Here is a 111064-nt window from a genome sequence, read left to right as displayed (position 1 = left end):
TCAGCCCGTAGTCGGGGCTGTTGATCAGCTCGCCTTCCTGGTGCTCCTTGATCGCCTCGATGGTCAGTCGCAACTGCTGAGCGATCTGATCGTGCGGGCTCGAATACAGGTCCGAGACCCGGGTGTGCACGTCGAGAATCGTGTTGACGGCCTTGAGGCGGTACTCGCGGGGTTCCTTCTCGTAGTCGATGAAGGTCTCCGGCAGGGGCGACTCGTCGAAGTTGTCGCACTGGATATCGACGGTCTGTTCGTGCGTGACGCGGTTGCGTCGGTAGATACCGGCCTCGACCGGTACCCAATTGAGGAGATGGACCAGCCACCGTGGAGTGATCGACTCCATCTGGGGGACGGTCTTGGTCGCGTTGGCCAGTGTCCGGGCGGCGACATCGCCGAGGGCAACCGGGCGCGGTACAGCGTTGGTCATCGAACCACCTTGCGTATAGGCAAATCGACGGTTAACCGGCGGAGTCAGCCTAACTCCGCCGGGATCGCCTGTCGCGCCGGAACGCCCGTGTCCGACCGCTGTTCACACGCGGAAACGTGATCTCAACCGTAAAGCTTCACAAATGCCTCGAGCGAGCGTTCGATGTCGCCGCGCAGCGCCTTGGCCACGGCCGAGCCGATCGGGCCGAACAGCGGCGCGCCGCCGAGGTCGATGTCGACGCTCACCTTCGAGCCGCTGCCCTTCGGCTCGACCAGCATGGCCAGCCCGAACTTGGTGCCACCGATGCCCGCACCGGTGAGCGCGAGCCGGCGCGGGGGCTCGGCGGTGCGCACGGTCCAGGTGACCTTGTTGCGGAATCCCTTCACCCGCGCGATGCCGATGAGCACCGTGCCCGGGGTGAGATCGTCGGGCAGGGTGCCGCGCCACGCCTCGTGGATGGTCAGCCAGTCGCCGAGCGCGGGGAGGTCGGAAGCGTGCGCCCACGCCTGGTCCGGCGGGACGGGGACATCGACGGAGAGCTTCAGTTTCGCCACGCCCGGATGGTATCCGGTACCCGAGGTTCCGACTCGACCGGATCGCGGCATAGCAAACCAGAATAGATCAAGTGCCCAGGTGGACGTGCGGGAATTCTGATGCCGGACAGGACGATCCGCGCCGGAGTCGATCATGGTGCTGCTACTGTGTGCGGGTCGCTGGAAGCGGGGCGTGTCGATCGGATATCCGAAGCCACCGCGCTCCCGGGCGAATGCCTCCCGGGCGGGCCGGTGAGGGCCCACCGGCCAGGGCGTGGTGTGGTCGACGACGACGAAAGATCTGATGAACTCAGGAATCGCGGTGCTGTTACTCGTCATCGGAGCGCCGCTGTTACTGCTCGCGCTGGCCGTGACGGTCTTCGCCATGCGCAACGAGCGCCAGCAGCGACTACGGGCCGACGCCGCCATCCGCGAGCGGGTCGCGTGTGAGAACGCGCTGATCCAGCTGGCGCAGACGACACTCCCGGGGATCACCGCGGCCGTACGCAGGCACGAGATCCCCGCGGTCGCCATCGAGCTGCCCGCCGAACTGCAGGAGACGCAGGTCGGCCAGGTGCTGCAGATGATCGCCACCGGTCACGCGGAGGACCTGCGGGTGGTCACCGAGGAGACCAGGGCGATGGTCGAGCGCTACGGCGAGCAGCGGCGCACCAGCGAGGTGCAGGCCGCGCAGGAATCCGCGCGCGCGGATCTGTCGGCCACCTCGCGGGCCGCGACCAGCGCGGCGGTGCGCTCGTTCGGTACCTCCGTGGTGAGCCTGGGCACCGACCTCGGCCAGGTGGTGAGCGCGGCGCTGCGCGAGCACCGCGACGACGCGATCTACGAGACGCTGACCAGGATCGACCACACCGTGCAGCAGATGATCCGGCAGGCGCAGTCCTACGTGATCGTCTCCGGTGGCCTGCCCGGCAGGCGCTGGCCGCAGCAGTCGCTGACCGACGTGGCCGGTGGCGCCACCGGACGTGTGCGGGAATACCTGCGGGTGCGTTCGGGGCAGTCCGACCGGGTGGTGATCAGCCGCGCGGTCGAACCGCTGGTGCACACCCTGGCCACGCTGCTGGACAACGCGCTGCGGTATTCGCCGCCGTCGTCGTTCGTCGAGGTCGGGTTCCAGGAGGGGCATCACGGCGTCACCGTCATCATCGACGACGCGGGCATGCGGATGAGCCCGGAGCAGCTCGAGGACGCGCGACAGGTGCTCAGCGGCGAACGTGCCGTCGACATCCATGATCTCGGTCCGGCGCCGAAGGTCGGTTTCCCCGGTATCGCGGCGCTCGCGCGGCGCTACGGGTTCTCCGTCCACGTCGACGGGCCGAACATCTTCGGTGGTATGCGGGCGATGGTCTACGTGCCGTCGGCGCTGCTGGTCAGCGGTGCCGCGCCGCGGCTGCCGGAGCCGGAACTCGCCGCGCCCGCGCATCTTCCGGTGCCCGTGCCGACGCTGGTCGAGGTCGACGCGCCGCACGCCGAGGTACACGAGATCACCAGTGGGGGACTACCCAAGCGCCGCCGCAGGCCGGTCGCGCCGGATTCGGCGGGAGTGCCCGCCGACGACGCGGGGCAGGCTCGCCCCGACCTCGCCGCTGCCTGGCACAGCGGCTCCCGCAGCGGTCGCCTCGCTGCGGCCGAGCGAACCACGGAAGGAACCGCCGATGAGCACACCGGTAGCCGATAGCACGAACCGATTGGCATGGCTGCTCGAGGACCTGGAGATCCCCGGCGTCCGCTTCGCGGTGCTGCTCTCCGACGACGGCCTGCGGATCGCGCACTCCCGGGGCGTGGCCAAGGACGACGCCGAGCGCTTCGCCGCGGCCGCCTCCGGCCTGCGCTCGCTCGGCAAGGCGCTCGGTGAGTTCTGCGGAGGTCCCGCGAACACCGTGCGCCAGAACATGACCGAGTACGACGAGGGCATGATCATGATCACCGCCGCCGGTGCGGGCGCGCTGCTAGGCGTCGCCACCACCGCGGATGTGGACGTCGCGCTGGTGGCGCACCGGATGAACGAGCTCGCCTCGCGCGTCGGCCACGAGATCGGCAGCGCGCCGCGGCACGGTGGCAGGTAATGAGCCGGGGCAGGCGCGATCCCGACCTGGTCAGATCGTATGTGCGCACCGGCGGCCGGGTTCGGGCCGCCCATGAGCTGGACCTGGTGACCCTGGTCCGTTCGGTCGCCGACGCGCGACCCGATCACCGTCCCGACGAGCGCCGGGTTCTCGCGCTCACCAGCCGCCGCGGTGCGCTCTCGATCGCGGAGCTGTCGGCGTATCTGGATCTGCCCGCGTCGGTCGTGAAGATCATCGTGTCCGATCTGCTCGACAGCGGTCATCTACAGTGCCCGACTCCGGCCGAGGTGAAGCCGGAACTCGCGTTGATCAAGGAGGTGCTGCATGGTCTCCGTGCCATCGCGGGGTGAGGTCGACTACGTCGCCGAGACGGTGACCCGATCGGTGAAGATCCTGGTCGCGGGCAACTTCGGCGTCGGCAAGACGACCTTCGTGTGCGGGGTGTCGGAGATCCGCCCGCTGCGCACCGAGGAGACCATCACCGAGGCCAGCATCGGCGTCGACGACATGGCCGGGCTCGGCAGCAAGGTGCAGACCACCGTCGCCCTGGATTTCGGCAGGCTCACCCTGAATCCGCAACTGGCGCTGTACCTGTTCGGCACGCCGGGCCAGGAACGCTTCGCGCCCCTGTGGGAGGAATTGGCCCGCGGTGCGCTCGGCGCGCTGGTGCTCGTCGACACCCGCCGCATCGAGAAGGCCGACGACGTGCTCTCGGCGCTGGAACAGCGCGGGGTGCCGTACGCGGTGGCGGTCAACGAGTTCGAGGGCTTCCGCCGCTACCCGCTCGAAGAAGTGCGTGAGGCGCTCGACCTGTCGCCGGAGACGCCGGTCGTCGCGGTCGACGCCCGGCGCCGCGACCACGGTCTGCGCGCGCTGATCACGCTGGCGGAGTATCTGTTCCAACGGCAGGAAGCAACAGCGTCATGACGGTCGACCTCGCGGCGGCCGAGCGGGTCCCGATGTACGCCCCCGAGTTCGCCGCCGATCCCCAGGCGGCCTACCGGGAGATGCGGCGCCGGTTCGGGTCGGTGGTGCCGGTGGAGTTGTCGCCGGGGATCCACGCGACCCTGGTCATCGGCTATCACACGGCGGTGCGGATCCTCAACGATCCCGAGCACTTCCCGGCCGACCCGCGCATGTGGCAGCGCAACATCCCGCAGGACTGCCCGGTGCTGCCGATGCTGCAGTTCCGCCCGGCCGCGCTGCGCACCACCGGTGCCGAACACGTCCGGTACCGGCAGGCCAATGTCGCCGGGATCGCGGGCGTCGACCTGTACGCGATGCACGCCACGATCGAGCAGTTCGCGATCCCGCTGATCAACAGCTTCTGCTCGACCGGCTCGGCGGACCTGTTGAGCCAGTACGCGTTTCCGCTGGTGTTCCAGGCGCTGAACTCGATGCTGGGCTGTACGCCCGAGATCGGTCAGCAGGTGGCCACCGGCATGGCGCAGATCTTCGAGGGCGACGACGCCGAGGCAGGCAACAACCTGCTCGCGTCCGCGCTGACCGACCTCGTCGCACTGCGGCAGCGCGAACCGGGCGACGACGTCGCCACCCGGCTGCTGCACCACCCGGCCGCCCTCACCGACGAAGAGATGGTGCACCAGCTGCTGGTGCTCTACGGCGCCGGCATCGAGCCGATGCTGAACCTGGTGGTCAACACGCTGCGGCTGATGCTCACCGACGATCGCTTCGCGGGCAACGTCCTCGGCGGAAGCCTGTCCACCCGTGACGCACTCGACGAGGTGCTGTTCACCGACCCGCCGCTGGCGAACTTCTGCATGACCTATCCGCGCCAGCCGATCCTGGTCGACGAGATGTGGCTGCCCGCCGATGAACCGGTCGTGATCAGCATGTCGGCCTGCAACAACGATCCGGCCATCGCCGGGCGCGATGTGGTCGACAACCGGGCGCATCTGGCGTGGAGCGCCGGTCCGCACGGGTGCCCGGCCAGGTCGGTGGCGTATCTGATCGTGCAGGACGCGATCGACCAATTGCTCGACGCCCTGCCGGAATTGCGCCTGGCCGTGCCCGCCGAGGACCTGGTGTGGCGACCCGGCCCCTTCCACCGTTCGCTGGCGGCCCTGCCGGTCGAGTTCCCGCAGACGCCGCCGCTGCCGCTGCCCTGATCCGCTAGCGCGGGCGCAGGGCCGGGCCGACGAACCGCTCGACCAGCTGCCGTTCGGCCGCGGCGTCGGGCAGCGGCCAGGTGAGCAGGGAGAGCACCACCCGGACGATCCAGCCCGCGGCCGCGTCGTCGGGGGCGATGTGGGTGAGCGCGGTCGCGATCCGGCCCAGTTCCGGTGCGTCGGCGAGGACTTCGTCGGTGTCGGGGGAGCGGTGCCGGACCAGCCACTGCCGCAGCACGGGATCGGCGCGGATCGCCGCGACCGCGGCCAGGATCGCCTCGACCGGGCGTCGGCCTGCGGGGACCTGAGCGACCGCGGCCTCGACGCGGGCGGCGACGGTGCCCGCCGCCCGGACCATGACCGCGCGGACCAGTCGTGGCTTCCCGCCGACGTGGCGGTACATCGTGGCGCGCGAGCAGCCCGCCGCCGCGGCGATGTCGTCGGCGGTGACCGCGTCGATGCCGCGGTCGAGGAACAGGGTGAGCGCGGCCCGTTCGATCCGGTCGATCGCGACCGCGCGGCGGTCGCCGCCTGCCAGCCAGTCGGTGCTCATCCCGGTCTCCTTCGGTGTCTCGGTGTGAGACGGTTTCGGCAATCTGTCTACCGCATTCACCGCAGGCGGAACCTCGTTTTCGGGAATCGTTTGCTGCTCAGCTCTCGAGACCATCTGTCTCATCACGAGACGGTTGTTGACCCTCTGGTCACCCCGGGGGACCGTGAGCGCCGACAACCTGATCAGGAAAGGCGGCGACGATGACCACGGACCTCGGGGCGATCGATCTCTTCGACGCGGCAGTACTCGACGACCCCTACCCGCTCTACGCGGCGCTGCGCGAGCACGCGCCGGTGTATCGGGTGCCCGGTACCGACTTCTTCCTCGTCGCGTCGTGGGCCGCCGTCACCGAGGCCACCGCGCGGACCCAGGACTTCTCCTCGCATCTGACCGCCGTGCTCGTCGCCCAGCCGGGCGCGGCGCCGGTCACCTTCGACCTCGATGCCACCGGGCAGGCCGTGCACGTGCTCGCGACCGCGGACGGCGCGGTGCATGCCGCGCATCGCGGCGTCGTCGGCCCCGCCCTGGCCAAGCGGGTCCGGACGCTGGGGCCCGTGGTCACCGAGCTCACCGAACAACTGTGGGCGGAGGAACTCGACGGTGACCGGATCGACTGGGCGAGCGGCATGGCCGACCGGTTGCCACTGGCGCTGATCGCCGAACTCGTCGGATTCCCCCGCGCCGACGTGCCGCGATTGCTGGCCTTGGCCTACGACTCCACCGAGATGCTGGGCGGCGTCGTCGCCGACGGCCGGATGACCGACCTCGTCACCTCGGCCGCCGAACTGGCCCACTATGCCTACCTCGCGGTGACCGCGGCGCTCGCACGGGCCGACGCGCAGGAGGTTCCGGAGGCGCTGATCGATGTGCTCGCCGCGGCCGTGGCGGCGGGCCGGATCGACGAACAGCAGGCCGTGCTGATCGTGGTCCAGCTGATCGGTGCGGGCGGCGAGTCGACCGCGGGCCTGATCGCCTCGGCGGCCCGCCTGCTGGCCACCGACCTGGACCTGCAGGACACCTTGCGCGACCGCCCCGAGCTGATCCCCGCGTTCCTGGACGAGGCGCTGCGGGTGGAATCACCCTTCCGCGGACACCATCGGCACGTCGTCACCGACACCGAACTGGCCGGAGTGTCCCTGCCCGCGGGCAGCCACCTGCTCCTGCTCTGGGGTGCGGCCAATCGCGATCCGGCCGTGTTCGCGACGCCGGACGTCGTCGACCCGGCCCGCCCACGCGGCCGCGCGCACGCCGCCTTCGGCGCGGGCGCACACTTCTGCATCGGCTCCGCTCTGGCCCGGCTCGAAGCCAGCACCGCGATCACCCTGCTACTCGAGCGCACCGAACGATTCACCCTCGTCGAGGACGCGCCACCACGCTGGGTCCCGAGCCTGTTCGTCCGCCGCCACGCGAGCCTGCCGCTGCGGGTGGTCCTCCGCTGATCGACCGGTCGCCTGTCGCGCCGGACGCTACGACGAGTGTCCGGCGACCGGCGGCATCGCGGGTGTGGCACCGTGGCGGGGTGCGCACCACGCTGCTCCTGCCTGTCTGTCTGCTCCCGGCTACCGTGCTGTTCGCCGGGTGCACCACCACCTCGGGGCCCACGGCTGCTCCGGCGACTGTGGAGTCGGTGACGAAATCCGCCTCTGTCCAGGCGGTTCCATCCGCCTCGCCGGTGTCGTCGGTCGTACCGCCGGTGGCGGGTCGGACAGTCGTCCTCGATCCCGGGCACAACGGCGGCAATGCCGCGCACCTCGCGCAGATCGACGCGCGGGTGCCCGATGGTCGGGGTGGAGTCAAGGCGTGCAACACCACCGGGACCGCCGCGGCGAGTGGGTACACCGAACACGAGTTCACCTGGGATGTCACCCAGCGGGTGCGCGACGCGCTCGTCGCCCGGGGCGTGCGGGTGATCCTGACCCGCGACGACGACACCGGCGTCGGACCGTGTGTCGACCGGCGCGCGGCGATCGGCAACGACGCGGCGGCCGACGCGGTGGTCTCCATCCACGCCGACGGCAATGCGGGCGCGGGCGCGCACGGTTTCCACATCGCCTACTCGGACCCGCCGTTGAATCCGGTGCAGGCCGACGCAGGCGTGCGACTGGCGACCGCCCTTCGGGACGCGATGGTGCGCGGCGGCGCGGTGCCGTCCACCTATGTCGGCGCGGCCGGGCTCGACCCGCGCGCCGACCTCGCCGGTCTCAATCTCGCGCAGCGTCCGTCCGCCCTGGTCGAATGCGGCAATATGCGCTCCGATATCGATGCCGAACTCATCGAGACACCGGCGGGCCGGGCCCGCTACGCCGAACTCATCACCACCGGGATCCTGGCCTTCCTCGGCTGAGCCGGACGAATTTCGAGGACGTCGCGCAACGTTCGCCGGTCCCGTTCGGCGGCGCCGCGTGCTGCTCTCGGTAAGCGTCCTTGTTGTCAACTGGACGTCATTCCAGCAACATTCGGCAAACATCCGGAAACCACGGAGCTGGACTGTTAGCCGATTGATTGCCGCTGATGCGAACCGGTTGGTTCGAAACTCGGAACATTCGCCGTATTCGCACCGTGTGAACAACGGTGTCGAATACCGGTGAGTAGCCGTATTTTTCGCTATTCCGATGCTTGACGGGTGATCTTCGCCGCCCTACTGTCCCTGTCACAGTTCGATATCGAAGTGTTCGTGACATCGCTCGAAATGTTTCCCCCGGATGGCACGCCGGCCCCTGCCGTCCTCCGTGTGCGTTTCCTAGGAGTATTGATAGTGCGAAGCCGAATTCTGTCCGTCGCCGGAACCATGGCCCTGACACCTCTGGTCACCCTGCTGATCCCCGCCGTGAATGCCGAAGCCCACGGCTGGGTCGCCGGACCGGCCAGCAGGCAGGAACAATGTGCCCGCGGTGTTGTTTCCTGCGGTGCGGTGAAATACGAACCACAGAGTGTCGAAGGTCCGAAAGGGCTGAAGAATTGCAGCGCGAACAAATATCCGGAACTCGACGACGACAGTCTCGGCTGGGTTCCGCAGAAAGTCTCCGGGCGCACCACCTTCACCTGGAAGAACACTGCCAATCACCGCACCCTGAATTGGGAATACTTCCTCGGTGACACTCGAATCGCGGTGATCGACGGCCGCAACGAGCAGCCGCCCATGGAGGTCAGCCACACCATCGACCTGTCGCAGTATTCCGGCCGCCAGAAATTGCGCGCGGTCTGGAATATCGGCGATACCGCGGCCGCCTTCTACAGCTGCGTCGACCTCGAGATCGGCGGTGGTGGTGGCGGAACGCCGACCACGACCACCCCGAAACCGACCACGACCACGCCGCCCGCCACCACGACGAAACCCCCGACGACGACCCCGCCTGCCACGACGACCAAACCTCCAGCCACCACGACACCGCCCGCCACGACCACCCATCAGCACCCGACCACCACGGCCCCGGCCGCGTCGGCATGGCGACAGGGCGCCACCTACGCGATCGGCGACAAGGTCACCTACCAGGGCGTCACCTACAGCTGTAGGCAGGCGCACACCGTGCACGACCCGAACTGGACCCCGCCGAACACCCCCGCGCTCTGGTCGCGCATATAGCGCCCCTGGCCGGAAAACGTTTCGTGTGTTCTCCCACCATCGGTCGCGCGATGGGGTGAGGATTGACCTCGACTCGCCGGCCTCGCGTTCGGCCGGCCCCGCAGCACAAGGACGTGAGATATGAGTGACAGGAAATTCGCCTTCGCCATCGCGGCCACCGGGACGGCGTTGCTGGCCATGACGGTCGGTACCCCATCCGCCTCGGCGGTGGTCTCGCAATTGACGGTCGATCCCGGACTCAGCTTCGGGCTGGCAACCAATTACGGCACCGGCTGCACCCATCATCTGGTGGCCCGGCTCAGCGTCGACCTCGAACCTGTCTCCTTCTACGACAACGGCGTGCTGCTGGCCGAGGTCGTCCCGCTCGACGGCACCGCCAGCATCGACTGGATCCCGTCCAGCGGCGGTCCGCACAGCCTGGCGGCCCTGCAGGGCGGGGTCGGCCGCGGCGCCGACGTGCACGTCGGCAAGGGCTATCGCTTCGGGGAATCCTGCGTGGTCACCGGCGGCTGACCCGCGACACCGACGATGGCCCGGTCCGCACGGACCGGGCCATCGACGTCTGCGCTACTTCTTCGACGAGGCGAGCTTCTTGTCCTCGCCCTTCTTCGCCGACTTCTTGGCGGGCTTCTTCGCCTGCGGCTTGGGCGCCGACCCGTTGGTGTCGGCGGTGTTCGCCGGGGCCTGGGCGGTGACGACCAGATCGTCGTCGGCGGTGTCGACCAGCACCGTCGCCCCCGGATCCAGTCCGCCGTCGAGCAGCAGCCGCGAGATCCGGTTGTCGAGCTCCTTCTGCACCGTGCGCCGCAGCGGCCGGGCGCCGAACTCGGGCTGGAACCCGCGATCGCCGAGCCAGTCCACCGCCGAGTCGCTGATCTCGAGCCCGATGTCCTGGGCCGCGAGCATGCGGCGGGTCTTGTCCAGGATCAGGTTCACGATCCGCTCCAGCTGCGTCTTGTCCAGCCGATGGAACACGATCTGCTCGTCGATGCGGTTGAGGAACTCGGGCCGGAAGTGTCCGCGCAGCCGCTCTTCGAGCTCGGGCACGATCGAATCCAGATCGCCCTCGGGCGCCTTCAGGATCAGATCGGAGCCGATGTTGGAGGTCATGATCACGATGGTGTTCTTGAAATCGACGGTGCGGCCCTTGGAATCGGTGACCCGGCCGTCGTCGAGCAGTTGCAGCAGCACGTTGAACACATCGGGGTGCGCCTTCTCGACCTCGTCGAACAGGATCACCGAGTACGGCTGCCTGCGCACCTTGTCGGTGAGCTGGGCGGCGTCGTCGTAGCCGACGTATCCGGGCGGCGCGCCGACGAGCCGGGAGACCGTGTGCTTCTCCTGGAACTCGCTCATGTCGAACCGGATCAACCGGTCCTCGTCGCCGAAGACGGCCTCCGCCAGGGCTTTCGCGAGTTCGGTCTTGCCGACACCGGTCGGGCCGAGGAACAGGAACGAGCCGATCGGCCGGTTCGGATCCTTGAGCCCGGCCCTGGCGCGGCGCACCGCCTCGGCCACCGCGACGATCGCCTCGTCCTGCCCGATCACCCGCTTGTGCAGCACGTCCTCGAGCTGGAGCAACCGCTGCTTCTCCTCGGCGGTCAGGTCGGCGACGGGGATGCCGGTCTGCCGCGAGATCACCTCGGCGATGTCGACGACCGTCACCTCGGGTTCGCCGGAGCGCACCCCGGCATCCTCGAATTCCTCCTCCCTGGCCGCGATATCGGCCTTGATGGAGTTGGCCTTCTCGTAGTCCTCGTTGTCGACGGCGGCGTCCTTCTCCCGGTACAGCCGCGCGATCTCCTCGTCCCTGGCCTTCACCTCGGGATCGGGGGTGCCCGAGCGCAGCCGGACCCGCGCGCCCGCCTGGTCGATCAGGTCGATCGCCTTGTCGGGCATGAATCGGTCGGTGATGTAGCGGTCGGAGAGCTGGGCTGCCGCGATCAGCGCCTCGTCGGAGTAGCGCACCTGGTGGTGCTCCTCGTAGACGTCGGCCAGGCCGCGCAGGATCTCGATGGTGTCCTCGACCGAGGGTTCCGACACCATCACCGGCTGGAACCGGCGCTCCAGCGCCGCGTCCTTCTCGATGTACTTGCGGTACTCGTCGATGGTGGTCGCGCCGACGACGTGCAGTTCCCCGCGGGCGAGCGCGGGCTTGAGCAGATTGCCCGCGTCCATCGAGCCCTCGCCGCCGCCACCGGCGCCGACGATGGTGTGCAGTTCGTCGATGAAGACGATCAGTTCGTCCTTGTGGGCGCGCACCTCGTCGAGGATCTTGGTGAGCCGCTCCTCGAACTCACCGCGATACTTGCTGCCCGCCACCAGCGTCCCGACATCGAGGGCGATGACCCGGCGGTCGGCGAGCGTGGACGGCACATCGTTGTTGACGATCCGCTGCGCCAGGCCCTCCACGATGGCGGTCTTGCCGACGCCGGGATCACCGATCAGCACCGGGTTGTTCTTGCGCCGCCGCGAGAGGATCTCGATCGTCTGCTCGATCTCCTCGGCCCGCCCGACCACCGGGTCGACGAGACCTTCGCGGGCCTCCGCGGTGAGATCGCGGCCGTACTCGTCCAGTGTCGGCGTGTCGGTCTGCTGCTGCCGCTTGGTGGGCGCGCCCGTGGTGGCCGGTCCGGAGGAGTTGCCGCTCTGGGTGGCGGCGATGCCCGCCATCAGGGCCTGCGCGGCGACCGAGTCGGGGAGCGAGGCGATGCCGAGCAGGATGTGCTCGGGGCCGATGTAGCTGCTGCCGGACTGGGCGGCCTGGCGCTGGGCGGTGCGCAGCGCCATCTTGGTGCCGGGGCTCAGGGTGATGTCGGCGAGGTCGTTCTCGCTGGGCGAACCGGTGTCGAGGAAGTCCTGCATCTGCTCGGCAACCTGGTCGGGGTCGAGGCTGAGCTCGGCGACGATGCTGCGGCCCGGCTCGGATTCGGTGGCGGCGTAGAGCAGATGCTCGGGCGTGATCTCCGGATTGCCCCATTCCTGGGCCGCCTCGCGGGCCGAACCGATGAGCAACTTGGCGTTGTCGGTCATCAGTCTGCCCAGGTCGATGCGCTGTACGGGGGGCTTGGCCGACATCCCGGGGCCGAAGAATCGCTGGAAGATGTCATCGAACGAGTTCATCGAACTACCTGGCCAGCTGGCTGTCATATGTCCACACCTCTTCGCTCGTCGTGCCGCTCGCGCGGCGACTCCTGCAGATCGGGTCGGTACTGCTAGCAATACTTCGGCATCCTCGGATGGGGTGCAAGCGATTGGACAGTTTCACATCTGCAACGTCGTGGGGTGTGGCGCGCAAACCAAAGTCCGGCCGAAGCGGCCCGAAACCACCGGTTTTGTCTGATTCTTGATCGAGGAACGGCACGGGCGGGTAGCGTGACGACCCGCGCGGCGGTATCGACCGTGGCGCCCATTTTTGCCCGCCGACCGACTGGTCGAACAGGCCGACGGGAAGAGCACGGAGTTTGGTCACCGACGTCATCGATGTCACCGCGGATTTCACGATCTCGCGTCAATCACTGTGGGACGTCCTGCTGGACCCCCAGAGCTATCCGCGGATGTTCACCGGCATCGGCAGCTGCGAACGGGTCGAGCGCCCCGACGGTTCGGTGGTCTGGCAGGTGCGGGTCGGCTCGGCGAGCGCGGGGATCGAGACCCACGAGTTCGTGCTCGAGATCGGGCGCTGGTACGAGAGTTTCGAGCTGCGCAGCTCCGCGCTGGGCAGCTTCGCCGCGATCCGCCTGCGCGGTGACGAGCAGCGCACCCGCCTCGACATCACCCTGTTCGCCGCGGCGAGGGTGCACCCGATGCTCGGTGCGCGCAGCAACTCCGCGGTCACCGACTGGGTGAAGGCCGGACTGCGCCGCACCGCCGACATCATCGCGGGCACCCGATCCTCGATCGTGATCAACGCCGAGCGCTCGGTGGTGCGCCGCAATACCGGGGTGGTGCGCAGCATCGCGGCCACCGGGCTGATGCGCCCGGAACCCGTCTCGATCGTGAAACAGTTGCGTTCCCTGGCGAAATGGGGCTTCAACCTGGCCGGCGGCTACGCCGCGGGCGCCGCGCACACGCCGACGCGCCTCGCGGTGATCGATCCGCACGGCACACGCACCTTCGCCGAGGTCGACGAAAGGTCCACCGCGCTGGCCGGGGCGATGTACTCCCTCGGCCTGCGCGCGGGTGACGCGATCGGCCTGCTCGCGCGCAATCACGCGGGCATGGTCGAAACCATGGTCGCGGCGGGCAAACTCGGCGTCGACGTGGCCCTGCTCAACGCCGGGCTGTCGGGGCGGCGGATCGAGGAGATCGTGCAGCGGCACCGCCTCAGCGCGGTCTACGTCGACGGAGAGCTGGAGACGCTGATCCGCTACCTGCACAGCGACGTGCCCCGGTTCACCACCGACGACCAGCCGCCGGACCCGGAACGCACCACCATCGACGGCCTGATCACCTTGGCGCAGAACGATTTTCCGGTGCCCGCCCACCCCGGCAGGCTGATCGTGCTCACCTCCGGCACCAGCGGCTCACCGAAGGGCGCGCGCCGCCCGCACCCCAAGGGCTTCGGCACCATCGCGGCCCTGCTCTCGCGGATCCCGATGCGGGTCGAGGAGGTCGTGCTCATCCCGGCGCCGCTGTTCCACACCTGGGGCCTGGCCGGGTTACAGCTGAGCACGGCGCTGCGCGCGACCGTGGTGCTGACCGACGGCTTCGACGCGCTGGCCTGCCTGCGCGCGATCGTCGAGCACCGGATCACCACGCTGATCGTCGTCCCGACGATGGTGGAGCGGCTGCTCGACGTGCCCGACGAGGTGCGCGCGAGCTTCGATCTGTCCAGCCTGCGTCACGTCGTCAGTTGCGGCGCGCCGCTGGCCGGGGCCACCGTGCTGCGCTTCCTCGACACCTTCGGCGACGTGCTCTACAACGTGTACGGCTCGACCGAGGTGTCCTGGGCCAGCGTCGCCACGCCCGCCGACCTGCGGGTCTCGCCGACCACGGCGGGCCGCCCGCCGCTGGGCACCCGGGTGGCCGTGCTCGGTCCCGACCTGCGCCCGGTGCCGGTCGGCGCGACCGGGCACATCTTCGTCGCCAACCACATGCTCTTCGACGGCTACGTCAACGCCGCGCCGCCGGAGGAGGCCGACGGCATGCTCGACACCGGCGATCTCGGCTATCTCGACGCCGCGGGCCGGTTGTTCGTCGCGGGCCGCGACGACGAGATGATCATCTCCGGGGGCGAGAACGTCTTCCCGCGGCCGGTCGAGGAGGCGCTGGCCCATCTGCCACAGATCACCGAGGTGGCCGTGGTCGGCGTGCCCGATCGGGAGTTCGGGCAGCGGCTGGCCGCGTTCGTGGTGAAACGCGAAGGGGCGGGCCTGGATTCGGACATGGTCCGGACCTACATCCGCAACCGGCTCAGCCGCTTCTCGGTCCCGCGCGATGTCACCTTCCTGTCCGCGCTGCCGCGCGGGGAGACCGGCAAGATCCTCAAGCGGGTGCTGGTGCGCCCGGAGTCAGCCCTGAGCGAGTAGCCGCCGCAGCGCCCGCTCGATCGCGGCCGCGGCCTGCTCGCGCGAACGGCCGCGCCGATCCCGCAGGTGATGGTGGGCGGGCCAGGCCAGCGCGCCCTCGACCAGATCGAGCAGTTCGTCGTCACCGGCCAGTTCGGGAGCGAACAGGGCCGCCAGAGTGTCGCGGATACGGTCGTCGGTGCGCCGCATCCGTGCGTCGATCGCGGCGACCGAGCGGGATTCCTGCAGACCGGGCAGGCGCGGGGACCGCTGGAGGTCGAAGACGGCCGAGCTCTGCCGGACCGCCAGCGCGATCCGCTCCGCCAGCGGCAGGGTGGGATCGGGGGTGACCAGGCAGGCCTCGACCGTCGCCGACTGGCGCTCGACCGCGGCGACGAGCAGGGCCTCCCGATCGGCGAAGTGCACGAAGATACTGCGCTCGGAGGTGCCTGCCCTGGCGGCGATCGTGCGCGTGGTCGGCGCGAAATCGCCGTCGATGAGAGCGGCGAGCAGCCCGTCGATGATGGCCTCGCGGGTCTTCTCCGGATCGCGGCGCCGTCGCGGCGGGCGCGCCGTGTGCTCGCCCGCCGCCGCGGCCTCGTGCCCTGAACTCATCGGCCCATCACAGCACAGACCGCCCGCCCCCGGGTCACTCGCTCGGCGGCACCGCCGTCCGGTTCATCACCGAATGCGTGCGCGAGTAGCCGAAGTAGACGATCAGACCCACCACCAGCCACGCCAGGAACCGCAGCCAGGTCTCCCACGGCAGCGAGTAGATCAGGTACGCCGAGAAACCGATGCCGACCAGCGGGATCACCGGCATGAACGGCAGCCGGAACGAGCGCGGCGCGTCGGGCCTGGTGCGACGCAACACGATCACCGCGACGCACACCACGATGAAGGCCATCAGGATGCCGATATTGGTGAGCTCGGCGACGGTGTTGATCGGCAGCACGCCGGCCAGGATCGCCGCGCCGACGCCGACGATCCAGGTGACCCTGGTCGGCACCTTGCGGGTCGGGTGGGTCTTGGCGAACCACGCGGGCAGCAGGCCGTCGCGGCTCATCGCGAACCACACCCGGGTGACGCCGAGCATGAACGTCAGCACCACGGTGACGATGCCGACGATCGCGCCGACGGCGATGATGTTGGCGACGCCCGGCATCCCGACCGCCTCGAACGCGGTGGAGAACCCGCTGGTCGGGCTGATCTCGGTGTACTTCTGCATCCCGGTGAGCACCAGCGTGGCCAGCACGTAGAGCACCATGGCGATGGCCAGGGAGTAGATGATCGCCTTGGGCAGGTGCTTGCGCCCGTCGACGGATTCCTCGGCCGCGGTGCTCATGGCGTCGTAGCCGAACACGGCGAAGAACACCGTCGCGGCGCCCGTCCACACCGCGCCGACGCCGAACGGGAAGTACGGGTCGTAGTTGGCGCTGTCGATGTGGAACACGCCGAGCACGACGATGAGCACGACCAGCGCGACCTTGATCCCGACCGCGACGGTCTCGAACCGGCCGACGCTGCCGATCCCGCGCGAGAGCACCCACGCGGTGCCCAGACAGAACAGCACCGCGAACAGGTCGACGACCCGCCCGTCGCCGGTGTCGGGCGCGCCGAGCATCCACTCGGGCAGGGTCAGGCCGATCTGGTCGAGCAGGAACCCGAAGTAGCCGGACACGCCGATCGCGACCACCGCCGCCACGGCGATGTACTCGAGCAGCAGGTCCCAGCCGATGAACCAGCCCGCCAGTTCACCGAGCGAGACGTAGCCGTAGGTGTAGGCCGATCCCGCCTTGGGCACCATGCCCGCGAACTCGGCGTAACACAGCGCCGCCGCCGCGCTGGCCACGCCGGCGATCAGGAACGAGATCAAGACCGCGGGACCGGTGACCGAGTGGGCGACCGACCCGGCCAGGGTGAAGATGCCCGCGCCGATGATGCCGCCGACGCCGATCGCGGTCAGCTGCCACAGCCCGAGCGATTTGGCGAGCCGCTCGTCGCTCGGGATCTCGTCCTCGATCTCGACGAGGGGTTTGCGGCGCAGCATCTGGGCGCGCAACTCTGCGAAAGACATTCGCGTTCCTTCCGTCGACGCACACCAGTACACCGCCACGTCGGGGTCGCGGGCGCCGAGAGTGAATATTGTTCAGTGCCCGCCGACCAGCGCGCGCAGGAAGAACCCCAGGTTGGCGGGCCGTTCGGCCAGCCTGCGCATGAAATATCCGTACCACTGGTCACCGTAGGGGACATAGACCCGAACGTGGTTGCCCGCGTCGGCGAGTCGCTGCTGTTCGTCGGCGCGGATGCCGAACAGCATCTGGAACTCGTACTCCTCGGTCTTGCGTTGTGCCGACTGCACCGCGACTCCGGCGGCGGCGAGCACCGCCGGATCGTGCGAGGCGATCATCGGATACCCCGCGCCCGCGGTCAGGATCGCCAGGCAGCGCAGATAGGAGGCGTCGACCTCGGCGCGGTCGCGGAAGGCCACCGACTCGGGTTCGTCGTAGGCGCCCTTGCACAACCGGATCCGCGAGCCGGGGCCGGCCAGCGCGCGGCAGTCGTCCTCGGTGCGGCGCAGATAGGCCTGCAGGACGGTGCCCAGCCACGGGTAGTCGGCGCGCAGCTCGCGCACGATCTCGAGGGTCGAGTCGGTGGTGGTGTGGTCCTCGGCGTCGACGGTGACCCACAGGCCCGCGGCCTCGGCGGCCGCGCAGATCCGGTGGGCGTGCTCGCGGGCGATCGCGTGTCCGTCGCGGGGCAGGGCCTGGCCCAGCGCCGACAGTTTCACCGACACCTCCAGCGGCCGCACGGCGCCCGCCGCCACCTCGGCCTGGGGGAGCCGGCCGAGCGCGGCGATCAGTGTGCGGTACTGGGCGACGGTCGATTCCGCGCTCGCCAGGTCGGTGGTGTCCTCGCCGAGATAGTCGACGCTGACGAAACGGCCGGAGCGCAGCAGGGTTTCGGCCGCGCGCACCGCCTGGTCGACGGTGGTGCCCGCCACGAAGCGGGCCACCACGTCCCGGCTGACCGGCAGCCGGGTGACGGCGCGTTCCAGTCGCGGCGAGCGGGCGGCGGCGAGCAGGGTCGAGCGCAGGACGGCGGACATCAGCGGACCTCCGGGTCGGGTGCCTGATGGGGATAGCGGTGCTCGGTCGGCGGGGTGAAGGTTTCCTTGATCGTGCGGGCGGAGGTCCAGCGCAGCAGATTCTGCGCCGAGCCCGCCTTGTCGTTGGTGCCCGAGGCGCGCCCGCCGCCGAACGGCTGCTGGCCGACGACGGCGCCGGACGGTTTGTCGTTGATGTAGAAGTTGCCCGCGGCGAAGGTGAGCCGGTCGGTGGCGGCCGTGATCGCGGCCCGGTCCTCGGCGATGATCGAGCCGGTCAGTCCGTAGGCGCTGCCCCGGTCGACGAGATCCATGGCGGCGGTGAAGCCGTCGGGGACGCGGTCGTCGTAGACGTGCACGGCCAGGATCGGGCCGAAGTACTCGGTGTGGAAGATCTCGTCGGCGGGATCGTCACCGACGACGACGGTCGGTTCGACGAACCAGCCGACGCTGTCGTCGCTGTGGCCCCCGGCCACCACGGTCAGTCCGGGTGTGGCCTTGGCCCGCTCCAGCGCGGCGGTATTGCGGTCGAAGGCGCGTCGATCGATCAGTGCCCCACCGAAATTGGTGAAGTCGGCGACGTCGCCGTAGCGCAGCGCGGCGGTCCGCTCGATCAGGTCCTCCGACATCGTCGCCCACACCGAGCGCGGGACGAACGCGCGGGAGGCGGCGGAGCACTTCTGTCCCTGGTAGTCGAACGCGCCGCGCAGCAGGGCGGTGGTGAGGACCGCGGGGTCGGCCGAGGGATGGGCCAGCACGAAGTCCTTGCCGCCGGTCTCACCGACGAGTCGCGGGTAGGTGCGGTACCGGTCGATCCGCTGCGCCACCTCGCGCCACAGGTGCTGGAAGGTGGCCGTCGAGCCGGTGAAGTGCACGCCCGCCAGTCGTGGATCGGCGAGGACGACCTCCGAGATCGCCGGTCCCGCACCGTGGACGAGGTTGATCACCCCGGCGGGCAGTCCCGCCGCCTCGAGCAGCCGCATCGTCAGGTAGGCGGCGACGGCCTGGGTGCGGGCGGGTTTCCACACCACGGTGTTGCCCATCAGCGCGGGCGCGGTCGGCAGGTTGCCCGCGATGGCGGTGAAGTTGAACGGCGTGACCGCGTAGACGAAACCCTCCAGCGACCGGTACTGCATCCGGTTCCACACCCCGGGCGCGGAGATCGGCTGTTCGGCCAGGATGCGGCGGGCGAAGGAGACATTGAAGCGCCAGAAGTCGACCAGTTCGCACGGCGCGTCGATCTCGGCCTGGTAGGCGGACTTGGACTGGCCGAGCATGGTCGCGGCCGCGATCGTCTCGCGCCAGGGTCCCGCCAGCAGGTCCGCGGCGCGCAGGAAGATCGCGGCGCGATCGTCGAACGACATGGCCTGCCAGGCCGGTGCCGCCGCGGTGGCCGCCTCGACCGCGGCGGCGGCCTCGGCGGCGGTCGCGTCGTGCAGGGTGCCGAGGACGGCGGCGTGCCGGTGCGGCTGGACGACGTTGACGGCCGGTCCGTCGCCGGGCAGGTGGCGGCCGCCGATGACGTGCTGGATGTCGGTGGGTGTGGCGGACAGGTCGGCGAGGGCGGTGCGCAGCCGGGCACGCTCCGGGGTCCCCGGGGCGAAGCTGCCGACCGGTTCGTTGACCGGCGGCGGAGTGGTCGCGATGGCGTCCATGAGGGCGGCTCCTGCGTCGAGTGGTGGCGGGATGTGACGTAGTCAACACCGGCGGTGACGCGGCATAATCGGCTGATCGGACGAAGAACGGCGCACGAGTTCATCCGATCGGACAAAGCCGGGAGGTCTGCGATGCCGGAGGACGCCACGACGCTGGGCGAGCTGATCGCCGCCCTCGACCACACCGTCGCCACGCTGGTCGACGCGCCGGCGGGGGAGTCGGTGCCGCTGCGCTCGGTCGCGCTCGCCGAGCCCGCCGACCTGCCCGACCAGCTCGAGACCGAGGGGGCGCTGCCGACGGTGTATCTGCTGGTCGGTGTCGATGCCGAGGCGACCGTGCGCTGGCTGCGAGGCGTGGGCGCCCGCGATCCCGGCCAGCGCCCCCGCGTGCTGATGACCAAGAGCGCCAACGACTCGCCCGCCGTGCGGGCCGCGGCGTCGGCGGCCGGGCTGGCGCTGGTGCACGTGCACCGGCAGGCCCGCTGGGACCAGGTGTTCGCGCTGGTGCGCCGGATGCTGGCGCGCTCGCCCGGCCAGCGCGCCGCGGCCGACGAGCACGACCTGCTCGCCCCCGACACCGACCTGTTCGGCCTCGCGCAGGTGGTCGCCAAGGAGACCGGCGGCATGGTGTCCATCGAGGACCCGCAGTCACACGTGCTTGCCTACTCCGCCTCCGACGCCTCCGCCGACCAGTTGCGCATCCGGTCCATCCTCGGTCGCGAAGGACCGGGCGACTACCTGCGGATCCTGCGTGACTGGGGGGTCTTCGACCGGGTGTGGCGCAGCGACGAGGTCGTCGACGTGCCCGAACATCCCGAGCTCGACATCCGGCGCAGGCTGGTGGTCGGCATCCGGCGCGGTACCCCCGAGCGGGTGCTCGGCACCATCTGGCTCCAGCAGGGCGACCGCCCGCTGCGGCCGGACGCGGCGCAGGTGCTGCGTGGCGCGTCGGCGGTCGCGGCGCGGATCATCGCGCGCGGGCTGGACGCGCCGTCGACCGAGGCCCTGCTGGTGCGCCGGTTGTTCGGCGCGCACGGCGACGGTGTCGACGTCCCGTCCGTCGCCGCCGCGCTACACCTGCCGACCGCCGGTCCCGCCGCGGTGATCGGCTTCGCCCCGGTCGGCCCGGTCGCCGACCTCACCGCCTCCAGCGGCCTGATCCGCTTGCACGCCAGTGCCTTTCGCGACGATTCGGTGACCGAGGCGATCGGCGACCGGGTGTATGTGCTGCTGCCGTCCTATCACTCCGAGCGCGGTGTCGGCTCCTGGCTGCGCAAGCTCGTCGCGCAGCTGGAACAGGCGCGCGGGCTGGTGGTGCGCGCGGCCGTCGCGGCGCCGGTGGCCGGGCTGACCGCCGTCGCGGGCGCCCGCGACGAAGTCGATCGCGTGCTGGACAGCCCGGCGGCCGCGGCGTCGGGCAGCCGGGTCGCCACCCTGGCCGAGGCCAGGACAGCCGTGCTGCTGGCCGAGATCGTCGAACTGGTCCGGGACCGGCCGCACCTGCACGATCCCCGGCTGGCCGCGCTCGACGCCTACGACCGCGAACACGCCGCCGAGCTGCGCGGGTCGGTCCTGGCCTATCTGCGGGCGCACGGCGAGGTGAGCGCCGCGGCCGCCGCGCTGCGCGTGCATCCGAACACGCTGCGCTACCGGCTGCGCCGGGCCGAGGCCGTGCTCGGGATCGACCTGGCCGACCCCGCCGACCGACTGCTGCTCGAGATTCAGCTGGCCGCTGTGCCGATTGCTCAGCCGTAACTCAGTTATTGCAGTTATGCTGCAATAGCGACGCCGGTCGCACCGCTCGTGCGGCGGGGAAGTGATCACCTGAGTGAGGATGTAGTGGTGGACGGGACGAACACGGATCGGTTCGAGGTGTCGCGCCGCGGCATGCTCGGCGTCGGAGCCGGGGCGGCCGCCGCGCTGGCCGTCGGCCTCACCGTCACCGGCTGCGGCGACGACAGCGGCGCGGTCAGCCCGTCGATGACACAGACCGACCCGACGAAGGCCGTCGCCGACGCCAATCGCGCGCTGACCGACACCTTGCCCTTCGGCGACACCGCCGATTTCGCCGACGCCGATCGCGGCTGGATCGCCTCGCTCGAGCCGGGCAAGGTCACCGACGCGGCGGGAAAGGTGGTGTGGGACACCGACTCCTACGAGTTCCTCGGCGGTGCCTGTCCGCAGTCGGTGAACCCGAGCCTGTGGCGGCAGTCCCAGCTCACCGTCAAGCAGGGGCTCTACGAGATCGCGCCCGGCTACTACCAGATCCGCGGCTTCGACCTGTCGAACATGACCCTGATCGAGGGCGACACCGGCGTCGTGGTGATCGACCCGCTCGTCTCCGCCGAAACCGCGGCGGCGGGCCTGGCGCTGTATCGCAAGCACCGCGGTGACCGGCCGGTGACCGGCCTGATCTACACGCACTCCCACGTCGACCACTTCGGCGGCAGCTACGGCGTCCTCGCCCCGCAGGACGTCGCGGCGGGGCGCTGCCCGGTGCTCGCGCCGGCCGGCTTCCTGGAACACGCGGTCGCCGAGAACATCTACACCGGTACGGCGATGGCCCGCCGCGCCGCCTACATGTACGGCGCCGCCCTGCCGCGCGGACCGAAGGGCCAGATCGGTTCGGGTCTGGGGCAGACCACCTCGACCGGAACGGTCAGCCTCATCCCGCCCACCCGCGACATCACCCACACCGATCAGACCGAGACGGTCGACGGCGTGCGGATGGTCTTCCAGCTCACACCGGGCACCGAAGCGCCCGCGGAGATGAACATCTTCTTCCCCGACCGCCGCATCCTGTGCATGGCCGAGAACGCCACCCACACCATGCACAACATCGTCACCCTGCGCGGCGCGCTCGTCCGCGACCCGCACGTCTGGGCGAAGTACCTCACCGATTCGATCAACCGCTACGGCCGCCGCAGCGAGCTGGTGTTCTCCTCGCACCACTGGCCGATCTGGGGCACCGACCGGATCGTGGAATTCCTGTCGCTGCAACGCGATCTGTACGCCTACCTCAACGATCAGACGCTGCGGCTGCTGAACAAGGGTTACGTCGGCGCCGAGATCGCCGAGATGATGACGATGCCGCCCGCGCTCACCGCCGCCTGGTCGACCCACGGCTACTACGGCTCGGTCAGTCACAACGTGAAGGCCGTCTACCAGCGCTACATGGGCTGGTTCGACGGCAACCCGGCCCACCTCTGGGAGCATCCGCCGGTGGAGAACGCCCGCCGTCATGTCGAGGCCATGGGCGGCACCGCCGCGGTGCTCCAGCAGGCGCAGCGGGCCTACGACGCCGCGGACTTCCGCTGGGCGGTGCAGCTGCTGAACTACGCGATCTTCGCCGATCCCGACAACGGCACCGCGAAAGCCCTGCAGGCGAGCGCGTTCGAACAGCTGGCCTACGGCGCCGAGAACGCCACCTGGCGCAACTTCTACCTCAGCGGCGCCTACGAACTGCGCAACGGCTCCTTCGGCACCCCGACCGCGGCGAATTCGGCGGCGCTGGCGGCGGCGCTGAGCGTGGAGCAGGTGTTCGACGCGATGGCGCTGCGCATCGACGGGCCCAAGGCCTGGGACGTCCGGACCACCAGCGACTGGCGGATCAGCGACGAGGGCAACCGGATCCACCGCGTGGAACTGCGCAACGGCGTGCTCGTGCACTACGACCGGTTCCCCGGCGACGACCTGCCCGCGCCGGACGCCACCCTCACCCTGACCAGGCCCGTGCTGATCCGCAGCCTGGCCGGCGGCGGCGATCTGAAGAAGGAAGTGCTCAGCGGCGACATCGTCATCGAGGGCGACATCACCGCGCTGACGAAGCTGCCCGGCCTGATCGACAAGCCGGACCCGAACTTCGCCATCGTGACGCCGTAGCGGTTACCGCTTGGCGTAGTCGGCGACGCCCTGCCAATCGAGCATCACGCAGGCTTCGTCGCCGACCACCCAGGCGTCGTGGCCGGGCGGCACCACCATCAGGTCGCCCGGCCCGAACTCCTGCTGCTCGCCGTCGTCCATCACCACGACCATCCGCCCCGACAGGCAGTAGCCCATGTGCGGTGCCTGACAGCTCTCGGTCCCCGCGATCGGCTTGACGTGCAGCGACCAGCGCCAGCCCGGTTCGAACACGGCCCGGCCCACCGGTCCGCTGTCGAGATTCACGAGATCGAGCTTGCCCTTGTCCTGCTCGAAGGGCCGGGTTTCCTCGGGTGCGTCGAAATTCTTGCGCGTCAGGGCGGACATCATCGGCTCCTGGGTCGTCGGAGGTGGCCGACGGGTCGGGTCCACCGGGCGCGTGTGCGCGCTCGGCCCACGACGGCAGCCACCGCACAGTCAATGGTTCGCCGGTGGGGGACCGTTCGCAAGCGAAACGTCGGTTCAGCTGACCCGGCGTCAACTGTCATCCGGACAACGCCTGCCCGTGGCCGTCCCGAAATTCCGGTGCGGGACACCTGAGGGATGAGTTATCCCGGCGCCGTGCGGCCCGTGCCGCGCGCGGCCCCGCACGTCGTCGCCGCGCGCGCGACGGCGTTGCTGTGCCTGGCGGCCATCGCGCTCGAATGCGTCGCCGACATCCTGCCCGACGAGCCGATCACCTGGATCGTGACCCCGACCCGGCTGGTCGTCCTCGTCGGGCTGCTGGCGGTGGCGCTGACCGGCGAATCCCGGTTCCGCACCGCGTTCGACCTGCCGATCGCGCTGCTGCTCATCGCTTCGGCGGTGGCCAATCAGCTGGCGGGACAACCGTGGTCGTCGTGGCGCGGCCTGCTCACCGTGGTGGCGGTCTACTACCTGGCGGTCGGTGTGCGCCGGGTGGTGCCCGATTCCTGGCCCGCGATCGCCCTGCTGGCGCTGGCCTGCACCACGATCGCGAGCATCGTCGCGTTGCAGCAGATCGTGCAGGAGACCCCGACGGGCTTCTGCCGTGGCGCGATCGACGGATCCGCCGACATCTGCGGTCCCGACACCATGATCCGCGCGGTCGGCACCTTCGCGAACCCGAACCTGCTGGCCGCCTACCTGGTGCTGCTGTTGCCGGTGGCCGCCGCGGGTGCCGCCTCGCTGGCGGACATGCGGTCGCGGCTGGTCGCGGGCGGATTGGTCGTGCTGGGGTACCTGGGGGTGCTGCTCACCGGATCGCGTGGCGGGGTGATCGCGGCGATCGCGGGCCTGGCGGTGTACGTCTTCCTGCGGCGGTTGCGGCCCGGCAGGCACGCGACGACCGATCGCTGGGTGCCCTGGATGATCCCGCTCGGCGCCGCGCTCGTCGCCGGGCCGGTCCTGGTCGTGCTCGTGACCCGCGGGAAGGTCGGCGTGCGGGCGGACGTGTGGACGGCCGCGGCGCGGCTGGCCGCCGACCGTCCGCAGGGCGTCGGACCGGCCCGCGCCGGCGCCCACCTCACCGCGGCGGTCGACAGCACGGAGCAGTTCCAGCACGCGCACAACCTGTGGTTGAACTTCGCGGTCGAGGCCGGCGTCGGCGGGCTGCTGGCGATGCTGGCGATCACCGTCGTCGGGACCTGGACGGCCGTGACGGCGAGCGCCGCCGGATCGATGACGGCGCCCGCCACGGCGGCCGGACTGTGCGGTTTCCTGGTGATCAGCCTCGGCGACCATCCCGCCAACACCCAGCGGATCGCGTTCGCGGCGGCCGCGATCGCCGCCGTCCTCGTCACCGACGAGACCCGGCGACGACAGGCGCAACCGGCGATCGACGCACAGCCCTGGCGCGCGGTGTCGCTGTTCGACGAGACGATGCCCCTGCCCCGCGATATCACCCGGACACTGCCGAGAGCCCGTGCGCCCGAACCGGACCCGGGCCGCGTGGGCTCGGGGTTCGTGCCCACTCCCCGTGGCACCTGGTGACCACGGCGGGCGACACGGTCCCGGTCTCCGGCCTCAGGAACCGGTGGGGACCTCACCCACGGCCTCGGCGGGATCGATGACGCCGAACACCTCGCCCTGGGGTGCCTGCACGATGCCCATCCGCCCGAACGGGCTGTCGTCGGGGCCCATGATCACCTTCGCGCCCAGTTCGGTGGCCTTGGCCAGGGCCGCGTCGGCACCGTCGACCTGGATCCAGGTGAGCCAGTAGGTGGGAGTGCCCAGTGCGGACGCGTCCATCACCCCGCCGATGGTGTGCGTCTCGCCGGGCAGCGCGAAGGTGGAGTAGACGAAGTTCTCACCGTCACCGATCTCGGTGTAGTGCCAGCCGAACACCGTGTTGTAGAAGTCGTGCGCCCGGTCGTAGCCGCCGGTGTGCAGTTCGTTCCAGCAATAGGCGCCGTGCTGGTTGTAGACCCCGGCGCCGGTGTGCGCCTTGGCTTCCCAGACACCGAACACCCCGCCGGTCGGGTCGGCGCCGATGAACATGCGACCCACGTCGAGCACGTCGAACGGCGGCATGAACACCTGGCCGCCCGCCTTGCTCACCTTCTCGGCGATCTCGTCGGCGCGCTCGGCCGCGAAGTAGGTGGTCCAGGCCGAGGGCATCGGCATGCCGTCGGGTTTCGGTCCGATCCCGGCGGCGGGCCTGCCGTCGAGCATGGCCATCAGATACCCGCCCGCCTCGGCCGGGCTGTCCTGGATGTCCCAGCCGAACAGCGCACTGTAGAAGTCGCGGGCGGCGGTGGTGTCGTCGACCTGACAGTCGATCCAGCAGGGCGTGCCCTGCGGCCAAGCTTCGTCACGTGTGGGCATGTCGAACGTCCTCCTCGGCGATGGATGGAAGCCGGCCGGAACCGCGCCGGCGGGTGTCAGTCAACCACCGGCCACCGACAGTCGCGTGGACCCCGCGGCGCGCTGAACTGGAACAACACGTCTTCACTGCGACAGTCCGAGCGGGCCGACGCTGGCCGCCTCAGGTCGTTACCCCTGTTACAGTTTCCGCGCTCGATCGTGCGGCGGCTAGGTCAACAGTGGAGACGAACGAACCGGTCGGGGAGCGACACACAATGGCAGTGAGAGGTTCCGAACGCGGGCTCGTCCGGATGCTGGTGACGATCCTCGCGGTGACGGTGGTGCTCGGATGTGGCGGCGGACCGGCGGCGGGTGAGCCGGCCGAACCGCCCGCGGCGCGCTGGACGGCCCTGCACGACGGGCCTGCCGCCTACCCCGAGGTGCGGGTGGAGCGCGGCACGCAGATCACCATGAGCGACGGTGTCGTGCTCAAGGCCGACATCTACCGGCCCGCGAACGCGGTGGGCGAGATCGAGCAGCGGCCGCTGCCGACGATCGTCAGCCTGACGCCCTACTCGAAGTTGATGACGGGCCTGATCGAATCCGCCGCCGCCGTCCCCGGCCTGCAGGCGACCGCCGTCGACATCGTGCGCAGGCTGAACCTGTCGGCCACGCCGATCAGCGGGTTCGGCGACCTGATGCAGGCGCTCGACGGCGGCATGATCCAGACCATGCTCGGTGTCGACCGCAAGCTGATCAGCAGCGGATACACCGTCGTCGTCGCCGACGTGCGCGGAACCGGGCTGTCGCAAGGCAAATGGGACACCCTCGGTGCGCGCGAACAACTCGACACCCGCGAGGTGATCGACTGGGCGGCGCAGCAGCCGTGGTCGAACGGGCGGATCGGGATGAGCGGCGGCTCCTACTCCGGCATCAACCAGCTGCGCGCGGCCGAGAACGCGCCCGCCGCGCTGCAGGCCATCTTCCCCGTGGAACCGGGCAGCGACCTGATGCGCGATGTGGTCGCGCCCGGTGGCGGCGTCGGCACCACCTTCCTACCGCTGTGGCTGAACTCGGTGAACCAGCTCAAGCTCGTGCCCGATGTGGCCTCGATGGCCGACGGCACCTTCGACTGGACCTGGTTCCACGATCGCCTCGCCGATCCGACCACCAATTTCGACCTGCTCGCCCAGTCGCTGCTCACCCCGTCGCTGTCGAACATGCCGCCCGCGCTCGACGGCGCGCTCGACGACACCTCCGCGTTCCGCGAGGCGATCATGGGGCGTCCGGAGCAGGTCACCGTGCCGACGTTCGTCTACGGCGGCTGGCACGACATCTTCGCCAACAGCGCGACCAAACTCTACGAGCAGATCCCGCTGCCCGCGGGCCGCAAGCAGCTCGTCGTCGGCGACACCTATCACGCCAATCCCGGTGCGGGCACCGGTGTTCCGGGCGCGCCGCCGCGACTGGACGTGCTGCAGCGGGCATGGTTCGACAAGTGGCTCAAGGACATCGACAGCGGCGTGGACGGCTTCGGCCCGGTGACGGTGAAACAGCAGGGCGGTAGCTGGATCACGCTGCCGGAGTTCCCGATGCCGGGCGTCACGCATCGCCGCGTCTATTTCTCGGCGGCGCCCAGCGGCAGCACCGAGGACAGCCTGCACGACGGATCGCTCAGTGCCACCGGGCCGTCGGCCACCGAGAACCTCACCGTCGCACCGGGTCTGAGCACGATGTGCTCCCGCGACGCGGCCCAGGGCTCGGCCGGGATGGCCGCGGCACTGGACACCTGCGCGAAGGACTCCCGGATCGCCGAACGCAACGCGCTCACCTTCACCAGTGCCCCGCTCACCGAGCAGACGGTGATCTCGGGCCCGATCAACGTGCGGCTCAACACCGTGCACGACAGCACCGACGGGTTCTGGAACGTCACCGTCAACGATGTGGCGCCCGACGGCACCTCGACCGTGCTGACCACCGGCCAGCTCACCACGTCGATGCGCGCCATCGACGAACGGCGCAGCGCCCGCTCGGTCAACGGCGACCTCACCGCACCGTTCAATCCGCTCACCGTCGATCATCTGCTGCCCGTGGTGCCGGGCGCGCCCACCGATCTCGACGTCGCCGTCATCCCGACCCAGGCGGTCCTGGCGCCCGGACACCGCCTGCGCATCGATGTCTACGCGGGCAACGCGCCCAAGGCGCTGCCGTTCCGGCCGATGCTGAACGCCAGCGGGATGGAACCCCAGCACCTGCGGCTGGACCCGGCCGCGCCGAGCTTCGTCAACCTGCCCACCGACCGTCCCCTTCCCTGAGCCCGCGACGGAATCGATCACCGGTACGGCGTTTCCCCGACCCGGTTCCGGCCCGGTGTGTGAGCCTGGAGGGCAGTGGCTCGGACGAGGAGGTCGGCGTGGTGCAACCCGTCATCGTGGTGATGGGCGTGTCCGGGTGTGGCAAGACGACCGTCGGCGCGCTCACGGCCGAACGGCTGGGGGTGCCCTATGCCGAGGGCGACGACTTCCACCCCATCGCCAATATCGAGAAGATGGCGGCGGGCATCCCGCTGACCGACGAGGACCGCGCCCCGTGGCTCGATATCGTCGCGGGCTGGCTGGGCGAGCATCAGGAATCCGGCGGGGTCGCCGCGTGCTCGGCGCTGCGCCGCGCCTATCGGGACCGGCTGCGCCGCGGCGCGCCGAACACCTACTTCGTGCACCTGGCCGCGGGCCGCGCGGAACTGCTGCGCCGGATGACCGGCAGGCTCGGCCACTTCATGCCGACGGCCCTGCTCGACTCCCAGCTGGACACGCTGGAACCGCTACAGCCCGACGAAGCGGGCATCACCCTGAACGCGCTCGAACCGCCGACCATCCTGGTCACCGAGGCCGTCGCGGCCTGGCGCGCCGCTCACCGCTGAAGCAGCGGGTGCAGCTGCTGCACCGGCGCCAGCAGCAGCGCCCCACCGACGACCAGCGCGGCCAGACACAGCACGGTGAAGATCCCCACCCACAGCAGGGCGGGCAGATGGGTGAGCCGGGCCAGCTGGTCGGCGTCGGAGGCGGTGTGGCCGGGCTGCCTGCGGCGGCTGCGCTGCAGTTCGATCACCGGGCGGACCGCCGCGGCCAGCAGGAACCAGGCGGCCAGATACGCGAACGCGGCCTGCATCTGGTCGGTGCCGAACCAGGACACCCCGAACACCAGCGCGCCGAGCACGGCGACGGTCAGCAGTCCGTAGATGTTGCGGACCTTGATCAGGACGGCGGCCAGCATCAGCAGGGTCGCCCACAGCATCAGCGTCACCCGGCCCGAGCCGAGCAGCGCCGCGTAGCCGAGCCCGAGCAGCGCGGGCGCCGGGTAGCCCGCGGCCGCGGTGAGGATCATGCCGGGACCGGTCGGCTTCCCGCTGGACACGGTCAGTCCGGAGGTGTCGGTGTGCAGGGTGATCGCGTGCAGCCTGCGGCCGGTGAGCAGGGCGACCAGCGCGTGCCCGCCCTCGTGCGCCACGGTGACCGCGGCCCTGGTGAGCCGCCACAGCGGCCGGTAGCCGACCAGGACGAGCGCGACGGCGGCGGTGGCCAGCACCAGCCACCAGGCGGGCGCGGGTTGGGTGGCGAGGAGACGGTCGAGCAGCGAGCTGGCGGATCCGGTGTTCACCGCCGCACTTTAGCCGTCCACGGCGTGCGACGTGCGTTCCCGCGTGACCTGGGACGGCAGCGGGTGATCCGGTTCCAGCGCGGGCAGTCCGTCGATGCTGGTGGCGTTGTCGCCGGCGATCCGCCGGGCGAAATCGGCGTCGGTGCGGCGCGCGTGCGCCTCGTCCAGGATGGATCGTTCCTCGACCAGTTCGAGATAGGGCACCGACCACCCGCACGAGTCGGCGATCCGGTCCACCGCGATCACGACGATCGCCCGGATACCCGGGTGCTCGGTGCCGAATCGCGCACGCAGCGTGTCGAATTCGGCCGAGTCGGGCCGGACGATCCGGCCGGTGCCGAACAGCCGCAGGATGCGGGCGGTGCGAGCGAACGAACAGAACATGACGGTGATCCGCCCGTTGTCGCGCAGGTGCGCGATCGTCTCCGCGCCGCTGCCGAACAGATCCAGGTAGGCGACGGTGTGCTCGTCGAGCACGGCGAAGGTGTCGCGATAACCCTTGGGGGAGACGTTGACATGGCCGCCGTCGGAGGGCGCGGTGCCGACGAAGAAGATCGGCTGCTCGCCGATGAAGGCCCGCAACTTGTCGTCGATCCGGTCGAAGATCTTGCCCATGACGCGCTCCCTCGTCCCACCCGTCGGCGGGCTCCCCCTCCCTACTGTATCGATCGGCCGTCCCGGGACCTCCGTTCGGTTCACGGTGAGGGTTACCGCAGACGCGCCGGGCCGGTGCGGCGACGATGGCGGGATGACGCAGACCGCCCCCAGCCCCGTCCACCTCGTGCAGCAGCGCTACGCCGATCCGGCGACCGAGGTTCCCGAACAGTGGAACCCGGTGCTGGAGGTACTGCACAGCCACAAATCGGTGCGCCGCTACCTGCCCGATCCGGTGTCGCCCGCGACGATCCGGCTGCTGGTCTCGGCCGCACAGTCCGCGGCGACCTCGTCGAACCTGCAGGTGTGGAGCGTCGTGGAGGTGCGTGATCCGGCGCGCAAGGCCCGCCTCGCCGAGATCGCGGGCGGTCAGGAGCACATCGTGCAGGCCCCGGTGCTGCTGGTGTGGACCGCCGACTTCGCCCGGCTGCGCCAGCTGGCCGACGATCGCGGGGTGCCGCTGGAGGGCGCGGACTATCTCGAATCCAGCTACGTCGGTTTCGTCGACGCGGCGCTCGCGGCGCAGAACGCGGTGGTCGCCGCCGAATCCCTCGGGCTCGGCACCGTCTACATCGGCGCGCTGCGCAACGATCCCGAGCGGGTGGCCGCCGAACTGGGGCTGCCCGACCACGTCTTCGCCGTGTTCGGCCTGGTGGTCGGCCATCCCGACCCGGCCGAGGGCACCCGGGTGAAGCCGCGCCTGCCGCAGGCCGCCGTGCTGCACCAGGAGACCTACGACCTGGCCGGTCAGCGCGCGGCGATCGACGCCTACGAGGAGCGGATCGGCGAGATCTACTCCGAGCAGGGCCTGCCGTTCTCGTGGACCGAGCGGGTGCTGGCCCGGCTCGCCACGGTGGCCTCGCTCAACGGCCGTCACCGGCTCCGGGAGTCGTTGCGCACCAGGGGATTCCGGCTGCTCTGAGCCGATCCGGGCTCAGCCGTTGATCGCCTTGCTGCTGAGCTCGAGCGAGCGGATCCTGGCGTCGATGTCGTAGACGAGGGTGTTGAGCATGAGCTCGTCGGGGGTGGTGGCGGCGAGCAGCTCGGCGGCCTGCGCGCGCACCGTGTCCGGCGAGCCCTGCAGCTGACCGGCCTTGCGCTGCTCGGCGAAGCGGCGCTCCGCGTCGCTGCCGGGGAAGGCCGCGGCCTGTTCCGGGGTGGCCAGCGCCTGCGGGCGGCCCGCGCGCAGCTGGGCGAAGGCGAGATCGCGGGGCGCGGCGAGGCGGTCGGCCTCGGCCTCGGTGTCGGCGCAGATCGCCGAGGCGGCCACGATCGTGTAGGGCTCGCGCAACGTGTCCGAGGGCCGGAAGTTGTCGCGATAGAGCGCGAGCGCCGGGGCCGTGTTCTCCGGGGCGATGTGATGGGCGAAGGCGAACGGCAGCCCGAGCACCGCGGCGACCTGGGCGCTGTAGCCGCTCGAGCCGAGCAGCCACACCGCCGGTTCCGCGCCGCGGCCGGGACTGGCGACGATGCCCTCGGCGTCGGCGCCGCGAAAGAACCCGATCAGCGCGGTGAGCTCGCGCGGGAACGATTCGCCACCGAGTCCCTCGGCGCTGCGGCGCAGAGCGCGCGCGGTCACCGGATCGGTGCCGGGCGCGCGGCCGATGCCCAGGTCGATCCGGCCGGGATGCAGCGCCTCGAGTGTGCCGAACTGCTCGGCCACCACCAGCGGCGGATGGTTGGGCAGCATCACCCCGCCCGAACCGACCCGGATGCGCGAGGTCGAGGCGGCCAGATGGGCCAGCACCACGGCGGGCGCGGAGCTGGCGATGCCGGGCATGTTGTGGTGCTCGGCCACCCAGAATCGGCTAAAGCCCAGTTCCTCCGCGTGCTGGGCCAGCCGCGTCGTCGCGTGCAGTGCCTCGCCCGCGCTCACGTCGGCTTGTACCGGCGCCAGATCCAGAACCGACAGCGTGACCGCGTTCATGAGCCTCCTCGACAGTGATCCAACCCCCGCAAGGGGCAACCCGGGCGGGACGGCCGGTATTTCCGCGCCCCGATGGTGGTGACCGGTGCCACGGTTGCCGGGCGGTAGCGTGCAGGACTGATCGACGCGACGGAAGGACACGATCCATGTCAGCTGACGGCCCCGGGCTATCCACCGCAGCCGTGCAGGCGCCCACTCCGACGACCGAATCGGAGGGTTACGCGCGCGGCCTGAGCCCGCGCACCATCCAGATGATCGCCATCGGCGGCGCGATCGGCACCGGCCTGTTCTACGGCTCCGGCGCCGCGATCGAGCAGGCCGGGCCGTCGTTGATCCTGGCCTACCTGGCCGCGGGCCTGGCGATCTTCGTCATCATGCGCGCGCTCGGTGAGTTGCTGACCTATCGGCCGGTGTCGGGCAGCTTCGCCGAGTACGCGCACGAATTCCTCGGCCGCTTCGCCGGTTTCGCGACCGGGTGGTCCTACTGGGCGGTGTGGGTGTCGACCTGCATGGCCGAGATCACCGTCGCGGGCAAGTACGTGCAGTACTGGTTCGACATCCCGCAGTGGGTGACCGCGCTGGTGGTGCTGGCGGTGCTGTTCGCCGCGAACCTGATCTCGGTGCGGATCTTCGGTGAGGGCGAGTTCTGGTTCTCCGCCATCAAGGTCACCGCGATCCTGGCGATGATCCTGATCGGCATCGGCGTGCTGGTGTTCGGCTTCGGGCACGCCACGAATCCGACGGTGACCAACCTGTGGGCCGACGGCGGCGTGTTCCCGAACGGTTTCGGGCAGACCCTGCTGGTGCTGCAGATCGTCGTGTTCGCCTATGTCGGCGTCGAACTGGTGGGCGTGACGGCGGGGGAGGCCCGCGATCCGAAGGCCACGTTGCGCAAGGCGATCAACACCCTGCCGTTCCGCATCGGCCTGTTCTATGTCGGCGCGCTCGTGGTGATCATGTCGGTGGCGAGCTGGCGCACCTTCCACGCGGGCCGGAGTCCGTTCGTCGAGGTGTTCGAGCAGATCGGCATCCCCGCCGCCGCGGGCATCATCAACTTCGTGCTGCTCACTGCGGCGCTGTCGTCGTGCAATTCCGGCATCTACTCCACCGGCCGGATGCTGCGCAGTCTCGCGCTGCGGGACGAGGCGCCGGGCGGTTTCGCGAAGCTGAGCAAGCAGTCGGTGCCGTTCACCGGCATCTGCGCTTCGGCGGCGGCGATGGTGATCGGTGTCGTGGTCAACCTGGTCTCGCCGGACAAGGCGTTCGCCTACATCACCTCGGTCAGTACCGTCGGCATCATCGTGGTGTGGGCCGTGATCCTGGTGTGCCACCTGAAGTATCGCGCCAAGGTGCGGGCGGGGGAGCTGCCCGCCAGCGACTTCCGGCTGCCCGGCGCGCCCGTGACCACCTGGGCCGCACTGGGCTTCCTCGGTCTGGTCGTGGTGCTGCTGCTGTGGACCGACGGCGGGCGCACCGCGCTGGTCGTCGGCGCGGTCTGGGCGGCACTCGTGTGCCTGGGCTACTACGCCTTCGGCCGCCGCGGCGTCGCGCACACCGGCTGACCGAGACCCCCCGTTTGCTGGAAAGCCGCTGGCAGACAAGCGTTTTCTGTCATACCCCACCGGTATCGTCGAAGGGTCACACAAACGAGCCCGGGGCGAGTGTGGCCGGGCGGTGCGAGAACGGGGGCACGGGGATGAGTGACGACGACCGGGGCGATCTGCAGCCACCGAGCAGGCATGGGACCACCTGGCGGGAATCGGAATACCGGGTCCTGGCCGACGATCTGCGCGCGGGGGCCGACCTGGCGCGCACCGCGAAGACGGTGGGGCGCACCGAATCCGCGGTGCGCGCCGCCCTGCGCAATTTCGTGCCACCCGAGGACCGGGTGCCGACGGCCGAGCGGGAACGCTGGATTCGCGGGCGGCTGGTGGCCGAGCCGGAATGGGATTGGTGGGCGGTGGTGGTCGATCAGCACCGCCGCACCCGCAGCGGACTGTGGTTCACCCGGCACGAACACTGTGCGCGGATCGGCTGGCGCCGGCGCACGCCGATGACGGCGCTGGCGCAGGAACTGGGCACCTCGGAGCTGTCGGCCGCCGAGCTGCTGCGCTCGCTCGGGCTGGTCGCGAGTATCGAGGAGGCGGCCGATCAGCTGGGCGCGACACCGGGACTCGCCTTGGCCAAACGGGTCTCGGCCCGCCGCGACGACGCCGTGGGCGCGCGCTGGATCCTGGTGGTCGACGGCGCGGCGGGCACCACCCGCTCGCGCAACGCCCCGGTCCGCAGGCAGGTCTCCCTGCACGAGACCCGCGCGGCCGCCGAGGCCGAACGCGACCGGGTTCTGGCCTGGCACACGCGCGTCGGCGCGGGCGAACCCGAAGCGCCGGTGTGGTGGACGATCGCCGAACGCGGGCTCGGCGCGACCACCGGGCACACCCGCTGCGGCACGTTCGACCCCGCGGCGGCGGCCGGTGGCCCGGTCCGGGCCGAGGCGCTCGCGGTCGGCGACGTCATCCGCGTCGGCGTCCCCGACGGTGGTTTCCTGCAGGACCGGATCACCGCGATCGCTCAGGCGGGCGCGGGTGCGCCGATCGTCGTCGACCTCGCGCCCGTGGCGAATTCGCGGGTGCGGCGGGTCGTCGAGTTCGCCCCGGGCGAGGTCGTCGATGTGGTGCGCGGCCTGGCGGAACGCGCGAGCTGACCGCTCAGCGCCGAGGTGATTCGCGCAGCACGGCCCGGATCACCTCGGTGCGCAACGGGAAGTCGAACTCGCCCTCGGCGGTCGCCGGGGTCGCGCGCAGGTAGGCCCGGACGCGGTCGAGCAGAGCCGTTCGCTGCTCCGTCGGGATCACCACGGTGTGCGAATGGGTGCCGATGGTGGTCACCAGCGATTCCGCGGTGCGCCGCTGGCTGTGTGGGAACTCGGCCTTCTCGAACGTCGCGAACAACGGGTGTGCGGGCAGCTTCTCCTCCTCGTCGGAGGGGGTGAACGACACCTCCGAGCGGGAGACGCGCTGGAGTCCGGCCACCCACTCGGCGCTGGTGTCGTCGGTGTTCCAGAACGCCGCGAACACCCCGCCGGGCCGCAGGACCCGGGCGATCTCGGGAAACGCGCGGTCTTGCTCGAACCAGTGGAACGCCTGCCCGGCGACCACCGCGTCCACCGACCCGGTAGGGAGCGGAATCGCCTCCGCCGCACCGGACAGCGCGGTGACCGAGGGATACCGTCGCACCAGTTCGGCGAGCATGGCCGCATCGGGTTCGACGGCGATTACCTCGGCCCCGGCCGCCAGCACGCCGTCGGTGAGCTTGCCGGTCCCGGCGCCCAGGTCGAGGACGGTCACGTCGGTCCGGCCGACCGGCTGCAACGCCCATCGGATCGCGGCTGCCGGATAGTCCGGCCGGTGGTCGGCGTACACCGCGGCCTGTGCCCCGAACGAACTCGCCCGGCTCGTGCGCCGCGCCGCCGGATCCGCCGAATCCCCTATTCCCCACACGATCTCGACCCTACCGGTACTTTCTCCCGGCGATGCCGCACAGATTCGGCGGATCGATCAGTCGATCCGATCGGCCGTGGCGGGCGCGGGTCGTGCTCCGGGCATGGTGGCCGCGGCGGCCAGCAGCACGATCGACATCGCCAGCAGCGTCACGAACACCAGGTGGATCGCGTCGGCGAGTTCGCCGGGATCCGGGCGGTCGACCGCACTCACCTGGGCGTTCACGATCGCGCCGAACACGGCGACGCCGACCGCGCTGCCGATCGAGCGGGCGAACATGGTCGCCGAGGTGACGACGCCGCGTTCGGACCAGGCCGCGTCGGTCTGGGCGGCGATCAGGGTCGGATTGGCCACCAGGCCCATGCCCGCGCCGATGAGGAAACAGGCGCACGCCAGCTGCCACGGACTGGCCTGATCGCCGATCGGCAACAGCGCCACGCAGCCGACGACGGCGATCGCGCTGCCGATCAGTGCCGTCGTCCGGAAGCCGAGGCGCAGGTAGAACCGGCCCGCCTGGGACGCGGTGATCGGCCAGCCGATGGTCAAGGCGCCGACGGTGAGTCCGGCCAGGGTGGCGGTGGTGCCGAGCACGCCCTGGGCGAAGGTCGGCACGTACGAGGTGAGCCCGAGCACGATCGCGCCGATCAGCATCGACACCGCGCTCGCCGCGACCACCACCCGGCGGGTGAAGATCCACAGCGGCAGAATCGGATTCGCGGTGCGGTGCTCGGCGAACCCGAAAACGACCAGCACCACGGCGCTGCCGACGAACAGGGTCAGGCTCGTGGGGGAATTCCACGCCCACGCTTGACCGCCCTCGAGCAGCGCGAGGATCAGCGCGCCCGCGCCGAGGGTGAGCAGGGCCGCGCCGAGGTAGTCGACCTGCCCGCGCGCCCGGCGCGGGGATGTCTCGGTGAAGTTGCGCAGCAACATCACCCCGGCCAGCGCCGCCAGCGGCAGATTGACCAGGAAGATCCAGCGCCAGCTGGCGAAATCGGCGAAGGCGCCACCGACCAGCGGACCGAGCACCGCCGATCCGGCCCACACCCCGGCCAGATAGCCCTGCACCTTGGCTCGCTCGGGCAGCGTGTACAGATCGGACGCGATGACCATCGTCATCGGCTGGATCGCGCCCGCGCCGATGCCCTGGATCGCCCGGAACACGATCAGCGCCACCATGCTCGTCGCGAGCCCGCACAGCAGCGAGCCCAGCGCGAACACCACGATCCCGAACAGGATCACCGGCTTGCGCCCGACGGTGTCGGCGATCTTGCCGTAGATCGGCACCGTCACCGCCTGGGTGAGCAGATAGATCGAGAACAACCAGGGGAACAGCGCGAAGCCACCCAGATCGGCGGTGATGGTCAGCACGCCGGTGGCGATGATCGTCGAATCCAGCGCGACCAGGCTCGTCGACATCATCAGCGAGGCCAGGATCGCGCCGCGGTCGGAGCGCAGCCCGACCGCGGGACGTGCGGTATCGGTCGCCACCAGGGCTCCCTTCATGAGCTCAACTAAACAAATACAAAGTATCGTCCCAGGAATTCGGACGGACCCGAACGGGTGCGGGGGAGTGGGGTCAGTCCGCGGCGGCGAAGGTGGCGGCGATATCGGCCGCGGTGACCTTGGCGAGTTCGACGAAGAACGGCACCCGCTCGTCGATCATCAGCGTGACCGGGCCGCGCAGGCCGAGCGCGAAGCGGCACCGGCCCTGCGGGTCGAGGATGGGCAGACCGATGGTGCGGAATCCCGGATCGAGCTCCCGATCGTTGAACGCGTATCCCCGTGCCCGGGTCGCGACCAGTTCCGCACGCATCTCCGCGGCGTTCGACACGGATCGCTCGGTGCCCTCTTCATAAGGGAGGGAACGCAATTCGTCGTCGTCGACCTCGGACCACGCCAGCAGCGCCTTACCGAGGGCGCTCGCGTGCAGCGGCAGCCGAACGCCCTGTAGTTCGTGCCCGTCGCTCTCGCGCCAGCGGCTGGTGCCGAGCAGGACGGCGTGGATGCCGTGGCGGGTGGCGACCGAACCGGTGGCGCCGGTGGTCGCCGCCAGCTGCTCGAGATACGGCTCGGCGAGATAGATCTTGTGCTGGCGGTAGGCGATCTGCCCGTACTCGGCCAGCGCGCCGCCCATCCGGTAGCGGCTGGATTCGGCGTCCTTCTCCAGGAATCCGGCCTGCACCAAGGCGCCGAGCAGCCGGTGGGTGGTGCTCACCGCCAGGCCCTGGGCGCGCGCGACCTCGGAGACGCCCCGTTCCTCGCCCCCGCGGAAGCAATCGAGTACCGACAGGGCCCGGGTCACGGTCTGCACGCTGGAGGTCTCCACGGAGCCGACGGTAACACAGCGTGACGTTCGCGAACCGTGCCCGCTTTCCGTTATTCGGAAAGTACGGGCGGGTTTGTCGCGGAAAGCGCCCATAGATTGCGGGATCGGCGGCTGTCAAGCTTTCCGATCCCTGGAAAGACATACCTCGTTCGGTGCCCTGTCCACTCCTACGCTGCGAAAGCACCACCCGCCCTTCCCCGAACACAGGAGCCCCGATGTCCCGCAGGCTGCCGGCCTTCTCGAGGATCGCGCTCGCGATCGTCCCCGTCGTCGCCCTCGTCGCGGCGTGTGGCTCCGGCTCCACGCCCGAACCGGGCGCGCAGGCCTCGTTCGTTCTCAAGGTCACCGATCCGGGCAACACCGGACCGCTCGCGGTCGGCAAGCGCGACGGCACCTTCGACGCGGCGCTGGCTCCGCTCGGCGCGAAGATCCAATGGGTCAACACCACACCGGGTTTCAGCTCGATGCTGAAACTGTTCAACACCGAGGAACTCGACGTCTCGGGAGCCGCCTTCAGCCCCGTGGTCGGCGCGCTGTCCAAGGACGTCGGCGTGAAGATCGTCGCCGTGGCCGACCCCGCCGGTCAGGATCAGAGCGGCATCGTCGTCACTCCCGAGTCCGGGGTGACCTCGGTGGCCGGGCTGGTGGGTAAGCGGATCGCGGTGAATCCCGCGGGCAAGGGCGAGTACATCACCCTGAAAGCCCTCGCCCAGGCGGGAATCCCGGCCGACAAGGTGACCAGGGTCCCGCTGCAGCAGAAGGACGCCGCCTCGGCCTTCGCCACCGGCAAGGTCGACGCCTGGGCCTCGTTCCTGGTGCCCTACCAGGAGGCCAAGGCCGCGGGCGCGCGCGAGATCGTCACCGAGAAGGCGATCGGCTCGCACGACAACACCGTCGTCGTGTTCCGTACCGAGGTCCTCGAACAGCGGCCCGACGTCGCCGCCAAATACCTGGAAGTCCTGCAGGGACTCACCGCGAAGCAGAAGGCCGCGCCCGCCGACTTCGAGAACGTCTTCGAGAAGACCGGTCCGCGCGCGCTGACCGGTGATCGCCTCGCCGACGCCATCCGGGTCGGCGGTGAGGTCACCGTGCCGCGCCTGCCCGCCGAATCCGACGCCACCGACCTGGCCGACGTGGTGAACACCTTCGCCGACAACGGCGTGATCAGCCGCCGCATCGCCGCCGCCGACATCTTCTACGACCTGCGCTCCAAGCTCAGCCCGGAGCAGCTGGCCGCACTGAAGGACAAGTGACATGACCACCCTCGAACTGGCGCCGCCGCGCGCCCGGGTCACCGGACAGCGGCCCCGCTGGCTGTCGCTCGGCCTGCGCGCCGCGCTGCCCGCGGCCATCGTGGCGGCCTGGTGGGGTGGCTCGGCGAGCGGCGCGATCTCACCCCGGGTGATCGCGAGCCCCGGCGCGGTCTGGGCGGCGTTCCTGGAACTGCTCGACAGCGGCCAGCTGGTCGACTTCGCGCTGGCCTCCTTCGGCCGGGCCGCCGCGGGCGTCGCCATCGGCGTCTCGGTGGGCCTGGTGCTCGGGCTGCTGTCGGGGCTGTCCAGCCTCGGCGAGGAACTCGTCGACTCGACCATGCAGATCGTGCGGGCGGTGCCGTTCCTCGCGCTGGTGCCGCTGTTCATCTCCTGGTTCGGCATCGACGAGCTGTACAAGGTGCTGCTCATCGCGGTGGCGACCACGGCGCCGATGTACGCCTACACCTATCTCGGGGTGCGCAATGTCGACCGCAAGATGGTCGAGGCCGCCCGCAGTTTCGGGCTCACCGGCACCCGGCTGATCGCCGAGGTGATCGTGCCCGCCGCGCTGCCCGGCATCCTGATGGCGCTGCGGATCTGCCTGTCGATCAGCATCACCGGCCTCATCGCCGCCGAACAGGTCGGCACCCAGCAGGGCGTCGGCTATCTGGTGACGCTGGCCCAGGAATACAACCGCACCGACTACATGGTGCTGTGCGTCGTGCTCTACGCCCTGCTCGGCCTGGTGTTCGACGCGCTCGTACGGCTCGCGGAACGCTACGCGATGCCCTGGCGGAAGCAGGTGGCGATCCGATGACCACGACAGCGGCCGCGCCCGTCGAGACGACGGTCGAACCGCAGGCACCGGTGGCGGTCTCGATCACCGGACTGCGCAAGGCCTTCGGCGACAAGACGGTGCTCGACGGCGTCGACCTGACCATCCGGCGCGGCGAGTTCGTCGTGCTGCTCGGCCCGAGCGGCACCGGCAAGACCACGCTGCTGCGCCTGCTCACCGGCCTGGAAGTGCCCGATGCCGGCGAGGTGCTGGTCCCGCCCCGGCGCACCACGGTCTACCAGGAGCCCCGGCTGATCCCGTCGAAGCGGGTGCTGGCCAATGTGCTCGTCGGGTTGCGCCGCGGCAAGGCTCAGCGCGAGGCCGGGCTGCGGGCACTGAGCGAGGTCAACCTCGACGGTAAGGCCGGACAGTGGCCCGCCACCCTGTCCGGTGGCGAAGCCCAGCGGGCCGCCCTGGCCAGGGCCCTGGTCCGGGAGCCGGAGCTGCTGCTGCTCGACGAGCCGTTCGCGGCGCTGGACGCGCTCACCCGGCTCCAGATGCAGGACCTGGTCGGCGATCTCGTCGCCCGGCACCGGCCCGCGGTCCTCATGGTCACCCACGATGTCGACGAGGCGATCCGGCTCGCCGACCGGGTGCTCATCCTCGACCACGGCCGCTTCGCCGTCGACGAGGTCATCGACCTGCCCCAGCCGCGTGACCACGCGGCGCCCGAAACCCTCGGTTACCGAACGCAATTCCTCGCCCACCTCGGCGTCGGACCACACACCAGGAGCCTGTCATGACCGAAACCCTGTGGTACACCCGCTGCCCCGTGCCGACCGCGAGCGGTCTCGCGCACAGCTTGGGCTGGCTCGGCGAGACCGCCGCGAGCGCGGGCCTCGACTTCGGTGTCCTGCAGGACGCGGGCCCTGAACTCGCCGGCCACCACTTCCTGCACGACCTGTCCGGCCTGATCCGCGAGGGCGGCAACGTGCCCGCGCTGGCCGCTCGTGCCCAGGGCTCGCCGACCCGGCTGATCGGCCTGACCTGGATCGACGAGTCCCAGGCGATCCTCGTCGGCCCGGAGTCGCCGGTCACCGACGCGGCGGAACTGGCCGGGCTGCGGGTCGGTGTGCCCGCGTGGGCGCAGGACCAGGCCCGCAGTTTCCCGCGGGCGATGGCGCTGCACGGGTTCGCCAACGCGCTGCGCCCGGCCGGGCTGACCCTGGCCGACGTGCGGGTCACCGAACTCGACGTCGAGCGGGATCCGCAGGTGCGCACCGCGATCCAGTCGGCCCGCCGGTCCACCACCTGGGGTGTCGAGGAACTGCTGGCAGGCAAGGTCGACGCCATCTATGTCAAGGGCGCTCGCGCGCAGGAGGTCGCTCGCGAGCACGGGCTGCGCGTCGCGGTCGACCTGGACGCCTCGGCCACCAAACACCTGCGCGTCAACAACGGCACCCCGCGCCCGATCACGGTGCACGCGGATCTGCTCGACGCCCGGCCCGAGGTCGTCGTCGGCTTCCTCGCGCAGAGCCTGCGCGCCGCCGACTGGGCGGCCGGTGACCTCGACGGTGTGCGCGCGGTGCTGCAGCGCGAAACACTGTCCGGCCCGGAGGGTGTCGTCGCCGCCTACGGTGACGAGTTCCATCGAGGGCTGCACCCGTCGCTGAGCGAGGAACGCGTCGAGCTGCTCGGCGTGCAGAAGCAGTTCCTCTACACCCACGGCTTCCTGGCCGCGGACTTCGACCTCGAATCCTGGGTCGCCGCCGAGCCGTTGGCCAGGGCCCAGGAGCTCGTCGCCGCCGAGCGGGTGCCCGCATGACCGAGTTCGTGTGGAAGCTGCCCAGCCGCGGCGACGGCCGCCGCGCCGCACCCGCCCTGCGCGGCCGCGGCGGATTCGGACCGCGGGCGCCGCGCACCGAGGCCACCGATGTGCGCCCCGGCCGGTTCGGCCCGTTCGACGATCTCGCCCAGATCGTCGACGCCGCGGAGCTGAACGGCTTCGACGGTGTGCTCGCGCCCTATGATCCGCTCGGCGAGGAATCCTGGATCGTCGCGGGCGCGGCCCTGCGTGCCACCCGGTACGCGCGGGTCACCGTCGAATTCCAGCCCGCCTTCGGCACGCCGGTGTACGCCGCCAAGATCTCGGCCACCCTGCAGCGGCATGCGCGGGGCCGGTTGAACTGGCAGCTCGCGGTCGATACCGACCAGGCGGAGGCCCACTCGCGTGGTGACCACATCGGCGGCGACGACCGCTACCGGCGCGCCGCCGAATTCCTCACCGTCGCGCGCGGCGTCTGGAACGAAACCGAGGTCGGCGCGGCCGGATTCGCGGGCACCGGGTTCGAATACGCGGGCCAGTACTACGACGTGGTCGACGGCGGGTTCCGCGGCATCCTGTCCGGCCTGCCGTTCCCGACGGTCCACCTGAGCGGCACCTCGGCGGCCGCGCTGGAGCTGTCGGCCGCGCACGGCGACGTCCACGTCTTCGGCGAGGAACCCGACGGGATCTCCCGGGTCGCCGCCGAACTGGGCGAGCGCGCCGCCGCGGCGGGCCGCCGGGTCCGGATCGCCCTCGATCTGCCGATCATCGCCAGGGAGACCGAGGACGAGGCCTGGGCGCGCGTGCACCGTCAGTGGGACGAGCTGGGCCGCACCGATTCCGCGGCCGAGCACGCCCTCGGCGACGGCCGCTGGGCCGGCTTCGACGCGCTCGGCTACGACCGGCGGATCGGCCTGGTCGGCAGCTACGAGCAGGTGGCCCGCCAGCTCTCGGTGTACGAGATCGCCGGTGTGCAGACCTTCGTGCTGTCCGGGCATCCGCAGATCGAGGAGATCCACCGGGCGGGCGAACACCTGCTGTTCCTCGCCGATCCGGCAGGCCGCACCCTCACCACCGCGCAGGAGCTCACCGCATGACCATCGATGTCTACTGGCGCATCGGGATGGAAGGCGACCACGCCTCCCTGCGCACCCCGCGCCGCTACAACCGCGGCAACGCGGGCGGCTACGGTCCCGGCAATCTCGCCCCCGCCATCCGCGGCGGCGCGCTGGACGAGTACAGCTACCTCGACCACGTCGCCGCCGTCGCCAAGGCCTCCGAATCGGCGGGCTTCCTCGGCGGGCTGCTCCCGTCGTTCCCGGTGACCGACGATCCGTGGGCGGTGGCCGCCGCGCTGGCCGCCGAGACCACCACCTACCGCTTCATGGTCGCCTTCCAGCCCGGTTTCCTGCACCCGGTGCAGGCCGCCAGGATGTCGGCGAGCCTGCAGCGCGCCACCGGCGGCAGGCTGGTCTACAACATCATCAGCGGCGGCGGGGGACCGGCCCAATTGTGGTGGGGCGACAAGGTCGCCCACGACGACCGCTACGCCCGCACGAGCGAGTTCCTCGACGTCCTGCGCGGGGTGTGGGACGGCGAACCGTTCGACCACGACGGCCGCTTCTTCCGCACCGAGGGCGCCGCGCTGCCGCCCGGCCTGGCCGGTCAGCCGTTCCCCGAGGTGTATTTCTCGGGGTCCTCCGGCGCCGCGGTGGCCGCCGCCGGCCGCCATGCCGACTACTACCTGTCCTGGCTCGAGCCGTTCGCCGACCTGCGCGCCAAGTTCGACGGCGTCCGGCGCAACGCCGAAACCCTCGGTCGTACACCGAAGTTCGCGGTCCGCATCGACATCGTCGCCCGGCACACCGAGGAAGCGGCCTGGGCCGAGATCGAGAAGGGCTGGGCCTTCGTCGACCGCGACGCCGCCAACCGGGCCGCCCAGGGCGACTCGGTCGGCGCGGCCAGGATCGCCGGCTGGGTGCCCGAAACCATCACCGGCTACCGCGATCTGGAAGTCCAGCCCAATGTCTGGTGCGGCTTCAGCCTGATCCGCGGCGGACCCGCCTTCGGCCTCGTCGGCAGCTACGAGCAGGTCGCCCAGCGACTCGACGAACTCGTCGACCTCGGCGTCGACGCCTTCATCCTCGCGGGCAACCCGCACCTGGAGGAGGCCTACCGGGTGGGCGAGGAAGTCCTGCCCCTGCTCGGCCGCTCCCGGCTCACCACCCCGTCCACCGACACCGTCCTCGCGACGGCCCGATAACCCAGGAGTCCTTCGATGACCACCACCGAAACCCGTCTGCCGGAGGCCGTCACGGCCTTCGTCGCGGCGGCGACCCGCGACGCCGAGACCGCGTTCCGGGTGTTCCGCGAGACCGGCACCGTCACCGGCAACGGCACCGTCAACTTCGTCGAGCGGGTGCCCGGCGAGGAGATCGCCGTCGCGCTCAACGCGCCCGGCCCGTGGGCGGCCGAGCGCACGGTCGAGCCCGTCGTCGCCACCTTCGACGGGGAAGTGCTGTCCGGCACGGGATCCGCGGGTTTCGTCACCGGCTACGCCGAGGTGTTCCGCGCGCACCCGGAGATCACCTCCGTCGTGCACATCCACACCCCGTGGCTGGGCGGCTGGGCGCAGACCCACCGCACCCTGCCGATCCGCTACGCCGCCTCGCAGCGCCTGACCCTGTCGCGGGAGATCCCGCCGCACATCGACCGCACCATCGGCGCGGGCGAATTCATCCTGAGCAAGCTGACAACCGACCCGCACCTGGTCGCGATCTTCGAGGCCAACGGTGGCGCCAACGTGCTCGGCCGCGCCGGGCTGCTGGAACTGGCCAAGTTCGTCGTCCTGCTCGAGGAAGGCGCGCAGTACCAGGCCATCGCCGAAACCCTCGGCGGCTCGGTCGACTTCGACCCGTCCAACCTGGCGGTGCAGTGGCGCCGCAGCGGCCTGGCCGACGAGGCCCGCCGCCTCGGCCTGATCGGCGATGCCCGATGAGCCTGCGCGTCGGGTACTTCCCGCACAACAACTCGCTGTTCGTCCTGCGCCACCGCGGCATTCTCGAGCGCGCGATCCCCGACGTCGAGTGGGTCGACCTGCGCGCCCTGCCGCAGGCCGAGCGCGTCGACCCGAAGACCGGTCTGCCCGGCGAACATTCGGACTGGCTGTTCACCGAGGGCGGCTACGACATCATCGGCACCGGCTTCACCCCGCCGCTGACCGCGCTGGCCAACCAGCGCGACATCGTCTACCTCGGCATCTCCGGGCCGCGCGTGGAGAACGGCAGGCTGGTGGCGACGGCCGCGAGCGGCATCACCTCCGCCGCCGACCTGCGGGGCAAGCGGGTCGGCATCGCGCACGGGTCGTGGCAGACGACGCTGCTGCTGTTCGCCCTCGATCAGGTGGGACTGACCTGGGCCGATGTCGAACCGGTCGACGTCGACGTGCGCGGTGGCGGTGCCGCCCTGCTGTCCGGTGAGCTCGACGCCTGGGTCGGCACCTACCCCGGCCTGCGGGAGGTCGAGGCCACCACGGAGCTGACCACGCTGGTCGACACCGCCTCGGTGTTCAGCCATCCGTCGCTGTGGTTCACCCGCCGCGACCTCGCCGAGAACAACCGGGCCGCGGTCGAGGCGGTGCTGGCCGCGCTGCGGGAGTCCGACGCGTGGATCGTCGCCAACCCGCGCGCGGCGGCCCAGTACTTCGTCGACGACGCGCAGGCGCGCGGCCTGCCCGCCGACCTGGACGCCTGGGAAGCCGCCCTGCGCGGCCGCCCGTTCGGCGTGCACCCGGTCAGCGAGGACTTCCTCGACGAACAGCAGCGCGCCGCCGAGCTGCTCGCCGCCAACGGTCTGCTCCCGCGCACCGTCGACGTGCGGTCGGCGGTCCTGCCGTGGATCGGGACTCTGCTCACCGAGCAGACGCCCGCCGCGGTCTGAGCCCGGCACCACGATGCCCCGGTACCGCATCGGTGCCGGGGCATCGCTCGTGTGCGTCAGCTCCGCTTGGACCCGGTGACCCACACGGGCCCGGTGAGCAGCCAGATCACGGTGATCACCCCCAGCGAGCCGAACACACCCATGAGCTGTTCGCGCTGCTGCGCATCGGCCACCGTGTAGCTCAACGCCAGGGTGAGCGCACCGGCGATGGCCGCCGCGCCGAGCCAGCGCGCGAAGTCGGCCCATTCCTTGCGGGCGCGTTCCGGACCGTCCTTCGGCACCTTCACCGGCGCCGGTCCACCGGCGAAGCGGTAGGCGAAACGCGCGTCGAGCCACGCGATCATCCGGTGCCCGAACATCACCGTGCAGCCGAGGTAGATACCGGCCAGCCGGTGCGCGAAACCCACCTCGCCGCCCCGGTGCAGATCGATGGCCACCGCGACGACCAGGACCACGTCCAGCACCGGGACCAGCGCCAGCGTCACCAGGCCGGCGCGGCGCAGCCGCACGACATAGCGCAGCAGCAGACCGCCCACCACGAGCACCCAGAAACCGACCTCGCACGCGGCGATGGTCAGCAGTACGGGGTTGTTCCATGCGTCCATTTCCCCACTGTGCCGGGCACACCGGTGCGCCGTCGTCCCGCTGACGGCGCGCCCTCGGTCCCCCTTTCGGGGGACCCGGGACCCGGTCCGGGTGTGCTGAAATGAGGCATGCCCCCGTCCTCCACGCTCCTGTCCCGGCTCGTGGTGGTGTACGACAGCGCGACGGCGGCCGCCGTCGGCGTGTTCCTGGTCGGGTTGCTGCTGTGGGCCGTCGGCGGCTGGCCGGTGGTCCTCGACCGCGATCTGTACCCCCCGGTGGCGAAGCTGGCGCTGCTGTGCGCGGCCTTCGCGATCCAGCTGACCGCCCAGCACCGGCCGGGCCTCGCCTTCGGGCTGATGGTCCTGCTGCTGGCCGGTGACTTCGTCCTCGGGCCGTCGCTGCCGCTGTGGATCGCCCTGTCCGACGTCATCTACCTGGCCGTCAGCGCCGGCTCGGACCGGCTCGGCGCGGTGGTCGCCGGGTTCGCGGTGGCGGTGACTGTGGGCGGGGCGCTGCTGGCGCTGACGGTGCTCGGGCTCCGGGCGGCGATCTACACCGCGCTGATCGGGGTCGCGATCACCTGGTCACCGCTGGGCTACGCGCGGGCGGTGCGGGCCTCGCGCCGCATGGTCGGGGTGGAGCGCAGCGCGGCCAGGGCCGAACTCGCCGCCCGCGACGCCGAGCGCTCGGCCGCACTCGGCGACGAGCGCAGGCGGGTCGCCCGGGACCTGCACGACACGGTGGCCGGTCACCTGTCCGCGGTCGCGATCCTGGCCGAGGTGGCGCAGAAGAACCCCGGCGACACCGCCGTCCTGCAATCGATCCGGGCAGGCAGCCTGGCCGCGCTCGACGAGATGCGCGCGACCATCGACCTGCTGACCTCCCCCGACGACACCGCCGTCACGGCCCGTCTGTCCTCCCTGGACGGGTTGATCGATGCCGCCGAAGCCGCCGGGGGCGCGGTGACCCTGCGACGGCAGTCCGATCTGCCGCTGTCCACCGCGGTGGAAGCGGTGCTCACGCGCATCCTGGGTGAGACGATCGCGAACGCGACCAAGCACGCACCGGGCGCGCCGCTGGCGATCGACGTGCGCCGCGACGCAGGCAGGCTGGTCATGACGGCATCGAACCCGATCCCGCCGGGGCGGCCCGAGGGGGAAGGAAACGGATTGCGCAACATGATCTTTCGCGCCGAATCGATCGACGGCACGCTCACCGCGGGTGCCGAGGACGGTACCTGGCGCGTGCGCGCGCGGATTCCGCTGGGGGAGCGATGACAGTCACGGTGGTGGTGGCCGACGATCACGCCACGATCCGGGCGGGGATCACCATGCTGCTCGAGTCGTCCGGGCAGATCCGGGTCGTCGGTGAAGCGGGCGACGGGGTCGCCGCGTTGCGGCAGACCCGCGCGCTGAATCCCGACGTGGTGCTGATGGACGTGCGCATGCCGCGCGTCGACGGGCTGGAGGCCACCGCGGCGGTGGTCGCCGAGACGACCGCGAAGGTGCTGGTGCTCACCACCTTCGCCATCGACGACTACGTCCTCGGGGCGCTCGCGGCGGGAGCGAGCGGGTTCCTGCTCAAGTCCGTCGGTGGCGACGAACTGGTGCGTGCCGTCCTCGCCGTGGCCGACGGTGACGCGGTGCTCGACCCGAAGGTGACCCGCGCGGTGATCGCCGCGCTGCCCCGGGCGGCCGCCCAGGCGCCGCCGCCCGACCTGTCCGCCCTCACCGACCGCGAACGGCAGGTCCTGGCCGGTCTCGGCGCCGGACTGTCGAACCAGCAGATCGGCAGCCGCCTGCACATCGGCGAGGCCACCGTGAAGACCCACGTCTCCCGGGTGCTCACCAAACTCGGCGTGCAATCGCGGGTGCAGGCGGCGGTGATCGCCACCCAGGCGGGTCTGGAACCGTACTGACCACGCGACGGCGATGCCCCCGGGACCGAGTGCGGTCACGGGGGCATCGAGTCGGCGGGGCCGTGTTCAGCGTGCGGGGTGCGGGTCCGTCCGATCGTGACGGATCCGTCGTGATTCAAACCAATAGGTCAGGGAAACGGTGGCGTAGGAGGCCACTACCACTGCTGCGGTCACCAGAAGAAACGCGACGATCAAGGAAATCAGGAAAGCCATGTGCCCTCCTCGCGGTACGGTAGTCATGCGATGAAGGTGGTGGTCAGCGCCTCGTCGCGCCGATTCCGGACAAGCCCCGCGCTTTCGATAGTAGGGGCAGGGCGCGACAGTGGCACGGCCCGACGGGTGTGACGGCGGTCATGGTCGTCGCGGAGTGTCGGCTACGCCATCGAAGCGGCCTGAGGTTGAATGTTCAATGGATCTGGGGTTCTACCGCGTCACGAGTTCTCGACATCGGCTTCACCACGAACATCCGACGAAGGAGCACGATCGTGAGCATGATCCTGGCTGTGTTGGACGGCGCTGTTCTCGCGCAGGTCGGCAACCCCACGCCGGAAGCCCCGCCGATGGCGGAGAAGATCTTGCAGTTGGGCCGGTACTTCACCTGGATGATCCTGCTGTCCGGCGTCACCGCCATCACCTACGGCGGTGGCCGGTTCGCCTGGGAGAAGTGGAGCGGCGGCGGTCTGCAGTCGCCGAAGATGATCGCCAGCGCCATGGCGGGCGGCGCCGTGGCGACCAGTGCGGGCACGATCATGAACGCGGTGATCGGAGCCTGACCTCCGGTCCCGTGGCGCGCGGCCCCGGCTAAGGTCGGGGCGTGCGTATCTTCCTCGCCGGCGCCACGGGCGTCATCGGAACGCGATTGCTGCCGTTGCTGATCGGCGCGGGCCACGAGGTAGCGGGCCTGACGCGCTCCCCGGGCAAGGCGGCAGCGATCCGCGCCGCAGGAGCCCTCCCGATCGTGCACGACGTCTACGACGCGCCCGGCCTGGTCGCGGCGGTCACCGACTTCGCGCCCGATCTGGTGCTGCACCAGCTCACCGACCTCCCCGACGATGTCGCCGAGCTGGCGACCTCCGGCGAGGCGAACGCGCGCATCCGCACCGAGGGCACCGCGAATCTGCTCGCCGCGGCCGATGCCGCAGGCGCGCAACGCTTTCTCGCCCAGAGCATCGCCTGGCAACCGCCCGCCGGACGCGGCGCGGTGATCGCCGCGCACGAGGCCGCGGTGCTCGCCGCCGGTGGGGTAGTGATCCGCTACGGCCAGTTCTACGGCCCGGGAACGTATTACGAGTCGACACCGCCGGAGCATCCCCGCATCCATGTCGACGCCGCGGCCGTGCGCACGGTGGAGCTGCTCGACGCCCCGACCGGCACGGTGATCGTCGCCGACCCGGTGGACGAGCCGCGATAGGCCGCATACCGCGGCTGACGGTGATTCGATAGTGGCTATCTATCATGATGGCCATGGAGCTGCGTCATATCCGGTACCTGCTCGCCGTCGCCGACCACGGGAACTTCACCCGGGCCGCCGAGTCGCTGCACATCTCCCAGCCGACGCTGTCCCAGCAGATCAAACAGCTCGAGCGGCTGCTCGGCGTGCAGTTGCTCGACCGCTCCGGCCGGACCGTGCGGCTCACCGACGCCGGTCGGGTCTACGCCGAACACGCGCGTAACGCGTTGCGCGATCTCGAAGCCGGGGAACGCGCGGTCCACGATGTGCAGGACCTGACCAGGGGGCACCTGCGGGTGGCGATGACGCCCACGATCACCGCCTACCTCATCGGCCCGCTGATGGATCGGTTCCATCGCGCGCACCCGAATGTCACCGTGGCGGTCACCGAGACGACCCAGGATCGGCTGGAGGAGGACCTGCTCGCCGACGCGATCGATCTCGGCATCGCCTTCAGCGGCACCCATGCCGCTGGCATCGACGGCACGGCCCTGTTCACCGAGGACCTGAGCCTGGTGGTCGGCGCCGACCATGCTCTCGCCGCGCACGCCGGGCCGCTGGCGATCGCGGATCTCGCCGTCGTGCCCCTGGCGCTGCTCAGCCGCGATTTCGCGACCCGCACCCACATCGACGCCTACCTCGCCGGCCACGAGGTGGCGCCGCGCATCGCGATCGAGGCGAACTCGATCAGCGCGCTGGTCGAATTCACCCGGCGCGGCACGCTCGGCACCGTCCTGCCCGACGCCATCGCCCGCGCCCACCCGGACCTGCGCCCGGTCCCGCTCGAACCCGCGCTGCCGAGCCGGACGGTGGAACTGCTGCGCCGCGGCACCGCCTATCACTCGGCCGCCGCCCGTGCCTTCGCCGCGATCGCCCGGGACGTCGCCACCGAGTCATAGATAGCAGCAATCGGAACTGTAAGAACTGCATATTGGACGCTATAGCTCCCGACGGGCAGGCTGGATCTCGATCAGCAACACCGAGCCGGCACCCACCGAAGGGAGCGATCCATGACCGACCTCGCGGACGGCGTCACGCACTTCCAGCACGACGTCTTCCCCGGCAAGGCGGCGCTTTTCGCCGATCTGGCGACCACCCACACGCCGCACACGCTGTTCATCGGCTGCTCCGACGCGCGCGTCGTGCCGGAGCTGATCACCAGCAGTGAGCCGGGCGAGCTCTTCGTGATCCGCACGGCGGGCAACCTCGTGCCCGCCTACGCGCCGGGCGGAGACGGCATCGCCGCCAGCATCGAATACGCGGTCGCGGTGCTCGGGGTGTCGCGGGTCGTCGTCTGTGGCCATTCCGGCTGCGGCGCGATGACCGCGGTCGCCGAGCGCCACGATCTGAGCGCGATGCCGACCATCGCCCAGTGGCTGCGGCACACCGATGCCGCGGCGGCCCGGCTCGGCCCGTCCGATGCGGTCGATCTGCCGAGGCTCGTGCGCGCCAATGTCGTTGCGCAGCTGTCGAACCTGGCCACCCATCCGTCCGTGGCCCGCGCGCTCGGCACGGGTGCGCTCGTTGCCGAGGGCTGGGTGTTCGACATCGGCACCGGCACGGTGACTGTGGTCGACGGCACCGGCACCGAGCACACTCCCGCCGCCTGAACCCCCTCCAGGAAAGGAACCATCCCATGATCCACGCACAGTTCGATCCCACCGCCCGTCAGTCCCTGGCCGTCACCGCGGTCGCCGCGAAGACGGCGAAAGACCTGACCTGGCAGGAGATCGCGGACGCCGCCGGTCTGTCGGTCGCCTTCGTCACCGCCGCCGTCCTCGGTCAGCACGCCCTGCCCGAGGCGTCCGCGGTGGCCGTCGCCGAGGTGCTCGGCCTCGACGCCGACGCGACGGTCCTGCTGCAGACCATCCCCACCCGCGGCTCGATCCCCGGCGGCATCCCGACCGATCCGACGATCTACCGCTTCCACGAGATGCTGCAGGTCTACGGCACCACGCTGAAAGCACTGGTCCACGAGCAGTTCGGCGACGGCATCATCAGCGCGATCAACTTCCGGCTCGACGTCCGCAAGGTCGCCGATCCCGAGGGCGGCGAGCGCGCCGTCATCACCCTCGACGGCAAGTACCTGCCGACCAAGCCGTTCTGAGGCCGAGATGGATTTCGCACAGCACACCATCGACCTGGCCCGCCGCAATGTCGAGGCGGGTGGGCGTCCGTTCGCGACGGTGATCGTGCGCGACGGCGAGATTCTGGCCGAGAGCCCGAATCTGGTCGCGCAGACCAGCGATCCCACCGCGCACGCCGAGATCCTCGCCATCCGGGCGGCGTGTACGCGGCTGGGCACCGAGCATCTGGTCGGGGCGACGATCTACATTCTCGCGCTGCCGTGCCCGATGTGCCTGGGCGCGCTGTACTACTGCTCGCCCGACGAGGTCGTCTTCCTCACCACGCGCGACGCCTACGCGCCGCACTACCTCGACGACCGGAAGTACTTCGAGTTCAACACCTTCTATGACGAGTTCGCGACCCCGTGGGATCGGCGTCGACTGCCGCTGCGGCACGAACCGCGCGCGGAGGCCGTCGAGGTGTACCGCCGCTGGCAGGAGCGCAACGGTGGTGACCGCCGGGTCGGCGGCCGTCCCGACCGCGGGCTGATCAGCGACCCGACCGCACTTCGCGCACCGCGCGGCGCTTGAGCTGGATCGACCGCAGCAGATACACCGGCGAGGGCGGCAACCAGCCGAGCTGGCGGGCCATGCCCAGGTCGTCGCGGTTGGCCCAGTGCTCGACGATCTTGCCGTCCCGCATGCGGAACCAGTGCGATTCGGTCATCGCGAAGGTCTTGCCGGTCGGCGGGAAGGCGTTGTCCACCGCGCCGGACTCGGTGTAGAAGACCAGCGGGCCGATCTGGCGGCCGTGCATCGTCGCGTAGACGGTCACCAGATCGCCCTCGACCGCCGTGGCGTGGATGTCGTAGGACATGTCGGTGAACGCCTCGCGCAGCCACTCGGCGAGCGCGTGGATTCCGGCCGGGCCGGTGCCGCGCGCCCAGGGCGGCGCGGCCCGGCGTTCGCGGGTGATGCCGTCGGGATGGGTGACCTCGGCCAGGTCGGCGACGCTGCCGTCCACCATGAGATGGATGCCGCGAACCGCCACGGACGTCAGGTCGCCTGCCACGACCTGCGGGCTGATGGTGTTCATGATGACGCTCCGTCTGTGATAGAACTCCAATTGGGTAAAGTCGGACTGTATCTAAAAGTATTGGACCCCTCATGACCGAAGTCAAGAGGCGCTACGACGCGTCGGGGCGGCGCGCGCGAGCCAAAGCGCGGCGCCATGCGATGGTGGCCGCGGCCCAGGAGCTGTTCGAGCGCGACGGGTTCCGGCCGACGACCATCGCCGCGATCGCCGAGCGCGCCGGCGTCTCGGCGGAGAGTGTGTACAAGGCGTTCGGCACGAAGGCGGCGCTGGCGAAAGCCGTGTTCGACGTGGTCATCGCGGGCGACGACGAGGACGTCCCGGTCTATCAGCGCCCCGAGCAGCAGGCGATGCTGGCCGAACCGGACGTGCGCCGCAAGATCGCGATGTTCGTCCGCGGGCTGGCCCAGCGACAGGCCCGGTCGGCCACGGTCCAGTTCCTGATCCGCGACGGCCGCCACGTCGACGATTCGCTCACCCCGGTGTGGGACAAGCTGGCCGAGGAGGGCCTGGTCGGGATGACCATGCTGGGTGGCCACCTGCTCGACACGGGGCAGCTGCGGCCCGGGATCGAGCTCGACGAGGTCCGCGACGTGCTGTGGAACTACCTCGCCATCGACACCTACGAGCGGCTGGTCCTCGCCAGGGGCTGGTCGGTGGACCGCTACGCGGACTGGGTCGCGCGCACGATCATCGCCGCGCTCACCTGAGGCTCAGCCACGCGGGTGCGCGGTCCAGCCGCGGCAGGGTCTCGGACACCTGGGACACCAGCTGCCAGGGGCGATGCGTGTCGGTCCCGGCCTTGCCGCTGGTGAGGATCGCGCCCGCGAGCCCGCGCTCGGGATCGGCCCACCCGTACTGGGTCGTCAGCCCGCTGCGGCCGAAGTGGAATCGGGTGTCGCGGCCGAATTTCGAACGCCGGCCGCCCAGTTCGAATCCCGCGCGGCTGACCCGTCCCGCCGCGCCGGGCATCCGGTCGGCGGGCCGGATCGCGTCGAACAGCGTGGTGGGTTCGATGATCCGGATCCCGTCGAGTTCGCCACCGTGGGTGAGGATTTCGTAGAAGCGCGACAGTTCGGCAGCGGTGGTCACCAGGTTGCCGGACGGTAGTTCGGCGGTGAGGAACGCGTCGTTGTCGGCCTTGGACGCCTTGTCCATCCGCCCGCCGAGCGCCTTGCGCGCCAGGAACAGCGACAGCCGCGACGGCGGCGGCCCGGTCTTCACGCTCGGTACGACCCGGTCGAGATCGGCCGGGTCGACGCCGAAGTTGTTCCAGCGGAACCCGAACGGCACCAGTACCTGCTCGGCGAGATGCTCGCGCATCCGCTTGCCGGTCGCCCGCTGCACGAGCAGACGCTGGATCAGTCCGCTGGTCAGGGCGTGATAGACACGGAAACGGCCGGGCGGCCAGCTCGGCACGAGATCGGCGAGCGCCGCGACGGCCAGATCCTCGTCGGGAACGACCTCGCTGCCTTTGTACGGCGGGGTGATGAACGGGACGCCCGCCGAATGCGACAGCACGTCGCCGATGGTGATCCGGTCCTTGCGATGCGAGGAGAACTCCGGAATGTATTCGCACACACGGTCGTTGAGTGCGAACGCACCCTGCTCGACGAGCATGGACATCACCGTCGCGGCCACCCCCTTCGCGGTCGAGAAGCCGCAGAACGGGGTGTCCGGGGTCGCCAGGATCTTCTCGGCATCGGGCGAATCCCTGGGCGCATTGCCCCACCCGTGGCCGATGGTCCGGTTCAGCACGACCTTGCCGTTGCGCCGCAGACACACCTGGATCGCCGGCGAGGTACCCATCGCGTACCACTCGCGCACGGAGTCCCACAGCCGAGCGACCGCCTCGGCCGACGTCCCGGCTTCGACGGGGTCGTCCTCGTGGCCGACTGTCGTCACCGTGTCCAGGTCCTCGGCGACCGTCACCAACGTGCCCGAGAGTGCGCTCATGCGACCCAGCCTATCGACGCCGTGGATCACCGACCCGGTGACGCGGGCACATCGGTGCCGTGACCTGGCCGGATGATGATGACATCCGATCGACGGGCGGTCCGGACGGCGGCCCGGTGGGTCCCGGCACCGGCGGCCACTCGGCTTCTCGCGTCGCCGGGTGGCCGCGGTCGTCCGGGTCGAAGCCATCGCGCGCGGTGCGGCCGATGCCGCCGCACATCGGCGATTCGGCGATGTCCGGCACGAACGAACCGGCGGTCTCCGCCACCCCCGGGGCGCTCACCGGCGAGCGACCGCCCTGGCCTGCCGGGCGCCCGGCGCGCCCGAACGGGGACCGTGCCGCGCCCGCGCTCCGGCACGGTCCCGATCCGGTGCCGGTCACGCGCGCGCGTCGCTGAGCTCGGCCGCGTGGGCCGGGTCGCCCGGTGTGCGGCCCGCCGCGACGACGGCACGACGGGCGTAGGCGCGGACATCGGCGTCCGGGTCGGCGACCGCGGTCTCGAGCGCGTCCACGGCGGCGATGTCGGCGGGCCAGGTCGCCAGGGCGAGGACCGCGGCCTTGCGCACGTCGAGGTGCCGGTCGGTGAGGGCGTCGGCCAGTGGCGCCACGGCCGCTTCGGGGGCGGCACCGGCGAGGCCACGGGCCGCACCTACCCGGACCTGCCAGGCCGAATGCCGCAGTGCCGCAGCCAGTCCCGTGATGTCCTCGGCACCGGGACCCAGCGCGGCGTAGGCCGTCAGCGCGGCGGCCCGCACCAGCGGATCGGGATCGGCGCCGAGCACCCGGATGACCTCGACCCCGCCCGCGCCGATCGACGCCAGCCCCTGGGCGACGGCGATGCGCACCTCACGGTTGGTGTCACCGGCGATGGAGGCCACCGCCGCGGCGTCGTCGAGCGAGACCAGTGCCCGCACCGCCTCGATCCGCACCCGATGATCGGTATCGCCCAGCGCCGCACGGTAGTCCGCCGCCGATCCGGCGCGCAGCGCCCGCAGCAGGTCGATCACGGTCGCCCGGACCAGCGGGTCGGGGGAGTCCAGGTGCTCGGCCAGCGCGCCCGCGCCCGGCAGCACCTCCACCAGTTCGCGCAGGCTCTCGGTCGCGGCCCGGCGCACCGACGCCGCCTCGTCGCCGAGCGCGCGCACCAGTTCGGCGGCGAATCCGTCGGGCGTGTTCTCGGTGAGCACCGACAGCGCCGCCACCCGGACGACCGGATCGGGATCGGTCAGGTAGCTCGACACCTCCTCGACGCCAGGGGAATCCAGCGCGAGCAGGGTCACCAGGCGGGGGGAGGACGGCGTTGTCGCGACCGGCCGTTCGCGCACCGGGGCCTCCTGGGGCGCCCGCGTCCCGACGAGCGCGGGCTGGGCGATCACCTCGACGATCGGCTCGGCCGACGGCACGTCGTCGAGTCCGGGCACCGGCACCAGATACGGTGCCACCGAGCGCTTCACGAACTCCATCTCGCCGTCGGCGGTCTTGCGCAGGTTCAGGTGGAAGTTCCACGACTCGTCGTCGCGCTCGGGCAGATCGGCCCGGTCGTGGTAGAGCCCCCACCGGGATTCGGTGCGGGTCAGCGAACTCCGCGCCGCCATCTCCGCGCAGTCGCGGATGAACGAGACCTCCGCGGCCCGCATCAGCTCGTGCGGGGTGCGCGCGCCGATGCCCTCGACCTCCCCGCGCATCCGCTCGAAGGTCTCCACCGCGATCGACAGCTTGGCCGCGGTCTTCGGCGGTGCCACATAGTCGTTCACGAAACGCCGCAGCTTGTACTCGACCTGGGGCTGCGGCGGGCCCTCCGGCTGGCGCAGCGGCCGGTAGATGAGCTCGTGCGCGTCGGCCAGCTGATCCTCGGGCAGCTCGGCGGGGGCCGTGACCTCGGTCAGTGTCGAGGCCGCGTGCGCGCCGGCCAGGTCGCCGTAGACGAACGCGCCGATCATGTAGTTGTGCGGCACGCAGGCGAGATCGCCCGCCGCGTACAGGCCGGGGACCGTGGTGCGCGCGTTCTCGTCGACCCAGACACCGGACGCGGAATGCCCACCGCACAAGCCGATCTCGGAGATGTGCATCTCGATGTCGTGGGTGCGGTAGTCGTGGCCGCGATTGGCGTGGAAGGTGCCGCGGGTGGGCCGCTCGGTGGTGTGCAGGATCGACTCGAGCGTGGACAGCGTCTCGTCCGGCAGGTGGGAGACCTTCAGGTAGATGGGCCCGCGCGCGGACTCGATCTCCTGCTTCACCTCGGCCATCATCTGCCCCGACCAGTAGTCGGAGTCGACGAACCGCTCACCCTCGGCATTGACCTGGTAGCCGCCGAACGGGTTCGCGACGTAGGCGCACGCGGGTCCGTTGTAGTCCTTGATGAGCGGGTTGATCTGGAAGCACTCGATGCCCGACAGTTCGGCGCCCGCGTGGTAGGCCATCGCGTAGCCGTCCCCGGCGTTGGTGGGGTTCTCGTAGGTGCCGTAGAGGTAGCCCGAGGCGGGCAGCCCGAGGCGGCCGCACGGACCGGTCGCCAGGATCACCGCTTTCGCGCCGACCGCGACGAACTCACCGGTGCGTGTGTTCAATGCGGCCGCGCCCACCGCCCGCCCGTTCTCGGTGAGTACCCGCACCGGCATCAGCCGGTTCTCGATGCGGATCTTCTCGCGCATCGTGCGCTGGCGCAGGACGCGATACAGCGCCTTCTTCACGTCCTTGCCCTCGGGCATCGGCAACACGTAGGAGCCCGACCGGTGCACCCGGCGCACCGCGTACTCGCCGTACTCGTCCTTCTCGAACTTCACGCCGTAGCGTTCGAGCCGCTGCACCATCGCGAAACCCCGGGTCGCGGTCTGATACACGGTGCGCTGGTCGACGATGCCGTCGTTGGCGCGGGTGATCTCGGCGACGTAGTCCTCCGGCTCGGCCTTGCCGGGGATGACGGCGTTGTTCACGCCGTCCATGCCCATGGCGAGCGCGCCGGAGTGCCGCACGTGCGCCTTCTCCAGCAGCAGCACGCTCGCCCCGGACTCCGCGGCGGTGAGCGCGGCCATGGTGCCCGCGGTGCCGCCGCCGATGACCAGGACGTCGCAGTCGAGCCGGACGCGGTCGGACAGGTCGGGAATGTTCACAGTGACTCCAGGATTCGGTCCCGTAGCGCCTGCCGGTCCACCGGCTCACGCGGGTCGGGCACATCGACGAGCGCGCGCAGCGCACCGTCGCCGAGGACGGCGATCCGATCGCCGAGCAGCAGCGCTTCGTCGAGGTCGTGGGTGACGAAAACGATGGTGGTGGGATGCGCGCGCCAGGTGTCGACGAGCAGGCGCTGCATCTCCGCGCGGGTCTGGCTGTCGAGCGCGCCGAACGGCTCGTCCATCAGGACCGCGCGCGGCGACCCGGCCAGGCTGCGGGCCAGCTGCACCCGCTGGCGCATGCCACCGGACAGATCGCGCGGCAGATAGTCGGCGTAGCCGGTCAGCCCGACCTCGTCGAGCCAGCGCTGCGAGCTCCGCGCCCGCTCACCGCGCGGTACGCCGCGAAGCCGCAGGGCCAGCTCGACATTGGCGCGCGCGGTGCGCCACGGCAGCAGCGCGTCGTCCTGGAACACCAGCGCGCGATCGGCCGACGGACCGGTCACGGTGTCCTCGTCGGCCCGGATGACCCCGCCGCTCGGACGGCGCAGCCCGGCGATCGCGCGCAGCAGCGTCGACTTGCCGCAGCCGGATTTGCCGACCAGGACCAGGATCTCGCCGGGCGCGATGTCCAGGTCGATGCCGCGCACGACGGTCTTGGCGCCGTAGCTGATCCGTACCGATTCCAGACTAAGCCGCATGCCGACCGAGACGGCGGGCGCGGCGGTGGTCGTGGTCATGACGCGACCTCTCTCGGCAGCCAGCGGGTGACCCGGCGGCCTGCCAGTTCGACGATTCCGGAGGTGAGGAAGCCGAGCACGCCGATGGTGATCATGCCGACGAACACGGCGGGGTAGTCGACGATGGTGTAGGACTGCCAGGTGCGATAGCCGATGCCGAGCCGCCCGGAGATCATCTCCGCGGAGATGAGGCAGATCCAGGCCACGCCCATGCCCACCGAGAGCCCGCTGAACACCCCGGGCAGGATGCCGGGGACGACGACCCTGGTCAGCACCTCGCGCCGGGACGCGCCGAGCGTGCGGATCGCGTCCTCCCAGATGGTCGGCAGCGCCCTGGTGGCGTGCCGGGTGCTCACCAGCACCGGGAACAGCGACGCGGTGAAGGTGATGAACACGATGCCGGACTCGTCGCTGGGGAACAGCAGGATCGCGACCGGCACCAGCGCGATCGCCGGGATCGGGCGGACCAGCTCGGCCAGCGGACCGAACACGTCGGCCAGCAGCCGGGACCGGCCAAGGCCGATGCCCGCCAGCACACCGACGATCGCGGCGAGCCCGAACCCGGTCACGATCCGGATCAGCGACTGCGCCACATCGAGGTAGTACTGCCCGGTGCCCAGATGCTCGCCGAACTCGGCGACGATCTCGGTCACCGTCGGCAGTGTGTCGAAGCGCAGGCCCGCGCGCACATCGCCCGCGGTCAGCAGCTGCCACAGCCCGACCGCCGCCAGCACCGAGGCGACCCGGATCGACCGCGAGATCCACACCGACCGGCCGGTGTCGCTGTCGACGTCGTCAGGATGCCGGGCCGCCGCGCCGGTGTCGTCCCCGGCGGCCGCGGTGCGCGGACCGGAAATCGTGCTCATCCGCGGACTTCCGTCACGGCCTGGTCGTAGGCGATCGGCGTGGCGGCGGGATGGGCGGCGCGGTAGCGGTCGGCGGCGGCCTGCGTGGTGAACGGCAGGTAGCGGTCGGCGTCGCGCAGCCAGATCGCCTTGTCGGCGAACCAGCGGGTGCCCAGCTCGGCATCGGGGAGGTAGACCGCGCGGATCGTCTTGCCCTGTGCCTTGGCGGCCTGCACCGCCCGCAGCAGGCAGGCCGGGTTCGCGGCGGGCTGCGGCTTGTCGGCGCCGTCGACCCAGATCTCGCCCGCCAGCGCCGGATCGGTCACGGGCACCGCGCAGATCGGGTCGGTTCCGGTGACCTTGCTGGGGTTCACCCGCGCGGCCAGCGCGGTGTCGTAGTCGCCGCGCCCGGTCTCGGCGAAGGCCCGGCGCAGCGGGCCGTCCTGGACGAACGCGTCGATGTCGAGGTCGGCGAAGTCGCCGATCGACTTCAGGTAGGTCACATCGTCTTTGAACGCGGCGATCAGGTTCGCCTTGAGCGTGGTGTCGAAGCTGGTGCCGCCGGGACCGTTGTAGAGGTAGACGACCTCCTGCGGCAGGCCGGAGCCCTTGGCGACGAGATCGGCTGCCTCGAACGGCTTCTCGTTGAGGAACGCGGTCGCGTCCAGCTGCGCGGCCAGGAACGCCTGCAGCACTTCGGGATGGTCGGCGGCGTAGGCGCGGCGGGCGACCACGCCGTGGAAGGTCGGCACGTTCAGCTCGGCGCCGTCGTAGAGCAGCTTGGCCTTGTTCTGCTGCACCAGCAGACCCGGCCAGGCCACGAACTGCGAGAGTGCGCTCACCTGATGCGATTCCAGCGCGGTCGCGCCGACCTGCGGCTGCTGGTTGAGCACCTCCACGCCCTTGGCCGGGTCGATGCCCGCCCGGCTCAGCGCCTGCACGAGCGTGCCGTGGCCCGCCGAACCGACACTGGCCGAGATCTTCTGGCCGGCCAGATCGGTGAGCGAGCGCGCGGGCGAATCATTCGGCACCACCACCATGTTCAGCGCGCCCTTAGGGTTGTAGCCGGTGATCGACACCAGCTCGGTGCGGGCGCGCTCGTTGGCCTGGGTGCGGGAACCGTTGATGAGCAACGGGTAGTCGCCCATCGAGCCGATATCGATCTTCTCGGCCACCATCTGCGCGGTGATCGGCGCGCCGGTGTCGTAGTCCTGCCACTCCACCTGGTACTTCGCGCCGCCGGCGTCGGTGATCCGCTGCAGCCGCTGCTCCAGGTAGCCCTGCGCCTTGAGCAGGGTGCCCGCGGTGACGGTGTTGATGGTCTTGGACTGGTAGCCGATGACGACCTTGACGGTGCCTGCCGGCGCGGCGTCGGTGCTGTCGAGCGAGCAGCCCGCCGCGGTGAGCGCGAGGGCGAACACGGCGGGGACGAGACGAGTGAGCTTCATGCGTGGATTCCCGGGTTCAGCGGAGCAGATAGGGCATGTTGACGGTGACGGCGCCGGTGGGGCAGCGGGCCGCGCACGGCCCGCAGTACCAGCACTCGTCGACGTGCATGTAGGCCTTGCCCGAATCCTCGTGGATGGCAAGGGAATCGAGCGGACACATGTCGACGCACAGGGTGCAGCCGGTGATGCACAGCGATTCGTCGATCGTCACGGGGACGTCGGCACGCTGGGGGACGAGCGCCATCTAGAGGACCTTCCATTCGGGTGCGCTGCGGGTGAGGCTGCCGCGCATGGTGATGCGGTCACCGCGCATGCGGATGTATTCGAGATCGACGGGCCTGCCGTCGTCGAGGTGGGTGAGGCGCTCGAGCATCAGCAACGGGGCGCCGGCGGGGGTGTCGAGGGTGGTCGCGGTGTGCGGGTCGGCGGCCACCGCTTCCAGGGCGAGGTCGGCCGCGCCGAGCGACTGGCCGGTGACCTGCTCGAGCAGGACGAACACGTCGGTCGTCTCGAGGTCGTTGGCCAGTACCGCGTCGCCGACATCGGGCGCGAGGTAGGTGAGATCCAGGCTCAGCGGCAGGTCGGCGAGGAAACGCAGCCGCTCGATGTAGACGACGCGGTCGCCGGGGGCCAGGCCGAGCCTGCGCGCGACGGCCGGGGGCGCGGTGATGTGGGTGGCCGCGCGCACCTCGTTGCGGACGGTGCCGTGTTCCTTGAGTGTCTCCTGCAGGCCGAGCAGGGCGTCGAGGCCGTGGTCGTACTTGCGGGCGGCGACGCGGGTGCCGACCTTGGGCGCGCGATCGATGAGGCCCTCGTCGCGCAGCAGCGCCAGTGCCTCGCGGACGGTGTTGCGGGAGGTGTCGTGCTCGGCGGCGAGCTCCTGCTCGCCGGGCAACGCGCCCTGGACCGCGCCGGCCAGGATCTGGTGGCGCAGGATATCGGCCACCCGGCGCGCCCGATCGGCGCGCTGGCCTCGGATCGGAGTGGGATCGGCGGCTGCCGTTTTCTCGCTGACCTGCATGAACAGCGACGATAGCGGCCGTTATGCGGCCCCGAGCCCGACGCGAATCGGGCCCGGATTCAGGGGATGTTTCTGCGCCGGGTGACCGTCGCCGGGACCTGCGGCGATCGGCGTCGGCGGCGGTATTGCGCCACCCCGGCCGGTGCGGGCGACATTCGGATCACGTCGATCGCAATGTCGCCCGGCGGCCGGGACCGATCAGGGCTGACCGGGCTTGAGGAGGATGAACAGCCCGTTCGCCTCGGCGCACAGGCGCTCGCCGTCGTGCATCGTGGCCCGCAGGTACACCTTGCGGCCGTCGGTCCGCTCCACCCACGCGCGGACCGTGAGCTTCTTGTTGAGCGGGGTGATCGAGCGGTAGTCGATCGTCAGCGAGGCGGTCCGGGTGACGGCCTTGGTGTGCACCGCGGCGGTCATGCCGAGGATGTCGTCGAACGCGACGCCGATCTGGCCGCCGTGCGCGGCGCTGTTGCCGCCCAGGTGGAAGGTGCGGAAGGTCAGCTCGGCGGTGACACCGTCGACGTCGGCGCTGGACACCGTGTACGGCGGCAGCGTGATGTTGCCGCGCGAGGGCAGATCGGTGCGGGTCCAGCTCGGCGCCGACCACTCGTCCACGACCGCGGCGTCCAGGCGCGCGTTGAGCTGCTCGAGCGTCGCGATGGTCTCCTTGGCCAGCTCGTCGGACGGGTTGAGCAGGCGCGCCCGGTCCATCAGCTCGCGCACCTGTTCGATCAGTTCGCCGTAGTGCGGGCCGCCGATGGTCTGGTCCTGCATCGCCTGCCTGCGCTGCTGGATCAGCTCGGCGACCGGCCGGAAACCGCCCTCGTGGTGCTCTGCGTCCGGCAGCGAGTTGCCGACCTGTGTATCGTCCATATGCAACACGTTATCGCTGCGGAGCTGGATGTTCGCGTTCGGTGTCCCACTTGTGTACGCGCTCGTGACACGGCTCACCGCCGCAGGCGCTCCTCTATTAGGCTGGTCGGCGATCACCGAGCAGGTCTGTACGTACCGAGAGTCGGCGCGCCCGCGTGGTGCCCGGCGGATGAACGGCGAAAGGCTGAGCGCATGGGTATCGCGGCGGTTGTGTTCGACATGGACGGCGTGCTGATCGATTCCGAGCCCCTCTGGGAACAGGTCCGGCACGACTACGTCGACCTCAAAGGTGGCCGGTGGCAACCGGATTCGCAACGCAGGATGATGGGCATGAGCACCCAGGAATGGGCCGCGTACATGAGCGATGACCTCGGCGTCGCCATGCCGCTCGACGACCTCTCGACCAAGGTCATCGATCTGATGGCCGACAAGTACGCCCACCACGTGCCGTTGTTGCCGGGCGCCGTCGAGGCGGTGCAGCGGTGCGCGAGCCAGTGGAAACTCGGGCTGGCCAGTTCGTCGCCGCGCTCCCTGATCGACCTGGTGCTCGCGAAGTCCGGGCTGCTCGAGTACTTCTCCGCGATCCTGTCGACCGAGGAGGTCGGCCGCGGCAAGCCCGCGCCCGACGTCTACCTCACCATCGCCCAGCGCCTGGGCGTCGAGCCGGACAGCTGTACCGCCGTGGAGGATTCGACCAACGGCCTGCGCTCCGCGCACGCGGCGGGCATGCGGGTGATCGCCGATCCCCGTCCGGAGTTCCCGCCGGTGCCCGACGCGCTGGCGCTGGCCGCCGTGGTGATCGACGATCTCGATCAGCTGACCACCGAGGTGATCACCGGGACCGCCTGAGCCGGGTCAGAAACTGCCGGTGACGCCGTCGATCCGCTCCCGCAGCAGGTCGGCGTGGCCGTTGTGCCGGGCGTACTCCTCGATCATGTGCAGGTACACCCAGCGCAGGCTGTAGCCGTCGGACCGCCACGGAACATGGAAGACGTGGTCGAGCGGCAGGTCGGCCACCGCCGCGTCGCAGGCAGCGACCTCGGCGTGGAAGAGCGCGAACGCCTCCTCGGCGGGCACCGAGGTGAGGTCGTCGAAGTCGGCGTCCGGTTCCGTCTCGGACCCGTAGACCGGGTCGACGGGCTCCCCGGCGGCCGAGACCCGGAACCAGCCGCGCTCGACCTCGGTGAGGTGGCGGATCAGCCCGAGCAGCGACAGCGTGGACGGGAGGACCGACCGGGTGGCGAGTTGATCGCGGTCGAGGCCGCCGCATTTGTTCAGCAGGCTCTGGCGATGGAAGTCCAACCAGGACTGCAACATCGGGCGTTCCGCCACCCCGACCAGCGTGCGGGTCGGGATGACTTCGGGCGCTGTCCACGTCATCGGGCCGACGGTACCGCCCGCCGCCGCGCGGCGCAGTCCGATTACCGTCGCCCGGCACCGATTCACCGGGACCCCTGGTCCCGTCCGCCCTCGATCCGGCACACTGACCGGATGGGTGCGCAGCGTGACGAATCGCCGGCGGTCGTGGTCCACCTCGGCGACGGTTCCGGCGCGCCACGGGCCGTCGACCCGGCCGATCCCGGCACCGCGGCCACCGACCCCGCCCCCGACCACCCGTTCCTGCTGCTGACCCGCACCGCCACCGAGCGGATCCAGGCCAGGTTCCTCGACGACGGCACCTACGAGCTCGAGCACACCGACGGCGGCGACCGCCGTCAGCTGTTCACCACCGACGCCCTGCTCGTGCGCGATGTCGTCTGGTCCTGGGTCCAGCAGGACCGCTGGTGGCGCGACACCGTCGCCTGGACCACCGTCGATCCCGCGATCGCCGAACTCGACGCCCTGCGCGCCGAACTGACCGAGATGCTCGACGGCATCTCGGTGCTGGACGCCGTCACCGACGATCTCGACCGCGCGCTGGCCAGAGCCGACGAACTCCTGGCGGCCGACCCCGACCCGGACTAGTCCGCGTCGCCCTCGCACCAGTCGTCGAAGGCGTCGAACGCGGGCTCGGCGAAGGCCGGGACGGAATCCTCGACGGCGTCTTCGATCGGGTCCCAGACCCGGTCACACCCCGGCGGGGCAGGCGGCCACGACTCGATGAACCCGACCAGGGGATCTTTCGGTGGCGTGGTGTCCTCAGCGGCGGCGATGCCCGTGCCCGCGGCGAGCAGTGCCACGGTGGCGCCCGTGGCGGCGACGATCCGGTACCCGATCCTCATGACATCCTCCTGTCGATCCCGACATGCGATGTCCCGCGATCGTAACCGCCGGGCGGGGCGTCAGCGGGCGCGGGCGCTCCAGCGGCCGTCGTCGTAGCGCACCTCGATGGGGTGGGCGAAGGCGGTGGAGACATGGTCGGTGGTGATGACCTCGGCGGCCGGGCCGGTGGCGACGGTGCGGCCGTCGGCGATGAGCAGGGCGTGGGTGGTGCTGCTCGGCAGCTCCTCGAGATGGTGGGTGACCAGCACCGAGGCGACCTCGGGGTGGGTGCGGTCGAGGGAGTCGATGGTGGTCAGGAGTTGTTCGCGGGCGGCCAGGTCCAGGCCGGTGGACGGCTCGTCGAGCAGCAGCACGCGGGGGCCGCTGATCAGGGCGCGGGCGATCAGGGTCCGGCCGCGCTCGCCCTGCGACAGGGTCGGCCAGATGTCGGCGGCCCGACCGGTCAGGCCGAGGGTGTCGATGATCGCGTCGGCGCGGGCCAGGTCGTCGGTGGTGGGGGACCAGCGCATCGGCGTGTCGATCGTGCCCGTGATGCCGGTCAGCACGACCTCGCGAACGGTGAGCGCGTAGCGCAGCGGATGGCGCGGATTGACGTGGCCGATGGAGCGCCGCAGCCGGGCCAGCTCCACCCGGCCGAACTGCTCGCCGAGCACCCGCACCGCGCCGGTGGTGGGGAAGGTGACCGCGCCGCAGAAGCCCAGCAGGGTGCTCTTGCCCGCGCCGTTGGGGCCGAGCAGCGCCCAGTGCTCCCCGGCCCGCACAGTCAGCGAGATGCCGTTGATGATCTTCTTGCCCTCCCGCCGGAAGGTCACCTCGTCGAGTTCGATCACGGGCGCGCCGGTCATGCGAAGGCCTCCTTCAGGGCGGACAGGTGGGTGCGGCTGAACGCGGCCGCCGCCGTGGGGTTCCGGTCGGCGACGGCCTGGGTGAGCTGTTCGTGCGCGGCGTGGTCGGCCTGCTCGGAGGCGACCGGGCGCAGTTCCAGCATGTCGATCATGGCCAGGCGCAGGCGCGGCAGGAAGCTGTCGAACAGCTGGGTCAGCACGTCGTTGTGGGCGGCGACGATCACCGCGCGATGGAAGGCCATATCGGCGTCGACGTGCTCGGCCACGGTCTGGCCGTCGGCGCGGCGCCCGGCCAGCGCGCGGCGGATGGCGCGCAGGTCGGCCGGGGTGCGGCGCTGTGCCGCCAGTGCCGCGGCCTCGGCCTCGATCGCGATGCGGGCCTCGATCACCGCCGCGATGGTCGCCCCGCGCAGCACGACGTCCCAGTCCTCGCTGACATCGAGCGCGGTGACGAACACCCCCGCGCCCTGCCTGCTGTCGAGCACGCCCTTGCCCGCCAGCTCCCGGATCGCCTCCCGCAGCGTCGACCGGCCGACGCCGAGCTGGGCGGCGAGCAGCGTCTCGCCCGGTAATCGGTGGCCCAGCGGCCACTCGCCGGCGCGGATCCGCGCCAGCAGGAGTTCGGCCGCCTGAGCGGCCAGCGGCTGGCGCCTGACCTGTGCAACCACCGGTAAACCTCTCTACTTGTCTGAGGAGTTGTGGTAGAAGTGTACCCATCATGACGCACACCGCGCTGCTCCTCCGCCGCCACGGCGGGGCCTGACCGACCGGCCGCCCCGCCGTGGGGCTCTGTCGTGGCCGGTCGCCGTCGTCTCGTGGCCGTTCGGCCAGGAAGCAGCACCGTCATGACCCCTTTTCCCACCCTGACAACTCCGAGCGGCGCGGTCGGCGCCGGCGCACCCGCCTGGAATCGGCAGCGGCACTCGGCCATGCCCTCGCACCGCTATCGCGATGTCCATCGGCGCGTGGAAGTACTGGCCGGACACCGGGAGTGGCCGAATGCCCGGATCACCACCGCCCCGCTGTGGGTGCCCGTCGACCTGCGCGACGGCAATCAGGCGCTGGCCGAACCGATGGACCCCGACCGCAAACGCCGGTTCTTCGAACTGCTGATCGCCATGGGGTACAAGGAGATCGAGGTCGGGTATCCGTCCGCCTCGCAGACCGACTTCGATTTCGTCCGCCTGCTGGCGCGCACTCCGATCGCGCCACCGGACGTGACGGTCGTCGTGTTCACCCCGGCCCGGCGCGATCTGATCGAGCGGACCGTCGAGTCGGTACGCGGCCTCGCCAACGAGGTGGTGATCCACCTGTACACGGCCACCGCGCCGGTCTGGCGGGAGGTGGTGCTCGGCAAGTCTCGCGAGCAGGTGCGGGCGCTGATCCTGGCCGGGGCCCGCGATGTGCTCGCCACGGCGGGTGATCTGCCGAACGTGCGCTTCCAGTTCTCGCCGGAAGTGTTCACCCTGACCGAACCGGACTTCGCGCTGGAGATCTGCGACGCGGTGAGCGAGCTGTGGCAGGCCTGCCCGCAGCGGCCGGTGACGCTGAATCTGCCCGCGACGGTGGAGGTCGCGACGCCGAACGTCTACGCCGACCAGATCGAGTACATGCACCGGAACCTGGCCCGGCGCGCCGGGGTGATCCTGTCGGTACACCCGCACAACGACCGGGGCACCGGCATCGCCTGCGCCGAACTGGCGTTGCTGGCCGGCGCGCAGCGGGTGGAGGGCTGTGTCTTCGGCAACGGTGAGCGGACCGGCAATGTCGACATCGCGACGCTGGCGCTCAACCTGCACGCCCAGGGCGTCGACCCGATGATCGACTTCTCCGACATCGACGAGATCCGTCGCACGGTCGAGTACTGCACCCGGCTGCCCGTGCACGAACGGCATCCCTATGTCGGCGATCTCGTGCACACCGCCTTCTCGGGCACTCATCAGGACGCGATCCGCAAGGGGCTGGCGCATCATCGCGCGGCGGCGGCGTCGGCCGGGCTCGCCGAGCGCGAATCACCGTGGCAGGTACCGTATCTGCCGATCGACCCCGCCGACATCGGTCGCTCCTACGACGCGGTGATCCGGGTGAACTCGCAGTCCGGCAAGGGCGGCATCGCCTACCTGCTGCAGACCGGGTACGGCTTGGACCTGCCCCGTCGTCTGCAGATCGACCTGGCCCGGCGGGTGCAGCGGTACACCGACGGGACCGGCGCCGAGGTCACCGCGAAGGACCTGTTCACGTTGTTCGAGCAGGCCTACACGGTCACCGATCCGCGGATCGTACTGGCGCGGTGGCAGATCACCGACGCGACCACCGAGATCGTCCTCGCCGTTGACGGTCGCGAGGTGCGCTCGGTGTGGGACGGCATCGGACCGGTCGACGCGGTCGTCGCGGCACTCGCCGCCGTCGGCCATCCGATCGAGATCCTGGGCCTGACCCAGCATTCCGTGGACGACGGCGCCGCCGTCAGCTACCTGGAGTACCGGGCCGGGCGCACCGCCTGGGCCTTCGGGCGCGGCACCTCGGTGCTCACGGCGTCTCTGGCGGCGGTGCTGAACGCGGTGAACGCGACGATCTAGCCGACGGTCTCGTGGGCGGCCCCGGGGCCGTCCCACGAGAGACCGGTCAGCACCAGCCGGTGAGGTACATCAGGCCGAGGCTGGCGATGCCGAGGATCAGGCCGAGCGCGCCGCCGAGGACCAGTGGCCGCACCCCCGCGCTGCGCAGTCGCTCGACACTCAACGAGGTGCCGATCGCGGCCAGGACCGCGGCGATGAGCCAGCCGCTGGTGGTGGCCAGCGGGGCGGTGACCGCGCCGGGCAGGATGCCCAGCCCGGCGATGATCGAGGCGGCCAGGAACAACACGACGAACAGCGGGAACGCCTGACGCAGCGAGCCCGCGGGGACACCGGTCTCCGCGGCGAGGCGACGGCGGCCGACATGCAGGCCGATACACAGCGGGACGATCGCCAGGCTGCGCACCAGCTTCACGATCACCGCGAAATGCGCGGCACCGGCGCCGAAGATGACACCGGCGGCCAGCACCGAGGAGGTGTCGTTGATCGCGGTGCCCACCCACAGCCCGAACGCCTCCTGCGAGAGTCCGAGCGCACGGCCGAGCGGCGGATACACCAGGACCGCGGCGACATTGAAGACGAAGATGGTGCCGAGCGCGTAGGCGACGCGCTGCTTGTCCGGCCGCAGGACCGCGGTGGCGGCGGCGATCGCGGACGCGCCGCAGATCGTGGTGCCCACCGCCACCAATGTCGCCGACTCCCGGTCGACCGCCAGCATCCGGCCGACGAAGAACGCCGCCACCGCGCCGACGAGCAGCGTGCCGAGCAGGACGACGGCGGTCTCCTTGCCCACGCTCATCACCGAGCCCAGCGGCAGGCCGAGCCCGAGCAGCACGATCGCCGCGCCGAGCAGCCGCTGCCGGGCGACGTCGAGGCCCGGACCGAACGTCGCACCCGTCGCGTCCCGGCGACGCAGCACCATTCCGGCGACGGCGCCCGCGGCCAGCGCCAGCACGGGCGCGCCGATCATCGGCAGAGCCTTGCCGATCGGCATGGCCACGGTGGCCAGGAGCGCGGCGAGGGCCAGGCCGGGAGCGAAGGTGCGTACTCGGTTCACTCCTTCACCTTCGCCGCGCCGCAGACTTCCAGGTAGAGGCCGGTTTCCTGGGTGCCCATAAGACTGACTTATGGGCAGGTGTGGTTTCCTGGAAGAGTGCGGACACGAACCCGGCTCGCGCTGACCGCCGCAATCGCAGTGATGCTGTGGGGCGAGTGGGCGAACTGGCGCGCCTCCCGCCGGCGCGTCGGCTCGGCGGGCCCAGGGGCCGAGGCGGTCGTGGTGCTCGGCTATCGGGACGCGGGTCCGCGGGCCAACGCGATGAACCGGTGGCGGGTGCGCGCGGGCCTGCGCTCGATCGACCCGTCGGCCACCGAATCCCGGCTGGTCCTGTGTGGCGGCGCGTGTGCCGGACCGGTCTCCGAGGCGGCGCTGATGGCCGACTACGCCACGGGGGAGCGGGGCTATCACGGCGACCTCGTGCTCGAGGAGTCGAGCCGATCCACCTGGGAGAACATCGCTTTCGCGATTCCGTTCCTGAAGGACGCCGACCGGATCAAGATCGTCTCCCTGCCCACGCACGCCGCGACCGGGCGCGACTATCTCTGGGAGCAGAGCCCGGAACTGGCCGTGCGGCTGGTGCGGAGCGGGGAGTACCGCTTCGGTGAATGGATGCCGCTGAAACCGGTGGTCGCGCTCTACGGGGTGATCCGGAATCTGCGCGGCCGATACCGGGCCGAACACGACGACGAGAGTGCCTGATGCGGCGCGCCTGCGCGCGTCGCCCATAATCGGCGCATGACCCTGCCACCCGGAACCCCCGACCTGGAGGTCCTCGACCTCCTCGTGTCGGTGGCCGAGCTGGGCAGTCTGGGCGCGGCCGCCCGCCGCCACGGCATCAGCCAGCCCGCCGCCAGCATGCGGATCCGCGCCCTGGAACGGCGGATGCGGGTCAAGCTGCTCGACCGCGGGCCCACCGGCTCCGCGCTGACCGACGCGGGCCACGCCGTGGTCGAGCACGCGCGGATCGTGCTCGCCGCGGTGCGCGATCTCGTCGACGATGTCGACCGGCTGCGCGCCGCAGCCGCGCCACGGCTGCGCATCGCGGCCTCGAAAACGATTGCCGACCACCGTATTCCGCACTGGCTGGCCGCGCTGCGCACCGACCATCCCGAGGTGCTGATCTCGCTGGAGGTGGAGAACTCGACCCAGGTCGCCGCGCTCGTGCGCGACGGCGTCGCCGATCTGGGCTTCGTCGAGGGCCCGCATCCGCCCGCCGGGCTCGGCAGCCGCGTGCTCGGCACCGACGACCTGGTCGTCGTGGTCGCGCCCGACCACCCCTGGGCGCGCCGGACCACCCCGGTCGCGCTCGCCGAACTCGCCGGCACCGCCCTGCTGTGGCGCGAACCCGGCTCGGGCACCCGCGACACCGTCTGGGACCTGCTCAGCACCGCCGCGACCCCCGCGGGACCGGCCGCCGAACTCGGCTCGGCCGCGGCCATCGTTGCGGCGGCCCGCACCGGCATGGCCCCCGCCGTCCTGAGCCGCCTGATCGCCGCGCCCGATCTGGCGACCGGCGCGCTGGTGGCGGTGCCGTGTGCCGACGCCGCCCGGCTGACCCGCAAATTCCGGGCCATCTGGCGCCGCACCACCCCGCCCTCGGGGCCCGGCGAACTGCTCGTCGACCGGGCCGCGCAACTCGAGATCGCCCGCTCGCCGGTGGTGGGACTCCCGATCCAGGGTGCATCGCCGCAGGTAGAGGGCGTGGAGCCGCAGCGCTAACTGGCGTAACTATCCGGTAATTGCCCGAAACGTCCGCCGTAACGCGGCGTTCGGAGCATGTGCCGCATGACAGCCACTCCCTTTTCCTCGGCCCGGCCCCGGCCCCCCGATCCGGGCGCGGGCCGCCGCAGCGCACCGGCCCGTCGCATCCGTGACGTCCTGCGCGCCCGCATCCGCAGCGGCGTCTACGGCACCCGGCCGCTGCCCGCCGAGGCCCAGCTCGCCGCCGACTTCGCCACCAGCCGCAATATCGTCCGCGACGCGCTCACCCTGCTCCGCGACGAAGGCCTGATCGACCGGGTGCCGGGCGCGGGCACGTTCGTCGTCGCCGAGAAGGCGGTGCAGGGCCTGGACCGCCTGCGCGGCCTGGCCGAGACCTTCGAGACCCGCAGCGACCGGGTGGTGAACCGGGTCCTGCTCGCCGAAGTCGTGCCCGCCACGCCGCTGGTCGCCGAACGGCTCGAACTGGAGGCGGGCGACCCGGTCGTCGCGCTGGAACGGGTGCGCTACCTCGACGGCGCCCCGCTGTCGCTGGACGCCAGCTATCTGACCGCCGACGTCGGCATCCCACTGCTCGACAAGGACCTCACCGGCTGTGACGTGTTCGGCCTGCTCGAAGCCGGACTCGGGCTGCCGCTGGGCTCGGCCGCGGTCGCGATCGAGGCGGTCGCCGCCGATCCGACCGTCGCCGGGCTGCTGGAAGTCCGGGCGGGCTCCCCGCTGCTGTTCCTGGAGCGGCTCACCTCCACCGATTCCGGCAGGCCCGTCGATCTCGAATACATCCGCTATCGCGGTGACCGGTTCTCCCTGTCCGGGCGGCTGGACCGCGTCCCGGTGACCCCGCGACGCACCGTCACCCGCGATTCCCACGAAAGGGGTTGATCCTCATGCAGATCCCATCGCTCACCGACCGGCGCGAGCTCGTCTGCGACGTTCTGATCGTCGGCGGCGGCACCGCGGGAACGATGGCCGCGCTCACCGCGGCCCGGCACGGCGCGAACGTGCTGCTGCTGGAGAAGGCGCACGTGCGGCACTCCGGCGCGCTCGCCATGGGCATGGACGGCGTGAACAACGCCGTGGTGCCCGGCAAGGCCAGCCCGGAGGACTACGTCGCCGACATCACCGTCGCCAACGACGGCATCGTCAACCAGCGCACCGTCTACGAGACGGCCACGCGCGGTTTCGAGATGGTGCAGCGCCTCGAGGGGTACGGCGTCAAGTTCGAGAAGGACGAACACGGCGAATACGCGGTGCGCAAGGTGCACCGATCCGGCTCGTACGTGTTGCCGATGCCCGAGGGCCGGGACGTGAAGAAGGTGCTCTACCGCACCCTGCGGGCCCGCGATGTGCGCGCCAAGGTGACGATCTCCAACCGGGTGATGCCGGTACGAGTGCTCACCGTCGACGGGCGCGCGGTCGGCGCGGTCGGATTCGACACGCGCACCGGGGAATTCGTCACCATCTCGGCGGGCGCGGTGATCCTCGCCGCGGGCGCGTGCGGCCGCCTCGGGCTGCCCGCCTCGGGCTACCTCTACGGCACCTACGAGAACCCCACCAACGCCGGGGACGGCTACGCGATGGCCTACCACGCGGGCGCCGAACTGTCGGGCATCGAATGCTTCCAGATCAACCCACTCATCAAGGACTACAACGGACCCGCGTGCGCCTACGTCGCGAACCCGTTCGGCGGCTACCAGGTCAACTCCGAGGGCAATCGGTTCGTCGACTGCGACTACTGGTCCGGGCAGATGATGGCCGAGGTCAAACGCGAACTCGACAGCGCGCGCGGGCCCATCTACCTCAAGCTGAGCCATCTGCCCGACGCCACGATCCGCGAGATCGAAGGCATCCTGCACACCACCGAGCGGCCCACCCGCGGCACCTTCCACGAGGGCCGCGGCACCGACTACCGCACCGGCGACATCGAGATGCACATCTCCGAGATCGGTTTGTGCAGTGGGCATTCGGCGTCGGGAGTCTGGGTCGACGAGCACGCCGCGACGACCGTCCCCGGCCTGTACGCCGCCGGTGACATGGCGCTGGTGCCGCACAACTACATGATCGGCGCCTTCGTCTACGGCGACATCGCCGGCGAGCACGCGAGCGCCTTCGCCCGCGGCGCGACGCATCCGGAACTGCCCGCCGACCAGATCGAGGCCGCCCACGACCTCATCTACCGCCCGCTGGGCAATCCCGACGGCCCGCCGCAGCCGCAGGTGGAATACAAGCTGCGCCGCTTCGTCAACGACTACCTGCAACCGCCGAAAGCGCAGTCCTACCTCGCGCTCGGTGTCGCCGCCTTCGAGCGGATGAACGCCGAGATCGCCGCCATGGGCGGGCAGACGCCGCACGAACTGATGCGCTGTGCCGAGGTGAGCTTCATCCGCGACTGCGCCGAGATGGCGGCCCGGGCCTCCCTGCGCCGGACCGAAAGCCGGTGGGGGCTCTACCACCAGCGCGCCGACTGGCCCGCCCGCGACGACGCGGAATGGTTCTGCCACCTCAATCTCTATCGCGGCGCGAGCGGGTCGATGGAGTTCCGCACCCGCCCGGTCGCCCCGTACATCGTGCCGGTCCCCGGTTTCGTCCGGCCCGACGGCGTCGCCGATGTCGCCGCGCCCGACCTCGTCGGCGCGTGGGGTGCCCGATGAGCGCGCGCCTGCTGACCCTGCTCGACCTGGCCGACGAGTGCCCGGAACTCGACGACCTCACCCCGTACCTCGCCGACCCCGATCCCGAGGTCCGGCGCACCGCCCTGTCGGTGCTCAGCGAGACCACCGAGGACTGGGCCGCGGCGGCGCCGATCATCGCCGGCGCCCTTGCCGATGCCGACGTCGATGTCCGGCACACCGCGATCGGGCTGCTCACCGAACTGCTCGAGGTGCTGGTCCCCGGACCGGAATTCGATGCGGCCCTGCGGGACTGCGTCGCCGCGCCGGAACCGGCGGTGCGCTCGGCCGCGATCGAGGCGCTGTGGCGGCACCGCAGGGCGAGCGCCGGGGACCTGCTCGGGTGGCTGGCCGACCCCAACGCGACGGTGCGGCGCACCGTCGTCGGCGGACTCACCTCGGTCGACGCCATCGACGAACTCGCCACCGCGGCGGCCGACGAGGACCAGAACGTCCGGATCGGTGTCGCGAAAGGGCTTGCCGCCGTCGGTGACCCGCGCGGTGCCGTCACCCTGCTGACCCTGGCCGGCGACCCGGAACCACTGGTCCGGGCCGCCGCGCTGGCGAGCCTGGCCGGCACCGGGTGCGACGACCAGGCCGCCGCCGTCGCCACCGCGGCGATGACGGATCCGGCCTGGCAGGTTCGGCAGGGCGCGGCGGTCGCCCTGGCCGCGGCCGACCCCGAACTCGCGGCGGCGCCACTGCTGTCGGCCGTCTCCGACCCCAACCTCGATGTCCGTAAGGCGGCGGTGCGCGCACTGGCCGAACGGATCGCCGAACGCCGTGACATCACCACGGCGTTGCAGCGGGCACTCGACGACCCGGACGCCGACGTCCGCGCCTTCGCCCGCATCGGTATCGCCAACTCTGGAAAGGAACTCTGATGGCCCTGGTCAATGCCCGTCTCGATGTCCCCGTCTCGGTCGACGAGGCCACCTGTATCGACGGCTGCACGCTGTGCGTCGACATGTGCCCGCTCGATTCCCTCGCCATCCACCCGGAATCGGGCAAGGCCTACATGCACGTCGACGAGTGCTGGTACTGCGGGCCGTGCGCCGCGCGCTGCCCGGTCGGCGCCGTCACCGTCAACATCCCGTTCCTGTTGCGCTAGAAGAAGAACGGATCGACCCCATGAGCTCTGCCTGCTTACGCCTGACCGCGCTGCTGCTCGGCGCCGCCGCGGTCGCCACCCTGGCCACCGGCTGCGGCGCCGGTGACGACGGCAAGACCGTCACCGTCAACATCGGCTACCAGTCCAAGACCATCAACACCGTCACCGCGGGCACCCTGCTCCGCGACCGCGGCACCTTCGAGGCCGAACTCGCGGCACTGGGCAAGACCACCGGCCTGACCTACCGGGTGGAGTGGAAGGACTTCGCCGCGGGTCCGCCGCTGACCGCGCAGATGCTGGCCGGACAGGTCGACATCGGCTCGATGGGCGACGCGCCGATCCTGGTGAACGGCTCCAAGACCCGTGATCACGCGGATGTGAAGTCGGAGCTGATCGCGGTCACCGGCTACAACCTGCGCGGTTCGCTGAATCAGATCGTCGTCCCGCTCGATTCGCCCGCGGCCACCCTGGCCGATCTGCGCGGGCAGATCGTGTCGACCAGTGTCGGTTCGGCCGCGCACGGCATGCTGGCGACCGGGCTGTCGGCGGCGGGGATGACCCTCGACGACGTGAAACTGCTCGGCCAGGACCCCGCCGTCGGCGCCTCGGCGCTACAGGGAGATCAGGTCGCCGCGCTGGCCCAATTCGTGCCGTGGCCACAGAAACTCGTGCACGACGGCAAGGCCCGGCTGCTCTACGACGGCGGCAGCGCGGGCATCCCGACCTTCCACGCGGTCGTGGCCAACGAGCGGTTCGGGACCCAGTACCCCGACGTCGTCAGCGCGTTCCTCACCGCCCAGCGCAAGACCACCGACTACCTCAACCAGCAGCCGCTCGAGGCCGCGCAGCGGGTCGCCGAGATCACCGGTCTGCCCGCCGAAGTCGTCTACCTCTACAACGGTCCGAACGGCCTGGTGAGTTTCGATCCGACGATCAAGCCACGGCAGGTCGACGCGCTCGGCACCCTGCTGCCGTTCCTGAAGAGCCTGGGCGCGCTGTCCGACCTGAACCTCGGCGAGTTCGTCGACGACCGGTACGTGCGGGCGGTCTACGGCGCCGGTTACGAGACCGCACGGGACTCGGTGGCCGCGCCGTCGCCACTGACCGGCACCGACAGCGTGTGCGGGGGAGCGGTCGACGGACTCGCGACCGCCTCGGAAGCCTGGTTCGCCGATCCGTCGACGACGTCGGTCGCCCGGACCCCGACCTGCCTGCTGCGACAGATCGCGACCACGGGCGGCACCGTACGCGCCGCCTACGTTCCCGACCACGGCACCGGGACCAGGCTGTTCGCCGCGACCGCGACCTGGGTCAGCGATCCCGGCGCCGGACCCGACGATCGGTTGCTGCCGTTCGCGATTCGCGCCGACGCGCAGCAGTACGCCGCCGCGCATCCGGGCGCCACGGTCATCGATTACCAGGCAGCACTGAAGTCCCGCTAGTTCCGTCACGTGAGACCAGGAGGCTCACCATGACCGTTTCCGCAGAACCCCTCGCCGCTCCGGTCGCGGCACCCGATCCGGCCGCGCCCCGCGCGGAGTCACCCACCCGCTTCACGGTTCCGCGCCGGGCGCGCAGGACCGTCCTGACCGCCGTCCCATTGCTGGCGCTGCTGCTCGCGTGGCATCTGCTCACCACCTATCAGGTGGTGCTGTGGCTGCGCTTCGACAAGATCCCCACGCCCGCCGCGGTCTTCGAGTCGTTCCGCACCCAGCTGGGCGCGGCGAGCTACTACCGCGACATCGTCTCCAGCACCCGGCGCATCCTGGTCGGCTTCGGCCTGGCGACGGTGTCCGGTGTCCTGATCGGGATGGCGGTCGGTCGCTCGGCCGTCGTCAGCGCCCTGATCCGGCCGGTGCTCGAGGTCTTCCGCCCGATCCCCGCGATCGCGCTGGTGCCGCTGGCGATCCTGCTGTTCCCGACCGGCGAGCAGGGCATCGTGTTCATCACCTTCTTCGCCGCCTTCTTCCCGGTGGCGGTGAGCACCATCCACGCCATGCACGCGCTGCCCCGGGTGTGGGAGGAGGCGGCGCACACCCTCGGCGCGCGCCGGCGCGACATCCTCTTCCAGATCGCGCTGCCCGGCGCGCTACCCGGCATCTTCTCCGGCCTGTCCGTCGCGATGGGCGTGGCCTGGATCTGCGTGATCAGCGCCGAGATGATCTCGGGGCAGTTCGGGATCGGCTATTTCACCTGGCAGTCCTACGGCCTGCTGGACTATCCCGGCGTGATCGTCGGCATGCTCACCATCGGGCTGCTCGGCTGGTTCACCGCCTGGCTGGTGGAACTGGCGGGGCGCCGGGTGAACCGGTGGCTGCCGAGGGCACAGCGATGAGCGCCGGCGCCGCGGTGCGGCTGGCCGGTCTGCGCATCGCCTACGGTGCGAGCCTCGCGGCCGAAGTGGATCTCGACATCGAGGCCGGACAGATCGTCGTCCTGCTCGGTCCCTCGGGCTGCGGCAAATCCACGGTGCTGCGCGCGCTGGCCGGTCTGCTGCCACCGGTCGGCGGCACGGTCTCGGTCGACGGCGGGCCCGCGGCACAGCACTGCTCGATGGTGTTCCAGGAGGACGCGCTGCTGCCGTGGCGCACCGCCCGGCGCAATGTCGAATTCGCGCTGAAGCTGCGCGGCGTCGCGCGCCGGGACCGCCGCGGCGAAGCGCAGGAACTGCTGAACCTGGTGGGGCTCACCGACTTCGGTGATCATCTGCCCGGCGCGCTGTCGGGCGGGATGCGCCAGCGGGTGCAATTGGCGCGGACGCTGGCGGCGCGACCGCGGGTGCTGCTGATGGACGAACCGTTCGGCGCGCTGGACGCGCAGACTCGCGCCGACATGCAGCGCCTGCTCATCTCGGTGTGGCAGCAACGGCGGACCACGGTCCTGTTCGTCACCCACGACGTCGACGAGGCGCTGCTGCTGGCCGACCGCATCGTGCTGCTCACCCCGCGCCCGGCCCGCATCCAGCGGGTGATCGAGATCGACGCGCCCCGCGCGCCGGGCGCCCGATTCGAGCCCGAATTCGCCCGTCTGCGTTATGAGATCCTCGCCGCGCTCGGCGAGCCGAACGAGAAGGAACTACAGCCATGAGCTTCGTCGTCGGAGCCGCCTGCGTGGACGTGCTCGACCGCGCCTGCGTGGAGGAATGCCCGGTCGACTGCATCTACACCGGTGACCGGATGGCCTACATCCATCCCACCGAGTGCGTGGACTGCGGTGCGTGCGAGCCGGTCTGCCCGGTCGAGGCGATCTCGCTCGCCGAGGACGTCCCGGCGGGACAGGAGGGCTTCGTCGCGGCGAATGCCGCCTTCTTCGACCTGCCGCTACCCGGACGCGACGCCGCGCTCGGATCGCCGGGCAGCGCCGCCGCGGTGGGTGATCTCGGCGTGGACACGCCCTTCGTCGCGGAGTACCGGAAGTGACGGCCGCGCGTCATCCACTGCGCGTGGCGATCATCGGGGCGGGACCGGCCGGTATCTACGCCGCCGACGCATTGATGAAGTCCGATGCCGATGTCAGCATCGACCTCTACGAGCGCATGCCCGCGCCCTTCGGCCTGATCCGCTACGGCGTCGCGCCCGACCACCCGCGCATCAAGGGCATCATCACCGCCCTGCACAAGGTCCTCGACAAGGACCAGGTGCGCCTGCTCGGCAACATCGACTACGGCACCGACATCACCCTCGACGACCTGCGCCAGTTCTACGACGCGGTCATCTTCTCCACCGGCGCCAACGCCGACCGTGCCCTGCCGATCCCCGGTATCGACCTCGACGGCTCCTACGGTGCCGCGGACTTCGTGTCCTGGTACGACGGGCACCCCGACGTGCCGCGTTCGTGGCCGCTGGAGGCGGAGAAGGTCGCCGTGCTCGGTGTCGGCAACGTCGCCCTCGACGTGGCTCGTGTGCTGGCCAAGACCGGTGACGAGCTGCTGCCGACGGAGATCCCGCCGAACGTGTACAAGGGTTTGAAGGCCAACAAGGCCGTCGAGGTCCACGTCTTCGGCCGTCGTGGTCCCGCCCAGGCCAAGTTCACCCCGCTCGAGCTGCGCGAGCTCGACCACTCGCCGACGATCGAGGTCATCGTCGACCCGGAGGACATCGACTACGACGAGGGCTCCGAGGCCGCGCGCCGTAATTCCAAGCAGGTCGACATGGTCGCCAACACGCTCGAGCAGTGGGCGATCCGCGATCAGGGCAACCGCCCGCACAAGCTGTTCCTGCACTTCTTCGAGTCCCCGGCCGAGGTCATCGGTGAGGACGGCAAGGTCGTCGGTCTCAAGACCGAGCGCACCCAGCTCGACGGCACCGGCAACGTCAAGGGCACCGGCGAGTTCAAGCAGTGGGACGTGCAGGCCATCTACCGCGCCGTCGGCTACCGCTCCGGCGAGGTGGCCGACATCCCGTTCGACGAGGACACCGGCACCGTCCCCCACACGGCGGGCCGGGTGCTCGCCGACGGGGGACCGCTGCCCGGTGTGTACGTGACCGGCTGGATCAAGCGCGGCCCGGTCGGCCTCATCGGCCACACCAAGGGCGATGCCAACGAGACCGTCGCCTGCCTGCTCGACGACCGGCCCGGCCTGGCTCGACCCGCCCGTCCCGATCCCGGCGCCGTTCTCGAATTCCTCACCGGCGCGGGCATTCCGTTCACCACCTGGACCGGCTGGTACCGCCTCGACGCGCACGAACGCGCGCTGGGTGTGCCCGAGGGCCGGGAGCGGGTCAAAGTCGTCGAACGCGCGGAGATGCTGCGCGCCAGCCTCGGCCGATGAAGGGCACACCCATGCGCTTGCTCCATTCTCCGACCGCGGGACCGGGCACCACCGCCCTCACCGCCCCGGACTCCCCGACGACGGTGTACTGCGTCGTCTCCGGGAAGGGCGGCGTCGGAAAGTCCAGTGTCACCGTGAATCTGGCGGTCGCCCTCGCCCGGCGCGGCCTGCGCGTCGGCCTCATGGACGCGGATGTGCACGGGCACTCCATCCCCGCCATGCTCGGCATCACCACCGGACCGACGCTGGTGGAGCGAAGGATGGTGCCACCCACCGTCTTCGGTATCCGGGTGCTCTCGGTCGGGATGTTCGCCGAGGACAACGCGCCGATCGTGTGGCGGGGCCCGATGCTGCATCACGCGCTGCGGCAGTTGGTGCACGACGTCGACTGGGGCGAGCTCGACGTCCTGCTGATCGATATGCCGCCCGGCACCGGTGACATCGCCATCTCCCTCGCCCAGCTGCTGCCCGCCGCGCAACTCCTGGTCGTCACCACGCCCCAGCGCACGGCGGCCCGGATCGCCGAGCGGGCGGGGGCCGTCGCCGCCAAGACCGGGCAGCGGGTCGCGGGCATCATCGAGAACATGTCCTGGTACGACACCCCCGACGGCACCAGGCACACCCTGTTCGGCGCGGGCGGGGCCACCGCCGTCAGCCGGGCGCTGAGCGGGCTCCTCGACACCTACTGTCCCGTGCTCGGCCGGATCCCGTTCGATCCCGGCGTGTGCGCGGCGGGTGACGACGGCGCCCCGTTCACCCACACGGCCCCGGAGTCCGCGGCCGCCCGCGCGGTCGCCGAGATCGCCGCGACCCTGGCCGCCACCCGCTCGCTCCACTCCGGCTGACCGCGGGCCGAGACCCCGATGAACCGCTCGGTACAGCGAAATGGTGCGTAAGCGACACGGACGGCTCTAGTCTGTATCCGCTACACACTGTGGAGGTTGGATCAATGACGGTCGAGATCGTGACCGAGCCGGCGCCGGAGGACCTGTGGACCGGATCGGGCCGGGCCGCCGGTGCGCCGCCGACGTCGATGATCGAGCGGATGACGCTGATCCTCGACGCGTTCGACGCGACCACCCCCACGCTCACGCTGCTCGGCCTCGCCGAGCGCACCGGACTACCGCGCTCCACGGTGCACCGCATCCTCGACCAGATGATCCGGCTGCGCTGGCTCGCGCACACTCCCGGCGGCTACCGCCTCGGGCTGCGCGTGCTGGAACTGGGTGGGCTGGCCGCCGAGCACAACGAGCTGCGCGAGGTCGTCGGCCCGCTGCTCTACGACCTGAGCCAGCGCACCGGCCTGATCGGGCATCTCGCCGTGCTCGACGGGCGCGAGGTGCTGTTCCTGGACCGGGCAGGCGGTCGCAGCCAGGTCGCCATCCCCACCCGCGTCGGCGGGCGGTTGCCCGCGCACTGTACGGCGGTCGGCAAGGCGCTGCTGGCCACGCTCGAACCGGGCATCGCGGAGGCCTCGCTGCGCGGGGTCACCACGCCGCGCACCGCCAGGACCATCATCGATCGCGCGGAACTGCACCGGGAACTGGCCCGGATCCGCAATCGGCAGGGCGTGGCCGTCGACTCCGAGGAATCGCTGCCCGGCGTCGGCTGCGTCGCGGTGCCGATCCGCGGCCGCGGTGTCGCGCTGGCCGCGATCTCGTTGTCGGGCACGGTGCAGGGCGACCGCAGCGCCCTCGACACCGCGCGGCTCGCCCGCGCGCTGGCCGAGGTGGCCAAGGAAGCGGCGCGTGCCCTGGGTCCCCGGCACGGCCGCCCCCTCTGACCGAATCTCAGCCCCGCGCCATCGCGCGGCCCGCCGCGCGGCCGGAGAAGATGCACCCGCCGAGGAACGTCCCCTCGAGCGCGTTGTAGCCGTGCACGCCGCCACCGCCGAAACCGGCGACCTCACCGGCGGCGAACAGCCCGGGAAACACCTCGCCGTCCGGACGCAGCACCCGGGAATCCAGATCGGTCTGCAAGCCGCCCAGCGTCTTGCGGGTCAGGATGTTGAGCCGCACCGCGATGAGCGGGCCGTGCGCCGGATCGAGAATCCGGTGCGGCTTGACCACGCGCCCCGCCTTGTCGCCGAAGTACTTGCGCGCGTTGTTGATCGCGGACACCTGCGCGTCCTTGGTGTACGGATTGGTGACCTCGCGGTCCCTGGCGACGATCTGGCGCTCCAGCACGGCCGCGTCCAGCTTCGGTCCGCGGGCGATCGCGTTCATCCCGTCGACGAGCTCGGTCAGCGAGTTCGCGACCACGAAGTCCACGCCGTGCTGCTTGAACGCCTCCACCGGTCCCGGCGCGCCCTTGGCGACCCGGCTGCGCAGGGTGAGCTTGAGGTCCTTGCCGGTGATGTCGGGATTCTGCTCCGAGCCCGAGAGCGCGAACTCCTTCTCGATGATCGTCTGATCGAGCACGAACCAGGAGTAGTCGTGGCCGGTCGCCAGGATCCGGCGCATGGTCTCGTTGGTGTCGAAACCGGGGAAACACGGTGCGGGCATGCGGATTCCGTCGGCGTCGAACCACATCGACGACGGGCCGGGAATGATCCGGATCGCGTGATCGGGCCAGACCGGGTCCCAGTTGTTGATGCCCTCGGTGTAGTGCCACATCCGATCCCGGTTCACCAGCGCGGCGCCCGCCTGCTCGGAGATGCCGAGCATCCGGCCGTCGACATAGGCCGGCACCCCGGAGATCAGCGTCTCCGGGCACGGGCCGAGCCGATCGGTGGGCCAGTTGCGGCGGATCAGCTCGTGCGCGTGCCCGATGCCGCCCGAACTCACCAGCACCGCCGGCGCGTGGAAGGTGAACTCGCCCACCGTGTCCCGGTTCGAGGCCACTCCGCGCTCGGTGTCGCTCGGGGCCAGCACGCTGCCCGTGATCCCGGTGACGGCGCCGTCGGCGACGATCAGCTCGTCGACCCGGTGCCGGAACGCGAAGCGCACCAGGCCGCGGGCCTCGCCGGCGAGCACGGGCTCGAGGAAGACCCGCAGCACCTCGGGGCCGGTGCCCCAGGTGAGATGGAACCGGGGGACCGAGTTGCCGTGCCCGTCGGCCAGCCCGCCGCCCCGCTCGGCCCAGCCGACCAGCGGGGTGACCCGAAGGCCCAAGGCGTGCAGGTAATCCCGCTTCTCGTCGGTGGCGAACCGGACGTAGGCCTGCGCCCACTGCCGCGCCATCCGGTCCTCGTCCTCGCGGTCGAAACCGGCCGAGCCGAGCCAATCCTGCAGCGCCAGTTCATAGGAATCCTTGATACCGAGCCTGCGCTGCTCGGGGCTGTCGACGAAGAACAACCCGCCCAGCGACCAGAACGCCTGGCCACCGAGGTTGGCGCGGTTCTCCTGCTCGACGACCAGGACCTTGCGGCCTGCCAGGACCAGCTCGTGCGTGGCGACCAGGCCGGCGAGGCCTGCGCCGACGACGATCGCGTCGGGGGTGAAGTCGTCGGTGGGCTCTGACACTGTGCTCGACATCCACGGAACGTAGCATTGGTGCGTCGGTGGCCGGGGGCAAGTCTTGGAAAATGCCCTGACCAGCGGCGTTTCGTTCGAGAGAGGTCTGGGAATCCATGAAAGTCCGAACCCGTACCGGTGCCGCGCTGCTGGTGTTCACGGTGCTCGCCGGTCTCGGCGCCACCTCCTGCTCGCGGTCGGAGCGGTGGTGCGAGCGTGACCAGGGCGATGTCCTCGTCGAGAACTCCTACTGCGAGCGCGGCGTCCCCGGCTACGAATGGGAGCCCGACCACGACAAGCCCAAGAAGAAGAAAAAGCCGAAGAAGCACTGATTCGCCTGCGGCCTTGTGCCGCAGGATGATCCGAGACCCGACCGTGGCGCAAGAGATGCCGACTTCGGATCGAGTCGATGCAGGTCAGCGGGTATCCCACCCCTGAGCGCACCGAATACCGTTGTGGTGGACGGTGATCGCTCATCTCTATTTCTCACAACGGCGTGAGTGGGTGGGTGCCATGACCAATCGGAAGGTAATTCGTAACGTCGCACGACGGACAGCCCGAGTGCTGTCGGTGTTGCTACTGGCCGCGGGGATCGGGACAGCGATGTCACCGGGACTGACGGCGTTCGCGCAGAGTTGCGCCACGCTCGATGTCGTAGTCGCCCGTGGCACACAGGAACCCGGCTATCTCGGCGCCGTGGTCGGCGATCCGCTCTACGCGGTGCTGAGTGCGCAGCTACCGGTCGACACCACCGCCCACCGGGTCGAATACCCCGCGGATCTGCTGGTGCCCTCCTCGGTCAGCGACGGCACCCGGGCGATGACGACGCATGTGCTCGCCCAGGCCGCGGCCTGCCCCGATCAGCGGTTCGTGCTCGTCGGTTACTCGCAGGGCGCGGCGGTCGCGCACGGTGTGCTCGGTTCGCCGGCGATGATGATCCTGCCCGGGATGTGGGTGCTGCCCGCGGAGGTGTCCTCGCGGGTGGTGGCGGTGCTGCTGTTCGGTGACCCGCTGCGGCTCGTCGGCGGCACTGTCGCGCCGTTGTACGCCGATCGCACCGCGAACTATTGCACCGCGGGCGATCCCGTGTGCGCGGGCGGGGTGTTCCCCACGGCGCACGGCGCCTACAGCTGGGCCTTCGCGAACGCCACCGGTCAGGTGAACGCGCGGCTGTGAGGCCCGCTGCCCGTCGTCGTCAGGCGACGGGCAGTACCCCGGCCAGGACAGCGCCGATCTGCGCCACCGCGCGGTCGACGCTGCCGGTCGGCTGGAACAGATGACTCAGCGTCAGCCGGACCATGATCTCGACGAACGAGGTCAGCTCGTCGTCGGAGAGTTCGTCGAGCCGGTAGGACTGGCGCACGGTCCCGGTGAGCGTGGCGACCGCGCGGCCGAGGACCGGCTCCGGGTCGCTCATCAGCGCGGGCAGCAGGGCGGTGTCACCGTCGGTCCGCGCCGCGAGCACGGCCTTGATCAGGGTGTTGTCCCCGGCGTTGCGCAGCGCGTAGTCCGCGGCGGCGGTCATGCCCGCGATGGGGTCGGTCGGATGGTCGGCCAGTGTCTCGGCGATGCCGGCCAGATAGACGCCCAGTTCGCGCTCGATCAGCGCGTCGGCCAGCGCCTGCTTGGTGCCGATCTCCTTGTACAGGACCGGCCTGCTGATGCCGACCTCCTTGGCCACGCGCGACATGTTGACCGCGCCCCACCCTTCGGTGACGACCATCGTGCGGGCGGCATCGAGCATGCGGTCACGCAACAGCAGACGCATCTCGGCGTGGAAGTTCGGCGATTCGGCCACTCGATCATCGTACATGTGCTATCGAATCTGCTCGTTCATTGACAAACACTCCAACAGTGTATTCACTGAGAACACATTGCGCTATGTTGTAAACGAAGACGGCAACAACCGAGCCTGTGTCTCGGCGATCAGGAGAATGACAATGACGACATCTCGTATCGACGACCACGAAGGGCCGACGGCGGTCCTGCACTGGCGTGACCCCAAGCGGTACCTCTGGCTGTTCGGCCTGATCGCGCCCAGCGCGACACTGCTGGCCGTCGCCTTCGTGTGGACGTTCAACCAGCTGGGCTGGACCGCGGTCGCGCCGGTCTGGTGGTGGCTCGGGCCGCTGCTGGTCTACGTGCTGCTGCCGATCCTGGATCGCTTCTTCGGCCCCGACGGGAAGAACCCGCCGGAGGAGATGATGGAGCGGCTGGAGAACGACAAGTACTACCGGTACTGCACCTACGCCTACATCCCGCTGCAGCTGGTCAGCCTGGTGTTCGCCTGCTACCTGTGGTCGGCGCAGAACCTGGCCTGGCTCGGCGTCGAGGGAGGTCTGGGCCTGGTGTCCAAGATCGGCCTCGCCTTCACCATCGGCGCGATGGGTGGCATCGGCATCAACACCGCGCACGAGCTCGGGCACAAGAAGGACGAGCTGGAGCGCTGGCTGTCGAAGATCACCCTCGCGCAGACCGGGTACGGCCACTTCTACATCGAGCACAATCGCGGTCACCACGTGCGGGTGTCCACCCCGGAGGACCCGGCCAGCGCCCGCTTCGGCGAGTCGTTCTGGACCTTCCTGCCGCGCAGCGTGTGGGGCAGCCTGGTCTCGGCCTGGGAGCTCGAGCGCACCCGCCTCGAACGACTCGGCAAGAGCCCGTTCAGCATCCACAACGACGTGCTCAACGCCTGGCTGATGACGGTGGTGCTGTGGGTGGCGCTGGTCGCGGTGTTCGGCCCGGTGATCCTGCCGTTCCTGCTGATCCAGGCCGTGTACGGCTTCTCGCTGCTGGAGACGGTGAACTACCTCGAGCACTACGGCCTGCTCCGGCAGAAGACCGCCTCGGGCCGCTACGAGCGCTGCACCCCCGAGCACAGCTGGAACTCCGACCACATCGTCACCAACATCTTCCTGTACCACCTGCAGCGGCACAGCGATCACCACGCCAACCCGACCCGGCGCTACCAGACGCTGCGGCACATGGACGGCGCTCCCGAACTGCCCAGCGGCTACGCCAGCCTGATCGGCCTGGCCTACCTGACGCCGCTGTGGCGCAAGGTGATGGACCCGCGCGTGCTCGCGCACTACGACGGTGACATCACCCGGGTGAACATCCAGCCCGCCAAGCGGGACAAGGTCCTGGCGAAGTACGGAGCGCGCTGATGGCTGCCTACACCTGTCCGGTCTGCGACTACCGCTACGACGAGAGCGCCGGTGCGCCCCGCGAGGGTTTCCCGGCGGGCACTGCCTGGTCGGCCATCCCCGACGACTGGTGCTGCCCGGACTGCGGGGTCCGCGAGAAGCTCGACTTCGCCCCGAGCGAGGAGGTGTCGCGATGAGCGACTACAAGCTGTTCCGTTGCGTGCAATGCGGTTTCGAATACGACGAGGCGCTGGGCTGGCCCGAGGACGGCATCGAGCCGGGTACCCGCTGGGACGACATCCCCGATGATTGGTCGTGCCCGGACTGCGGCGCCGCCAAGGCCGACTTCGAGATGCTCGAGGTGAGTCGCGGATGAGCGGCCGGATCGTCATCGTCGGCACCGGCGTCGCCGGTGCCACCGCGGCCCAGACGCTGCGGCGCGAGGGCTACGCGGGGGAGATCGTCCTGGTCGGCGACGAGCCCGACCTGCCCTATCGCAGGCCCGCGGTATCGAAGGAACTGCTGGCGGGTACCGGTTCGTTCGATCGCACGGTGCTCAAGCCGGTGAAGTTCTGGGTCGACAACCGGATCGATCTGCGTCCCGCGTTCGGCGTGGAGTCCGTCGACACCGACCGGGCGACCGTGCGCCTTGGCACCGGCGAGGTGCTCGGCTACGACAGCCTGCTGCTGGCCACCGGCGCCCGCGCGCGGTCGATCGACACCGCGTCGACCCGGGTGCACACGCTGCGCACCCGTGCCGACATCGCCGCGCTCCAGGCGGCGATCACCGCGGGCGGCTCGCTGCTGATCATCGGTGGTGGGCTGATCGGCTGCGAGGTCGCCGCCACCGTCCGGGGCCTGGGCGCCCGGGTGACCCTGCTCAATGCCGGTCCCGCGCTGATGGATCGGGTGGTCCCGGCGGTGGTGTCGGACCTGATGCGGCGGATCCACGAGGAACACGGAGTCGTGGTGGCGAACGACGTGCTCACCACCCAGCTGGTCGACGCCGGTGACGGCGTCACCGCCACCGCCGCCGACGGGCGCACCTGGTCGGCCGCCGCCGCGCTCGTCGCCGTCGGCTCGGTCCCGGAGACGTCGCTGGCCGAGGCCGCCGGGATCGCCGTCAACGACGGCATCGTCATCGACCAGCACTACCGCACCTCGGCGGCGGGGGTGTTCGCCGCGGGCGACGCCACCACCGGATTCCATCCGCTGCGTGGCGAATTCGAACGCGGCCAGCACTGGAACTCCGCGATGACCGCCGGTGCGGCCGCCGCGCTGTCGATCCTCGGCCATCCGGCCACGCCCGCGGAGGTCCCGTGGGGCTGGACCGATCAGCACGGGGTCTCGATGCAGTTCGCCGGGTGGTTGCACCCGCACGACGAGCTGATCGTCGACGGCGACCTCGACGGCAAGGACTTCCTCGCCGTGGCCCTGCGCGATCGACGGCCGGTGGGCGCCGTCGCGCTGCGCAGGCCGCGCGAGCTGCGGGCGATCCGTCCGCTGATCGCGGCGGGGGAGCCGTGGCAGTCGGCGGAGCCGGTCGCCGCGCACTGATCGGCCTACCGGCTGCCACCCGAACCGGGCCGCTCCCGAGGTGATCTCGGCAGCGGCCCGGTGTCGTCACATGGTGACTACCAGTGCACGCCGGGCAGCATCCGGCTCACCCGGGCGGCCGGGCTCGGCATCACCATCAGCGGGGTGAGCACCGGAGCCAGGACGGTGAGCGCGTTGCGGCTGGGCTCGGCCGGTTCGGCGGGCTCGGGCGCGGGCTCGGCCAGCACCGGCTTGCCCTGGGCGGCAGTGGATTCGCCGAACAGGCGGAAACCGGTGTGCATGATGGTCCGTTTGAGCGAGGGCAGGAACATCTCCACGGCCTGCGAGAAGGTGCCGACCGGGGTGTCGATCCGGTCGGGCCGTTCCAGCATGGCGCGCACCACGATCCGGGCGGCCCGCTCGGGATCGGGCAGCGGCAGGGCCCGGTAGAGATCGGTGGGGGCGATCATCGGGGTCCGCACCAGCGGCATCCGGATGGACGTGAAAGTGACACCGTCGCCGCGGTTCTCGACGGCGGCGATATCGCTGAAGTTGTCCAGCGCCGACTTGCTGGCGGCATAGGCGGCGAAGCGCGGAACCTTGGTCTGCACCGCGATCGAGGAGATATTGACGATGTGGCCGAAGTGCCGCTCCCGCATCGACGGCAGCAGCGCCAGGATCAGCCGCACGGCGCCGAAGTAGTTCACCGCCATGGTCCGCTCGAAATCGTGCATGCGGTCCACCGAGTTGGCCACCGAGCGACGGATCGACCGGCCCGCGTTGTTGATCAGGTAGTCCACATGGCCGTGCTCGCTCAGCAACTGCCGCACCAGGCTGTCGACGGCCGCGGCGTCGGTGATGTCGCACGGGTAGGCGAACGCGGTGCCGCCGTCGGCCCGCACGGATTCCGCTGCGGCGGTGAGGTCTTCGACGCCGCGCGCCACCATGAGCACGGTGGCGCCGCGCTGGGCGACCGCGTGCGCGGTGGCCAGGCCGATGCCCGAGGACGCGCCGGTGATCAGCACGATCCGGCCCGCGAGCCGGTCGGCGTCGGCCGGGACCCGCCCGCGCTGCGGGTCGAGGTTGGCCCGCCAGTAGTCCCACAGCCGCTGGGCGTAGGTGTCGAAGGCGGGCACCGTCAGCCCGGGCAGCTGGGCCCGGGTCGACTCGGCGACGAACTCGGCGGTGAACCCGACGTGCGGGGCGACCTCGGCGGGAATGCCCGCCTGCTCGAACAGGAAGTCGCGCACGGCATGGGCGCCGGGCACATGACCGAGACCGGCCAGCGCGCGGGCACTGCCCGGGACGGTGCCGATTCCCACCGGGCCGCCCGCGGCGCCGGCCAGGGCGCGGTAGATCTCGCCGAAGGGCTGCGGGTCCGGGTTGACCAGGTGGAACGTGCGGCCGTCGAGGCCGTCCTTGCGCGCCAGCCGGACCATCGCCTCGGCGACGTAGTCGACCGGAACCACGTTGGTCGCGCCCAGGTCGGGCAGCGGCAGCGGCAGATCGGCGGGCAGCGCGGACAGCGCGTCGATCGCGGCGAAGAAGTAGTAGGGGCCGTCGATCTTGTCCATCTCGCCGGTGCGCGAATCGCCGACCACGATGGCCGGGCGGTACACCCGCCAGCGCAGATCGGTGGCCTCGCGGACCAGCTTCTCGGCCGCGAACTTGGTGCGGTGGTACGGCGAGGTCAGGTTCTGGCCGAGATCGAAGTCCTCCTCGAAGAACTTGCCGCGGTGATCGCCCGCCACGGCCACCGAGGACACGTGGTGCAGCACGGCGTCGAGCCGGCGCGCCAGCTCGATCACCGAGCGGGTGCCCGCGACATTGGCCGCGTGCGCGGTCTCCTCGTCGGCGGTCATGTCGTAGACCGCGCCCAGATGCAGCACGTGGTCGGCGCGCGGCGGCTCGTCGCCCAGGCCGAGGCCCTCGGCGGTCAGGTCGCCGACCAGCGCGAACACCCGGTCACCGTCGGGATGCTGCGCGGTCAGCGCGGTGAACTTGGCCAGCGACTCGGCACGCACCAGCACGTGCACGATCGCCGTGGGATCGGCGGCGAGCAGCCCCCGCACCACTCGCCGACCGAGAAACCCGGTACCGCCCGTCACGATGTAGGAAACCATCGCCCCTCCTGAAATTCTCGAAACACGGTGTCGTGCAACAGTGATCCGGCATGCGGCGGTGGATGCGGGCATCAAATGTGCGGATATCCAGCAGCAGATGGCTGGAGAGAAACCGGGCACATCGTCGTCCCGGCAGGCCCTAACCGTACTCGTCGGTAACCTAGCCGGGCAAGCTCGTGGCGCCCGGTCGCCGTGTGGGAATTGTCACCGATCGTCGCAGGTCAAACGGTGTGTGTGACAGCTGATTTCAGTAACTGAAAGTTTCGGACAACTTGTCGCTACCGTCCGGCGAGGACGTCGTCGACGACGCCGCGCATCCGCGCGCGGAACACCTCGGGGGCGAAGGTGAGCGCGTGATCGCGGATCTTCGCCGGATCGTAGGCGGCCGAATCGAACTCGCCCATCAGCTCGGCCAGCGCCGCGACGACCTCGTCGTCGGCGCCGGCGGGCACGTACTCGCCGCTGACCCCGGGGCGCACCGTGTCGAGCGCGCCGCCCGACCCGACGGCGAGCACGGGCGCCCCGCACGCCATCGCCTCGACGGGGACGATGCCGAAGTCCTCGATGCCCGGCATGAGCAACGCCCGGCAGCGCCGGTACATGTCCTGCAACTGCTCGGCGGAGGTGGCGCCGAGGAAGGTCGTCTCCGGACCCGCGATCGCCTCGAGCTGGGCGCGGAAGCGGCCATCGCCGAGCACGACCAGGCGCACCCCGGCCTGCTGCGCGGCGCGAATGGCCAGGTCGGCGCGCTTGTAGGGCACCAGGCGGCCCGCGCACAGGTAGAAGTCCTCGCGGACGACGGCCGGGTCGGGCGTGAACCGCGCGACCTGGACCGGCGGGTTGACCACCGAGGCGGGCAGGCCCCACCAGTCGGTGACCCGCTGCGCGACCGCGTGCGAATTGGCGACGACGTGGGTGAGCCGGGGCGCGGCGCGCAGTTCCCCGCGCCGGGCCAGGGTGCCCAGGGCGGCGAGGGCGAGCTGTCCGGCGCGCCCGCCCGCCTCCTGGGCGCGGAATTCGCGATCCCAGGCCCAGCGGGCCGGGCTGTGCACGTAGGCGATCACGGGTGCGTCGGTGGCCAGGGCGGCCTGGGTGGCGAAGGCGTGATGGCTGATCACCACCACGTCGTGGTCGCGCAGCGGCAGGCGGCGCAGCACCCGCGGCACCAGCGGCAGCAGGGGAGCGTGCCTGCCGCCGGTCAGGGAGTGGGCCCGGCTGAGCCAGCTGTCGTGGACCGCGCCGACCGGTGCGCGGACGCCACCCGGTGCGACGATCGGTGCGAAAACCTGGGCGCCGGGCCAGGTTTCGACGAATTCGCCGACCACCGCCTCGGATCCGCCGAACTCGGTGAAACGTTCGTGCACGAGGGCGACACGGGTCATCGGGAGGTGCTCGTTTCGATCTGTCGGGGAGCCGCGGTGCGGCGCAGGGCGGGGGCGACGGGCCTGCCGCGCAGCAGGCCGTCGACGGTGCCGTGCTCGATCGCGCGGCGATAGATCACGGCCGCCTCGGCGCAGGCGGAGACGGTGGCGCGCACCGTGTCGGCGTCGTGGGCGGCGGAGACGACGAAGGACTGGCCGAGCACGCCGCGCTGGAGGAGTTCCTGGAGGAACAGGGTCCGAAAGGCTTGGGACGGAACACCTTCCGCGTCGAGGGTGCGGAAGATCAGGCAGGACGGGCGACCCAGGACCTGGACGTGGTCGGCGAGGCCGAGCGCGGCGGCGGCCGCGTTCACGCCGTCGGCCAGATCGCGACCGGCCCGCTCCATCCGGGCGATCGGGTCCTCGGTGCGGTAGGCGTGCACGACCGCGCGGAACGCGGCCAGCGCCGAGGTCTCCGGGCCGTGTGTGGTCGAGAGCAGGAACACCCGGTCCTGGTCGGTGCGCAGGCCGCCGCGCTCCATGTACTCGCGTTTGCCCGCGAGCGCGGAGATCGGGAACCCGTTGCCCATCGCCTTGCCCCAGCACGACAGGTCCGGCGTGACGCCGTAGACGGCCTGCGCGCCACCCGCCGCCCAGCGGAACCCGGTGATCATCTCGTCGAACACCAGCAGCGTGCCGTACCGATCACACAGTGCGCGAACGCCTTCCAGGTAGCCGGGCAGCGGCTCGGCCAGCGCGGTCGCGGCCTCGAGGAACACCGCGGCCACGTCGCTCGCGGCGAGGGTGGCCGCCAGCGCGTCGAGGTCGTTGTAGGGGAACTTCACCGTGTCGACGACGGGGATGCCACCCGCCATGTCGGTGGTGCCGATGAACCAGTCGTCGACGGAGAAGAACGGCTGATCGCAGACGGCGATCCGGGTCCGGCCGGTCACCGCCCTGGCGAGGCGGACCGCGGCGGTGGTGGCGTCGGAGCCGTTCTTGGCGAACTTGACCATGTCGGCGCCGGGCACGAGCGACAGGAAGTCCTCGGCGGCGAGCAGTTCCAGCTCGGTCGGCCGGGAGAAGCTCAGGCCGTCGGCGGCGGCGAGTGCGGCGGCCGCGCACACCGGCTCGTAGCCGTGGCCCAGCGTGACCGAGCGCAGGCCCATGCCGTACTCCACGAACTCGTTGCCGTCGACATCCCAGACCCGAGCTCCCTTGCCGCGCACCAGCACCGGTGCCATGCCCTCGGGGTACTGGTCGCTGCCGCGCGCGTAGGTGTGCGCGCCGCCGGGAACCAGCTCGTGCAGCCGGGCCTGGACGGCCGTGCTGTGTTCGAAGCTGCGCATCAGCATTCCTCTCGGCTCGTGCGGTTCCTCGGCGACCGGACCGAGCGGTTGCCTGCCTACGAGCTGGGCGTCGCGTTCTTGCTCGCGGTCTTCACCGGCGCGGCCCGCGGCGGCCACTGCCGGGGCAGGACCGTGGTCTCGGGGTCGTACGCGCCGGGTGCCGTCGCCGAGGTGACCGCATCGGCACGGACGGACACGGCCGCGGCGGTACTCGCCGGCGCGGGCGCATCGGCGGTCGCGGCGGCGGGTTCCGGCTCGGCGGTGGGGCGCTTGCGGCCGGTGCGCCGTTCGAGCACACCCCGCGCGAGGACCAGGCCCTCGGCGGCGATGATCAACGTCGCCAGCGCGGCGAACAGGCCCTCCTGCACCGGGTGCGGGGCGACCAGTTCCGTGCGCGGGTTGCTGATCACGGTCAGCCGGGCCATGCCGAGCACCTGGCGGAACTCGATCTCGCGGGCGACGTCCCTGGCGTCGAAGCTCAGCTCCGGGCGCAGCGGATCGTCGACGAGCCGCTTGGAGAAGGTGTCCTCGACGGCCCGGCGGTGATCCTCCAGGTCGGCCGCCGAGCGGGCGATCGCCTCGGTGCGCATCTGGGAACCGACCCGGTCCAGCGACTGCTGCACCGCGAGGACGAGTTTGGCGGCCTGCTCGGGCGTGCCCGCCTGCGCCTTGATGATCAGCAGCGACGGGGCGGGCCCGGTCATGGCCGAGACCCGGGGCCGCAGGTCGTCTTCGGAGGGGGCGAGCCCGTTCTTCACCACGTCCGAGAGCACCCGGCTCTCGGTCACCAGCACGATGTAGGGCTGGGTGAGTTCGTTGAACACCGCGCCGATCGACTGCTGGGAGATCTGCGCGGTCAGGCTCGCCTCGTAGGTCCGGTCGCTGCGATCGCGCACCAGCCAGACGCCGGCGCCGACCAGCACCGCGATCACCAAGGCGATCGGCAGCACCCGGACCAGCTGGCGGGCATGCCCGGCGAGGTCGACGCCGGACATCGACGCACTCGCCGAGCGGGACTCACCCGTCGCCGCCGTCCCCGTCTCGCTCACACTTCCCCCACATTCCGCCGGTAGTGGTGGCGATGTTAGCTGGGGTTCCGAGGTGTCGCGAGCGCGGCGAGACGCCGCCGCGAGACGGTTACCCCCCGGGCGGGCTCGGCAAACGTGTCGCCGGATCGGAAACGTCGACGCCGTCGCGTTCGATACGCACGTGGTGCGGCGTGTCCGGCAACCGTTCAGCGGCTCGGTGTGGTGGAAATCGCCAGATGAGCGCGGGCACGGGGAGATCGGTACGCTGAGCCGGTTCGTGCCGGCCCCCAGCGGGCACGACGGATCGGTGAGTGACGGAAATCATGGAGGATCGAACAGTGGTGGGGGTTCGGGTGTCGGTGTGTGTCCCGGCATTCAACGCGGCGCGCACGATCGTCGAGACCATCGGGTCGATCCTGGAGCAGGACTTCGCGGACTTCGAGATCGTCGTGGTCGACAACGCGAGCGCCGACGGCACGGGCGACCTGGTGCGGTCGTTCGACGACGACCGGATTCGGCTGTACACCAACGACGCCGTCCTGCCGATGGCCGAGAACTGGGACCGGACGATCGGGTTGGCCTCCGGCGAGCTGGTCAAGCTCGTCTGCGCCGACGACCTGATCACCCCGAATTGCCTGTCGGCGCAGGTCGATGCGTTGCGCGATCCGGCGATCGCCGTCACCGGGGCCAGGTTCGACGTCATCGACGACGCGGGGACGCTGCTGGCCCGGTCGCGCGGGCTGACGGGCCTGCTCGGCCGCTGCTCCTCGCGGACCACCCTGCGGGCCTTCGTCCGCAAGCTCCCCGACGAGCTGTGCCCGACGGCCGCGTTCATGTTCCGCCGCAGCGATCTCGCCACGACCAGCGGATTCCGCACCGACTTCCTCTACGCGATGGACATCGACCTCGTCGCGCAACTGGTCGAGCGCGGCGGGTTCTACGGCGACAGCCGGGTGCTGGCGGTCAACCGCGCCTCGGCGTTCAACCATTCGTCCACCACGTCGACCCTGAGCAAACTGTCCGACGTGCTCCGGTTCAACCACCACTACCGCCGCAGGCATCGCGATCAGATCCGTGCCGTCGATCTGCTCGTCGGTGACGGCAAGGTGGTGCGGCAGGCGCTGGTCCGGCTGTGCGCGCGGGTCAAACGCGCGATCGGGCAGGACTGAGCGCGTGGGCCCGCTGCTGTACCTGCTCGCCGTCCCGGTCGCCTGGGTGTTCCTGCGCTGGATCCGGCATCGGCCGCAGCGCGGGCTGTTGCTGGTCGCCGCGCTGGTGCCGTTCAACGGTCTGCTCCTGATCGCGCCCGGGTGGATGCAGGTCAACGGGTGGAAGGAGGCGCTGCTGCTGCTCACCCTCGGGGTGGCCGTCTTCGTCCCGCAGCGCGAACCCGAACCGCGCCCGGTGATTCCGTGGTGGTCGCTCGGCGCGGCCCTGGTCCTGTTCGGGGTCGTGTCGGCGTTCGTGACGGCGGGCTCGCTCGGCCTGTTCGCGATCAAGATCACGTTCTTCTACTTCGTCGTGGTCCCGCTGATCCTGTACCTGCGGCCGTTCAGCGCGCGCGACCGCGATCTGCTGGTGACCATCATGATGGTGGAGTCCGTCGCGATCGCGGTGTTCGGGCTGGCCCAGCAGGCGATCGGCGCGGCCGGTCTGGCGCAGATGGGGTACGAGTACAACGAGACCATCCGGTTCTCCGGGGGCATCCTGCGCTCGTTCAGCACCTTCAATCAGCCGTTCCCGTTCGGCTTCTACCTGGTGACGGTCCTGCTCGTCGGCGGATCGGTCGCACTCGCCGCGCCCCGGCGCCCGCGCAACCGGATCTTCCTGCTGGCGACGCCGATCCTGGTCGCGGGGATCGCGGCGAGCGTGGTGCGGGCCGCGCTGGCCGGTCTGCTGGTGGGGGCGTTGGTGCTCGCGGTGGTGCGGTATCGGCGGCAGCTGAAATCGGTGATCATCGGCGGCGTCGTGCTGGTCGTGCTCGGCAGTGTCGCGGTGTCCGCGCAGGCCCGCAGTTCGCTGTTCTCCTCGTCGAGCCTGGCCGACCGGGGGACCGGGTGGAACACCGTGCTCCGGTCGATGGGCAGTCATCCGTTCGGGGACGGACTCGGCTCCACCGGGGCCGCGAAGGCGCGTCAGCTGGTCGAGGAACTCGGCCCGATGGCGGAGAAGCTGCCGTACGCCACGGGCGAGGTGCAGATCTACGGACGTCCGTATCAGCCCGACAACTACTACGTGAAGCTGCTGATCGAACTCGGGCCGATCGGGGTGTGGTTGTTCGCGGCGATCATGGTGGTGATCTACCTGATGTCGATTCGCGCGGCCCGCGCCCTGCGCGGGAACGACGCGGCCCTGGCCCTCGGGGTCGCGGCCGCCGTGCTGGCCAGTGCGGTGGCCGCGGTCGCCTCGAGCTACTTCGAGATCTTCCCGAGTGATTTCTACTTCTGGTTGCTGGCCGCCGTCGTCGGCTGTGCGATCACCCAGCGGTCCCCGACCGTCGAGCGCAGCTCCGTCCCCGAGCAGGTGACATGAATATCGAGGCACGTGAGAATTCAGGTGGCGCACTGCGTTTCGGTGCGCTCGCCTGCCGCCCGCACGGGGCGGGGGTGTCGACGTATCAGCGTGAGCTGCTGGCGCGGATGCCCGCGCTGCTGGCGGGAACGGACCTGTCGGCCGTGGTCCAGGCCGATGCCGCGGCGACCCTGCCCCCGGGCATCACCCCGGTGCCGCGTCCGGTCGCGGCCGGAGCGCGGCGGGCCTGGCACGGCATCGCCCCGCTGCGCGGCGTCGACGTCTTCCACGGGCTCGACGTCGACGTTCCGGTCACCGGGCCGCGCGCCACCGTCAGCACCGTGCACGACCTGTCGGTGTTCGACGTGCCGTGGGCGTTCAGCCGCTACCGGGCGCGGGGCGAACAGCTGCTGGTCCGGATGTCGCTGGCCCGTGCCGATCTGCTCGTCGCGGTCTCGGAGTTCACCGCCGAGCGGATCGCGGACCGGTTCGGCCGCGACGCGGTCGTCGTTCCGCTCGCGCCCGCCGGGTGGGCGCGGGTACCCGCGGACCACGAGGTGGCGCGGGTGCGCGCGCGATACGACCTGCCGCCGCGATTCGTGCTGCAGGTCGGCACCGTCGAACCGCGCAAGCAGGTCGCGATGCTGGCCGAGGCGGCCGGTCTGCTCGACATCCCGCTGGTGCTGGCCGGTGCCGGGTCCGACGGCCCGCACGCGCCGAGCACGGCGCTCGGACTCGGCTACGTCGACACCGCGGACCTGCCCGCGCTGTACGCCGCCGCGACGGTGGTCGCGTACTGCTCGCAGTACGAGGGATTCGGGCTGCCGCCGGTCGAGGCCATGGCCTGCGGTGGCGCGGTGGTCGCGAGCGCGGTCGGCGCGCTGCCCCAGGTCTGCGGGGACGGCGCGGTGCTCGTGGCGCGCACGACCGCCGAGGACTGGGCGAAGGCCCTGCGTCCGCTGGTGCACGACGCGGCCGCCAACCAGGACCTGCGCGAGCGCGGCCGCGCCGCGGCGGCCGAGCTGAGCTGGCAGCGGACGGCGGCGGCGACCGTCGCCGCCTACCGCGCGGCCGGGCTGCTGTCGTGACCGACGAAGCCACCGCGGCCGTCTCCCGCGACGATCCCGCGCACGGTGGCCGTGCTCGATCCGGCCGGGCCGCGGCGAGCAACACCGCGGCGATGCTGGCCAGCCGGATCTTCGCCGCGGTGCTGGGATTGCTGGGCACCACGCTGATCGCGCGCATGCTGCCCGCGGTCGAATGGGGTTACTTCTCCTTCGTGTTCGGGCTGCTCGGCATGCTCGCGATCGTCACCGATCTCGGTGTCGGGCGCGCGGTCATCGGGAAGCTGGTCCACGGGGAACCCGCCGAGGCCGCCGAGATCGCCAGCTCGTTCATCGTGTTGCGGACGGTGCTCGGGCTCGTCGGTTACGGCCTGGCGCTCGGGTACGTGCTGGTGCTGCGGTGTCCGCCGGAGGTCGTCACGGCCACCGCGGTCGCGGGGTTGGTGGTGGTCGTGGCCACGCCGAGTCATGCGCTGACCGTGCTGTTCCAGTCGACGATGCGGCTGACCCTGGTCGCCGCCGCCGAAGCGCTGGCCCGCACCGTGCAGCTGGCGCTGACGGTCCTGGCGGTGCTGTGGTCGCCGACCCTGCTCCTGGTCGTGGTGCCCGCCGTCGTGTACGAGATCGTCGCGCTCGTGGTGAAGATCGTCGGGATCGGGCGCGGGCTGGGCGGGCCGATCCCCGCGCGACGCATCGAATTGCGCTGGTGGGGCGGCATGCTGCGGGAAGCGCTGCCGCTGAGCATCGGTCTCGCCCTGATCATCGTGTTGCAGAAGGTCGGGCTGCTGCTGCTCGGGCACTTCGACAGCTACGAGTCCGTCGGGCTCTTCGCCGTCGGTATGAAGTTCGCCGATCTGCTCGACACCGCGGCACTCGCGGTGGTCGCCCCGCTGACCACGCTGCTGATCGCCCTGTGGCCGGACGATCCGGCGCGTTTCCGCCGCTACTTCCGCCAGGCGACCACCGCGCTGACCGCGCTCGGGCTGGCCGCGCTGGTGGCCTTCTGGCCGGTCGCCGCCGACGGGATCCGGTTGCTGTTCGGCGCGGATCTGGACGCGGCGGCGGACGCCGCCCGGATCCAGATCCTCGGCGGCCTGCTGGGGGCGCTGGCGCACCTGGGCCTGGTGGCGCTGATGGCCGTCGGCCGCAATGTCGTCATCCCCTGGATCGCCGCGGTCGCCCTGCTGGTCGACCTCGCGCTGGCCTGGCCGCTGATCTCGCGCTGGTCCTATACCGGCGCGGCCCTCGCCGGACTGGTGGCGCAGCTGGTGCTGCTCGTCGCGGTCTGGGTCGCATTGGCCGCCGCGGTCCGGGTGCGCCGGCTGGTGCCGCTGGCCACGGTGACCGCCGTCGCCGGGGTGGCCGCCGCGGTGATCGCCGCGGCGACCGCGATCGACCGGCACTGGGCACCTCCGTGGATCGTCACCGCGATCACGGCCTGCCTGATATACCTGTTCCTCGCCGGCTGCATCGTGCGACGGACCGACGGATTGACGATACGAACCTTGCGGGGGCCGAAACCTGATGACACTGTGGCGAATCGCCCGGGGGATGCTCACCGCAGCAGTCGTCACGGTGACGATGCTGGGATGCGCGACGACCGTGCCGATCACCACTGACACCGCCGCCCCCGCCACCGGTCTCGGTGTGTCCGGTGGCCACGCCTGGCTGGAATCCGATGCGGCGGAACTGGACCGGCAGATGGCCGTCGTCGCCGCCAGCGGTGCCACCTGGGTCCGGATCGACCTCGACTGGTCGGTGATCGAACCGCAGCGCGGCCGCCAGGACTGGTCGGCGACCGACCGCGCGGTCGGCGCGGCGCGGGCCCACGACCTGTCCGTGCTGGCCATCCTGACCTACGCGCCCGCCTGGGCCGGGCTGCACGAGGGTGTCGAGACCAGCAAGGCGGTGCCGCAGCCGGTGCTGTTCGGCCGGTTCGTCGGCGACGCGGTCGATCGGTACCGCGACCAGATCTCGCACTGGGAGATCTGGAACGAACCCAATGTCACCGCCTTCTTCGCGCCGCGGCCGGACATCGGGGTCTACGCGCATCTGCTGCGCCAGGCCGCGCTGTCGGTCCGGGCGCGGCAGCCGCACGGCCAGGTCCTCGTCGGCGGCCTGGCACCGGCGACGAACAACGGCCAGGACATCGCGCCGACCTCGTTCGTGGAGCTGCTCTACGAACTCGGGGCCGCGGCCGACTTCGACGGGATCGCGGTGCACCCCTACTCCTATCCGGAGCTGCCCGCGTCGCCGGCCTGGTACAACGCGTTCGGCAATCTGATGGCCATCCGGCGCATCATGGACGCGAACAACGACACCTCGGTCCTGTTGTGGCCGACCGAATTCGGGGCGCCCACGGGCACCGGCGCGCGGGCCGTCAGCGAGGCCGTGCAGGCCGAGATCCTCGATCAGGGACTCGGTCTGATCGCCACGATGCACGATATCGGGCCGGTGTTCGTCTACTCCCTCGTCGACGCCGGGGACGACCGCGACGATCTCGAGGACAACTTCGGCATGCTCCGCCGTGACTACACCGAGAAACCCGCGCTGGCCGTGCTGCGCGCCCACGCGGAGGCCCGCCGTGCCGGCCGCTAGCGACGCTCGGGAACTGGTGTTCGTCGCGCATTCCAGCCGGGCCTCGGGCGCCGAGAAGATCATGCTGGCCCTGGCCGAGCTGGCGGTGCGACAGGGCAGGCGGGTCCGGGTGGTCTGTCCCGACGGACCGCTGCGGAATCTGCTGCCCGCCGCGGTCGGTCATGTCGCGATCCCGGAACTCGGGTTGGCCGGTCAGCGGGGCGGACAGCGGCTGCGCGCCGCCGCCGTCCTGGTGTGGCGGTGGTGGCTGGCCGCCCACGTGCTCCGGCGGGTCTCGCGCACCGGCGAGGTCCGGCTGGTGGTGAACTCGACGATGGCCCTGCCCGCGGTGGCCCTGGCGCTGCCGCGGCGCCGGTCCACGGTCTGGCTGGTGCACGATGTGGTGGTCAGCCGACGGCAGCTCGCGGTCGCGCGGGCGGGGCGCCGCGCGGTCGGTCGCGCGGTCGCGGTGTCGGAGCGAGCCGCGATGCCGTTGCGCGCGTGGGGATTCGAGGTCGAGGTCGCCCGGCAGGGCGTGCGCTGGCCGGTCGATCCCGCCCCGGTTGTCGAGCGCGAGCCCCTGGTGGCCGGGATCCTGGGCGTGGTGACCGAGTGGAAGGGCCAGCACGTGCTGCTGGCGGCCGCCGCCGAGCTCCCCGAGATCCGGATCGAGATCGCCGGCTCCGCGCATCCGGGCGACGAACCGTATCTGGCCGCGCTGCGGGAACGGGCCCAGCGGGCCGACCTGGCCGGCCGCGTCCGGTTCCTCGGCAATGTCGACCCGCTGCCGACGATCCGTGGCTGGGATGTGCTGGTGTCGGCGAGCGTGCTGCCCGAGGCGGGCCCGCTGGTGGTGCTGGAGGCGATGAGCGTGGGTGTGCCGGTCGTCGCGACCGATCACGGCGGCAATGTCACCGACGACACGGCACTGTGCGTCGCGCCCGGCGATCCGATCGCCTTGCGCGACGCACTGCGGCGGCTCGGCCGGGACCCGGAGCTGCGCGCCCGGCTGCGCGACAGCGGCCGCGACGCGATCGCGGCCGACCACGATCTCGCCGTGACGCTGCCCCGCATGCTGGACGCGCTACTCGCGACCTCGGATCAGATCGAAAAGGTCCGGCCGTAGGTGACGACGGTGTCGCCGGTGGCGGTGACGATCTTCACGAACGGGCGGACATTGGTCTGGCCGAGCACACCGGTCACGGTGCCGTGGAACCCGGAAAGCCGCAGCACGCCTTCGGTTCCGGCGATGTCGCCACCGGCGACCTCGACCTCCCGGATACCCGGGCCGAACCCCACCGCCAGCTCGACGCCGGCGCGGGGGATCAGGCCGTCCAGCTTCACGGTCGGCCCGCTGCCGCCGACCTCGACCCCGAGACTGGGCGTCGACCACTCGAACTTCAGTCGTCCGTCGAGGGTGGCGGGATAGCCGACCTGGTAACCGATGGTGAGACGCCCGGTCCAGTCGGCGGCGTCGGGGCCGGTGACCAGGTAGGACGCCTCGCCGCTGTGGAACCACTCGCGGGTCAGCGGATTGCCGTCCAGCGGTGCGACGAAGTCGATCCGGGTGTGTGACTGGACCGCCTCGACGGTGCGGTCGTGCCCGTCGAGGACGGAGTTGCTGCTGTCGACGGCGGCACCGGCCGAGCCGGTGCCCATGGTGAGACCGATGACGACGGCCGAGGCCGCCGCGATCCTGCGCAGCGCGCGCGGACGAAACACGATGATGCCCCTCGGAATTGTTCCCCTGAACCTTCGCCCGCCGAACAGCGTGTTCGACGTCGCCTCCCCACGATCCGGGCTCAGCCGGTGCGGCACTGCACCCGGCGCGACGTTGGGCCCCTCGAGTATCCCACGCGGGCCACTCATCCGCCGTTCAGCGAAAGATCAGCTGCGCCACAGTGATTCGGGCACGGCATCGAGCGCGCGGGCCCGTGGCCCGGCCGGATCGTCGACGAACCAGCGGCCGTCGAGGGTGGGCAGCAGCGCGGTGACCTCGTCGTACAGGTCGGGCAGCGTCAGCAGGACGGCGTCCGGGTCGGCCGCGACGAGGTCGGCGGGGGAAACGATCGGGACATCGGTGCCCGGCATCCGGCCGCCCTGTTTGGCGGGCGAGGCATCGGCGACCCCGGCGAGCAGGCCGCGGTGCGCGCCCGCCATCGCCAGCAGCGCGACGGCGCGCGAGGCCGCGCCATAGGCGTACACCCGGTCTCCACGGGCCGCCCGGTGCTCGAGCCAGGCCCGCAGGGCGCCGACGTGCTGATCGACCACCCGCTGCAAGGTGTCAACGGCCGGGGCGGCGGCCTCGGCGGCGCGGATCGCCGCGACGGTGTGATCGGCGGGGTGGACGCCGTGGCGGGCGGCCAGCAGCACGGTGCCGCCGTAGAGCTCGAACCGCCATCCGGCGACCACACTCATCCCGGCCGTGCGCAGCAGGGTGTCCAGCGTGGCGAGGGAGTAGTAGGCGAAATGCCCGTGCCGCAACGCATTCCACTGTCCCTGCGCGAGGATCGCGGCCAGTGAGTGGTACTGCACCAGCAGGACGCCGCCGGGTGCGGTGGCGGCCGCGCGGGCCGCGAAGGCCGCGCGCTGGTCGGGTTCGTGCATGATGCCGAAGCAGTCCAGGACCACGTGGGCGGGCCCGTCGGTCGTGGTGAAGCCGTGCTCGGTGAGCAGCGGCAGCCAGGTGCCGCCGTGCGGGCTGCCGAACTCGGTCACCGTCGTCCCCCGCAGCAGTCCCGCCGCGTCGACGAGCCGGACGGCCTCGGCGGCTTGCTCACGCAGGGCCAACGGCTCGATGCCGCGGGGTTCCGCGGTGACGGTGTCGTCGTCGGCGAGCTGCGCCAGCCCACATCCCGCGCAGCGATCCATCCGCAACGGATGCCCCGACTCGGCGGCATCGACCGGGGTGTCGTGCGGCGGGAAGTGATCGGCGGCGGGCACCGAGCCCAGGTCGAGCACGGTGGTGAGGACGGTACTTCCGCAGCCGCGGCACCGGCGGGTCATGACAGGATGTCCTCGTGCGTATCGAGCGGACCGAGCTGGCCGACGTGGTGGTACTGGTTCCCGAACCGTTCCGGGACGAGCGCGGACTGTTCACCCGCACCTTCGACGCCGCGGAGTTCGACGCGCACCTCGGCGTCGACGGTGCCGCGGCGAGCTTCGTGCAGGACTCGCAGTCGCGGTCCCGGCGCGGGGTGATCCGCGGCATGCACGGGCGCGGCGGCCGCGGCGAGGCGAAACTGGTCCGCTGCGCGCACGGCGCCGTGCACGACGTCCTCGTCGACATCCGGCCGGGCTCGCCCACTTTCGGTGCGCAGCAGGCGTTCCGGCTCGACGACGCGGACTTCCACCACCTGTACGTGCCGCCCGGCTTCCTGCACGGCTTCCAGGCGCTGACCGAGGTCGCCGACGTCTGCTACCGCATCGACCGCCCGCACGACCCGGCCGAGGACCTCGGGGTCGCCTACGACGACCCCGACCTGGCGATCGGCTGGCCGCTGCCCGTCGGCCTCGTCTCCGCGCGCGACGCGCGGGCGGGCAGCTGGGCGCGGCTGCGCGCTACGCTGGGGCCGTCGCACTGATCCGGCGCAACCGCGCGTCGAGTTCGCCGGTGTCGCACAGCTTGCGCAGGTGCGGCAGCCGGGTGAACCGCTGGAAGAAGTCGTCGGCGGTCAGGCCGCGGGCGGTGTATTCGCGGTAGAGCTCCGCGGCCCCGGCCGACACCGTCCACCGCGCCTCGTAACCGAGCACCGACCGCGCGGCGGAGAAGTCGACCCGATAGGACCGCGGGTCCGCGCCGTTCTCGCCGGTGATCAGCAGTCGCGATCCCGGCACCGTGTCGACAACGGCGGCCGCGATCTCGGCCACGGTGAGATTGTTGACCTCGGTGCCGATATTGAAGGCGCGGCAGGAGATGTCGGCCGCCGGTGCGGTCAGGCAGGTCGCGAACGCGGTCGCGATGTCCTCGGCGTGCACCAGCGGCCGCCATGGCGTCCCGTCGGAGAGCACCTTCACCTCGCCGGTGAGCACCGCGTAGCCGACCAGGTTGTTGAGCACGATGTCGGCGCGCAGCCGGGGCGAGAAGCCGAACGCCGTGGCGTTGCGCAGGAAGACGGGCGTGAAGTCGGCGTCGGCGAGGGCGGCGACGTCGTCCTCGACTCGCACCTTGCTCTGCGCGTACGGGGTGATCGGGCGCAGCGGGGCCTCCTCGGTGACCAGCTCGGCACCGGCCGCGCCGTACACCGAACAGGTGGAGGCGTACAGGAACCGCTGTACCCCCGCCTCTTTCGCCAGCCGCGCCAGCCGCACCGACGCGTGGTGGTTGATGTCGTAGGTGATCTCCGGGGCCAGCGCGCCCAGCGGATCGTTCGACAGCGCCGCCAAGTGGATCACCGCGTCGAAGCCGCGCAGCTGCTCGACGGTGACTTCGCGCAGATCCACGGCCAGCTGGTCGGGATCACCGGCGAAGTCGCCGAGCAGGCAGTCGGCGAAGTAGCCGATGTCCAAGCCGGTGACGGTGTGCCCCGCCGCCCGCAGCACCGGCACCATCACGGTGCCGAGATAGCCCTGGTGCCCGGTGACCAGTACCCGCATGTTCACGTCCGTTCCCATCTGATGATCGCCTTGTCCAGCACGAACGCCTCGGCGTAGGGCGCGTGGCACTGCACGCCACGCATCCGGGCCAGGCCGAGGAAGGCCTCTTCGTCGAACCAGTCGCGGCCGGTCTGCGACGGATAGTGCTCGTGTAGCAGCCGCGACTTCGCCCGCACGAGTTCCCGGGTCAGCGGGTGGTACAGGGTGGGTGCCGGGGTGTCGGTCTCCCACTTGAGGATCTCGTAGCCCAGGGTCAGGTGGTCGCGGAACTCGGTGGGCACCAGCTCGGCCAGCAGCCGGTGGTCCTGGTGGGCGTCACCGCGATGCGGCGCGAACACCACGTCGGGTTCGCCCGCACGCCGGAATCGGGCCAGCGCGTCCTTGATCCGGTCCCAGTGCGCCGGTGCGCGGCCGTCGGGGATGTCGAGCACGTCGAGCTCGGGCTTCGTGCCGGAGCAGAACGCGGTCAGTGCCGCGCGTTCCTCGTCCTCGCGCGCGGTGCCGCCACCGGACAGCACCAGGGCGCTGACCTCGAGCTCCGGGTCGGCGCCGGTGAGGGCGAGCAGCGTCGCGCCCAGCCCGATCGCGATGTCGTCACAGTGCGCGCCGAGCAGCGCGATCCGGCGCGGCGGACGGGGGAACAGCCCGATCACCCCTGCTCCCACACCATCCACGGCCGCGAGCCGTTGCGGTAGGCGTCGTCGAGTTCGGCGCGTTCCTTGAACGTGTCGGCCGGCTTCCAGAAGCCCAGATGCTGATAGCCGAACAGGCGGCCCTGCCCGGCCAGCGCGCCGCACGCGTCGGCGACGAGATCGCCGCCGGGCGGCAGCAGATCGAAGATCTGCTGGCTGAGCACGAAGTAGCCGCCGTTCTCCCACAGCGGCATCCGCGCCACCGGCATGATCTCCTTGACCTCACCGGCCGGAGTGATGTCGACACAGTGGAACGAGGACTGCGGCGGGACCACCAGCATCGACGCCGCCGCGCCCGAGGCGTGGAAGGTCTCGATCATGGTGTCCAGCGGGGCGTCGGTGAGCACGTCGGCGTAGTTGGCCAGGAAGTACTCGTCGCCGTCGAGGTACTGCCGGACCCGCCGCAGCCGCTCGCCGATCGCGGACTCCACCCCGGTGTCGACGAAGGTGATCGACCAGTCGCCGATATCGCTGCCCAGCAGCTCCACCTGACCGTTGCGGATGACGAAGTCGTTGGACGCCGACTCCTGGTAGGTCAGGAAGAAGTTCTTGATGTGCTCGGCGCCGTAGCCCAGGCACAGGATGAACTCCTTGTGCCCGTAGTGCGCGTAGTAGCGCATCACATGCCACAGCAGCGGCCGCGGCCCGACCAGCTGCATCGGCTTCGGGACGATGTCGTCGGAGCCGCCGCGCATGCGCATGCCGTATCCGCCGCAGAACAACACGACCTTCATCGGTTCACCTTCGTTTCCGTGCCCGCGCGGTGCAGCACCGGCAGCGGATAGACCAGTTCGCCGCCCCAGTCGCCGACATGGCGCAGCTGGGCGGTGATCTCGGTTTCGAGATTCCACGGCAGGACCAGCACCACGTCGGGCCGGTCGGCATCGATGCGCTCGGGGGGATGGATCGGAATCCGGGTCCCCGGCGTGAATCGCCCGTGCTTGTAGGGATTGCGGTCCACGGTGTATTCGAGCAGGTCGGGCCGGATGCCGCAGTAGTTCAGCAGGGTGTTGCCCTTGCCGGGCGCACCGTAGCCGACGACCCGCCTGCCCTGCTCCCGGCAGTCGAGCAGGAAGCGCAGCAGCTCGAGCCGGACCCGCTCGGCCCGGACGCCGAGTTCGGCATAGCCGGCCGGGACGTGCAGGTCCGCGGCCCGCTCCAGCTCGAGGACCTCGGCTACGCGCGCGGTCGGCACCGCGACCGGGTCGGGGCGGGCCCACAACCGGATCGACCCACCGTGGGTCTCCAGCAGTTCCACATCGACCACCGTCAGCCCGGCGACCGCCAGCGCGCGCTGGGCCGAATGCACGGTGTAGTACTGGAAGTGCTCGTGATAGACCGTGTCGAACTGGCCGAGCCGCACCAGCTCGAGCGCGTGGTGCACCTCGATGCTGAGCCAGCCGTCGTCGGCGAGCAGGGTACGCAGCGCGTGGGTGAAACCGCGCAGGTCGGGGACGTGCGCGTAGACATTGTTCGCGACCACCAGATCGGCGGGCCCGTGCTCGGCCCGCACCCGCGCGGCCGACTCCGCGTCGAGGAACGCGGTCTCGGTGGGGACACCCGCCGCCCTGGCCGCCGCGCCGACATTGACCGACGGCTCGATGCCCAGGCACGGGATGTCCCGGGCCACCGCATGGCGCAACAGATACCCGTCGTTGCTGGCGACCTCGACGACGAACGAGTCGGTACCCAATCCCAGCCGCTCGGTCGCGGTGGCGACGAACCGCTCGGCGTGGTCGACCCAGCTGCGCGAGTACGACGAGAAGTACGCGTACTCGGTGAAGGTCTCCTCGGGGGTGATCAGCGCGGGGATCTGCAACAGCAGGCAGTCCCGGCACAGCCGCAGGTGCAGCGGATAGGTCGCTTCCGGCAGGTCGAGCTGGGCCTCGGACAGGAAACTCTCGCACGGTGGGGTCGCGCCCAGATCGAGCACGCTCACGAGCCGATCGGAATCGCAGAGACGACACTGCACGCGGGGTCCACCTTCTAGCTGTTCGATCATCGCGGCCGCTGCCGGACATGCCGGACGTCGGCGCGGCGAGCTCAGACGTTACAACCGGGGGGCGCGGGGGGCCATTCGAAACCGCTGGGAGCGAAACCGATTCGTGGTATGTTTCGGGGTTGGGGCTGTTCGCGGGCATTTCGGCAAATTGTCGGCGACAACAACGCGACCCTGGGGAATTGTGACTCGTCCCACCGGGGAAATCAAATGTCCTGGCGTCATGTTCGATAGCCATGATAATTCGTGTGATAGCCGTGTGATTGCCGCCATAGTCGGCAACCCTGTGGAATGCACTGTGGCGCATACCCTTCGGGAAGAAGTCCACTCGAGACTCTGTAACAATCATCGGACGGGTATCGAATCGACGGGCAGAGCGGCCGAGCAGGGGCCGCTTTTTCGGTCGACGGCGACCGGAAAATTGATTCGTCTCCCGAGGGGGAGGTGTGGGTTCATGAGCTTCGAGCTCGCCGGTGGCAGCGATGTCGATGTGGTCAACGGTGTCCGAGTGCTGCGCCGAACGCAGCGTGAGAATTGGCAGGTGGCCTACCTCCAACGCCTGGCCGCCACCGATGTCGTCGCCGTGTTCGCGGCCGTCGCCGCCGCCCAGATCCTGCGCTTCGACGGCCCCGCCGCGCCGCCGCTGGCCTGGCCGCTGCCCTACGAGGTCGGCTACTCGGTGGTGTCGCTGGCGCTGGCCGCGGGCTGGCTGGCCCTGCTGCACGGGACCCGCACGCCGCAGGTGATCGGCTCGGGCAGCGAGGAATTCCGGCGGCTGGTCTCGGCGACGATGCGCCTGTTCGGGGTGCTGGCCATCCTCGCGCTGCTGCTCCGGGTGGAGGTGGCGCGGGGCTATCTCGCCATCGCGCTACCGGCCGGGCTGTTCGCCCTGATCGTGGGCCGGGTGGTGTGGCGGCTGCGGTTGCGGCGCTGGCGCGCCCAGGGGCGCTGTCACACCGCGGTGCTCGTGGTCGGTTCGCCCGAGGCCGCGCAGGCGATGGCCGGCGCCTTCACCGACGACCCCGGCTCCGGCTATCGGATCGTGGGTGTCTGTGTGCCCGCCGGCGCCGGGGACCCGCGCTTCGCCACCGTCGACGGGCCCTCGGTCCTCGGCGACGATCGGTCGGTGCTCGAGGCGGTGCGCCGCAGTGGCGCCGACTCGGTGGCCGTCGCGGCGACCGAGCACCTCGGCCCGGTCGAATTGCGCCGCATGGCCTGGGAACTTGACCCGCTCGGCGTCGATCTGATCGTGGCGCCGGGCGTGGTCGACATCGCCGGTGTCCGGCTCACCAACCGGATCGTCGCGGGCATGCCCATGCTGCACATCGACGGGCCGCGCTACGACCACGCCAAGTCCAGCCGCAAAGCGCTGTTCGACTTCTGCTTCGCCGCGACCGTGCTGCTGCTCATCGCGCCCATGCTGGTGGCCATCGCGATCGCGGTGCGCACGACGAGCGCGGGACCGGTCTTCTATCTGTCCGAGCGGATCGGCCGCGACGGCATCCCGTTCCGGATGATCAAGTTCCGCAGCATGCTGGTCGGCGCCGACCGCGCGGTGGACGCGCTGATCGAGAGCAACGGCGGCAATCCGGTCTTCTTCAAGGTGAAGGACGACCCGCGCGTCACCCCGGTGGGCCGCTTCCTGCGCAAGTACAGCCTCGACGAGCTGCCGCAGTTCTTCAATGTGCTGCGCGGGGACATGAGCGTGGTCGGGCCGCGTCCGCAGGTCCAGCGCGAGGTCGACAGCTACGACGGCGAGATGCGCCGCCGGTTGCTGGTGAAACCCGGTGTCACCGGGCTGTGGCAGGTGAGCGGGCGTTCGGATCTGTCCCCGGAGGATTCGGTGCGCCTTGACCTGTCCTATGTCGAGAACTGGTCGATGGTCCTCGACCTGGTCCTGATCGGCCGCACCATCGGCGCGGTCACCCGCGGCGACGGCGCGTACTGAGCACCGGGGTGGGGGGGCCCCCGCCCCCCCCCCCCCCACTACTCCGCCGCGTCGTGCTGCATCTCGTCCCGCAGCACCCGCTGTTCGATCTCGCGCCAGCGTCCCGGCGTCGGATGCGGGTAGTCCGCGCGATCGTCGTGTTCGGCGCCGGCCAGTATCGTGGCCGCGTTGTCGATGTCGTCGATCAGCTGCTGGGCCAGTTCCCGCTCGGCCGCGTAGTGCCGCTGCGCCCACTGCAGCACGATCTGCGAATACGCCCAGCCCGGTTCGGATTTCGCGGCCTCGGCGTCGATCGCGGCCCGCTGCTCGAGCTGGTCGACGTCGTCGATGTGGTCGCGCAGGATCTGCTTGAGCCGATCCGGCGAGCCGAGATGACCGAACATGACCCGCACCAGGACATGGTGTTTGAGCACCGACGGATCGACCGGCGCCTTGTTCCACCACAGCGTGACCGCGGCGCGGCCCGCGTCGGTGATCTGATAGAGCCGCTTGCCGCGCATGGCGTTGTCGTGGTCGAGGCGCGAACTCGCGAAGCCGTGCTGCTCGAGCTTCTTCAGCTCGGCGTAGATCTGGCTGTAGGACGGCGTCCAATAGAAGTAGCGCAGGCTCCAGTCGGCCCACTTCTTGAGGTCGTAGCCGGAGACCTCTTCCTCGTAGGAGAGCATGGCGAGAACCGCCCAGCTGGTCGGCGGCAGGTTGGGCACGCCGGGATCGGGGTCGGGAGTCGCCATCGCTGCATGTTAGCAACCGCGAGTACCACCTTTCGCCCGCCGACAACCGCTGACCGGGAGAACGTCTTGAGCCGGTCACCGCTCACCCCGGATCGTGGGGGCAACGAATTCCGCTCGGGAGGACCCCTATGAATGCAGACAACGTCGTCGTCGACGCAGGTATCCCTGCCCCCGCCGACCTGCGCAGAGTGCTCGGTCATTTCGCGACCGGCGTCGCGGTGATCGCCGCTCACGACGGGACGCGGCCGCTCGGCTTCACCTGTCAGTCGGTGGTGTCGGTGTCGCTGGACCCGCCGTACGTGTCGTTCTGCCCGGCCAAGAGTTCCACCAGCTGGCCGCTGCTGCGCGCGACGGGCGCCCTGTGCATCAACATCCTGGCCGAGGAGCAGAGCGCGCTGTGCCGCCAGTTCGCGGTCAGCGGTGCCGACAAGTTCGCCGGGGTCGAGTGGGATCGCGCGGGCAACGGCGCGCCCGCGCTGGCCGGGGCGCTGGCCCACATCGAGGTCAGTGTCGAGCTCGAGCACGACGCGGGCGACCACACGGTGGTGCTGGCCCGGATCGCCGATCTGCGCGCCGCCGAGGGCGCCAAGCCGCTGCTGTACTACCGCGGCGGCTTCGGCGGCTTCGCGGCCTGACACGACAACGACGGCGGGGGGGGGGGGGGGGGGCCCACCCCCCCCCCCGGGCGAACCCCACCCCGCCATTGTGATATAAAAAAAAAACAACCCCCCAAACCAGGGCCAAACAG

The 111064-nt window shown here is 70.7% G+C and carries 109 protein-coding genes and 1 pseudogene (1 of these 110 cut by a window edge); 65 read left to right on the top strand and 45 right to left on the bottom strand.

The window, feature by feature from the left end; translation table 11 throughout:
- Both ACFVW6_RS10250 and ACFVW6_RS10245 read right to left on the bottom strand, forming a co-directional pair.
- Positions 1–424: the 5' portion of a family 2A encapsulin nanocompartment shell protein gene (locus ACFVW6_RS10250; protein WP_378826623.1), read on the bottom strand. 509 nt of this gene lie to the left of the window's left edge; only the first 424 of its 933 coding nucleotides appear in the window; it begins with the start codon at positions 422–424; its stop codon lies beyond the left edge, outside the window.
- Between the two features lie 122 nt (positions 425–546).
- Positions 547–978: an SRPBCC family protein gene (locus ACFVW6_RS10245; protein WP_355281939.1), complete on the bottom strand. Its 432-nt coding sequence runs from the start codon at positions 976–978 to the stop codon at positions 547–549.
- 283 nt (positions 979–1261) lie between these two features.
- On the opposite strand from ACFVW6_RS10245, the gene ACFVW6_RS10240 reads away from it, so the two are divergent.
- Genes ACFVW6_RS10240 through ACFVW6_RS10220 form a run of 5 tightly spaced genes read left to right on the top strand, consistent with a single transcriptional unit; the run spans position 1262 to position 5170 of the window.
- Positions 1262–2653 carry a sensor histidine kinase gene (locus tag ACFVW6_RS10240; RefSeq protein ID WP_355281941.1) on the top strand — a complete coding sequence of 464 codons (1392 nt, stop codon included), beginning with the start codon at positions 1262–1264 and terminating at the stop codon, positions 2651–2653.
- Positions 2631–3041 carry a roadblock/LC7 domain-containing protein gene (locus tag ACFVW6_RS10235; protein WP_355281944.1) on the top strand — a complete coding sequence of 137 codons (411 nt, stop codon included), beginning with the start codon at positions 2631–2633 and terminating at the stop codon, positions 3039–3041. The genes ACFVW6_RS10240 and ACFVW6_RS10235 overlap by 23 nt, the downstream gene beginning before the upstream one ends.
- A complete protein-coding gene (locus ACFVW6_RS10230) occupies positions 3041–3391 on the top strand; it encodes a DUF742 domain-containing protein (RefSeq protein WP_218717406.1) in 351 nt (116 codons plus the stop codon). The genes ACFVW6_RS10235 and ACFVW6_RS10230 overlap by 1 nt, the downstream gene beginning before the upstream one ends.
- On the top strand, positions 3366–3968 hold the full coding sequence (locus ACFVW6_RS10225; RefSeq protein ID WP_355281946.1) for an ATP/GTP-binding protein: 603 nt from the start codon (positions 3366–3368) through the stop codon (positions 3966–3968). The genes ACFVW6_RS10230 and ACFVW6_RS10225 overlap by 26 nt, the downstream gene beginning before the upstream one ends.
- Positions 3965–5170, top strand: coding sequence for a cytochrome P450 (locus ACFVW6_RS10220; RefSeq protein WP_355281948.1), 1206 nt, complete (start codon positions 3965–3967; stop codon positions 5168–5170). Before ACFVW6_RS10225 ends, ACFVW6_RS10220 begins: the two co-directional genes overlap by 4 nt.
- 4 nt (positions 5171–5174) lie before the next feature.
- Here ACFVW6_RS10220 and ACFVW6_RS10215 read toward each other — a convergent pair whose 3' ends face one another.
- On the bottom strand, positions 5175–5723 hold the full coding sequence (locus tag ACFVW6_RS10215; RefSeq protein ID WP_357349873.1) for a helix-turn-helix domain-containing protein: 549 nt from the start codon (positions 5721–5723) through the stop codon (positions 5175–5177).
- A 200-nt stretch (positions 5724–5923) separates the two neighbouring features.
- Between ACFVW6_RS10215 and ACFVW6_RS10210 the strand changes: the two genes are divergently transcribed.
- From ACFVW6_RS10210 to ACFVW6_RS10195, 4 genes are all read left to right on the top strand, one after another.
- On the top strand, positions 5924–7162 hold the full coding sequence (locus tag ACFVW6_RS10210) for a cytochrome P450 (RefSeq protein WP_378826618.1): 1239 nt from the start codon (positions 5924–5926) through the stop codon (positions 7160–7162).
- A gap of 254 nt (positions 7163–7416) precedes the next feature.
- Positions 7417–8067: an N-acetylmuramoyl-L-alanine amidase gene (locus ACFVW6_RS10205; protein WP_378826616.1), complete on the top strand. Its 651-nt coding sequence runs from the start codon at positions 7417–7419 to the stop codon at positions 8065–8067.
- Positions 8068–8346: 279 nt separating this feature from the next.
- Entirely contained in the window at positions 8347–9306 is a 960-nt protein-coding gene (locus ACFVW6_RS10200) for a carbohydrate-binding protein (protein ID WP_378826612.1), read from the top strand.
- Between the two features lie 120 nt (positions 9307–9426).
- The gene (locus tag ACFVW6_RS10195; RefSeq protein WP_378826610.1) at positions 9427–9819 is read left to right on the top strand and encodes a hypothetical protein; all 393 of its coding nucleotides are present in this window, start codon (positions 9427–9429) and stop codon (positions 9817–9819) included.
- 54 nt (positions 9820–9873) lie between these two features.
- On the opposite strand, the gene ACFVW6_RS10190 is transcribed toward ACFVW6_RS10195, so the two are convergent.
- Complete coding sequence (locus tag ACFVW6_RS10190; RefSeq protein WP_378826608.1) at positions 9874–12456, bottom strand: ATP-dependent Clp protease ATP-binding subunit; 2583 nt, start codon at positions 12454–12456, stop codon at positions 9874–9876.
- A 314-nt stretch (positions 12457–12770) separates the two neighbouring features.
- On the opposite strand from ACFVW6_RS10190, the gene ACFVW6_RS10185 reads away from it, so the two are divergent.
- Positions 12771–14837 (top strand): AMP-binding protein, encoded by a 2067-nt coding sequence (locus ACFVW6_RS10185; protein WP_378826606.1) that lies wholly within the window; start codon positions 12771–12773, stop codon positions 14835–14837.
- Here ACFVW6_RS10185 and ACFVW6_RS10180 read toward each other — a convergent pair.
- The 4 genes from ACFVW6_RS10180 to pruA all read right to left on the bottom strand — a co-directional run bounded on the left by ACFVW6_RS10180 (position 14820) and on the right by pruA (position 19577).
- The gene (locus ACFVW6_RS10180) at positions 14820–15431 is read right to left on the bottom strand and encodes a TetR/AcrR family transcriptional regulator (RefSeq protein WP_378826604.1); all 612 of its coding nucleotides are present in this window, start codon (positions 15429–15431) and stop codon (positions 14820–14822) included. The genes ACFVW6_RS10185 and ACFVW6_RS10180 overlap by 18 nt on opposite strands.
- Positions 15432–15465: 34 nt before the next feature.
- Complete coding sequence (locus tag ACFVW6_RS10175) at positions 15466–16893, bottom strand: amino acid permease (protein ID WP_355281967.1); 1428 nt, start codon at positions 16891–16893, stop codon at positions 15466–15468.
- A 72-nt stretch (positions 16894–16965) separates the two neighbouring features.
- Positions 16966–17925: a proline dehydrogenase family protein gene (locus tag ACFVW6_RS10170; RefSeq protein WP_378826601.1), complete on the bottom strand. Its 960-nt coding sequence runs from the start codon at positions 17923–17925 to the stop codon at positions 16966–16968.
- Entirely contained in the window at positions 17925–19577 is a 1653-nt protein-coding gene (gene pruA / locus ACFVW6_RS10165; RefSeq protein ID WP_378826599.1) for an L-glutamate gamma-semialdehyde dehydrogenase, read from the bottom strand. The genes ACFVW6_RS10170 and pruA overlap by 1 nt, the downstream gene beginning before the upstream one ends.
- A gap of 132 nt (positions 19578–19709) precedes the next feature.
- On the opposite strand from pruA, the gene ACFVW6_RS10160 reads away from it, so the two are divergent.
- Together ACFVW6_RS10160 and ACFVW6_RS10155 are read left to right on the top strand one after the other, a co-directional pair.
- Entirely contained in the window at positions 19710–21332 is a 1623-nt protein-coding gene (locus ACFVW6_RS10160; protein WP_378826597.1) for a PucR family transcriptional regulator, read from the top strand.
- Positions 21333–21557: 225 nt separating this feature from the next.
- Complete coding sequence (locus tag ACFVW6_RS10155; protein ID WP_378827043.1) at positions 21558–23459, top strand: alkyl/aryl-sulfatase; 1902 nt, start codon at positions 21558–21560, stop codon at positions 23457–23459.
- Between the two features lie 3 nt (positions 23460–23462).
- On the opposite strand, the gene ACFVW6_RS10150 is transcribed toward ACFVW6_RS10155, so the two are convergent.
- Entirely contained in the window at positions 23463–23825 is a 363-nt protein-coding gene (locus ACFVW6_RS10150) for a cupin domain-containing protein (RefSeq protein WP_355281977.1), read from the bottom strand.
- A gap of 216 nt (positions 23826–24041) precedes the next feature.
- Here ACFVW6_RS10150 and ACFVW6_RS10145 point away from each other — a divergent pair, with 216 nt between their 5' ends.
- A complete protein-coding gene (locus ACFVW6_RS10145) occupies positions 24042–25448 on the top strand; it encodes an O-antigen ligase family protein (RefSeq protein WP_378826594.1) in 1407 nt (468 codons plus the stop codon).
- Positions 25449–25481: 33 nt separating this feature from the next.
- Here the strand turns inward: ACFVW6_RS10145 and ACFVW6_RS10140 are convergent, their stop codons facing one another.
- Entirely contained in the window at positions 25482–26282 is an 801-nt protein-coding gene (locus ACFVW6_RS10140) for a VOC family protein (RefSeq protein WP_378826592.1), read from the bottom strand.
- Between the two features lie 254 nt (positions 26283–26536).
- Between ACFVW6_RS10140 and ACFVW6_RS10135 the strand changes: the two genes are divergently transcribed.
- Both ACFVW6_RS10135 and ACFVW6_RS10130 read left to right on the top strand, forming a co-directional pair.
- Positions 26537–28576 (top strand): CocE/NonD family hydrolase, encoded by a 2040-nt coding sequence (locus ACFVW6_RS10135; RefSeq protein ID WP_378826590.1) that lies wholly within the window; start codon positions 26537–26539, stop codon positions 28574–28576.
- Between the two features lie 122 nt (positions 28577–28698).
- On the top strand, positions 28699–29181 hold the full coding sequence (locus tag ACFVW6_RS10130; RefSeq protein WP_378827041.1) for a gluconokinase: 483 nt from the start codon (positions 28699–28701) through the stop codon (positions 29179–29181).
- On the opposite strand, the gene ACFVW6_RS10125 is transcribed toward ACFVW6_RS10130, so the two are convergent.
- Positions 29172–29918: a M50 family metallopeptidase gene (locus ACFVW6_RS10125; protein WP_378826588.1), complete on the bottom strand. Its 747-nt coding sequence runs from the start codon at positions 29916–29918 to the stop codon at positions 29172–29174. The genes ACFVW6_RS10130 and ACFVW6_RS10125 overlap by 10 nt on opposite strands.
- A gap of 9 nt (positions 29919–29927) precedes the next feature.
- Complete coding sequence (locus ACFVW6_RS10120; RefSeq protein ID WP_378826585.1) at positions 29928–30533, bottom strand: pyridoxamine 5'-phosphate oxidase family protein; 606 nt, start codon at positions 30531–30533, stop codon at positions 29928–29930.
- A 133-nt stretch (positions 30534–30666) separates the two neighbouring features.
- Between ACFVW6_RS10120 and ACFVW6_RS10115 the strand changes: the two genes are divergently transcribed.
- A complete protein-coding gene (locus ACFVW6_RS10115; protein ID WP_355281994.1) occupies positions 30667–31494 on the top strand; it encodes an NADPH-dependent oxidoreductase in 828 nt (275 codons plus the stop codon).
- Between the two features lie 12 nt (positions 31495–31506).
- Here ACFVW6_RS10115 and ACFVW6_RS10110 read toward each other — a convergent pair whose 3' ends face one another.
- On the bottom strand, positions 31507–32499 hold the full coding sequence (locus tag ACFVW6_RS10110; protein ID WP_378826582.1) for an LLM class flavin-dependent oxidoreductase: 993 nt from the start codon (positions 32497–32499) through the stop codon (positions 31507–31509).
- Between the two features lie 146 nt (positions 32500–32645).
- Here ACFVW6_RS10110 and ACFVW6_RS10105 point away from each other — a divergent pair, with 146 nt between their 5' ends.
- Together ACFVW6_RS10105 and ACFVW6_RS10100 are read left to right on the top strand one after the other, a co-directional pair.
- Positions 32646–34061 carry an amino acid permease gene (locus tag ACFVW6_RS10105; RefSeq protein ID WP_378826580.1) on the top strand — a complete coding sequence of 472 codons (1416 nt, stop codon included), beginning with the start codon at positions 32646–32648 and terminating at the stop codon, positions 34059–34061.
- 134 nt (positions 34062–34195) lie between these two features.
- Positions 34196–35203 (top strand): hypothetical protein, encoded by a 1008-nt coding sequence (locus tag ACFVW6_RS10100; protein ID WP_378826578.1) that lies wholly within the window; start codon positions 34196–34198, stop codon positions 35201–35203.
- A 4-nt stretch (positions 35204–35207) separates the two neighbouring features.
- Here the strand turns inward: ACFVW6_RS10100 and ACFVW6_RS10095 are convergent, their stop codons facing one another.
- From ACFVW6_RS10095 to ACFVW6_RS10085, 3 genes are all read right to left on the bottom strand, one after another.
- On the bottom strand, positions 35208–35999 hold the full coding sequence (locus ACFVW6_RS10095; RefSeq protein WP_378826576.1) for a class I SAM-dependent methyltransferase: 792 nt from the start codon (positions 35997–35999) through the stop codon (positions 35208–35210).
- A gap of 57 nt (positions 36000–36056) precedes the next feature.
- Entirely contained in the window at positions 36057–37490 is a 1434-nt protein-coding gene (locus ACFVW6_RS10090) for an MDR family MFS transporter (protein WP_378827038.1), read from the bottom strand.
- Between the two features lie 88 nt (positions 37491–37578).
- On the bottom strand, positions 37579–38328 hold the full coding sequence (locus ACFVW6_RS10085) for an IclR family transcriptional regulator (protein WP_355282009.1): 750 nt from the start codon (positions 38326–38328) through the stop codon (positions 37579–37581).
- Positions 38329–38543: 215 nt separating this feature from the next.
- On the opposite strand from ACFVW6_RS10085, the gene ACFVW6_RS10080 reads away from it, so the two are divergent.
- From ACFVW6_RS10080 to ACFVW6_RS10045, 8 genes are read left to right on the top strand one after another with little or no spacing between them, the layout of a single operon-like run.
- Positions 38544–39581 (top strand): NrtA/SsuA/CpmA family ABC transporter substrate-binding protein, encoded by a 1038-nt coding sequence (locus ACFVW6_RS10080; protein ID WP_378826573.1) that lies wholly within the window; start codon positions 38544–38546, stop codon positions 39579–39581.
- A 1-nt stretch (position 39582) separates the two neighbouring features.
- Complete coding sequence (locus ACFVW6_RS10075) at positions 39583–40398, top strand: ABC transporter permease (protein ID WP_355282015.1); 816 nt, start codon at positions 39583–39585, stop codon at positions 40396–40398.
- On the top strand, positions 40395–41159 hold the full coding sequence (locus ACFVW6_RS10070; protein WP_378826570.1) for an ABC transporter ATP-binding protein: 765 nt from the start codon (positions 40395–40397) through the stop codon (positions 41157–41159). The genes ACFVW6_RS10075 and ACFVW6_RS10070 overlap by 4 nt, the downstream gene beginning before the upstream one ends.
- Positions 41156–42181: an ABC transporter substrate-binding protein gene (locus ACFVW6_RS10065; RefSeq protein ID WP_378826568.1), complete on the top strand. Its 1026-nt coding sequence runs from the start codon at positions 41156–41158 to the stop codon at positions 42179–42181. Before ACFVW6_RS10070 ends, ACFVW6_RS10065 begins: the two co-directional genes overlap by 4 nt.
- Positions 42178–43278: an LLM class flavin-dependent oxidoreductase gene (locus ACFVW6_RS10060; RefSeq protein WP_378826566.1), complete on the top strand. Its 1101-nt coding sequence runs from the start codon at positions 42178–42180 to the stop codon at positions 43276–43278. The genes ACFVW6_RS10065 and ACFVW6_RS10060 overlap by 4 nt, the downstream gene beginning before the upstream one ends.
- The gene (locus tag ACFVW6_RS10055) at positions 43275–44444 is read left to right on the top strand and encodes an LLM class flavin-dependent oxidoreductase (protein ID WP_357349820.1); all 1170 of its coding nucleotides are present in this window, start codon (positions 43275–43277) and stop codon (positions 44442–44444) included. The genes ACFVW6_RS10060 and ACFVW6_RS10055 overlap by 4 nt, the downstream gene beginning before the upstream one ends.
- Before the next feature lie 15 nt (positions 44445–44459).
- The gene (locus ACFVW6_RS10050) at positions 44460–45179 is read left to right on the top strand and encodes a class II aldolase/adducin family protein (RefSeq protein WP_355282030.1); all 720 of its coding nucleotides are present in this window, start codon (positions 44460–44462) and stop codon (positions 45177–45179) included.
- Positions 45176–46120, top strand: a complete 945-nt coding sequence (locus ACFVW6_RS10045) for an ABC transporter substrate-binding protein (protein WP_378826564.1) — start codon at positions 45176–45178, stop codon at positions 46118–46120. Before ACFVW6_RS10050 ends, ACFVW6_RS10045 begins: the two co-directional genes overlap by 4 nt.
- A gap of 56 nt (positions 46121–46176) precedes the next feature.
- Here the strand turns inward: ACFVW6_RS10045 and ACFVW6_RS10040 are convergent, their stop codons facing one another.
- Positions 46177–46725, bottom strand: coding sequence for a hypothetical protein (locus ACFVW6_RS10040; protein WP_378826562.1), 549 nt, complete (start codon positions 46723–46725; stop codon positions 46177–46179).
- Positions 46726–46833: 108 nt separating this feature from the next.
- On the opposite strand from ACFVW6_RS10040, the gene ACFVW6_RS10035 reads away from it, so the two are divergent.
- On the top strand, positions 46834–47982 hold the full coding sequence (locus ACFVW6_RS10035; RefSeq protein WP_378826560.1) for a sensor histidine kinase: 1149 nt from the start codon (positions 46834–46836) through the stop codon (positions 47980–47982).
- Positions 47979–48623, top strand: coding sequence for a response regulator (locus tag ACFVW6_RS10030; RefSeq protein ID WP_378826558.1), 645 nt, complete (start codon positions 47979–47981; stop codon positions 48621–48623). Before ACFVW6_RS10035 ends, ACFVW6_RS10030 begins: the two co-directional genes overlap by 4 nt.
- A gap of 66 nt (positions 48624–48689) precedes the next feature.
- Here ACFVW6_RS10030 and ACFVW6_RS10025 read toward each other — a convergent pair whose 3' ends face one another.
- Positions 48690–48836: a hypothetical protein gene (locus tag ACFVW6_RS10025; protein ID WP_316574641.1), complete on the bottom strand. Its 147-nt coding sequence runs from the start codon at positions 48834–48836 to the stop codon at positions 48690–48692.
- 278 nt (positions 48837–49114) lie between these two features.
- Between ACFVW6_RS10025 and ACFVW6_RS10020 the strand changes: the two genes are divergently transcribed.
- From ACFVW6_RS10020 to ACFVW6_RS09995, 6 genes are all read left to right on the top strand, one after another.
- Positions 49115–49396, top strand: a complete 282-nt coding sequence (locus tag ACFVW6_RS10020) for a hypothetical protein (protein ID WP_218717450.1) — start codon at positions 49115–49117, stop codon at positions 49394–49396.
- Between the two features lie 41 nt (positions 49397–49437).
- On the top strand, positions 49438–50034 hold the full coding sequence (locus ACFVW6_RS10015; RefSeq protein WP_378826555.1) for an NAD-dependent epimerase/dehydratase family protein: 597 nt from the start codon (positions 49438–49440) through the stop codon (positions 50032–50034).
- Between the two features lie 53 nt (positions 50035–50087).
- Positions 50088–50972: a transcriptional regulator CynR gene (gene cynR, locus ACFVW6_RS10010; protein WP_378826553.1), complete on the top strand. Its 885-nt coding sequence runs from the start codon at positions 50088–50090 to the stop codon at positions 50970–50972.
- Between the two features lie 111 nt (positions 50973–51083).
- Positions 51084–51683 (top strand): carbonic anhydrase, encoded by a 600-nt coding sequence (locus ACFVW6_RS10005; RefSeq protein ID WP_378826550.1) that lies wholly within the window; start codon positions 51084–51086, stop codon positions 51681–51683.
- Between the two features lie 26 nt (positions 51684–51709).
- Positions 51710–52180, top strand: a complete 471-nt coding sequence (cynS, locus tag ACFVW6_RS10000; RefSeq protein WP_378826548.1) for a cyanase — start codon at positions 51710–51712, stop codon at positions 52178–52180.
- Positions 52181–52187: 7 nt separating this feature from the next.
- Positions 52188–52730: a nucleoside deaminase gene (locus tag ACFVW6_RS09995; protein ID WP_378826547.1), complete on the top strand. Its 543-nt coding sequence runs from the start codon at positions 52188–52190 to the stop codon at positions 52728–52730.
- Here ACFVW6_RS09995 and ACFVW6_RS09990 read toward each other — a convergent pair.
- Complete coding sequence (locus tag ACFVW6_RS09990; protein WP_378826545.1) at positions 52690–53235, bottom strand: ester cyclase; 546 nt, start codon at positions 53233–53235, stop codon at positions 52690–52692. The two genes, ACFVW6_RS09995 and ACFVW6_RS09990, sit on opposite strands and share 41 nt — an antisense overlap.
- Before the next feature lie 71 nt (positions 53236–53306).
- On the opposite strand from ACFVW6_RS09990, the gene ACFVW6_RS09985 reads away from it, so the two are divergent.
- Entirely contained in the window at positions 53307–53942 is a 636-nt protein-coding gene (locus ACFVW6_RS09985) for a helix-turn-helix domain-containing protein (protein WP_355282059.1), read from the top strand.
- On the opposite strand, the gene ACFVW6_RS09980 is transcribed toward ACFVW6_RS09985, so the two are convergent.
- The 8 genes from ACFVW6_RS09980 to ACFVW6_RS09945 form a co-directional block, all read right to left on the bottom strand.
- On the bottom strand, positions 53935–55188 hold the full coding sequence (locus ACFVW6_RS09980) for a serine hydrolase (protein WP_378826542.1): 1254 nt from the start codon (positions 55186–55188) through the stop codon (positions 53935–53937). The genes ACFVW6_RS09985 and ACFVW6_RS09980 overlap by 8 nt on opposite strands.
- Positions 55189–55566: 378 nt before the next feature.
- Positions 55567–58299, bottom strand: coding sequence for a fumarate reductase/succinate dehydrogenase flavoprotein subunit (locus ACFVW6_RS09975; protein WP_378826540.1), 2733 nt, complete (start codon positions 58297–58299; stop codon positions 55567–55569).
- The gene (locus ACFVW6_RS09970) at positions 58296–59039 is read right to left on the bottom strand and encodes an ABC transporter ATP-binding protein (protein WP_378826537.1); all 744 of its coding nucleotides are present in this window, start codon (positions 59037–59039) and stop codon (positions 58296–58298) included. Before ACFVW6_RS09970 ends, ACFVW6_RS09975 begins: the two co-directional genes overlap by 4 nt.
- Positions 59036–59905 carry an ABC transporter permease gene (locus ACFVW6_RS09965; protein WP_378826535.1) on the bottom strand — a complete coding sequence of 290 codons (870 nt, stop codon included), beginning with the start codon at positions 59903–59905 and terminating at the stop codon, positions 59036–59038. Before ACFVW6_RS09965 ends, ACFVW6_RS09970 begins: the two co-directional genes overlap by 4 nt.
- Positions 59902–61332 carry an ABC transporter substrate-binding protein gene (locus ACFVW6_RS09960; RefSeq protein WP_378826533.1) on the bottom strand — a complete coding sequence of 477 codons (1431 nt, stop codon included), beginning with the start codon at positions 61330–61332 and terminating at the stop codon, positions 59902–59904. Before ACFVW6_RS09960 ends, ACFVW6_RS09965 begins: the two co-directional genes overlap by 4 nt.
- Positions 61333–61348: 16 nt before the next feature.
- A complete protein-coding gene (locus ACFVW6_RS09955) occupies positions 61349–61576 on the bottom strand; it encodes a ferredoxin family protein (RefSeq protein WP_019046727.1) in 228 nt (75 codons plus the stop codon).
- Complete coding sequence (locus tag ACFVW6_RS09950; protein ID WP_357349787.1) at positions 61577–62353, bottom strand: GntR family transcriptional regulator; 777 nt, start codon at positions 62351–62353, stop codon at positions 61577–61579. It abuts the gene before it with no gap.
- A gap of 198 nt (positions 62354–62551) precedes the next feature.
- Complete coding sequence (locus ACFVW6_RS09945) at positions 62552–63226, bottom strand: PaaI family thioesterase (RefSeq protein ID WP_378826527.1); 675 nt, start codon at positions 63224–63226, stop codon at positions 62552–62554.
- A 192-nt stretch (positions 63227–63418) separates the two neighbouring features.
- Here ACFVW6_RS09945 and ACFVW6_RS09940 point away from each other — a divergent pair, with 192 nt between their 5' ends.
- Entirely contained in the window at positions 63419–64075 is a 657-nt protein-coding gene (locus tag ACFVW6_RS09940; RefSeq protein WP_378826525.1) for an HAD family hydrolase, read from the top strand.
- A 6-nt stretch (positions 64076–64081) separates the two neighbouring features.
- Here the strand turns inward: ACFVW6_RS09940 and ACFVW6_RS09935 are convergent, their stop codons facing one another.
- The gene (locus tag ACFVW6_RS09935) at positions 64082–64606 is read right to left on the bottom strand and encodes a DinB family protein (protein ID WP_378826523.1); all 525 of its coding nucleotides are present in this window, start codon (positions 64604–64606) and stop codon (positions 64082–64084) included.
- Between the two features lie 111 nt (positions 64607–64717).
- On the opposite strand from ACFVW6_RS09935, the gene ACFVW6_RS09930 reads away from it, so the two are divergent.
- Positions 64718–65191 carry a hypothetical protein gene (locus ACFVW6_RS09930; RefSeq protein WP_357349781.1) on the top strand — a complete coding sequence of 158 codons (474 nt, stop codon included), beginning with the start codon at positions 64718–64720 and terminating at the stop codon, positions 65189–65191.
- Here ACFVW6_RS09930 and ACFVW6_RS09925 read toward each other — a convergent pair.
- From ACFVW6_RS09925 to ACFVW6_RS09915, 3 genes are read right to left on the bottom strand one after another with little or no spacing between them, the layout of a single operon-like run.
- Positions 65188–65448 (bottom strand): hypothetical protein, encoded by a 261-nt coding sequence (locus ACFVW6_RS09925; protein WP_378826521.1) that lies wholly within the window; start codon positions 65446–65448, stop codon positions 65188–65190. The genes ACFVW6_RS09930 and ACFVW6_RS09925 overlap by 4 nt on opposite strands.
- 60 nt (positions 65449–65508) lie before the next feature.
- Positions 65509–66294 (bottom strand): ABC transporter ATP-binding protein, encoded by a 786-nt coding sequence (locus ACFVW6_RS09920; RefSeq protein ID WP_378826519.1) that lies wholly within the window; start codon positions 66292–66294, stop codon positions 65509–65511.
- Entirely contained in the window at positions 66291–66962 is a 672-nt protein-coding gene (locus ACFVW6_RS09915) for a FadR/GntR family transcriptional regulator (RefSeq protein WP_378826517.1), read from the bottom strand. The genes ACFVW6_RS09920 and ACFVW6_RS09915 overlap by 4 nt, the downstream gene beginning before the upstream one ends.
- A 261-nt stretch (positions 66963–67223) precedes the next feature.
- On the opposite strand from ACFVW6_RS09915, the gene ACFVW6_RS09910 reads away from it, so the two are divergent.
- Positions 67224–68873 carry a 2-isopropylmalate synthase gene (locus ACFVW6_RS09910; protein WP_378827035.1) on the top strand — a complete coding sequence of 550 codons (1650 nt, stop codon included), beginning with the start codon at positions 67224–67226 and terminating at the stop codon, positions 68871–68873.
- A gap of 46 nt (positions 68874–68919) precedes the next feature.
- Here the strand turns inward: ACFVW6_RS09910 and ACFVW6_RS09905 are convergent, their stop codons facing one another.
- Entirely contained in the window at positions 68920–69927 is a 1008-nt protein-coding gene (locus tag ACFVW6_RS09905) for a YeiH family protein (protein ID WP_378826515.1), read from the bottom strand.
- Between the two features lie 96 nt (positions 69928–70023).
- Between ACFVW6_RS09905 and ACFVW6_RS09900 the strand changes: the two genes are divergently transcribed.
- From ACFVW6_RS09900 to ACFVW6_RS09845, 12 genes and pseudogenes are all read left to right on the top strand, one after another.
- Positions 70024–70629, top strand: coding sequence for a YdcF family protein (locus ACFVW6_RS09900; RefSeq protein WP_378826513.1), 606 nt, complete (start codon positions 70024–70026; stop codon positions 70627–70629).
- 36 nt (positions 70630–70665) lie between these two features.
- The gene (locus tag ACFVW6_RS09895) at positions 70666–71649 is read left to right on the top strand and encodes a LysR family transcriptional regulator (protein WP_378826510.1); all 984 of its coding nucleotides are present in this window, start codon (positions 70666–70668) and stop codon (positions 71647–71649) included.
- A 66-nt stretch (positions 71650–71715) separates the two neighbouring features.
- Positions 71716–72531 carry a GntR family transcriptional regulator gene (locus ACFVW6_RS09890; protein ID WP_378826508.1) on the top strand — a complete coding sequence of 272 codons (816 nt, stop codon included), beginning with the start codon at positions 71716–71718 and terminating at the stop codon, positions 72529–72531.
- A 5-nt stretch (positions 72532–72536) separates the two neighbouring features.
- Positions 72537–75202: pseudogene (locus ACFVW6_RS09885) on the top strand (fumarate reductase/succinate dehydrogenase flavoprotein subunit).
- A complete protein-coding gene (locus ACFVW6_RS09880; protein ID WP_355282102.1) occupies positions 75202–75429 on the top strand; it encodes a ferredoxin family protein in 228 nt (75 codons plus the stop codon). Before ACFVW6_RS09885 ends, ACFVW6_RS09880 begins: the two are co-directional and overlap by 1 nt.
- Before the next feature lie 20 nt (positions 75430–75449).
- On the top strand, positions 75450–76871 hold the full coding sequence (locus ACFVW6_RS09875) for an ABC transporter substrate-binding protein (RefSeq protein ID WP_378826505.1): 1422 nt from the start codon (positions 75450–75452) through the stop codon (positions 76869–76871).
- Between the two features lie 29 nt (positions 76872–76900).
- Complete coding sequence (locus tag ACFVW6_RS09870; protein ID WP_378826503.1) at positions 76901–77764, top strand: ABC transporter permease; 864 nt, start codon at positions 76901–76903, stop codon at positions 77762–77764.
- Positions 77761–78516, top strand: coding sequence for an ABC transporter ATP-binding protein (locus tag ACFVW6_RS09865; RefSeq protein WP_378826501.1), 756 nt, complete (start codon positions 77761–77763; stop codon positions 78514–78516). Before ACFVW6_RS09870 ends, ACFVW6_RS09865 begins: the two co-directional genes overlap by 4 nt.
- Positions 78513–78848 carry a ferredoxin gene (fdxA, locus tag ACFVW6_RS09860; protein ID WP_355282112.1) on the top strand — a complete coding sequence of 112 codons (336 nt, stop codon included), beginning with the start codon at positions 78513–78515 and terminating at the stop codon, positions 78846–78848. The genes ACFVW6_RS09865 and fdxA overlap by 4 nt, the downstream gene beginning before the upstream one ends.
- Positions 78845–80200, top strand: coding sequence for an FAD-dependent oxidoreductase (locus ACFVW6_RS09855; protein WP_378826499.1), 1356 nt, complete (start codon positions 78845–78847; stop codon positions 80198–80200). The genes fdxA and ACFVW6_RS09855 overlap by 4 nt, the downstream gene beginning before the upstream one ends.
- Positions 80197–81045 (top strand): Mrp/NBP35 family ATP-binding protein, encoded by an 849-nt coding sequence (locus tag ACFVW6_RS09850; protein ID WP_378826497.1) that lies wholly within the window; start codon positions 80197–80199, stop codon positions 81043–81045. Before ACFVW6_RS09855 ends, ACFVW6_RS09850 begins: the two co-directional genes overlap by 4 nt.
- A gap of 104 nt (positions 81046–81149) precedes the next feature.
- Positions 81150–81983 carry an IclR family transcriptional regulator gene (locus tag ACFVW6_RS09845; protein ID WP_355284814.1) on the top strand — a complete coding sequence of 278 codons (834 nt, stop codon included), beginning with the start codon at positions 81150–81152 and terminating at the stop codon, positions 81981–81983.
- A gap of 7 nt (positions 81984–81990) precedes the next feature.
- Here ACFVW6_RS09845 and ACFVW6_RS09840 read toward each other — a convergent pair whose 3' ends face one another.
- Positions 81991–83676 (bottom strand): FAD-binding dehydrogenase, encoded by a 1686-nt coding sequence (locus tag ACFVW6_RS09840; protein WP_357349752.1) that lies wholly within the window; start codon positions 83674–83676, stop codon positions 81991–81993.
- Between the two features lie 95 nt (positions 83677–83771).
- Between ACFVW6_RS09840 and ACFVW6_RS09835 the strand changes: the two genes are divergently transcribed.
- On the top strand, positions 83772–83987 hold the full coding sequence (locus tag ACFVW6_RS09835) for a hypothetical protein (protein WP_218716198.1): 216 nt from the start codon (positions 83772–83774) through the stop codon (positions 83985–83987).
- A gap of 271 nt (positions 83988–84258) precedes the next feature.
- The gene (locus tag ACFVW6_RS09830) at positions 84259–84831 is read left to right on the top strand and encodes a cutinase family protein (protein WP_378826493.1); all 573 of its coding nucleotides are present in this window, start codon (positions 84259–84261) and stop codon (positions 84829–84831) included.
- 19 nt (positions 84832–84850) lie between these two features.
- Here ACFVW6_RS09830 and ACFVW6_RS09825 read toward each other — a convergent pair whose 3' ends face one another.
- Complete coding sequence (locus tag ACFVW6_RS09825; protein WP_378826490.1) at positions 84851–85453, bottom strand: TetR family transcriptional regulator; 603 nt, start codon at positions 85451–85453, stop codon at positions 84851–84853.
- A 142-nt stretch (positions 85454–85595) separates the two neighbouring features.
- Between ACFVW6_RS09825 and ACFVW6_RS09820 the strand changes: the two genes are divergently transcribed.
- Genes ACFVW6_RS09820 through ACFVW6_RS09805 form a run of 4 tightly spaced genes read left to right on the top strand, consistent with a single transcriptional unit; the run spans position 85596 to position 88358 of the window.
- Positions 85596–86822 (top strand): alkane 1-monooxygenase, encoded by a 1227-nt coding sequence (locus ACFVW6_RS09820; RefSeq protein WP_378826488.1) that lies wholly within the window; start codon positions 85596–85598, stop codon positions 86820–86822.
- Positions 86822–86998 carry a rubredoxin gene (locus ACFVW6_RS09815; protein WP_355284827.1) on the top strand — a complete coding sequence of 59 codons (177 nt, stop codon included), beginning with the start codon at positions 86822–86824 and terminating at the stop codon, positions 86996–86998. Before ACFVW6_RS09820 ends, ACFVW6_RS09815 begins: the two co-directional genes overlap by 1 nt.
- The gene (locus ACFVW6_RS09810) at positions 86995–87177 is read left to right on the top strand and encodes a rubredoxin (RefSeq protein WP_019046747.1); all 183 of its coding nucleotides are present in this window, start codon (positions 86995–86997) and stop codon (positions 87175–87177) included. The genes ACFVW6_RS09815 and ACFVW6_RS09810 overlap by 4 nt, the downstream gene beginning before the upstream one ends.
- Positions 87174–88358, top strand: a complete 1185-nt coding sequence (locus ACFVW6_RS09805; RefSeq protein WP_378826484.1) for an NAD(P)/FAD-dependent oxidoreductase — start codon at positions 87174–87176, stop codon at positions 88356–88358. The genes ACFVW6_RS09810 and ACFVW6_RS09805 overlap by 4 nt, the downstream gene beginning before the upstream one ends.
- Positions 88359–88435: 77 nt before the next feature.
- Here the strand turns inward: ACFVW6_RS09805 and ACFVW6_RS09800 are convergent, their stop codons facing one another.
- From ACFVW6_RS09800 to ACFVW6_RS09785, 4 genes are all read right to left on the bottom strand, one after another.
- A complete protein-coding gene (locus ACFVW6_RS09800; RefSeq protein WP_378826482.1) occupies positions 88436–90460 on the bottom strand; it encodes an SDR family oxidoreductase in 2025 nt (674 codons plus the stop codon).
- Positions 90461–90738: 278 nt separating this feature from the next.
- The gene (locus tag ACFVW6_RS09795) at positions 90739–91842 is read right to left on the bottom strand and encodes a glycosyltransferase (protein ID WP_378826480.1); all 1104 of its coding nucleotides are present in this window, start codon (positions 91840–91842) and stop codon (positions 90739–90741) included.
- The gene (locus ACFVW6_RS09790) at positions 91839–93170 is read right to left on the bottom strand and encodes a glutamate-1-semialdehyde 2,1-aminomutase (RefSeq protein WP_378826478.1); all 1332 of its coding nucleotides are present in this window, start codon (positions 93168–93170) and stop codon (positions 91839–91841) included. Before ACFVW6_RS09790 ends, ACFVW6_RS09795 begins: the two co-directional genes overlap by 4 nt.
- Before the next feature lie 56 nt (positions 93171–93226).
- Positions 93227–94219: a hypothetical protein gene (locus tag ACFVW6_RS09785; RefSeq protein WP_378826476.1), complete on the bottom strand. Its 993-nt coding sequence runs from the start codon at positions 94217–94219 to the stop codon at positions 93227–93229.
- 317 nt (positions 94220–94536) lie between these two features.
- Here ACFVW6_RS09785 and ACFVW6_RS09780 point away from each other — a divergent pair, with 317 nt between their 5' ends.
- From ACFVW6_RS09780 to ACFVW6_RS09755, 6 genes are read left to right on the top strand one after another with little or no spacing between them, the layout of a single operon-like run.
- Positions 94537–95367 carry a glycosyltransferase family 2 protein gene (locus ACFVW6_RS09780; protein WP_378826474.1) on the top strand — a complete coding sequence of 277 codons (831 nt, stop codon included), beginning with the start codon at positions 94537–94539 and terminating at the stop codon, positions 95365–95367.
- A 4-nt stretch (positions 95368–95371) separates the two neighbouring features.
- Complete coding sequence (locus ACFVW6_RS09775; RefSeq protein WP_378826472.1) at positions 95372–96730, top strand: O-antigen ligase family protein; 1359 nt, start codon at positions 95372–95374, stop codon at positions 96728–96730.
- Positions 96727–97797 (top strand): glycosyltransferase family 4 protein, encoded by a 1071-nt coding sequence (locus ACFVW6_RS09770; protein ID WP_378826470.1) that lies wholly within the window; start codon positions 96727–96729, stop codon positions 97795–97797. Before ACFVW6_RS09775 ends, ACFVW6_RS09770 begins: the two co-directional genes overlap by 4 nt.
- Positions 97794–99392, top strand: coding sequence for an oligosaccharide flippase family protein (locus tag ACFVW6_RS09765; RefSeq protein ID WP_378826468.1), 1599 nt, complete (start codon positions 97794–97796; stop codon positions 99390–99392). The genes ACFVW6_RS09770 and ACFVW6_RS09765 overlap by 4 nt, the downstream gene beginning before the upstream one ends.
- Positions 99376–100371: a beta-xylosidase gene (locus tag ACFVW6_RS09760; RefSeq protein ID WP_355278531.1), complete on the top strand. Its 996-nt coding sequence runs from the start codon at positions 99376–99378 to the stop codon at positions 100369–100371. The genes ACFVW6_RS09765 and ACFVW6_RS09760 overlap by 17 nt, the downstream gene beginning before the upstream one ends.
- Positions 100358–101476 carry a glycosyltransferase family 4 protein gene (locus ACFVW6_RS09755; protein ID WP_378826464.1) on the top strand — a complete coding sequence of 373 codons (1119 nt, stop codon included), beginning with the start codon at positions 100358–100360 and terminating at the stop codon, positions 101474–101476. Before ACFVW6_RS09760 ends, ACFVW6_RS09755 begins: the two co-directional genes overlap by 14 nt.
- Here ACFVW6_RS09755 and ACFVW6_RS09750 read toward each other — a convergent pair.
- A complete protein-coding gene (locus ACFVW6_RS09750; RefSeq protein ID WP_378826462.1) occupies positions 101452–102072 on the bottom strand; it encodes an MspA family porin in 621 nt (206 codons plus the stop codon). The genes ACFVW6_RS09755 and ACFVW6_RS09750 overlap by 25 nt on opposite strands.
- A gap of 165 nt (positions 102073–102237) precedes the next feature.
- The gene (locus ACFVW6_RS09745; RefSeq protein WP_378826460.1) at positions 102238–103356 is read right to left on the bottom strand and encodes a class I SAM-dependent methyltransferase; all 1119 of its coding nucleotides are present in this window, start codon (positions 103354–103356) and stop codon (positions 102238–102240) included.
- A 14-nt stretch (positions 103357–103370) separates the two neighbouring features.
- On the opposite strand from ACFVW6_RS09745, the gene rfbC reads away from it, so the two are divergent.
- Entirely contained in the window at positions 103371–103934 is a 564-nt protein-coding gene (rfbC, locus tag ACFVW6_RS09740) for a dTDP-4-dehydrorhamnose 3,5-epimerase (protein ID WP_378826458.1), read from the top strand.
- On the opposite strand, the gene ACFVW6_RS09735 is transcribed toward rfbC, so the two are convergent.
- The 4 genes from ACFVW6_RS09735 to ACFVW6_RS09720 are packed head-to-tail and all read right to left on the bottom strand — an operon-like array spanning position 103912 to position 107610.
- On the bottom strand, positions 103912–104946 hold the full coding sequence (locus ACFVW6_RS09735; protein WP_378827033.1) for an NAD-dependent epimerase/dehydratase family protein: 1035 nt from the start codon (positions 104944–104946) through the stop codon (positions 103912–103914). The genes rfbC and ACFVW6_RS09735 overlap by 23 nt on opposite strands.
- A 2-nt stretch (positions 104947–104948) precedes the next feature.
- A complete protein-coding gene (locus tag ACFVW6_RS09730; protein WP_378826456.1) occupies positions 104949–105599 on the bottom strand; it encodes a PIG-L deacetylase family protein in 651 nt (216 codons plus the stop codon).
- A complete protein-coding gene (locus ACFVW6_RS09725) occupies positions 105596–106372 on the bottom strand; it encodes a glucose-1-phosphate cytidylyltransferase (protein WP_378826454.1) in 777 nt (258 codons plus the stop codon). Before ACFVW6_RS09725 ends, ACFVW6_RS09730 begins: the two co-directional genes overlap by 4 nt.
- A complete protein-coding gene (locus tag ACFVW6_RS09720; RefSeq protein WP_378826452.1) occupies positions 106369–107610 on the bottom strand; it encodes a class I SAM-dependent methyltransferase in 1242 nt (413 codons plus the stop codon). The genes ACFVW6_RS09725 and ACFVW6_RS09720 overlap by 4 nt, the downstream gene beginning before the upstream one ends.
- Before the next feature lie 481 nt (positions 107611–108091).
- Between ACFVW6_RS09720 and ACFVW6_RS09715 the strand changes: the two genes are divergently transcribed.
- Positions 108092–109585, top strand: a complete 1494-nt coding sequence (locus ACFVW6_RS09715; protein ID WP_378826450.1) for a sugar transferase — start codon at positions 108092–108094, stop codon at positions 109583–109585.
- Between the two features lie 38 nt (positions 109586–109623).
- Here ACFVW6_RS09715 and ACFVW6_RS09710 read toward each other — a convergent pair whose 3' ends face one another.
- On the bottom strand, positions 109624–110316 hold the full coding sequence (locus tag ACFVW6_RS09710; RefSeq protein WP_378833978.1) for a PadR family transcriptional regulator: 693 nt from the start codon (positions 110314–110316) through the stop codon (positions 109624–109626).
- 128 nt (positions 110317–110444) lie between these two features.
- Between ACFVW6_RS09710 and ACFVW6_RS09705 the strand changes: the two genes are divergently transcribed.
- Positions 110445–110951 carry a flavin reductase family protein gene (locus ACFVW6_RS09705; protein ID WP_378833981.1) on the top strand — a complete coding sequence of 169 codons (507 nt, stop codon included), beginning with the start codon at positions 110445–110447 and terminating at the stop codon, positions 110949–110951.
- Positions 110952–111064 lie beyond the last annotated feature (113 nt).

It is taken from the genome of Nocardia sp. NPDC058244, assembly GCF_042882065.1.
Classification (GTDB): Bacteria; Actinomycetota; Actinomycetes; order Mycobacteriales; family Mycobacteriaceae; genus Nocardia.
Note: the sequence above shows the minus strand (reverse complement) of the source record. Positions and strands in the feature narration are given on the sequence as shown.

Coding starts and splice junctions, on each gene's coding strand:
- ACFVW6_RS10060 (WP_378826566.1), top strand. CDS start 42,178: ATGACCGAGTTCGTGTGGAAGCTGCCCAGCCGCGGCGACGGCCGCCGC.
- ACFVW6_RS10240 (WP_355281941.1), top strand. CDS start 1,262: ATGAACTCAGGAATCGCGGTGCTGTTACTCGTCATCGGAGCGCCGCTG.
- ACFVW6_RS10065 (WP_378826568.1), top strand. CDS start 41,156: ATGACCGAAACCCTGTGGTACACCCGCTGCCCCGTGCCGACCGCGAGC.
- ACFVW6_RS09965 (WP_378826535.1), bottom strand. CDS start 59,905: ATGAGCACGATTTCCGGTCCGCGCACCGCGGCCGCCGGGGACGACACC.
- ACFVW6_RS09865 (WP_378826501.1), top strand. CDS start 77,761: ATGAGCGCCGGCGCCGCGGTGCGGCTGGCCGGTCTGCGCATCGCCTAC.
- ACFVW6_RS10220 (WP_355281948.1), top strand. CDS start 3,965: ATGACGGTCGACCTCGCGGCGGCCGAGCGGGTCCCGATGTACGCCCCC.
- ACFVW6_RS10145 (WP_378826594.1), top strand. CDS start 24,042: ATGAGTTATCCCGGCGCCGTGCGGCCCGTGCCGCGCGCGGCCCCGCAC.
- ACFVW6_RS10035 (WP_378826560.1), top strand. CDS start 46,834: ATGCCCCCGTCCTCCACGCTCCTGTCCCGGCTCGTGGTGGTGTACGAC.
- ACFVW6_RS10025 (WP_316574641.1), bottom strand. CDS start 48,836: ATGGCTTTCCTGATTTCCTTGATCGTCGCGTTTCTTCTGGTGACCGCA.
- ACFVW6_RS09735 (WP_378827033.1), bottom strand. CDS start 104,946: ATGCGGGTACTGGTCACCGGGCACCAGGGCTATCTCGGCACCGTGATG.
- ACFVW6_RS09725 (WP_378826454.1), bottom strand. CDS start 106,372: ATGAAGGTCGTGTTGTTCTGCGGCGGATACGGCATGCGCATGCGCGGC.
- ACFVW6_RS09910 (WP_378827035.1), top strand. CDS start 67,224: ATGCCCTCGCACCGCTATCGCGATGTCCATCGGCGCGTGGAAGTACTG.
- ACFVW6_RS10020 (WP_218717450.1), top strand. CDS start 49,115: ATGATCCTGGCTGTGTTGGACGGCGCTGTTCTCGCGCAGGTCGGCAAC.
- pruA (WP_378826599.1), bottom strand. CDS start 19,577: ATGGACGCCATCGCGACCACTCCGCCGCCGGTCAACGAACCGGTCGGC.
- ACFVW6_RS10135 (WP_378826590.1), top strand. CDS start 26,537: ATGGCAGTGAGAGGTTCCGAACGCGGGCTCGTCCGGATGCTGGTGACG.
- ACFVW6_RS09990 (WP_378826545.1), bottom strand. CDS start 53,235: ATGAACACCATCAGCCCGCAGGTCGTGGCAGGCGACCTGACGTCCGTG.
- ACFVW6_RS10230 (WP_218717406.1), top strand. CDS start 3,041: ATGAGCCGGGGCAGGCGCGATCCCGACCTGGTCAGATCGTATGTGCGC.
- ACFVW6_RS10115 (WP_355281994.1), top strand. CDS start 30,667: ATGACGCAGACCGCCCCCAGCCCCGTCCACCTCGTGCAGCAGCGCTAC.
- ACFVW6_RS09795 (WP_378826480.1), bottom strand. CDS start 91,842: ATGACCCGTGTCGCCCTCGTGCACGAACGTTTCACCGAGTTCGGCGGA.
- ACFVW6_RS10045 (WP_378826564.1), top strand. CDS start 45,176: ATGAGCCTGCGCGTCGGGTACTTCCCGCACAACAACTCGCTGTTCGTC.
- ACFVW6_RS10070 (WP_378826570.1), top strand. CDS start 40,395: ATGACCACGACAGCGGCCGCGCCCGTCGAGACGACGGTCGAACCGCAG.
- ACFVW6_RS09815 (WP_355284827.1), top strand. CDS start 86,822: ATGGCTGCCTACACCTGTCCGGTCTGCGACTACCGCTACGACGAGAGC.
- ACFVW6_RS09715 (WP_378826450.1), top strand. CDS start 108,092: ATGAGCTTCGAGCTCGCCGGTGGCAGCGATGTCGATGTGGTCAACGGT.
- ACFVW6_RS10210 (WP_378826618.1), top strand. CDS start 5,924: ATGACCACGGACCTCGGGGCGATCGATCTCTTCGACGCGGCAGTACTC.
- ACFVW6_RS10195 (WP_378826610.1), top strand. CDS start 9,427: ATGAGTGACAGGAAATTCGCCTTCGCCATCGCGGCCACCGGGACGGCG.
- ACFVW6_RS10150 (WP_355281977.1), bottom strand. CDS start 23,825: ATGTCCGCCCTGACGCGCAAGAATTTCGACGCACCCGAGGAAACCCGG.
- ACFVW6_RS09840 (WP_357349752.1), bottom strand. CDS start 83,676: ATGTCGAGCACAGTGTCAGAGCCCACCGACGACTTCACCCCCGACGCG.
- ACFVW6_RS10170 (WP_378826601.1), bottom strand. CDS start 17,925: ATGTCCGCCGTCCTGCGCTCGACCCTGCTCGCCGCCGCCCGCTCGCCG.
- ACFVW6_RS09710 (WP_378833978.1), bottom strand. CDS start 110,316: ATGGCGACTCCCGACCCCGATCCCGGCGTGCCCAACCTGCCGCCGACC.
- ACFVW6_RS09850 (WP_378826497.1), top strand. CDS start 80,197: ATGAAGGGCACACCCATGCGCTTGCTCCATTCTCCGACCGCGGGACCG.
- ACFVW6_RS10075 (WP_355282015.1), top strand. CDS start 39,583: ATGACCACCCTCGAACTGGCGCCGCCGCGCGCCCGGGTCACCGGACAG.
- ACFVW6_RS09940 (WP_378826525.1), top strand. CDS start 63,419: ATGGGTATCGCGGCGGTTGTGTTCGACATGGACGGCGTGCTGATCGAT.
- ACFVW6_RS09995 (WP_378826547.1), top strand. CDS start 52,188: ATGGATTTCGCACAGCACACCATCGACCTGGCCCGCCGCAATGTCGAG.
- ACFVW6_RS09880 (WP_355282102.1), top strand. CDS start 75,202: ATGGCCCTGGTCAATGCCCGTCTCGATGTCCCCGTCTCGGTCGACGAG.
- ACFVW6_RS09800 (WP_378826482.1), bottom strand. CDS start 90,460: ATGGTTTCCTACATCGTGACGGGCGGTACCGGGTTTCTCGGTCGGCGA.
- ACFVW6_RS09745 (WP_378826460.1), bottom strand. CDS start 103,356: ATGACCCGCCGGTGCCGCGGCTGCGGAAGTACCGTCCTCACCACCGTG.
- ACFVW6_RS10225 (WP_355281946.1), top strand. CDS start 3,366: ATGGTCTCCGTGCCATCGCGGGGTGAGGTCGACTACGTCGCCGAGACG.
- ACFVW6_RS10105 (WP_378826580.1), top strand. CDS start 32,646: ATGTCAGCTGACGGCCCCGGGCTATCCACCGCAGCCGTGCAGGCGCCC.
- ACFVW6_RS10180 (WP_378826604.1), bottom strand. CDS start 15,431: ATGAGTTCAGGGCACGAGGCCGCGGCGGCGGGCGAGCACACGGCGCGC.
- ACFVW6_RS09770 (WP_378826470.1), top strand. CDS start 96,727: ATGAATATCGAGGCACGTGAGAATTCAGGTGGCGCACTGCGTTTCGGT.
- ACFVW6_RS09930 (WP_357349781.1), top strand. CDS start 64,718: ATGGGTGCGCAGCGTGACGAATCGCCGGCGGTCGTGGTCCACCTCGGC.
- ACFVW6_RS10120 (WP_378826585.1), bottom strand. CDS start 30,533: ATGGGCAAGATCTTCGACCGGATCGACGACAAGTTGCGGGCCTTCATC.
- ACFVW6_RS10040 (WP_378826562.1), bottom strand. CDS start 46,725: ATGGACGCATGGAACAACCCCGTACTGCTGACCATCGCCGCGTGCGAG.
- fdxA (WP_355282112.1), top strand. CDS start 78,513: ATGAGCTTCGTCGTCGGAGCCGCCTGCGTGGACGTGCTCGACCGCGCC.
- ACFVW6_RS10110 (WP_378826582.1), bottom strand. CDS start 32,499: ATGAACGCGGTCACGCTGTCGGTTCTGGATCTGGCGCCGGTACAAGCC.
- ACFVW6_RS10160 (WP_378826597.1), top strand. CDS start 19,710: ATGCCGGAGGACGCCACGACGCTGGGCGAGCTGATCGCCGCCCTCGAC.
- ACFVW6_RS09820 (WP_378826488.1), top strand. CDS start 85,596: ATGACGACATCTCGTATCGACGACCACGAAGGGCCGACGGCGGTCCTG.
- ACFVW6_RS09805 (WP_378826484.1), top strand. CDS start 87,174: ATGAGCGGCCGGATCGTCATCGTCGGCACCGGCGTCGCCGGTGCCACC.
- ACFVW6_RS10140 (WP_378826592.1), bottom strand. CDS start 26,282: ATGCCCACACGTGACGAAGCTTGGCCGCAGGGCACGCCCTGCTGGATC.
- ACFVW6_RS10005 (WP_378826550.1), top strand. CDS start 51,084: ATGACCGACCTCGCGGACGGCGTCACGCACTTCCAGCACGACGTCTTC.
- ACFVW6_RS10055 (WP_357349820.1), top strand. CDS start 43,275: ATGACCATCGATGTCTACTGGCGCATCGGGATGGAAGGCGACCACGCC.
- ACFVW6_RS09935 (WP_378826523.1), bottom strand. CDS start 64,606: ATGACGTGGACAGCGCCCGAAGTCATCCCGACCCGCACGCTGGTCGGG.
- ACFVW6_RS10175 (WP_355281967.1), bottom strand. CDS start 16,893: ATGTCTTTCGCAGAGTTGCGCGCCCAGATGCTGCGCCGCAAACCCCTC.
- ACFVW6_RS10215 (WP_357349873.1), bottom strand. CDS start 5,723: ATGAGCACCGACTGGCTGGCAGGCGGCGACCGCCGCGCGGTCGCGATC.
- ACFVW6_RS10130 (WP_378827041.1), top strand. CDS start 28,699: ATGGGCGTGTCCGGGTGTGGCAAGACGACCGTCGGCGCGCTCACGGCC.
- ACFVW6_RS09890 (WP_378826508.1), top strand. CDS start 71,716: ATGACAGCCACTCCCTTTTCCTCGGCCCGGCCCCGGCCCCCCGATCCG.
- ACFVW6_RS10155 (WP_378827043.1), top strand. CDS start 21,558: ATGACACAGACCGACCCGACGAAGGCCGTCGCCGACGCCAATCGCGCG.
- ACFVW6_RS09970 (WP_378826537.1), bottom strand. CDS start 59,039: ATGACCACGACCACCGCCGCGCCCGCCGTCTCGGTCGGCATGCGGCTT.
- ACFVW6_RS09830 (WP_378826493.1), top strand. CDS start 84,259: ATGTCACCGGGACTGACGGCGTTCGCGCAGAGTTGCGCCACGCTCGAT.
- ACFVW6_RS10190 (WP_378826608.1), bottom strand. CDS start 12,456: ATGACAGCCAGCTGGCCAGGTAGTTCGATGAACTCGTTCGATGACATC.
- ACFVW6_RS10235 (WP_355281944.1), top strand. CDS start 2,631: ATGAGCACACCGGTAGCCGATAGCACGAACCGATTGGCATGGCTGCTC.
- ACFVW6_RS09950 (WP_357349787.1), bottom strand. CDS start 62,353: ATGCAGGTCAGCGAGAAAACGGCAGCCGCCGATCCCACTCCGATCCGA.
- ACFVW6_RS09920 (WP_378826519.1), bottom strand. CDS start 66,294: ATGACCGGCGCGCCCGTGATCGAACTCGACGAGGTGACCTTCCGGCGG.
- ACFVW6_RS10050 (WP_355282030.1), top strand. CDS start 44,460: ATGACCACCACCGAAACCCGTCTGCCGGAGGCCGTCACGGCCTTCGTC.
- ACFVW6_RS10080 (WP_378826573.1), top strand. CDS start 38,544: ATGTCCCGCAGGCTGCCGGCCTTCTCGAGGATCGCGCTCGCGATCGTC.
- ACFVW6_RS09925 (WP_378826521.1), bottom strand. CDS start 65,448: ATGAGGATCGGGTACCGGATCGTCGCCGCCACGGGCGCCACCGTGGCA.
- ACFVW6_RS09705 (WP_378833981.1), top strand. CDS start 110,445: ATGAATGCAGACAACGTCGTCGTCGACGCAGGTATCCCTGCCCCCGCC.
- ACFVW6_RS09870 (WP_378826503.1), top strand. CDS start 76,901: ATGACCGTTTCCGCAGAACCCCTCGCCGCTCCGGTCGCGGCACCCGAT.
- ACFVW6_RS09875 (WP_378826505.1), top strand. CDS start 75,450: ATGAGCTCTGCCTGCTTACGCCTGACCGCGCTGCTGCTCGGCGCCGCC.
- cynS (WP_378826548.1), top strand. CDS start 51,710: ATGATCCACGCACAGTTCGATCCCACCGCCCGTCAGTCCCTGGCCGTC.
- ACFVW6_RS09845 (WP_355284814.1), top strand. CDS start 81,150: ATGACGGTCGAGATCGTGACCGAGCCGGCGCCGGAGGACCTGTGGACC.
- cynR (WP_378826553.1), top strand. CDS start 50,088: ATGGAGCTGCGTCATATCCGGTACCTGCTCGCCGTCGCCGACCACGGG.
- ACFVW6_RS09980 (WP_378826542.1), bottom strand. CDS start 55,188: ATGAGCGCACTCTCGGGCACGTTGGTGACGGTCGCCGAGGACCTGGAC.
- ACFVW6_RS09960 (WP_378826533.1), bottom strand. CDS start 61,332: ATGAAGCTCACTCGTCTCGTCCCCGCCGTGTTCGCCCTCGCGCTCACC.
- ACFVW6_RS10030 (WP_378826558.1), top strand. CDS start 47,979: ATGACAGTCACGGTGGTGGTGGCCGACGATCACGCCACGATCCGGGCG.
- ACFVW6_RS09835 (WP_218716198.1), top strand. CDS start 83,772: ATGAAAGTCCGAACCCGTACCGGTGCCGCGCTGCTGGTGTTCACGGTG.
- ACFVW6_RS09985 (WP_355282059.1), top strand. CDS start 53,307: ATGACCGAAGTCAAGAGGCGCTACGACGCGTCGGGGCGGCGCGCGCGA.
- ACFVW6_RS09895 (WP_378826510.1), top strand. CDS start 70,666: ATGACCCTGCCACCCGGAACCCCCGACCTGGAGGTCCTCGACCTCCTC.
- ACFVW6_RS09790 (WP_378826478.1), bottom strand. CDS start 93,170: ATGCGCAGCTTCGAACACAGCACGGCCGTCCAGGCCCGGCTGCACGAG.
- ACFVW6_RS10100 (WP_378826578.1), top strand. CDS start 34,196: ATGAGTGACGACGACCGGGGCGATCTGCAGCCACCGAGCAGGCATGGG.
- ACFVW6_RS09955 (WP_019046727.1), bottom strand. CDS start 61,576: ATGGCGCTCGTCCCCCAGCGTGCCGACGTCCCCGTGACGATCGACGAA.
- ACFVW6_RS09945 (WP_378826527.1), bottom strand. CDS start 63,226: ATGGACGATACACAGGTCGGCAACTCGCTGCCGGACGCAGAGCACCAC.
- ACFVW6_RS09810 (WP_019046747.1), top strand. CDS start 86,995: ATGAGCGACTACAAGCTGTTCCGTTGCGTGCAATGCGGTTTCGAATAC.